Source organism: Streptomyces sp. NPDC016309 (genome assembly GCF_043077235.1).
Lineage (GTDB): Bacteria > Actinomycetota > Actinomycetes > Streptomycetales > Streptomycetaceae > Streptomyces.
The window spans coordinates 1-110,659 of sequence record NZ_JBIBSG010000007.1; the positions used below are offsets into that span (position 1 = coordinate 1).

Consider the following 110,659-nt stretch of genomic DNA (forward strand, 5'->3'; position numbering starts at 1 on the left):
CACGCTGTTGAGTTCTCAAGGAACGGACGCTTCCTTCGTACTCACCCTCTCGGGCTTTCCTCCGGGCGCTTCCCTTCGGTATTTCGTGTTTCCAGCTTAGCAGATCCGTTTTCCGTTTCCGCCACCCGCTGGAGCGGGCTGCCGGGCTGTTCTTCGCTTTCGCGTTTCCCTTTCCGGCGGTTCCGACTCTATCAGATCCTTTCGGGCCTGATTCCCAGTCAGCGGGGCTTGTCTTTCCGGCCGTTGGGCCGTTCCGACGAGTGAGACTTTAGCGGATTCCTGGGCTCCGACGCTAATCGGGGCCGCGCTCGTTCGAACGTGGATTCCTCATTTCGCAAAAGCGCACGAAAAGCAGGGCGACGGATCGTCGCTCGCTTGGAGTGGTTCTTGCGGAATGGCTGTCCGGGGACCGACCGGGGTCGGCGCTCACGTCGGACAACCCGGAGAACAGTACGGATCGAGCAAAGCCGTGTCAACCCCGGGCCTGGGGGCGTAGTCTTCGGGCATGACATCGCGTGCGTTCACGACCCAGTGGTGGGCCGCCTGACGGCGGCCGCGCTGATACGCATGCACTCAACGGCCGCCGCCTCGGCGGCCGTTCGTGTTTCTCCCTCCGGGGGGCCCGGCCGCGGTGGCGGGGGCCTCGACCGTAGGGCGGAGGAGAACGCGATGACGCGGATCTTCAGTGGGGTCAAGCCGACCGGGCACCTGACGCTGGGGAACTACCTGGGGGCCGTACGCAGGTGGGCCGAGGTGGACCAGTACCGGGCGGACGCGCTGTTCAGCGTGGTCGACCTGCACGCACTGACCGTGGAGCACGATCCGGCGCGGGTGCGGCGGCTGAGCCGGCAGGCGGTGACGCTGCTGCTGGCGGCCGGGCTCGATCCGGAGCGGTGCACCCTCTTCGTACAGAGTCATGTGGACGAGCACGCGCGGCTCTCCTATCTGCTGGAGTGCACGGCCACGGACGGGGAGCTGCGGCGGATGATCCGGTACAAGGAGAAGTCGGCGGCGGCGCGGGCGGCCGGGCAGAGCGTACGGGTGTCGCTGCTGACGTACCCGGCGCTGATGGCGGCGGACATCCTGGCGTACGAGACCGACGAGGTGCCGGTGGGGGACGACCAGACGCAGCACGTGGAGCTCACGCGCGATCTGGCGGTGCGGTTCAACCAGCGGTACGGCCACACCTTCACGGTGCCGAGGGCGACGCCGCCGAAGGTGGCGGCGCGGGTGATGGACCTGCAGGACCCGACCGGGAAGATGGGGAAGTCGCACGAGAACGGTGCCGGAATCGTCTATCTGCTCGACGAGCCCGACGTGGTGCGGCGGAAGGTCATGCGCGCGGTGACCGACAGCGGGCGGGAGGTGGAGTACGACCGGGAGGGCCGGCCGGGGGTGGCGAACCTGCTGGACGTACTGGCGGCGTGCCGGGGCGGGGAGCCGGCGGAGCTGACCGGTGCCTACGCGTCGTACGGGACGCTGAAGGAGGACGTGGCCGAGGCGGTGGTGGAGCTCCTGCGGCCGTTGCGGAAGCGGCACGCGGCGCTGGTGGCCGATCCCGGGTACGTGGACTCGGTGCTGCGGGAGGGCGCCGAGCGGGCGCGGGGGGTGGCGCGGCCGGTGGTGGACCGGGCGTACCGGGCGGTGGGGCTGCTGCCGCCGGGGTGAGCGCCGGGTGGTGGCGGGTGCGGGCCGCCGGCTCCGGGGTGGCGGGGCCGGCGGCGGGCGGGGGCGTGGGGGCGTGGGGGCGTCGGCGGGCGGGTCAGCCGTTGCCGCCGGCCAGCTCGCGGCTGCGGTCGCGGGCGGCTTCGAGGGCGGCGATCAGGGCGGCGCGTACGCCGTGGTTCTCCAGCTCACGGATGGCGCTGATGGTGGTGCCGGCCGGGGAGGTCACGGCTTCGCGGAGCTTGACGGGGTGCTCGCCGCTGTCGCGGAGCATCACGGCGGCGCCGATGGCGGCCTGGACGATCAGGTCGTGGGCCTGGGCGCGGGGCAGGCCGAGGAGGATGCCGGCGTCGGTCATCGCCTCGACGAGGAAGTAGAAGTACGCCGGGCCGGAGCCGGAGAGCGCGGTGGCCGCGTCCTGCTGGGACTCGGGGACGCGGAGGGTCTTGCCGACGCCGCCGAAGATCTCCTCGGTGTGGGCGAGGTGGTCGCCGGTGGCGTGGCTGCCGGCCGAGATGACGGACATGCCCTCGTCGACCAGGACGGGGGTGTTGGGCATGACGCGGACGACGGGGGTGTCGGCGGCCAGGCGCTCCTCGATGAACGCCGTGGTGATGCCGGCGGCGGCGCTGATGACGAGGCGGTCGGGGGCCACGTGGGGGGCGAGCTCGTCGAGGAGCTTGCCCATGTCCTGGGGCTTGACGGCCAGGATGAGGGTGTCGGCGCGCTTGGCGGCCTCGGCGTTGGTGACGGTCTCGACGCCGTAGCGGGCGCGGAGCTCCTCGGCACGGTCGGAGCGGCGGGTGGTGACCAGGAGGTGGGCGGCCGGCCACCCGGCCCGGATCATGCCACTGAGCAGGGCTTCACCGATCTTGCCGGTACCGAGGACTGCGACGGTCTGGGTCATGGCTGCTGTTCACCTCGCCGGGTGGGGGTACGTGTCGCCATCCTCGCACCGGGGGCCGGTCCGGGGTGTGGGCGTCCGAGGGGCGGTACAGGAGGGGTCGAGCTCGGCGACGATCTCGTCGTCCTCGACGGTGCCGGTGGGGACGAAGCCGAGCGACTCGTAGAGCGCGCGGGCGGGGGTGTTGTCCGGGTGGTAGGAGAGGCGGACGGCGCGGCAGTCCTCCTTGGCCGTGAGCCAGGCGGTGAGGGTGGGGAGGGCGGCGCGGCCTATCCCTCCGCCCTGGTGGGCGGCGTCGATGAGCATGCCGCCGATCCAGTGGGTGCCGTCGTCCTCGCGCGCCCACATGAGGTGGCCGGTCACCTCGTCGCCGGCGAGGACGGCGAGTGAGTGCCAGACGTCCTCACGCTGGGAGAGGAGCAGGTAGCGGGCGGCGAGGGCGGGGACGTAGGTCCGCTGGTCGTCCCGGGGGGCGACGTCGGCGACGGCCCGCCAGTTGTCGTCGGTCACCTCGTGGAGGGTGACGGGGCGGCCGGTGGCGTCGTGCAGTCCGTAGTCGATCATGCGGCGAGGCTACGGGGTGCGGCGGCGGAGGGTGACGGCTCCGAGGACGAGGACCAGGAGGGCGCAGCCGGCGACGACAAGGCCGTCGCGGACGAAGACGGTGGTCATGTCGGTGTGGTGGAGCACCTCGTTCATCCCGTTGACGGCGTACGACATGGGCAGGACGTCGGAGAGGGCTTCGAGGGCGGGCTGCATGGTGTCGCGCGGGGTGAACAGGCCGCACAGCAGGAGCTGCGGGAAGATCACGGCCGGCATGAACTGGACCGCCTGGAACTCGGAGGCGGCGAAGGCGGAGACGAACAGGCCGAGGGCGGTGCCGAGGAGGGCGTCCAGCAGGGCGACCAGGAGCAGCAGCCAGGGTGAGCCGGTGACGTCCAGGCCGAGGACCCAGAGCGCGGTCGCGGTGGCGAGGGCGGACTGGACGACGGCGAGCAGTCCGAAGGCGAGGGCGTACCCGGCGATGAGGTCGGGCTTGCCGAGGGGCATGGCGAGGAGGCGTTCCAGGGTGCCGGAGGTGCGTTCGCGCAGGGTGGCGATCGAGGTCACCAGGAACATCGTGATCAGCGGGAAGATCCCGAGCAGGGAGGCGCCGATGGAGTCGAAGGTGCCGGGGCTGCCGTCGAACACGTACCGGAGGAGGGCGATCATCCCGACCGGGACGAGGAGCATCAGCGCGATGGTGCGGGGGTCGTGACGTAGCTGGCGCAGTACGCGGGCGGCGGTGGCGAGGGCGCGGGCGGCGTTCACGGGCGGGCCTCCTGGAGGGCGTCGGCGGCGTCGACGAGGCGGAGGAACGCGTCCTCGACGGTGGCGGTGTCGTGGCGGCGGCGGAGTGCTTCGGGGGTGTCGTCGGCGAGGACCTCGCCGTCGCGCATGAGGAGGAGGCGGTCGCAGCGTTCGGCCTCGTCCATGACGTGCGAGGAGACGAGGAGGGTGGCCCCGCGGTCGTGGGCGAGGTGGTGGAAGAGGTCCCACAGGTCGCGGCGGAGGACCGGGTCGAGGCCGACGGTGGGTTCATCGAGGACGAGCAGGTCCGGGGTGCCGAGCAGGGCGACGGCGAGCGAGACGCGGCTGCGCTGGCCGCCGGAGAGGTTTCCGGCGAGCGCGTCGGCGTGGCGGGTGAGGTCGACGTCGGTGAGGGCGCGGGTGACCGCTTCGGCGCGGGTGTCGTGGTGGGCGCGGCCGGGGAGCAGGACGGCGGCGAAGTAGTCGAGGTTCTGCCGGACGGTGAGGTCGTCGTAGACGGACGGGGCCTGGGTGACGTAACCGACGCGGTCGCGGAGGGCGGGGTCGCCGGCGGGGTGGCCGAGGACGTCCAGGGTGCCGGTGACGTTCGCCTGGGTGCCGACGACGGCCCGCATCAGGGTGGACTTGCCGCAGCCGGAGGGGCCGAGGAGGCCGGTGATGGAGCCGCGCGGCACGGAGAAGGTGAGGCCGCGCAGGACGGTGCGGCGGCCGCGGACGACGGTGAGGTCGTGGGCCTCGATGGCCCGACCCGCGTAATTCATCATGTGATGAATATTGCGCGTACGGGGGCGGGCGTCAAGGAGCCGGGGGCCGGGGGATCCCGGGGTGGGGCGCGGGCGTGGGGCGGGGATGTGGGGCGTGGGGCGGCTTGAGGCGCGCTTGCGCCGAGCGTTGCGGGCGCGGTGCGGCCGGGGCTGCTCGGACTGGTGGGCGCCCGCGGGCGGGCGGGCGCTTGGGGGGACGGGCGGGGGACCCGCGTGCCGCGAGTGCGCGGGTGGGTCAGCGCTTGGAACGCTTCTTGCGGGCGGACGGGTTGCCGGTTCGGGGGGAGCGGCGCTTCTCGTACTGGTCGAGAGCCGTCTCGTACTCGGAGCGCAGCAGCTTCTCGCCCGGCGCCTCGACGAGCGAGCGGACGGAGTAGGCCAGGAGGGAGCCGAGGAAGCCGATCGCCTTCAGGCTCCGCAGCGCCTCCTCCCGCGAGGGGTCGGCGGGACGGCGGGTGAAGCCCTGCCACGTCCGGCTGAAGGCGATGGCGGTGCAGACCGCGAACATGACGACGACGAGGGCGTTGACGAAACCGCCCACCTCGGCGACGGTCAGGCCCTCGTAGGCGAAGCGGAGGACCAGCGCCCCGGCCGCCGCGGCGGCGAGGGAGCCCACGGCGACCCCGGCGCGCCGCAGCCCGTACCCGCCGTCGTGGCCGACCCAGGTCGTGCCGAAGAAGCGGAGGGGCTCGGGCCGCGGCCCGGCGGGGGTGCCGCTGGTGCTGGTGTCGCTGGTGTGGTCGCTCACGGGGTCGATTATCCCCGGGCGGCCGGTGCGGCGGTCAGGAGCAGCGCACGGCGACGTATCCGTCGGTACCGGTGTTCACGTACGCGTCGGAGACGTACTGGCCGTTGGCGATGTTGTCCCACAGATTGGTGGTGCCGTAGGGGCCGGTGACCGTGGTGCCCGGCTTCTGGCAGTTGATCGGGACGCGGACGCCCTCGGGCAGCACCTTGATCACGCTGTAGTTGGTGCCCGGGCCGCTGCGGACGTTGACCCGCTGGCCGGGCGCCACCGGGTAGCGCTTCACCGTGTAGGCGGTCCGGACGGCGTCCTGGCCGTCGGTTCCGGTGGTCGTTCCCGTGGTGTCTTCCATGGCCGTACGGCCCTCCCCCGTAGCGGCGCGTGCCCCGTGCAGCGCGCCGCGCGCAGGCTAACAAGCCCCAAGGGCATCGCACGCATCATCGACTAGGCTCCGTGCGTCGCGCTGGACGCGGGGCGCGCGCGGACGAACACACACGGGGGTGGCGATGCCGCCGTTGCGCAGTACCGGGCCGGGTCAGGGCCCGGCTCCGGAAGCGGAGCATCCGCAGTACGCCGGGCGGTACCGGCTGGAGGAGTGCCTGGGATCGGGCGGCATGGGTGTCGTCCACCTGGCCAGGTCCGCTTCGGGGCTGCGGCTCGCGGTGAAGGTGGTGCACGCCGAGCACGCGGCGGACGCCGAGTTCAGGGCGCGTTTCCGGCAGGAGGTCGCGGCCGCACGGCGGGTCAGCGGGGCGTTCACCGCGCCGGTGGTGGACGCGGACCCGGATGCTCCGCGGCCGTGGATGGCCACGCTTTTCATCGACGGGCCGACCCTGTCGGAGCGGGTCAAGCGGAACGGCCCGCTGGGCTCCCTGGAGCTGCGCGGGGTAGGCGCGGGGCTCGCCGAGGCGCTGCGCGACATCCACCGGGCGGGTGTCGTGCACCGCGACCTGAAGCCGAGCAACGTGCTGCTGGCCGCGGACGGGCCGAAGGTCATCGACTTCGGGATCTCCCGCCCCATGGACAGCGATCTGCGCACGGAGACCGGCAAGTTGATCGGGACGCCGCCGTTCATGGCGCCCGAGCAGTTCCAGCGGCCCCGGGACGTGGGCCCCGCCGCCGACGTGTTCGCGATGGGTGCCGTGCTCGTCCACGCGGCGACCGGGCGCGGGCCGTTCGACTCCAACTCGCCGTACATCGTGGCCTACCAGGTCGTCCACAACGAGCCCGATCTGGCCGGCGTACCGGAGGACCTGGTCCCGCTGCTGCGGCGCTGCCTGGAGAAGGACCCGGCGCTGCGGCCCACGGCGGACGAGCTGATGGGCGAGCTGCGCGCACCCGACCCGGCTCCCGGTCCGGTCCCGGGCCCGGCCGCTCCGCGCCCCGCCGCCCGGCCGGCCCCCGGGCCCGCGCCGCGCCCCGCCCCCCGCGCCGTCACGCCCCGCGGACGGCGGCTGCGCTGGGCGGCCGGGCTCGCGGTGCTCGCCGCCCTGGTCGCGGGCGGCGTGGCCGGGGTGACGGCCGGGGCCCGGGGCGGGCCGCACGGCGAGCCGGCCGCCACCGCCGCGCAGGCCGGCCCCGGCCGCGGGTTCCGCCCCTGGGCCACCACGCTCGGCGCGGGCGGCGGCGAGAACCTGACGCCCCTGTGCACCGCCGGCGGCGACGACGCGCTCTACTGCACCGCCCCCGGGGTCAAGGCCGCCCGCCTCGACCCCGCCGGCGGGCGCGCCCTGTGGACGGTGCGGGCGACGGGCGCCGAGGCGGGCGCCGCCCCGGTCCTCTCCGGCGGGCTGGTCCATGTGGTCGCGCCGGGTGGCGCCCGGCTCGAAGCGCTCCTCCCGGACACCGGCGCCACCCGGTGGAGCGCGGACGTCTCCTCGTACACCGGCGTCCTGCACTCGGGGGACACCGTGCTGCTGGTGGCGGCCGACGGCACCGTCCGCGCGCTGGACGGAGCGACGGGCAGCGAGCGGTGGCGGAAGCGGCGGCTCGCCGCACCGGGCGCCCAGTGGGTGACCGGCGGCGGGGCGGTGTACGCGGCGGCCGCCTCGCCCGACGGGACGTCAACCCTGGTGAGCGTGCTGGACCCGGCGGACGGCCGGGTGCGGTGGACCGAGCGGCTGAGCGGCGCCCTCAGTCCCGTACAGGCGTCGGGGGACGCGCTGCTGCTGCTCGCGGCCGACGCGGACCTGTACACCGAGGCGGTCGTACGGCTGGACCTGGCCGCGCGCACCGCCCGGCGGGTGCCGCTGACGGTCCCGGCCGACCAGGCGCAGGCCGTGATGGCGGGCGGGACGGTGTACGTGATCGGGTCGGGCGGTTCGCTCGCCGCCGTGGACACCGGCGCCGGGGGCGGCGCGGGCACCGGGCCGGAGGGCGCCCGGCGGGCGCAGCGCTGGCGCCTGGAGACCGGGGTGACGCACGCGTCCCGCCCGGTGGTGGCGGGCGGGCGGGTGTACCTGACGGCGGCGGACGGGCGGCTGCTGGCCGTGGACGCCGAGCGGGGCGTGCTGCTGGGGGTGACCAAGCCGCGCATGGACGGCGGGCGGTACACGTTCGCCGCGCTGCTGGCGGCGCCCGCCATCGCGGACGGGAAGGTGTTGGCGACGGCGCCGGACGGGTCGGTCTTCGCCGTGGCGGCGGAGGACCCGGCCCGCTGGTGACCGGCCGGGCCCGGAGCCCGGCCGGCCGGTGATCAGCCGATCGGCCGAACGGCGGAACGGCGGAAGGGCCGAAGGGCCGAACAGCTCGATCGGCCGGACGACTCATTCGGCCGGGGACTCGACCGGCCGAGGACCTCGATCGGCCGAGCAGCCCGATCAGCCGAGCTTGGAGACGTCCCGGACGGCGCCCTTGTCGGCGCTCGTGGCCATCGCCGCGTACGCCCGGAGGGCCGCCGACACCTTGCGGTCGCGGTTCCTCGGCGCGTACGTACCGCCCATGGCCTCGCGGCGGGCGGCCAGGACGTCGTCGCCGACCAGGAGCTCGATGGAGCGGCTGGGGATGTCGATGCGGATCCGGTCGCCGTCCTCGACGAGCGCGATGGTGCCGCCGGCGGCGGCCTCGGGCGACGCGTGGCCGATCGACAGGCCCGACGTGCCGCCGGAGAAGCGGCCGTCCGTGATCAGCGCGCAGGTCTTGCCCAGGCCCCGGCCCTTGAGGAAGGACGTCGGGTACAGCATCTCCTGCATGCCCGGGCCGCCCTTGGGGCCCTCGTAGCGGATGACGACGACGTCGCCATCCGTGATCTCCTTGCGGAGGATCTTGTCGACGGCCTCCTCCTGCGACTCGCAGACGACCGCCGGTCCCTCGAAGGTCCAGATCGACTCGTCGACACCGGCCGTCTTCACCACGCAGCCGTCGACCGCCAGGTTGCCCCTCAGCACGGCGAGGCCGCCGTCCTTGGAGTAGGCGTGCTCGGCGGAGCGGATGCAGCCTTCGGCGGCGTCCACGTCCAGGGTCTCCCAGCGCTCCGACTGCGAGAACGCCTCGGCGGAGCGGACGCAGCCGGGGGCGGCGTGCCACAGCTCGACGGCCTCGGCCGACGGCGAGCCGCCGCGCACGTCCCAGGTCTTGAGCCAGTCGGAGAGCGAGGGGCTGTGGACGCTGTGCACGTCCTCGTTGAGCAGCCCGGCGCGGTGCAGCTCGCCGAGCAGGGCGGGGATGCCACCGGCGCGGTGGACGTCCTCCATGTAGTACGTGCGGTTCTTCGCGACGTTCGGCGCGACCTTCGCCAGGCACGGGACGCGGCGCGAGACGGCGTCGATCTCCTCCAGGCCGAAGGGGACGCCCGCCTCCTGGGCGGCGGCCAGCAGGTGCAGGATCGTGTTGGTGGAGCCGCCCATGGCGATGTCGAGGGCCATGGCGTTCTCGAAGGCGGCCGTGGTGGCGATGTTGCGGGGCAGGACCGACTCGTCGCCCTGGGCGTAGTAGCGGTCGGTCAGCTCCACGACCGTGCGGGCGGCGTTCTCGTACAGGGCGCGGCGGGCCGTGTGGGTGGCGAGGGTCGAGCCGTTGCCCGGCAGGGAGAGGCCGATGGCCTCGGTCAGGCAGTTCATCGAGTTGGCGGTGAACATGCCGGAACAGGAACCGCAGGTCGGACAGGCGTTCTCCTCGATGCGGAGGATGTCCGCGTCGGAGATCTTCTCGTTGACGGCGTCCGAGATGGCGTCGACCAGGTCGAGCGTACGGACCGTGCCGTCGACCAGGGTGGCCTTGCCGGCCTCCATGGGACCGCCGGAGACGAAGACCGCCGGGATGTTGAGGCGCAGGGCGGCCATCAGCATGCCGGGGGTGATCTTGTCGCAGTTGGAGATGCAGATCAGCGCGTCGGCGCAGTGCGCCTCGACCATGTACTCGACGCTGTCCGCGATCAGGTCGCGGGAGGGCAGGGAGTACAGCATGCCGCCGTGGCCCATGGCGATGCCGTCGTCGACGGCGATCGTGTTGAACTCGCGGGCGATGCCGCCCGCCTGGGTGATCGCCTCGGAGACGATCCGGCCGACCGGCTGGAGGTGGGTGTGGCCCGGCACGAACTCCGTGAAGGAGTTGGCGACGGCGATGATCGGCTTGCGGCCGATGTCCGCGCCCGGTACACCGGAGGCCCGCATAAGGGCGCGGGCGCCCGCCATGTTGCGGCCGTGGGTGACAGTGCGGGACCTCAGCTCGGGCATCGTCGCTCGCTCCTTCGGACGGATGTGACTCTTCGAGCCTACGCTCCGGCTCCAAGATCTGGACAGACCGTCCGCATACCGGGACGGCCGGCTCAGTCCTCGGTCAGGTACCGCTGGAGGGTGGGCGCGACCATGGCCACGATGTCGTCCGGGTGCGCGGACGCCAGGGGCTCGACCTGGATCACGTAGCGCATGATCGCGATGCCGATCATGTGCGAGGCGGCCAGCTCCGCGCGGAATTTCGGATCCGGTACGTCGAGGTCGTCGGCGATCCGTTCCAGCAGCCGGCGCAGCACGAAGCCGCGCAGCACCTTCGCGGCCGCCTCGTGGGTGAGCGCCGAGCGGAGGATCGCGAGCAGCGGGGCGCGGGTGGCGGGGTTCTCCCACACGGAGATGAAGTAGCGGGCCAGCCGCTCGCCGATGCCCTCGGCGGGCCCGCCGACGATCGCCGGGATGACCAGCGCCGGCTCGAAGGACACCTCGACGGCGGCGGCGAAGACCTCGTCCTTGGTCCCGAAGTAGTGGTGCACCAGCGCCGGGTCGACGCCCGCCGCCTTCGCGATGCCGCGCACCGACGTCTTGTCGTAGCCGCGCTCGGCGAACTCGGCGCGGGCGGCCTGGAGGATGCGCTCCCGCGCGCCCGGGCCCTCGACGGCCTCCGCCCTGGACGGCCGCCCCCGCCCCCGGCGCTCCCCGGTCACCGGAGCCCCGCCGGTGCGGTGCGGGCGGCGGTGCGGGACGCGGTACGGGCGGCGGTGCGGGACGCGGCCGCCGGGCGCGGGGCGGCGGGGCGGCGGCGGGAAGCGGTCATCGGACGCGGGCGGAGGAGGCGAGGTGGAGACGGGTGAAGGCGAGCGCCTCCGCCAGGTCGGCCTCGCGTTCGGCCGCCGACATCGCGCGCCGGGTGTTGACCTCGATCACCACATGGCCGTCGAAGCCGGTGCGCGCGAGGTGCTCCAGCAGCTCGGCGCACGGCTGCGTGCCGCGCCCCGGCACCAGGTGCTCGTCCTTCGCCGAACCCCGGCCGTCGGCCAGGTGGACGTGGCCGAGCCGGTCCCCCATGCGGCCGATCATCTCCATGGCGTCGCTGCGGGCGGTCGCGGTGTGGGAGAGGTCGATCGTGTAGTGGCGGTAGTCGTCCTTGCTGACGTCCCACTCCGGCGCGTACGCGAGCATCTCGCGGTCGCGGTAGCGCCACGGGTACATGTTCTCGACCGCGAACCGTACGTCCGTCTCGTCCGCCATCCGCCAGATGCCGTCGATGAAGTCGCGCGCGTACTGCCGCTGCCAGCGGAACGGCGGGTGGACGACGACCGTCGACGCGCCCAGCTTCTCGGCCGCCGCCCGGGCGCGCTGGAGCTTCACCCACGGGTCGGTCGACCACACCCGCTGGGTGATCAGCAGGCAGGGCGCGTGGACCGCGAGGACCGGCACCCCGTGGTAGTCGGAGAGGCGGCGCAGCGCCTCGACGTCCTGGCTGACGGGGTCGGTCCACACCATGACCTCGACGCCGTCGTAGCCCAGGCGGGCAGCGATCTCGAAGGCGGTCGCCGTCGACTCCGGATAGACCGAGGCCGTCGACAGGGCGACCTTCGCATCGGGGATGCGCAGCACTGATTCCGACGTTTCAGCCACGTGGGACAGAGTACGGGCACCCGCTAGGCGGCCGGGAGGTGGTCCAGCCGACGCAGGATGACTCCCTCGCGCAGTGCCCATGGGCAGATCTCCAGTTCCTCGACCCCGAAGAGGTCCATCGCACCCTCCGCGACCAGGGCTCCCGCCAGGAGCTGCGGCGCCCTGCCCTCGGAGACCCCGGGGAGGGCGCGGCGCTGCTCGGCGGTCATGGCGGAGAGCTTGGGGACCCACTCCTCCAGTGATGTACGACTCAGTTCCCGCTGTACGTACGGACCCTCGCCCGAGCCGGGAGCGCCGGCCAGCCGCGCGAGCTGCTTGAACGTCTTGGACGTGGCGACGACGTGGTCCGGCCGGCCGAACCGGGCGAACTCCCCGACCGTACGCGCTATCGCCGCCCGTACGTGGCGGCGCAGCGCCCGCACGTCGGCGGGGTCCGGCGGGTCGCCGGGCAGCCAGCCGGCGGTCAGCCGCCCGGCGCCCAGCGGCAGGGACACGGCCGCGTCGGGTTCCTCGTCGAACCCGTACGCGATCTCCAGGGACCCGCCCCCGATGTCCAGGAGCAGCAGCTTGCCCGACGACCAGCCGAACCAGCGGCGGGCGGCGAGGAAGGTGAGGCGGGCCTCCTCCTCGCCGGTGAGGACCTGGAGGTCCACGCCCGTCTCGTCCCTGACCCGCTTCAGCACGGCGTCGGCGTTGGCCGCGTCGCGGATGGCGGAGGTCGCGAAGGGCAGGACCTCCTCGCAGCCCTTGTCCTCGGCGGTGCGCACGGCGTCGTGGGTGATGGTGACGAGCCTCTCGACACCACGGGCGCCGATGGAGCCGTCCGCGTCGAGCAGTTCGGCGAGCCGCAGCTCCGCCTTGTGCGAGTGGGCGGGCAGGGGCCGGGCGCCGGGATGGGCGTCCATCACCAGCAGGTGCACCGTATTCGAACCGACGTCGAGGACTCCGAGTCTCATGCCCCGAACGCTACTGTGCCCGGCGCATACGCTTGGAGTGTGCCAAAGACGAAGAAGGCGAAGCCCACGAAGCCCGCCAAGAAGCACGACAAGTCCCTCGGACTTCCCGTACCGGACGTATCCGATGAAAAGGGCCTGGACTTTCCCCGGGCGTGGGTGGAGTTCCCGGACCCGGCCGATGACGAGCAGGTCTTCCGCTGCGACCTGACCTGGCTGACGTCGCGCTGGACCTGTGTCTTCGGCAGCGGCTGCCAGGGCATCCAGGCAGGGCGCGCGGCCGACGGCTGCTGCACGCTGGGCGCGCACTTCTCGGACGAGGACGACGAGGAGCGCGTCGCCACGCACGTGGCGCGCCTGACCCCCGAGCTGTGGCAGTTCCACGACGAGGGCACGTCACCGAACGGGTGGGTGCAGCTCGACGAGGACGGTGAGCGCCAGACGCGCCGCTGGGAGGGCTCCTGCATCTTCCAGAACCGTCCGGGCTTCGCGGGCGGGGCGGGCTGCGCGCTGCACATCTTGGCGCTGCGCGAGGGGCGCGAGCCGCTGGAGACCAAGCCGGACGTCTGCTGGCAGCTACCGGTGCGGCGTACGTACGACTGGATCGACCGCCCGGACGACACCCGGGTGCTCCAGATCTCGATCGGCGAGTACGACCGCCGGGGCTGGGGACCGGGCGGCCACGACCTGCACTGGTGGTGCACCTCGGCGACGTCGGCGCACGGCGCGGGCGAGCCGGTGTACGTGACGTACCGCCCGGAGCTGACGGAGCTGATGGGCAAGGAGGCGTACGAGGTGCTGGCCGGGCTGTGCGAGGCCCGCCTGTCCTCGCTGCTCCCGCTGGTCGCCCCGCACCCGGCGGACCCGGTGGGCTAGGACGCTGCCCGGCCCGGTGGGCTAGCCGGGCGGCGGGGCCGTCGACGGGTCGGCCGTGGGCGGCGGGGTGTCCGTGGGCGTGGGGTCGGGGGACGGCGGCGGGGTCGAGGGCGGCGCGGACGCGGAGGGCGTCGGCGTGGGGTCCGGGGACGGCGGCGGGGTCGTCGCCGGTGTGGACGGGGTGGGGGTGTGCGGGGCGGGGCCCGGGTGGGACGGCGGGCGGGGCGCCCCGCGGCCGTCGATCTCCACCACGGCGCCCGCCGGGTCGACGCCCACGCGGGCGGTCCAGTCGCCCGACGGTTCGCGGGTGTGGTCGACGGTGACGTACACCGTGACCGACCGGCCCGGGGCGAGGGTGCCGGAGGCGCGGCTGGCGTAGAGCCAGGGGGCGTCCGTCCACAGGGACCAGGCGACCGGTGTGCCGCCCGACGCCGTGAGCGTGAGCATCGTCGAGTCACCGCCGGACGGCTGCGCCGTGACCGTGATGCGGCCGGGGCCCGGGCGGCCGGGTGCGGCCGGCGGAGGGGGCGTACCGGTACTGATGACCTCGACGGAGACGTGCGACGAACCGGCGGCGGGACGGCGGGCGCGGTCGGTCCGCGCGCTGCCCGCGTTCTCGTAGTGGTCCGGCCGGCTCTCCGCGCCGTTCCCGCGCGGGTCGCCGACCGCGGCGTCGGCGGCGCTGACCGTCACACCGTCCCGCCCCTCCCCGGTCACCGGCGCCCCCCGGTAGGCGGCCCACAGGGCGAGCACCGGCGCGGCGACCACGGTGGCCACGACCGTGGTGGTCACCGCCCGGGCGCGCATCCGGTCGCGGCGGGCCGCGTGGTCCCTGGGGTCCAGCGGGAAGCCGTCCCGCCCGAACCGCGGTCCGCCCGCCCGGGCGCGCGGGACGTGCAGCATCGCGACGTACGCCGCCGCCCTCGGCGCCTCGACCAGCGGCAGCTCGGCGGGCGTGACGGACGAGCCGGGCCACGGCCCGCCGGCCCCGGCGCGCTCGGCGGCGCGGCGGCAGCGCGGGCAGTCGTCGACGTGCCGGACGAGCTCCCGGCGGAGGGTCGCGGAGAGCAGCAGCTCGTTGTCGCCGGTGAGCCGGGCGACGGCCGGGCAGGTGCCCGTCTCGACCACGGCGAGGGCGGCCCGGGTGCGCTCCACCTCGCAGGCGGCGGCGGAGAGCAGCTCGCGGGTGGCGGACACCTCCATGCCGAGGACGGCGGCCACCTGGGGGGCGTCGAGGCGGTGCCGTACGGCCAGCTCCAGTGCCTCGCGCTGCTCGGGGGTGGTGCCGGCCGCCTCGGGCCAGGCGAGCAGGGCCAGTTCCCGGCGGCGCGCCTCGGCGGTCCCGGGCGGTACGCGCGGGGCGTCGGCGGCGGGCGCGGTGAGGGGCGGGGCGGTGGGGGCGGAGGGGGCGGAGGCCGGGCCGGGCGCGGGAGGGCCCGTGGGCGCCGGGTCGTGGCCCGAGGCGGGGGGCGGGGCGGGGGCGGGGCGCGCGGCGTGCGCCCCCTGGCCCTGCTGTCTGCGCCGTCTGCGCTGCTCGGCCAGCTCCCGGAGGCACGCCCAGCGGGCCAGAGCGTACAGCCAGGCCTTCCGCTCCGGGTCGCCGCCGGGGCACCGCCCGAACTGCCGCTCGGAGACGGCCAGTACGTCGCCCAGCACCGAGGTGGCCGCCTCGTGGTCGCAGAGCACGGACAGGCAGTACGTGAACAGGCCGTCCAGGTACGCCTCGTACCGGGCGGGCGGGCGCTGGGCCAGGGTGCGGGGCCCGGACCGGGGCGCGCGGCGCCGTGCCCGGTGTGCGCCGGTGGTGTGCGTGGGAGTTTCCAGCCTGCTGCTCGTCACCCGGCGACCGTAGGCAGTGGAAGGCACACCCTTCGTACCCCTTCCACACTTTTAATCCTTACGGGTGAACGTATCCCTCAAAAGGGGACAGGAAGCGCAGATTCCGCGCCGGTCACCCTCCCACGCCCCTGATGCCCCCGCCGCCCCGCCAGCCCCGCGCGGGCAGGGTTGTCAGTGGGGACCGCTACGGTCTTCCGCATGGCTGCCCGTACGAAATCCGCCAAGGACAGGCCCTCCTACCGCTGTACCGAGTGCGGCTGGACGACCGCCAAATGGCTCGGCCGCTGCCCCGAGTGCCAGGCCTGGGGGACGGTGGAGGAGTACGGCGCGCCCGCGGTCCGCACCACCGCGGCGGGACGCGTCTCCACCGCCGCGCTCCCGATCGGCCAGGTCGACGGCCGGCAGGCCACGGCCCGGACGACCGGGGTGGACGAGCTGGACCGGGTCCTGGGCGGCGGCCTGGTGCCGGGTGCCGTCGTCCTGCTCGCCGGCGAGCCCGGCGTCGGCAAGTCCACGCTCCTCCTCGACGTGGCGGCGAAGGCGGCGAGCGAGGACCACCGCACGCTCTACGTGACCGGCGAGGAGTCCGCGAGCCAGGTCCGGCTGCGGGCCGACCGGATCGGCGCGCTCGACGACCACCTGTACCTGGCGGCGGAGACGGACCTGTCGGCCGTCCTCGGCCACCTGGACGCCGTCAAGCCCTCGCTCCTCGTCCTGGACTCCGTACAGACGGTGGCCTCCCCCGAGATCGACGGGGCCCCGGGCGGCATGGCGCAGGTCCGCGAGGTCGCCGGCGCGCTCATCCGCGCCTCCAAGGAGCGCGGCATGTCCACCCTGCTCGTCGGGCACGTCACCAAGGACGGTGCCATCGCGGGCCCCCGCCTGCTGGAGCACCTCGTGGACGTCGTCCTGTCCTTCGAGGGCGACCGGCACGCCCGGCTGCGGCTGGTGCGCGGCGTGAAGAACCGGTACGGGGCGACGGACGAGGTGGGCTGCTTCGAACTGCACGACGAGGGGATCACGGGGCTGGCCGACCCCTCGGGCCTCTTCCTCACCCGCCGCGCGGAAGCCGTGCCCGGCACCTGCCTGACGGTCACGCTGGAGGGCCGCCGCCCGCTGGTCGCCGAGGTCCAGGCGCTGACCGTCGACTCCCAGATCCCGTCGCCCCGGCGGACCACGTCCGGCCTGGAGACGTCACGCGTCTCCATGATGCTGGCCGTCCTCGAACAGCGCGGCCGGATCACCGCCCTCGGCAAGCGGGACATCTACTCCGCGACGGTCGGCGGGGTGAAGCTGTCCGAACCGGCGGCCGACCTCGCGGTGGCGCTGGCGCTGGCCTCGGCGGCGAGTGACACCCCGCTGCCGAAGAACCTGGTCGCGATCGGGGAGGTCGGCCTCGCCGGCGAGGTGCGGCGGGTGACGGGCGTCCAGCGGCGCCTGGCCGAGGCGCACCGGCTGGGCTTCACGCACGCGCTGGTCCCGGTCGACCCGGGCAAGGTCCCGGTGGGCATGACGGTCACCGAGGTCGCCGACATGGGCGACGCGCTCCGGGTCCTCCCCCGCTCGCGGCGCCGCGCCCCGGCGCGGGAGGAGGCCCCCCGGAGCTGACGCCGCCACCCGCGGCGCCGCGCGTGGCCGTGCGGCCGGCCTGGCAGCGGCCGGCGGGCCGGGGCGCCGCCCACCGGGCCCGGAAGCGGCCGCACCGGCCGGCTGCGGGGGCCGCGCCCGGGCCGGGCGATTACGGGGCGGACCGGGCGGGAGCCCGACGGGTCGGGACGGGGTCGCTAGACTTTGCCCAGGTCTCGCCCATCCGTACGAGCCGGAGGAGTGCAGTGGCAGCCAAGGACGGGGCAGCAGCTCCCGGAAAGTCCGGCGCGGGCTCCGGCAATGAAGCGCTGATGCGCGCATCCCTGAGCGCGGTCGCGCCGGGTACGTCGCTGCGCGACGGTCTGGAGCGCATCCTCCGCGGGAACACCGGTGGTCTCATCGTCCTCGGCATGGACAAGACCGTCGAGTCGATGTGCACGGGCGGGTTCGTCCTGGACGTGGAGTTCACCGCGACCCGGCTGCGCGAGCTGTGCAAGCTCGACGGCGCGCTCATCATCGACAAGGACATCACCAAGATCCTCCGGGCCGGCGTACAACTGGTCCCGGACGCGTCGATCCCCACCGAGGAGACCGGCACCCGGCACCGCACCGCGGACCGGGTGTCGAAGCAGTGCGGGTTCCCCGTGGTGTCCGTGTCGCAGTCGATGCGCCTGATCGCGCTGTACGTCGACGGTGAGCGCCGCGTGCTGGAGGAGTCGGCCGCGATCCTCTCCCGCGCCAACCAGGCCCTCGCGACGCTGGAGCGGTACAAGCTCCGTCTGGACGAGGTCGCCGGCACGCTCTCCGCGCTGGAGATCGAGGACCTGGTGACCGTCCGGGACGTCACGGCCGTCGCCCAGCGCCTGGAGATGGTGCGCCGGATCGCCACCGAGATCGCCGAGTACGTGGTGGAGCTCGGCACCGACGGCCGGCTGCTGGCCCTCCAGCTGGACGAGCTGATCGCGGGCGTCGAGCCGGAGCGGGAGCTGGTGGTGCGCGACTACGTGCCGGAGCCCACCGCCAAGCGGTCCCGTACGGTCGCCGAGGCGCTCACCGAGCTGGACGCGCTCAGCCACGCCGAGCTGCTGGAACTGCCGATCGTGGCGCGCGCCCTGGGATACACCGGGTCGCCGGAGGCGCTCGACTCGGCGGTCTCGCCGCGCGGCTACCGGCTGCTGGCGAAGGTGCCCCGGCTGCCCGGGGCGATCATCGAGCGGCTCGTGGAGCACTTCGGCGGCCTCCAGAAGCTGCTGGCCGCGAGCGTGGACGACCTCCAGACGGTCGACGGGGTCGGCGAGGCGCGGGCCCGCAGCGTACGGGAGGGGCTGTCGCGGCTCGCCGAGTCGTCGATCCTGGAGCGGTACGTCTAGGGCGTGTCCCAGGTCGTGTCCGCAAAGTCCCGCCTGTCCCGCCCTCCGGGCGGACGCCGGTACTTCACGGACACTCCCTGGCGCGTCAGTCCTTGGTGAGGGTGAACGACGCGGGCATCACCTTGGCGCCCGGCACGGTCGCCTCGACCAGGTAGGTGCCGGGGCCGGCGGGTGCCGCGGGCGGGGTCGCGCACCGCGGGGCGCTGGGCCGGCGGTCCCACTCCAGGGTGTGCGTGACGCTTCCGCCGGCCGGGACGCGCAGCAGCAGCGTGCCGGAACCGCGGGGGCAGTCCTTCGACGACCAGACCTGGTCGGCCTCGTCGTCCTTGATGCTCAGCACGGCGGTCCCGGGGCCGAGGTCGGCCTTGCAGGTGGTGGCCGAGGTGTTGCGGGCGACGAGCTGGAAGCGGGGCTTCTCGCCGGGCGCGTAGCTCACCTTGGCGCTGCGCAGCGTCAACTGGAGCGTGCCGGGGGCGCAGTTGGGGAGCGGGGAGTTCGCCGGGACCTGCTCACCGGAGCTGGTGCCGCCGGCTCCGCCGCCGCCGGTTCCCGCACCGGTGCCGTCGCCCGCTCCGGCGCCGGAGCCGCCGCCCGTGCCGCCGCCCGTGTCCGAACCGGGGTCGCCGTCGCCCGGTGACGTCGTGTCACCGTTCTTGCCGCCGTCGTCGCCCTCGCCGGGGCCCGACTCGTCGCGTCCGCCCGGCTGTTCGCTGATCGCCGCTCCGGGACGGGAGGGTCCCGGGGTGATGGAGGTGGCGGGAGCGGCCCCGTCGGAGCGGTCGCCGCCCTTCTTCCCGTCGCCGTCGCCGGAGCTGACGAACCATACGATCAGCAGCGCGAGCAGCGCGACCAGGCTCGCCGCGACTGCCCTCCGTCGCCAGTAGATGGAGGAGGGAAGCGGCCCGACCGGATTGCGCAGAGATCCCACGGACCGAACTGTACGAGAGATCGCCGCCAACTCCCGCCCCACCCGCCGCCCGTGCACCAAGTTTTGCCGATGATCACACTCGAACGACCGGGCTCCGGTCGGGCGGGCTCCGGGGGCCAGGTACCGTCCGTAACCATGAGTCAGGACCTCTATCGCGACATCACCGACCTCGCCCATGACGCACCGGGCTGGTTGCAGCTCGTCGCCGAGCTGTGGACGGAGGCCGGCCTGCTGCTGTTCGGCGTGCTGTTCCTGGCCGGCTGGTGGCGGGCGCGGCCGGCCACGGGCCGTGCCATGGCGCTCGCCGTCCTCGCGCCGCTGGGCACCGCGTTCGGGTACGTGGTCAGCGAGCTGCTGAAGTCGGTGGTGGACGAGGAGCGCCCGTGCCGGGCGGTCGCCGGGGCCGCGGCCTCGATCGTGGAGTGCCCGCCGTACGGCGACTGGTCCTTCCCGAGCAACCACTCGGCCATCGCGGGTGCCGCCGCGGTCGCCCTCGCGCTGGCCTGGCGCCGGATCGCCTGGCTCACCGTGCCGATGGCGCTGCTGATGGCCTTCTCGCGGGTGTTCGTCGGGGTCCACTACCCGCACGACGTGGCGGCCGGTCTGGTGCTGGGCGCGCTGATGGCGGTCCTGTTCGTGAAGCTGCTGACCGGGCCCGTGCGGGCGCTGACCGACACCATGCGGACGAGCCGGTCCGCCCTGGCCGCGTGGCTCGCCGGGCCGGGGCCGGCCGTTCCCGTGGCGGGCGCGGGCCGGGCCGCGAGCCGCCGGCGCCGGGAGCCGATGCACCGCCGCTCCTGAGATACGTGCCAGGATCGGGGGTGCCATGACTGCGATCCCCTCTTCTCCCGAGACCAGGCCCGGATCCGGGCCCGACGCCGCCGCCCTGCACGCGCCGGTGCTCGCCTGGTTCGAGCAGAACGCCCGCGACCTCCCCTGGCGCCGCCCCGAGGCGGGTGCCTGGGGGGTGATGGTCAGTGAGTTCATGCTCCAGCAGACGCCGGTCGCCCGGGTGCTCCCGGTGTACGAGCAGTGGCTGGCCCGCTGGCCGCGTCCGGCGGACCTGGCCGCCGAGGCCCCCGGCGAGGCGGTGCGCGCCTGGGGCCGGCTCGGTTACCCGCGCCGGGCGCTGCGGCTGCACGGCGCGGCGGTGGCGATAACGGAACGGCACGAGGGTGACGTACCGAGCGACCACGCCCAGTTGCTGGCCCTGCCGGGCATCGGCGAGTACACGGCCGCGGCGGTGGCGTCGTTCGCGTACGGGCAGCGCCACGCGGTGCTGGACACCAATGTGCGGCGGGTGTTCGCCCGGTCGGTGACGGGCGTGCAGTACCCGCCCAACGCCACCACCGCCGCCGAGCGGAAGCTGGCGCGGGCGCTGCTGCCGGACGACGAGGGCACGGCGGCCCGGTGGGCGGCGGCGTCCATGGAGCTGGGCGCGCTGGTGTGCACCGCCCGGAACGAGGACTGCGCCCGCTGCCCGATCGCCGAGCGGTGCGCCTGGCGGCTGGCGGGCAAGCCCGCCCACGACGGCCCGGCGCGGCGCGGCCAGACGTACGCGGGGACGGATCGCCAGGTGCGCGGCCGGCTGCTGGCGGTCCTGCGGGACGCGGTGACCCCGGTGGAGCAGGCGGCGCTGGACGCGGTGTGGCACGAGCCGGTGCAGCGCGCCCGCGCCCTGGACGGCCTGGTCGCGGACGGTCTCGTCGAGCCGCTGGACGGCGGGCGGTACCGGCTCCCGGCGGGCTGAGGGCCCCGGCCGGCGGGGTTCCGCGGGCCGCCCCCCCGCTGTGTAACACCATCGCTGTTACACAACCGATGGCCAGCCGTGCGTCCGCCGACGGTCTGTGCGGACAGGCCCGTGACACGAGCTCCGTAGCGTCTCCGACGTAAAGACCAGCGGGGAAAACGGGGATCGGAGGCGGTTCGGGATGTCGCACGGCGAGGTGCTCGAATTCGAGGAGTACGTACGCACACGGCAGGACGCTCTGCTGCGCAGCGCCCGGCGCCTCGTCCCGGACCCGGTGGACGCGCAGGACCTGCTCCAGACGGCGCTGGCCCGGACGTACGGCCGCTGGGACGGCATAGCGGACAAGAGCCTCGCCGACGCCTATCTGCGCCGCGTGATGATCAATACGCGTACGGAGTGGTGGCGCGCCCGCAAGCTGGAGGAGGTGCCGACCGAGCAGCTCCCCGACGCGTCCGTCGAGGACGCCACCGAGCAGCACGCCGACCGGGCCCTGCTGATGGACATCCTGAAGGTGCTGGCGCCCAAGCAGCGCAGCGTCGTGGTGCTGCGGCACTGGGAGCAGATGAGCACCGAGGAGACCGCCGCCGCGCTCGGCATGTCGACCGGTACGGTGAAGTCCACGCTCCACCGGGCGCTGGCCCGCCTCCGCCAGGAGCTGGAGAGCCGGGCCGTCGACGCCGACGCCCGCGTCCTGGAGCGTGACGGCCGTGCGGAGCGTGCGGCCGGACGCGGCCACGAACGGGGGCGGGAGCGGTGCGCGGCCTGAGCGCCAGACACAGCGGGAGCGGTACGGGCGGTATCCGGGCGGCGGGCACCACGGCGATGGCGGTGGCCGCCGCCATCGGGCTGCTCACGGCCGGGTGCTCCACCGGCGGTACGGGGACGCGCGACGAGGGCGCGGCCCGGGCCGACCAGGGCACGCCGTCGAGTGCGCCGGCTCCCGCGTCATCCGCGTCGTCACCGGTGAAGAAGGTGGACGCGGTCCAGTTGATCATGAACGATCCCAAGGTCAGCGGGCGGGTCAAGGACGACCTCAAGCCGTGCGTGGCGGACGCCTACCCGGTCGACACCTCCTACGGCACCCTGACCGACTCCGGTACGCCGGACGTCGTGGTGAACGTGCTGACGTGCGGTGACGCGGTGGGCGTCGGGACGTACGTGTACCGGCTCGGCGACGCGAAGGACGAAGCCAAGGGCACGGCGTACGAGAATGTGTTCTCGCTGGAGGAGCCGGCCGTCTACTCGACGATCGACCGGGGGGACCTGGTCGTCACCAAGCAGGTGTACGCGGAGGGCGACCCGGTGTCGTACCCCTCCGGCGAGGACGTGATCACCTACCGGTGGGCGGGGAACAAGTTCTCCGAGCACGACCGGGTGCACAACGAGTACAGCAGGACGGCCGGCGACGGCGGCATCGACGGTCCGGCCGAGCCGACCGCGCCCGGCAAGGGCTGAGCGTCCGGCGGGGGCCGGGCGTCCGGTGAGAGTACGAGCAGACGAGAGAGCACGGAGAGAAGCGCCGATGGCGGAGACCCATGTCCTGTTCGTGGAGGACGACGACGTCATCCGTGAGGCCACCCAGCTCGCCCTGGAGCGCGACGGCTTCGCGGTGACCGCGATGCCGGACGGGCTGTCCGGCCTGGAGTCCTTCCGGCAGCGGCAGCCGGACATCGCGCTGCTGGACGTGATGCTGCCGGGCATGGACGGCGTGAGCCTGTGCCGGCGCATCCGCGACGAGTCGACCGTGCCGGTGATCATGTTGTCGGCGCGTGCCGACTCGATCGACGTGGTGCTGGGCCTGGAGGCCGGTGCCGACGACTACGTCACCAAGCCCTTCGACGGCGCCGTGCTGGTCGCGCGGATCCGTGCCGTGCTGCGCCGTTTCGGGCACGCCGGCGGGTCCGCGGGCGGGAGCGCCGGGGACGGGGACCGGGGCGGGCCGGGGCAGGGCGGGGTGCTGTCCTTCGGTGACCTGGAGGTGGACACCGACGGCATGGAGGTCCGCAAGGGGGGCGCCCCGGTGGGCCTGACCCCGACGGAGATGCGGCTGCTGCTGGAGTTCTCCTCGGCGCCGGGCACCGTCCTGTCGCGCGACAAGCTGCTGGAGCGGGTCTGGGACTACGGCTGGGGCGGGGACACGCGGGTCGTGGACGTCCATGTGCAGCGGCTGCGCACCAAGATCGGCCAGGACCGGATCGAGACGGTCCGCGGCTTCGGCTACAAGCTCAAGGGATGAAGCCACCCGCCCTGCGCACCGGTGTCCGGTGGAAGATCTCGATCGCCATCGCCGCGGTGGGCGCCCTGGTCGCGGTCGCGCTGAGCCTCGTCGTGCACAACGCCGCCCGGGTCTCGATGCTCGGCAACGCGCGGGACGTGCAGATGGAGCGGCTGATGTTCGCCCAGCGGATGTACGAGTCGGCGAAGCCGAAGACGGATCCGAAGTTCGGGGCGAAGCTCAACGACCCGGCGCTGCCGCGGGAGCTCGACGAGCTGATGCGGGAGCGGCGGCGCGGGACGTACGTACAGGAGCACGCCGAGGGCCCGCCGGACGTGTGGGCCGCCGTGCCGCTGGGCAACGGGGACGTGCTGTCGCTGCACAGCCCGTTCGCCAGCCGCAGCACGACGATCATGAAGGACCTGGACGAGGCGCTGGTCGTCGGCTCGGTGTCGGTGGTCTTCGGCGGGTGCGCGCTGGGGGTGCTGATCGGCGGGCAGTTGTCGCGCCGGCTGCGCAAGGCCGCCACGGCGGCCGGGAAGGTCGCCCAGGGCAACACGGACGTCCGGGTCCGGGACGCCATCGGCGGTGTCGTACGCGACGAGACGGACGAGCTGGCCCGGGCGGTGGACGCCCTGACGGACGCGCTGCACGAGCGGATCGAGGCGGAGCGGCGGGTCACGGCGGACATCGCGCACGAGTTGCGGACGCCGGTGACGGGGCTGCTCACGGCCGCAGAGCTGCTGCCGCCGGGCCGGCCGACGGAGCTGGTGCGGGACCGGGCGCAGGCGATGCGCACGCTGGTCGAGGACGTGCTGGAGGTGGCCCGGCTGGACAGCGCGTCGGAGCGGGCCGAACTCCAGGAGATCGCGCTCGGGGAGTTCGTGGAGCGCCGGGTGGTGGCGATGGACCCGGACGCCGTGGTGCGGGTGGTGCACGAGTCGTGGGTGAACACCGATCCGCGCCGGCTGGAGCGGATCCTGGGGAACCTGCTGGCCAACGCGGCCAAGCACGGCAAGGGCCCCGGGCCGGTCGAGGTCACGGTCGAGGGCCGGGTGGTGCGGGTCCGCGACCACGGGCCGGGCTTCCCGGAGGCGCTGTTGCGGGAGGGTCCGAGCCGTTTCCGTACGGGGGCGAGCGACCGCGCCGGGCACGGTCACGGCCTGGGCCTGACGATCGCGGCGGGCCAGGCGCGGGTGCTGGGCGCGCGGCTCACCTTCCGCAACGCGGCGCCCACGGGTACCGCCCCGGGGGCGGGGGGCGCGATCGCGGTGCTGTGGCTCCCGGAGCACGCTCCCACGGCGACGGGCAGCTTCCCGATACTCCAGTTCCCGGGCGCGCCCTGAGGAGGCGGCTCCCGTACGCCTGACGGCGGTGGCCCCCGGTGCGCTCGGGCACCGGGGGCCACCGCCGTCGGGCGAGGGGGTCAGACGGCCGTGTCCGCGAGCCGCCCGTCCTTGCGGTCGCCGTCGCCGCGGGCGTTGTCCTCGCGGTCGCCGTCGCCGCGGTCGCCGTCCTGGCGTGCCGCGGGTTCCCCGGCGGCCGTCTCCGGCGCGTCCGGTCCGGCGGCGTCGGCGGGCTCCGGCCGGGGGCCCGCGCCCTTCAGCGGGACCTCCTTGACGAACAGGGCCGCCAGGAAGCCGAGGACCGCGACCGCCGCGCCGACCAGGAAGGCGACGTGCGTCCCGGACGACACCGCGAACTGGTACGCCTCGCGCACCGGGTCCGGCAGCTTGGCCAGGGCGTCGGCGGTGAGCTGGGCCGACTGCTGCGTGGCCGCCCCGCCGCCGCGCGCCGCCATCTCGTCCTGCACCCGGCCGGTGAACAGCGCGCCCATGATGGCCACGCCGAAGGACGAGCCGAGCGTGCGGAAGAGGGTGGTGGCGGACGAGGCGACGCCCATGTCCTTCATCTCGACGCTGTTCTGCGCGACGAGCATGGTGATCTGCATCAGGAAGCCCATGCCCGCGCCGAGGACCGCCATGTAGACGCCCGAGGTCAGGCGGGAGGTGCCGGTGTCCATCTGCGAGAGCAGGAAGAGACCGAGGACCATCAGCGCGCCGCCCGCGATGGGGAAGACCTTGTATTTGCCGGTGCTGGTGGTGACCCGGCCGGCGTACAGGGACACGACCATCATGGCCAGCAGCATCGGCAGGAGCAGCAGGCCCGAGTTGGTCGCGGAGGCGCCCTGCACGGACTGCTGGTACAGCGGCAGGAAGAGCGTGGCGCCGAACATCACGAAACCGGTGAGGAAGCCGATCACCGACATGAGGGTGAAGTTGCGGCTGCGGAAGATGTGCAGCGGGATGATCGGCTCGGCCGCGCGGGTCTCGACGAAGAGGAAACCGGCGAGGGCGGTGACACCGATGGCGATGAGTTCCATGATGACGGCGGAGTCCCAGGCGTACTCCGTGCCGCCCCAGGTGGTGACCAGGACGATCGAGGTGATGCCCACCGTCAGGAGGGCCGCGCCGAGGTAGTCGATGCGGGTCCGGCCGGTGCGCTCCTTCTTGGGGAGGTGCAGGACGGCGGTGACCATGGCGAGCGCGACGGCGCCGAGCGGCAGGTTGATGTAGAACGACCAGCGCCAGCCCCAGTGGTCGGTGATGGTGCCGCCGACGAGCGGCCCGCCGATCATGGCGAGGGCCATGACTCCGGCCATCATCCCCTGGTACTTGCCGCGCTCCCGCGGCGGTATGAGGTCGCCGATGATGGCCATGACGCCGACCATCAGGCCGCCCGCGCCCAGTCCCTGCACGGCCCGGAAGCCGATGAGCTGGCCCATGTCCTGGGCCATGCCGCTGAGCGCCGAGCCGGCCAGGAAGATGACGATCGAGGTGAGGAAGGTGCCCTTGCGCCCGTAGAGGTCGCCCAGCTTGCCCCAGATGGGGGTGGAGGCGGCGGTGGCGAGGGTGTACGCGGTGACCACCCAGGACAGGTGGGCGAGGCCGCCCAGTTCCCCGACGATCGTCGGCATCGCCGTACCGATGATCATGTTGTCCAGCATGGCCAGCAGCATCGCGATCATCAGCGCGAGCAGGACGACGCGCACACTGCGCGGCGCTTTCTCCTCCGCCGCTGGCGCCGCCTTCTCCAAGGGCTCCGACATGTTTCCCACTCCCGTTACTTACTTGCCGCCCGGCTAGTTACTACACTGGGGAAGGTAGACCCGTCACTAGCCGGGCGTCAAGTAAGTTTTCGGGAGCGGACCATGGCCAGAGGCAACACCCGTCAGCGCATCCAGGACGTGGCCCTCGAACTCTTCGCCGAGCACGGCTACGAGAAGACGTCCCTCCGCGAGATCGCCGAGCGCCTGGACGTCACGAAGGCGGCGCTGTACTACCACTTCAAGACCAAGGAAGACATCGTCATCAGCCTCTTCCGCGATCTGACGCGGCCGATCGACGAGCTGATCGACTGGGCCGAGCAGCAGCCGCGCACGCTGGAGACCAAGCAGGAGATGCTGCGCCGCTACCACGCGGCGCTCATGGGCGCGGCGCCGCTCTTCCGCTTCATGCAGGAGAACCAGGCGACCGTGCGCGACCTGAGCATCGGGGAGACGTTCAAGGAGCGCATGATCACCTTGACGCGACTGGTCCAGGAGCCGGACTTCAGCATGGCCGACCGGGTGCGCTGCATCAGCGCGCTGTTCACGATGCACGCCGGGATGTTCTTCATGCAGCACGTCGACGGCGACCCCGAGGAGAAGCGCGAAGCCGTCCTCGAGGTCGCCGTCGATCTGGTGACCAGGGCCCACCAGGGCCCGCGGGGCTGAGCGTCAGATGACGACGCCCTCGGAGCGCAGGAACTTGGCCGGGTTCAGCGCGGAGCCGTAGTTCGGGGTCGTACGGATCTCGAAGTGCAGGTGCGGGCCGGAGGAGTTGCCGGTGTTGCCGGACCGGGCGATGGTCTGGCCCGTCTTCACGGTCTGGCCGAGGTGCACGTTGATCTTCGAGAGGTGCGCGTACTGGGAGTACGTGCCGTTGGCGTGCTTGACCACGATGGCGTTGCCGTACGCCGAGCCGTCACCGCCGCCGCGCGGGCCGGCCTTGACGACGGTGCCGGAGTGGGCGGCGTGGACCGCGGTGCCCACCGGCACGGCGAAGTCCTGGCCGCTGTGCTTGTGGGACCACATGGCGCCGCCCTGGTTGAAGCTGGCGGTCAGGGTGTAGCGGGCGACGGGCTTGACCCAGGACGACGCCTTCTTGGCGGCGGCCTTCTTCGCCAGGGCGGCCTTCTTGGCGGCGTTGGCGGCGGCGGCCTTCTTGGCGGCCGCCTTCTTCGCGGCGGCGGCCTTGACGGCCTTCGCCTGGGCGGCCTGGGCGGCCTTGGCCTGCTCCGCCTGCACCTGGGCCTGGGCGGCCACGGCGGCGGCGGGACCCGCGGCGGGGATCGTCTTGCTGTCGGCGGCGACGGCGGCACCGCCTCCGAACACCATCGACGCTCCGATGCCGGCGGCGGCGAGGGCGACGACGGCGTTACGGGTGGGGTGCTGGACGCGCTTCGACATACGGGGAAGTCCTCCGGACAAGAGCGGACCCGACGCGAAGGGCGCGCCGGGCGGTTGGACTCATCCTTGGTAACCCGCCCACCCATCCCACCTCAAACCACCCATCTACGACATCTGGTCGTAGAGCGTGGGGTGTGACGTGGACTCTTGACGCCCCGCCCGGATCCAGGCAGCAAGCCCGAAATGTCCTGTGAAAGTAAGGTTTACCCCCTTGGCGACCCCGGCCACCTGCCGCATCGCGCCCGGCTCACCGCCCTCCGCGAGGACACCCGCGCTCCCGGCCCCCTCGGGAGCCCCGGGAACGGCGCCTCCTACCCGGCCGAACGCACTATTCCACCTAGTACCGCCCAAAACGCCTGTGCGCCTTGTCACGGCCACGAGCCCGGAACCCGGCCCCGTCCGGCTTCCGGCGGCCCTCGCGGCGTCACCTTCCGGCTGCCCGTCCGGCCGGGAGCGCGGGCCTCCTTCCCACCCCCCGCCCCCTCCGCCATCCTCCTCAGCATGAGCAGACACGTGATGCGCGTGACAGCCCTCGCCCTGGGCCTCGCGGCCCTCGTCCCGCTGGCCGGCGCCGTCCCCGCCGGGGCCGGGCCGTCCGGCACCGGCCTGAAGGACGCCATCGACACGATCCTCACCGACTCCCGGCTCGACGGGGCCGCGGCGGGTGTGGTCGTCGCCGATGCCGGCACCGGCGACACCCTCTACCAGCACGACGGCGGTGACCGCCTCATGCCCGCCTCCAACACCAAGCTCGCCACCTCCGCCGCCGCCATGGCGCTGCTGGGCCCCGACCACCGCTTCCGCACCGAGGTGCTGTCGGCCGGCCGTGTCCGGGGCGGGGTCCTCCACGGCGACCTGTACCTGCGCGGGACGGGCGACCCCACCACCCTCGCCAAGGACTACGACGCGCTGGCCGCCCGGGTCGCCGGCTCCGGGATCCGGCGCGTGACCGGCCGCCTGGTCGCCGACGACACCCGGTTCGACACCGAGCGGCTCGGCCGGTCCTGGGCCGCCGACGACGAGTCGTCGTACTACTCGGCGCAGATCTCCCCCCTCACGGTCGCGCCCGACACCGACTACGACTCCGGCACCGTCATCGTCGAGGCCGCCCCCGCCTCCGGCCCCGGCGCGCGGCCGCTGGTCACCCTCACCCCCGCCACCGGCTACGTACGGATCGACAACCGTGCCACCACCGTCCCCGCCGGCCGCCCCGACACCCTCACGGTCCAGCGGGAGCACGGGGCGAACGTCATCACCGTCACCGGCGAGATCCCGCTCCAGGCCTCCCCCACCCGGGAATGGGTCACCGTCTGGCAGCCGACCGGCTACGCCGCCGCCGTCTTCGCCGACGCGCTCGCCGCCCACGGCGTACGCCTCGACGGGCCGACCCGCCGGGGCCGCCCCACACCCCCCACCGCACGGCTGCTGGCCACGCACGAGTCCATGCCCCTCAAGGACCTGCTGCGGCCGTTCATGAAGCTGTCCAACAACATGCACGCCGAGACGCTCACCAAGGCCATCGGCCACCGGACGTCCGGCCGCGGCACCTGGGGCGCGGGCCTCGCCGCCATCGACGCGTACCTGCGCAAGGAGGGCGTCCGCACGTCGGCGGTCCGCCAGGCCGACGGCTCCGGGCTGTCCCGGATGAACCTCTTCCCCGCCGCCGAGCTCACCCGGCTGCTCCTCGCCGTCCAGGACGCCCCCTGGTACGCCGACTGGTACGCGGCCCTGCCCGTCGCCTGCGCCCCCGACCGTGCCACCGGCGGCACGCTGCGGACCCGGATGTGCGGCACCCCGGCCGCCCTGAACACCCACGCCAAGACGGGCACCCTCACCGGGGCGTCCGCCCTCTCGGGGTACGTCACGGACGCCGGCGGCCGGCGGCTCGTCTACTCGATCGTCCTCAACAACCACCTGGCGTCGTCGGTGAAGGGCGTCGAGGACGCGATCGTCGTCTCCCTGGCCCGGTCCGACACGGCCGGGGGCGTCATCCGCGCCGTCCGCCCGGCCCGCTCCCGGGCGGCCACGGAGGCGGACGCCGGCCTCGAATGCTCCTGGCGCAAGCCGCGGCCCTGCTGAGAACGCGAAAGGGGCTGCCCCGTGGGGCAGCCCCTCTCATTCAGCGGTACGGGCGCTTACGCGTCCTTCGACAGGTTCGGACCGGCGCCGCCGGCGGCCTGCTCGATCGGGGGGACGTCCGGCAGTGCGGACTTCTCCTCGCCGCGGAAGGTGAACTTCTTCTCCTCACCCTCGCCCTCGGTGTCGACGACCACGATGTGACCGGGGCGCAGCTCGCCGAAGAGGATCTTCTCCGACAGGATGTCCTCGATCTCGCGCTGGATCGTCCGGCGCAGCGGCCGGGCGCCCATGACCGGGTCGTAGCCGTGCTTGGCGAGGAGCTCCTTGGCGGAACCGCTGAGCTCGATGCCCATGTCGCGGTCCTTCAGGCGCTCGTCCACCTTGGCGATCATGAGGTCGACGATCTGGATGATGTCTTCCTGGCTGAGCTGGTGGAAGACGACCGTGTCGTCGACGCGGTTGAGGAACTCGGGCCGGAAGTGCTGCTTCAGCTCTTCGTTGACCTTCGCCTTCATCCGGTCGTAGCCGGTCTTGACGTCGCCCTGGGCCGCGAAGCCCAGGTTGAAGCCCTTCGAGATGTCCCGGGTCCCGAGGTTGGTCGTCATGATGATGACCGTGTTCTTGAAGTCCACGACCCGGCCCTGGGAGTCGGTCAGGCGACCGTCCTCCAGGATCTGGAGCAGGGAATTGAAGATATCGGGGTGGGCCTTCTCGACCTCGTCGAAGAGGACGACGGAGAACGGCTTGCGGCGCACCTTCTCGGTGAGCTGGCCGCCCTCTTCGTAACCCACGTATCCGGGCGGGGAACCGAAGAGGCGGGAAACCGTGTGCTTCTCGCTGAACTCCGACATGTCGAGGGAGATCATCGCGTCCTCGTCGCCGAAGAGGAATTCGGCGAGCGTCTTGGACAGCTCGGTCTTACCGACACCGGACGGGCCGGCGAAGATGAACGAGCCACCGGGGCGCTTCGGGTCCTTCAGGCCGGCGCGCGTACGGCGGATCGCCTGCGACAGGGCCTTGATGGCGTCCTTCTGGCCGATGACGCGCTTGTGGAGCTCGTCCTCCATGCGGAGCAGACGCGAGGACTCCTCCTCGGTCAGCTTGAAGACCGGGATGCCGGTGGCGGTCGCGAGGACCTCGGCGATCAGCTCGCCGTCGACCTCGGCGACGACGTCCATGTCGCCGGCCTTCCACTCCTTCTCCCGCTTGGCCTTCGCCGCCAGCAGCTGCTTCTCCTTGTCGCGGAGACTCGCCGCCTTCTCGAAGTCCTGGGAGTCGATCGCGGACTCCTTGTCCCGGCGGACACCCGCGATCTTCTCGTCGAACTCGCGGAGGTCCGGCGGCGCGGTCATCCGGCGGATGCGCATCCGGGAACCGGCCTCGTCGATCAGGTCGATCGCCTTGTCCGGCAGGAAGCGGTCCGAGATGTACCGGTCGGCCAGGGTGGCGGCCTGGACCAGCGCCTCGTCCGTGATGGAGACCCGGTGGTGGGCCTCGTAACGGTCGCGCAGGCCCTTGAGGATCTCGATGGTGTGCGGCAGCGACGGCTCCGCGACCTGGATGGGCTGGAAGCGGCGCTCGAGGGCGGCGTCCTTCTCCAGGTACTTGCGGTACTCGTCCAGCGTCGTGGCACCGATGGTCTGGAGCTCACCACGGGCGAGCATCGGCTTGAGGATGCTCGCGGCGTCGATCGCGCCCTCGGCGGCGCCCGCACCCACCAGGGTGTGGAGCTCGTCGATGAACAGGATGATGTCGCCGCGGGTGCGGATCTCCTTGAGGACCTTCTTCAGGCGCTCCTCGAAGTCACCGCGGTACCGGGAGCCGGCGACGAGCGCGCCGAGGTCCAGGGTGTAGAGGTGCTTGTCCTTGAGGGTCTCGGGCACCTCGCCCTTGACGATGGCCTGCGCCAGGCCCTCGACGACCGCCGTCTTGCCGACGCCGGGCTCGCCGATGAGGACCGGGTTGTTCTTGGTCCGGCGGGACAGCACCTGCATGACCCGCTCGATCTCCTTCTCGCGCCCGATGACCGGGTCGAGCTTGGACTCACGGGCGGCCTGGGTGAGGTTCCGGCCGAACTGGTCGAGGACCAGGGACGTCGAGGGCGTGCCCTCGGCAGGACCACCGGCGGTGGCGGCTTCCTTGCCCTGGTAGCCGGAGAGCAGCTGGATGACCTGCTGCCGCACCCGGTTGAGATCGGCGCCCAGCTTCACGAGGACCTGGGCGGCGACGCCCTCGCCCTCGCGGATCAGGCCGAGCAGGATGTGCTCGGTGCCGATGTAGTTGTGGCCGAGCTGAAGGGCCTCGCGGAGCGACAGCTCCAGGACCTTCTTGGCACGGGGCGTGAAGGGGATGTGCCCGGACGGGGCCTGCTGGCCCTGGCCGATGATCTCCTCCACCTGCTGGCGGACCGCCTCGAGCGAAATCCCGAGGCTCTCCAGGGCCTTAGCGGCGACACCCTCACCCTCGTGGATAAGGCCCAGGAGGATGTGCTCGGTGCCGATGTAGTTGTGGTTGAGCATCCGGGCTTCTTCCTGAGCCAGGACGACAACCCGCCGCGCGCGGTCGGTGAACCTCTCGAACATCGTTAATCGCTCCTCAGAGCGGTCAGGCAGTAAGGGGTCGGTCCCCTCCCTGTCCTTCCGCAGCTTAGTCCCGCAAGCGGGGACCGCTCATTCCAACTGCCGACACCCGTCTCTGGCCTCCTGACCCGAACGCCGACAAATGCTCCAACCCAATGGTCCGAGACGATGTTCCCGCAGGCCAGGCACTTACCCTCACCGGCAGTACGCCGATGGCGAACGTGAGACGCCCGGATCCCGCGTGTCGCCCCTCCTCACTAGGAATGTCTTACCCGTAAGCAGGGACACTCCATGCGGCGGACACCGGTTCCCTCAGCTACGGGCGAACACCCTTGCGTCGCACCCTCCCCCTGAGCCCCCACCCCGAGAAACACGCAGCGTACCGATCCCGACGCGTTCCGTAACTTTCGGTGCGGGTCACGAGTTCCCCGGTCATGGCCTCCACCCTTCCCCTCCCGGCACCCCGTTCACCGTTCGCCCGTGCCGGCGTCGCGCGGTGGTACGAGCACGAGCTCGGCTGGGCCACGGCGGAGGGACGCGCGGGTGATCCGGTGGAGCTGCTCACGGGGCTGCGCTTCGACGTCCTGGAGCTGCCGGCCGCCGCCGGGTTCGCCGTACTGCGGCGACTGGGCGGCCGGGGTCCGGTCGCCGTGGCGGGAGGCAGGATGCGGCTGCTGGTGGCCGCCGGCGCGGCGGACGAGCTGCCGGGGCTGCTGGACTGGCTGGAGTGGGGCGGGATCGCCCTGGACCTGGCCGTCCTCGGCGCCGGCGACCGGACGTCCGCTCCGATTCCCCCAGGATGGAGCGGGTCCGGCTCGCCCGGCGCCGCCTCGTGGCTGCGCCCCCCCGAACCCGGGCGCGAAGTCGAGCCGACCCTTCCGGCGATGCCGGCCGTGGGGGGCGGAACCGGTGCCCCCAGTCTGGTGCGGCTCGTGGACGCGGCGGCATCGGAATGCCACCGGGTCCGACTGCTCGGTGCGGACCGCACTCAGCGGTTGGCGTCCTCGTAGGCCTGCTTGATGTCCGCGGGCACCCGGCCGCGGTCGTTCACGTTGTAGCCGTTCTCCTTGGCCCACGCGCGGATCTTCGCGGTGTCGGGGCTGCCGCTCGTGGCGGCCCTGCCCTTGCCACGCCCGGCGGAGGCGCGGCCACCGGTACGCCGGCCGCTCTTGGTGTACGGCTCGAGCAGACCACGGAGCTTGTCCGCATTGGCGGTGGTGAGGTCGATCTCGTAGGTCTTGCCGTCCAGAGCGAACGTCACCGTCTCGTCCGCCTCGCCACCGTCGAGGTCGTCGACAAGAAGGACCTGAACCTTCTGTGCCACCGGATTTCCTTTCATCGAAAATGCAGTACGCGGAAAGGAAACCGCTTTTCCCTGGAAAACACAAACCCCTGGGAGAGGTTCAGATCCCCGAGAGCACGGGAAACGTGCGCGATTCGGACATAGGGTGCCGCCGGCTCACAGGTGCAGAAGCATCCGACTGTTACCCAAGGTGTTCGGCTTCACTCGTTCGAGACCGAGGAACTCGGCGACGCCCTCGTCATAGGAACGGAGGAGCTCGCTGTAGACATCTCCGTCGACCGGGGTCTCGCCGATCTCGACGAACCCGTGCTTCGCGAAGAAGTCCACTTCGAAGGTCAGGCAGAAAACCCGGCGGACGCCGAGCCAGCGGGCGGTGTGCAGCAACTTGTCGAGCACGTGATGACCGATGCCGGCCCCGGTGAACTCGGGATCGACGGCGAGAGTGCGCACTTCGGCGAGGTCTTCCCACATCACGTGCAGTGCGCCGCAGCCGACGACGGTGCCGTCCGCGTCGCGTTCCGCGACCCAGAACTCCTGGATGTCCTCGTAAAGCGTGACGGGCGCTTTGTCGAGGAGGATGCCTTCGGTGACGTACGGATCGACGAGTCGGCGGATCGCCTGCACATCACCGGTCCGGGCCCGGCGTACGGTCACGGCTTTCACGGGGCCGGGGGACGTGGGCCCGGAGGCCGCGGAGGAGGACGACATGGGTGGACGCTATCGCCCCGCCCCCGCGTCCCCCTCGTCGGCCCGGTGTCCTTCCGGTTCTTCGCCGCCCTGTTCCGGGGTGTCCCGTTGCACGATCCGGACGGCGTCGTTGAGCGCCTCTCGCTGCTCGGACGACATCATGCCGAAGAAGGCCACGAGGGCGGCGGCGGGGTTGTCGCTCTTCGACCAGGCCTCGTTCATCAGTGCGGCCGAGTAGGCGGCCCGCGTGGAGACCGCGGTATATCGATAGGCGCGGCCCGAGACTTCCCGGCGCACCCAGCCCTTCTGATGGAGATTGTCCATTACGGTCATGACGGTGGTGTAGGCGATGGACCGTTCCTGCTGGAGATCCTCCAGGACTTCCCGGACGGTGACGGGCCGGTTCCATTGCCAGACGCGTGTCATGACGGCGTCTTCGAGCTCTCCCAATTGACGGGGCACACTGCCACCATAGTGGGAGATGTCGGAATAACTGGCTATTGACAGAACAAAAAGGGCGTACGACGGGTGGTCGTACGCCCTGGGCGGTGGAGGGGTGGTCAGGCCCGGCCGGGCTCGGCGCCCGCCTCCGCCTGGCGGGCGGCCTCGACGCGCGCGAGGGCCGCGTCCACGGCCGCGTCCTCCTTGGCCTTGTTGGGGCCGCCCTGGCTCTTGACGATCGTCACGACGAGGCCGATAAAGAAGGCGGCCATCACCACGGGCGGCAGGAGCGCGGATACGTATTCCATGCCACCAGGGTAGCTAGCCGGCGGCCCGCTCCTCGGCCGGGGGCGGCGCGGCGGGTCGCCGCCGGGGCGGGAAGACCTCGGACGGTTTGGGCACCGGGCGGTCGGCGGGGGGCGGGGCGGGGCGGGGGTCGGGCGAGGGCCGGGGCTTCGGCTCGTCGGCCCCGTGCACGCGGCCGCCGGGAAGGGCGAGCAGCCGGGTGCGGGGCGCGGGGGTGACGTGGCGGCCGGCGAGGCGGGCCCGCACGGAGTGCTCGGCCAGCGTCCGGCAGCGCGCGAGGAGGGCGGCGCCGACGGGTGTGCCGCGGAGGGTGCGCAGGGCGGCGAGGTCCTCGGGGCGGGGGTCGTAGCCGGCGGCGAGGGCGTCCTGGAGCAGTTCCAGGTACCCGGCGGCCGAGCCGGGCAGCGCGTCGCGGTAGCGGGCGAGGTCGGCGAGGAGGAAGGCCCGCATCCGGCCGGCCTCGCGGACTGCTTCGTCCACGGAGCCGGCGAGTCGCAGGCAGTCCTGCACGTCTTCGTCGTCGAGGGGCGTGGGGTGGAGGGCATGGGCGAGGGCGCGTCGGAGCACACGCAGCTCGTCTGCGCCGAACGCCAGGCCGCCGCGGGATCCGTAGGGCGTGGGCATGGGCCGACGATACGTGCTAATCGGACAAAATTCGCTTATCGACCACCCCGGGCGCGTTGCCGTACGGGGCCTGCCCGGACCCGTCTCTCGCGCCGTCGTGGGCAGGCGTCCCGCAGGGCGGGACGGGTGGGCACGACGGACCGCGGGCGGTGCCCGTTCCGGGTGCCCACCGGGGCGGCGCCCTTCCGGCGCTCGGCCCCCGGCCGGGCGCCGGGGCGGGCCGCCCGGACCCGCCCGGAAAGCTACATACGGGAGATGTTGCGCTCGTAGACCAGGCGCAGGCCGATCAGCGTCAGCCACGGCTCGTGCTCGTCGATCTCCGCCGCCTCGCCGAGCACCATCGGCGCCAGCCCGCCCGTGGCGATGACCGTCACGTCCGACGGGTCGCCGTCACGGCCGGCCAGCTCGCGCTTCATACGGCTGACGATCCCGTCCACCTGGCCCGCGAAGCCGTACACGATGCCCGCCTGCATGGCCTCGACCGTGTTCTTGCCGATCACACTGCGCGGGCGGGCCAGCTCGATCTTGCGGAGCTGGGCGCCCCGGACACCGAGCGCCTCGACGGAGATCTCGATGCCGGGGGCGATCACCCCGCCGATGTACTCGCCGCGCGCGCTGATCGGGTCGAAGGTCGTCGCCGTACCGAAGTCGACGACGATCGCCGGGCCGCCGTACAGCTCGCTCGCCGCGACCGCGTTGACGATGCGGTCGGCGCCGACCTCCTTGGGGTTGTCCGTCAGGATCGGCACGCCGGTCTTGATGCCGGGCTCCACGAGCACGGCCGGGACGTCGCCGTAGTACCGCCGCGTCACCTCGCGCAGCTCGTGCAGTACGGACGGGACCGTCGAGCAGATGGCGATGCCCTCGATGCCGTCGCCCAGCTCTTCGCCGAGCAGCGGGTGCATGCCCATCAGGCCCTGGAGCAGCACGGCGAGCTCGTCGGCGGTGCGGCGCGGGTCGGTGGAGATGCGCCAGTGCTCGACGATCTCCGTACCGTCGAACAGGCCCAGGACCGTGTGGGTGTTGCCCGCGTCGATCGTGAGCAGCATCAGCCCTGGTCCGCCTCTCGGAGGTCGAGGCCGATGTCGAGGATCGGGGAGGAGTGGGTGAGGGCGCCCACGGCGAGGTAGTCGACGCCGGTCGCGGCATACGCGGCGGCGTTGTCGAGGGTGAGGCGCCCGGAGGACTCCAGGACGGCGCGGCCCGCGACGAGCGTCACGGCCTCCTCCGTCTCGGCGGGCGAGAAGTTGTCCAGCAGGATCAGGTCGGCGCCCGCGTCGAGGACCTCGCGGACCTGGTGGAGGGTGTCGACCTCGACCTCGATCGGGACGTCGGGGAAGGCCGTGCGCACCGCCTTGAAGGCCTGGGCGACGCCGCCCGCGGCGATGACGTGGTTGTCCTTGACCAGGGCCGCGTCGGACAGCGACATGCGGTGGTTGACGCCGCCGCCGCAGCGGACCGCGTACTTCTCCAGGGCGCGCAGGCCCGGGGTGGTCTTGCGGGTGTCGCGGACCTTCGCCTTGTAGCCCTCCAGGGCGTCCGCCCACGCGCGCGTGGCGGTGGCGATGCCGGACAGGCGGCACATGATGTTGAGCGCGCTGCGCTCGCCGGTGAGCAGGTCGCGGGTGCGGGTCGTGACCGACAGCAGCTTCTGGCCGGCCTCGACCCGGTCGCCGTCCGCCACGTGCCGCTCGACGGCGAACTCCTCGGTGCACACGACCGAGAGGATCGCCTCGGCCACGTGGATGCCGGCGACGACGCCCGCCTCCCGGGCGGTGAAGTCACCGGTCGCGACGGCGTCGTCCGGGACGGTCGCGGCGGAGGTCACGTCGACGCCGCCGTCCAGGTCCTCCTCGATGGCGCGGTACGCCACGTCCTCGACGAGTACGGGGTCGAGGCCGGCGTTCACCAGGAGCGCGGCGAGCGCCGGGTCCAGCCCGCACTCGTACGCCTCCTCGTCGAAGTCGGCACCGCCGCAGCCGCAGCCGTCACCGCAGCCGCCGGCGGCCTGCTCGGCCGGGGCGCTGATGTTGATCAGGGGTACGTCCACGGGCTGCGGGCGTTCTTCGGGCGTGCTCACGGTTACGGCTCCCTGGGGGCGTCGGCGTCGGTCGGGGGGAAGTCTTGGGTGTCGGTGGGGCGGACGTCCAGGGTCCGGTCCGGGCCGAGGCGTACGACCAGGTGGCGGCGCCAGGCGGCGTCGTCGCGGTCGGGGCGGTCCTCGCGCCAGTGGCAGCCGCGGGTCTCCTCGCGGCGCCGGGCGGCGGCCACCAGCACGCGGGCCACGCACAGCAGGTTGGTGGTCTCCCAGGACTCGACGCCCGGCTCGGCGGCCTTGTGCCCGTCCGGGCCGTCGTTCAGCGCCTCGGCGTGCACGGCGTCCAGGGCCTCGGCGGCCCCCTCCAGGCTGGCGGCGGAGCGCAGCACCCCGGCGCCGGTGGTCATGACGTGCTGGATCCGGGCCCGGGCCGCGGGGTCGAGCAGCGGGAGGACGGTGGGCGCGGGGTGGGGGACGGGGTCGCCCGCCCGGGCCGGGGAGGCGACGATGTCGTCGGCGATGCGCTCGGCGAAGACAAGACCCTCCAGGAGGGAGTTCGACGCCAGCCGGTTGGCGCCGTGGACGCCGGTGCAGGCGACCTCGCCGCACGCGTAGAGGCCGGGCACCGTGGTGCGGCCGTGCAGGTCGGTGCGGACGCCGCCGGAGGCGTAGTGGGCCGCCGGGGCGACCGGGACCGGCTCGGTCACCGGGTCGATGCCGTGGGCGCGGCAGGCGGCGAGGATCGTCGGGAAGCGGGACGCCCACATCGCGGCGCCGAAGTGCCGGGCGTCCAGGTACATGTGGTGGGCGCCCTGCTCGCGCATGCGGCGCATGATGCCCTTGGCGACGATGTCGCGCGGGGCGAGCTCGGCCAGCTCGTGCTGCCCGACCATGAAGCGGACCCCGTCGGCGTCGACGAGGTGGGCGCCCTCGCCGCGTACCGCCTCCGAGACCAGCGGCTGCTGGCCTTCGGCGTCCGGGCCGAGGAAGAGCACGGTCGGGTGGAACTGGACGAACTCCAGGTCGCTCACCTCGGCGCCCGCCCGCAGCGCGAGGGCGACGCCGTCGCCGGTGGAGACGGCCGGGTTGGTGGTGGCGGAGAAGACCTGGCCCATGCCGCCGGTGGCGAGGACGACCGCGGGGGCGTGGACGGCGCCGACGCCGTCGTGCTGGCCTTCGCCCATGACGTGCAGCGTCACGCCCGCGGTGCGGCCGGCGGCGTCCGTGAGCAGGTCCAGGACGAGGGCGTTCTCGATGGTGCGGACACCCCGGTCGCGGACCGCGTCGACGAGCGCGCGGGAGATCTCCGCGCCGGTCGCGTCACCGCCCGCGTGCGCGATACGGCGCCGGTGGTGGCCGCCCTCGCGGGTGAGCTCGATGGTGCCGGCCTCGTCGGTGTCGAACCGGGCACCGGTGGCGATCAGCCGGCGTACGGCCTCGGGGCCCTCGGTGACCAGGGCGCGCACGGCCCCCTCGTCGCACAGCCCCGCCCCCGCGACGAGCGTGTCGTCGAGGTGCTGCTCGGGGGTGTCGCCCTCGCCGAGGGCGGCCGCGATGCCGCCCTGCGCCCAGCGGGTGGAGCCGTCGTCCAGGCGGGCCTTGGTGACGACGACCGTGCGCAGTCCGGCGGCCGCGGTGCGCAGGGCGGCGGTCAGGCCCGCGACCCCGGAGCCGACCACGACGACGTCGGCGTCGATCGACCAGCCGGGGGCGGGGGCCTGGAGGCGTATGCCGGTCATGCGGGGGCTCCGAAGGTGAGGGGGAGGTTGTCGATCAGCCGGGTGGTGCCGACCTTGGCGGCGACGGCCAGGATCGCCTCGCCGGTGTGGTCGTCGGGTACGTCGGTGAAGTCGGCGGGGTCCACCAGCGCCAGGTAGTCCAGGCGCAGCGGCGGGTCGGCCTGCGCCGCCTCGTCGAGTACCGCGCGGGCCGCGGCCCGAACCGCGTGGGCGCCGCCGCCCGGAGCCGCCACGGCGACGGCGTGGGCGTCGGCGGCGGCGCGGGCCTCGCCGAGCCGGGACAGGGCCGCGGCGCGGCTCTCGGAGGCGGGCAGGGTCTCGGCGCGGGCCAGCAGGGCCGTCTGGGCGGCGAGCCGGTCACGGGCGGCGAACAGCGCGCCGGACAGGGCGAGGGCGGTGCGGCGCTCGGCGGACGAGAGGTACCGGTTGCGGCTGGACAGGGCCAGGCCGTCGGCCTCGCGGACGGTCGGGACGCCGACGATCTCGACCGGGAAGTTCAGGTCGCGGGCCATGCGGCGGATCAGGGCGAGCTGCTGGGCGTCCTTCTGCCCGAAGAACGCCACGTCGGGGCGGGTGAGGTGGAGCAGCTTGGCGACCACGGTGAGCATGCCGTCGAAGTGGCCGGGGCGGGAGGCCCCTTCGAGGCGCTCCCCCATGGGTCCGGCGGTGATCCTCACCTGAGGCTCGCCGCCGGGGTAGACCTCGTCGGCGGCCGGGGCGAACACGGCGTCCGCGCCGGCCCGCTCGGCGACCCCGAGGTCGGCCTCCAGGGTGCGGGGGTAGCGGTCGAGGTCCTCGCCCGCGCCGAACTGGAGCGGGTTGACGAACACGGTGACGACGACGAGGCCCTGCGGGCCGACGTGCCGGCGGGCGGCCCGGACGAGCGTGGCGTGGCCCTCGTGGAGGGCGCCCATGGTCATCACGACGGCGGTGCGGCCCCGGGTCGCGGACCGCTCCAGGACGCGCTCCAGCTCGTCCCGGGTGGGCACGAGCACGAAGCCGGACCTCCCGGATGCGGGGCGGCCGGACGCGGGGGCCGCCGCTTCGCGGGCGGGGGCGGGGGCCGCCGGGGCGGGGGCGGGGCTCTTCGGTGCGCGGTCGGGGCTCATCGGCCGCTCTCTCCTTCCGCGAGGACACCCAGCAGGTCCTCCGCGAGCTCGGGCTTGAGGAGGCCGTGGGCCAGGGCGCGGTCCGCGGTCGTACGGGCCATCGCGAGGTACCCGGCGACGGTGCCGGGCGCGTGCTTGCGCAGTTCCGCCACGTGCGCGGCGACCGTGCCCGCGTCACCGCGCGCGACCGGGCCGGTGAGGGCGGCGTCGCCGGAGCGCAGGGCGTTGTCGAGGGCGGCGCCCAGGAGCGGGCCGAGCATCCGGTCGGGGGCGGCGACGCCCGCCTGCCGCAGCAGCTCCATCGACTGGGCCACCAGGGTGACGAGGTGGTTCGCGCCCAGGGCGAGGGCCGCGTGATAGAGCGGGCGGGCCGCCTCCTCGATCCACTCCGGCTCGCCGCCCATCTCGATGACCAGGGCCTCGGCCGCCAGGCGCAGCTCCTCGGGGGCGGTGACGCCGAAGGAGCAGCCGGCCAGCCGCTGGACGTCGACGGCCGTGCCGGTGAACGTCATGGCGGGGTGCAGGGCGAGCGGGAGGGCGCCGGCGCGGCGGGCCGGGTCGAGCACGGCCGTGCCGTACCGGCCGGAGGTGTGGACCAGCAGTTGCCCCGCGCGGACGGCACCGGTTTCGGCCAGGCCCTCGACCAGGCCGGGCAGCGCGTCGTCCGGCACGGTGAGCAGGACGAGGTCGGCGTGCTCCAGGACCTGGGCGGGCGGGACGAGCGGCACGCCGGGCAGCAGCTCGGCGGCGCGCCGCCGGGACGCGTCGGACACGCCGGAGACGGCGACGGGGCGGTGCCCGGCCAGGCTCAGCGCGGCGGCGAGGGCGGGTCCCACCCGGCCCGCGCCGACGACGCCCACGGCGAGCCGGGCGGGTCGGGGTTGAGATGATGCGTTCACGCGTCGACGGCCTTCCGTTCCAGTCCGCGGGGGGTACCGGACGATTTCTCGTCATGCTACGCCAGCGTTACGCGGGGCTACCTCACTGTCCACAGCCTGTGGACCGCGCCCGGGGGCGGGCGCGCCGGAGGTACCGGTCGCGGGCGGCGCGGAGGACGGCCAGGTCGTCCCGGCCCGGGGGCGGCGGGGGCGCCTCACCGCGCCGGGCGGCCCGGTAGGCGTCGATCATGTGCTGGTGCAGGGCGTTCATGTACGCCAGCCTCCGCCCGTCCGCCGCGCCGTGCCCCGTGGATTGACGAGCACCGTCAATCGGCGGGAGGTCCGCGGCCGGACCCCGCACCATGGGGGCGTGAGCGTGATCATCGACATCACGGGCCTGCCGCCCGAGCGCATCGTCTTCGAGCCGTCGCCCCTCGCCGAGCTGGGCGTGGCGCTGCACGCGCTGGCCGAACCGGGCCACCACCCGGGCCTGCACGGCTGGGCCACCGCCACGGCGGCCTCGCTCAAGCCGGACCTGGCCGACCGGCTGCACGAGGCGGACTTCCTCTGGACGACCACTTTCTCGGACGTCCTGATGCCGTACGCCGGCATCCGTGGCGGCGACGGCCGGGCGGGTGCGACGCTCGCCGACGAGCTGGACCTGCTGGACCGGCTGGACGAGGACCGGTTCGTCGCCGCCGCGCTGGAGTTCACCTGTTCCGCGCAGTACGCCACCGGCGGCCCGGTACGCCCCGAACGGGCGCTGGAGCTGGCCGCCAACCGGGGGCCCAAGCAGCTCGACTTCACCCGCCGCATGCTCGCCGACCCCGCCGGGGTGCGCGCCTGGCTGCGGAGGCTCTTCGAGGACTGCGACCGGGCGTTCTTCGCGGACACCTGGCGCCGGGTCGCGCCCGCCCTGGCCGCCGACGCCCGGCACAAGACGGAGCTGCTGCGCCACAAGGGCCTGCCCGAGACGCTGCGGGCGGTGTCGCCCGCGGTGACGCTGGGGGTCTCCGAGGACGGCTCGCAGCAGCGCATCGAGGTGGACAAGCTGGCGAACGGGCGGACCACTGCCGCCGACCCGGCCGTCGGGGCGGGCGTGTCGTTCGTGCCGTCCAGCTTCGGCTGGCCGCACCTGATGGTGCTGCACGCCCCGGGCTGGCGCCCCGTCGTCCACTACCCGGTGGGCGCGCCGGAACTGCCGAGCCCCGCCTCGGTGGAGCTGCTCCAGCTCCGCATGGACGCCCTGGCCCACCCCATGCGGATGCGCATGTGCCGGCAGCTTGCGCGCGCCGCGTACACGACGGGCGAGCTGGCGGACGCGTACGGCATCACCCCGCCGGAGGTCTCCCGCCACCTGGCCGTGCTGAAGAAGGCCGCCCTGGTCACCACCCGCCGCCGGGGCCGCTACGTGCTGCACCAGCTCGACGTGGCGGCGGTCGCCCGGATCGGCAGCGACTTCCTGGAAACCGTGCTGCGCTAGGGAATGTCCGGAACCGGACGGCCGGGGCGTCCGGGACCGGAGGCCGCCCCGCCCGGGGGCGTCCGTGGGTCAGCGGCCGCCGCCACCGGCCCGGACCAGGCCGGTCTCGTACGCCATGACCACCACCTGGACGCGGTCCCGCAGCGCCAGCTTGGTGAGGATGCGGCCCACATGGGTCTTCACCGTGGCCTCGGACAGGACGAGGCGGGCGGCGATCTCGCCGTTCGACAGGCCCTGGGCGACCAGCATCATCACCTCGCGCTCCCGCTCGGTCAGCCGCTCCAGGGTCTTGTCGCGCGGCTCGTTGCCGGTGGCCGGGAGCATCGGCGAGAAGCGGTCCAGCAGCCGCCGGGTCGTGGAGGGCGCCACGACCGCGTCGCCGCTGTGCACGGAGCGGATCGCGCTGAGCAGTTCGCCCGGCGGGACGTCCTTGAGCATGAAGCCGCTCGCGCCCGCCTTCAGCCCCGAGAAGGCGTATTCGTCGAGGTCGAAGGTGGTGAGGATGAGGACCTTGGGCGGCTCGGGCGCCGCGCAGATGCGCCGGGTCGCCTCCACCCCGTCCAGCCTCGGCATCCGTACGTCCATCAGGACCACGTCCACGGCGGTGGCGCGGAGGACCTCGATGGCCTCGGCGCCGTCGCCCGCCTCGGCGACGACCTCCATGTCCGGCTGGGCGGCGAGCACCATGCGGAAGCCGGTGCGCAGCAGCACCTGGTCGTCGACGAGCATCACGCGGATCGGCATGCGGTTCCTCACGTCCTTGTACGAGCGGTCAGTGGGCGGGCTTGAGGGGGAGCAGGGCGCTGATGCGGAAGCCGCCGCCCGGCCGCGGCCCGGCGTCCAGGGTGCCGCCGACCATACCGACCCGTTCGCGCATGCCGATCAGGCCGTGGCCCCGGCCGTCGGCGCCGCCGTCCTCGTACATCTCGTGCGCCGCGCCGCGTCCGTCGTCCTCGACGAGCAGGCCGAGTCCGTCGTCGAAGTAGACCAGCCGCACGCTCGCGCCGGCGTCCGGGCCGCCGTGCTTGCGGGTGTTGGTCAGCGCCTCCTGCACGATGCGGTACGCGGTGAGCTCGACGCCGCTGGGCAGCGGGCGCGGGGTGCCCTCGACCTTGAAGTCCACGGCCAGCCCGGCGGCGCGGACCTGTTCGACCAGGTCCTCGATCTGCTGGACGTCGGGCTGGGGGACGTAGTCCTCGGAGTCCTGCGGCTCGCCGGTGCGGAGGATGCCGAGCAGCCGGCGCATCTCGGCGAGGGCCTGGCGGCCGGTGCCGGAGATCGTCTCCAGGGCCTGCCTGGCCAGGTCGGGGGAGGTGTCGAGGACGTAGGCGGCACCGTCGGCCTGGACGACCATGACGGAGACGTTGTGGGCGACGACGTCGTGCAGCTCGCGGGCGATCCGGGCGCGCTCGGCGGCGACGGCGACCTTGGCCTGGGCCTCGCGTTCCCGTTCCAGCCGGGAGGCACGCTCCTCGAGCTGGGCGAAGTAGGCGCGGCGGGTGCGCATGGAGTCCCCGAGCACCCAGGCGAGGACGAACGGCACGATGAGCACGACGGTGAAGAAGATCTTCCCGGCGGTGGAGACGTTGGCCTCCGGCCAGCGAAGCTGAGCCAGGGGCGCCGCGCACACGCCACCGGCGAGGGCGAGCCGGGACGCCCAGCGCGGTCCGTCGCCCTGGGCCGCGACCGTGTAGATGACGACGAGCATCGCGAAGTCGGCCGGGTTCACCCCGATGTCCAGGACGAGCTGGGCGACACCGAGCGCGGCGGTGAGCACCAGCACCTTCTCCGGCGCGCGGCGGCGCAGCGCCAGCGTCAGGCACAGCAGCAGGACGATCCCGGCGGCGACGCCACGCGGCTGGGCCCCGTCCGGGGCCTGGACCACCCACAGCGAGGAGAACCCCAGGAGCATCACAGCCCAGAAACTGTCGACGCCCGTGGGGTGTCTGCGGATGAAGTCGTAGAGGCGCTGCACGTGACCCAGCGTAGGGAAAGCGGATAGGTGCATGGGTCAACCGGAGGGCCGATCCAGGCGGCGGAGGCGTACTCCGCAAGGTGGAGACTGGTGCCCGTGAATGATGACACCTGTCCCCGCGGTCCCTGGCGCGGCTGGCGGGACGCCACGGAGGCGGCTCTGTACGGGCCCGGCGGCTTCTATCTGCGGCCCGAGGGACCGGCGGGGCACTTCCGTACGTCGGTGCACGCCTCGCCCCTGTTCGCCGGGGCGGTCGCCCGGCTGCTGGCCGGGGTGGCGGAGGGGCTGGGCACGGACGACGTCACGCTGGTCGACCTGGGCGCGGGCCGGGGCGAGCTGGTGGCGGGTGTGCTGGCCGCCGCGCCGCCGGGGCTCCGGGTACGGGCGTACGCCGTCGAGCGCGCGGCCCGGCCGGAGGGCCTGGACCCGCGGGTCGTCTGGACGGCCGAGCCGCCGCCCGGGGTGCGGGGGCTGCTGTTCGCCAACGAGTGGCTGGACAACGTCCCGGTGGACGTGGCGGAGCGGGACGGGTCGGGCACCGACCGGTACGTGGAGGTGGCGCCGGACGGCACCGAGCGGCTGGGCGCCCCGGTGGCGGGCGCGGACGCCGCGTGGCTGTCCCGCTGGTGGCCGCTGCGGGAACCGGGCGACCGCGCCGAGATCGGCCGGCCGCGCGACGAGGCGTGGGCCCGGGCGGTCGGCACCCTGGAGGCGGGCCTGGCGGTGGCGGTGGACTACGCGCACGCGGTGGGCGCCCGGCCCCCGTTCGGCACGCTGACCGGCTTCCGCGCGGGCCGCGAGGTGCCTCCGGTCCCGGACGGCACGTGCGACATCACGGCCCATGTGGCCCTGGACGCCTGCGCCGCGGCCGGCGTCGCGGCCGCCACGTCCGGGGCGGGCGGAAGCGGCGGTACGGCCGGGGGCGGGGGTACGGCCGGGGGCGGGGGTACGGCCGGGAGCGGCGGTACGGCCGGGGGCTCCGGGCCCTTCCCGTACCGCACCGAGCTGGTCGGCCAGGCCGAGGCGCTGCGGCGGCTCGGGGTGGACGGGAGGCGCCCGCCCCTCGACACGGCCCGGACGGACCCGGCCGGATACGTACGGGCGCTGGCACGGGCCGGGGAGGCCGCCGAGCTGACCGCGCGGGGCGGGCTCGGGGACTTCACCTGGCTGCTCCAGCGCGTGCCCGGGGAGGGATACTGTCCGGCATGACGGAGACCACGGTCGGCATCGGCGGTGCCGCGGAAAGCACCGACATGGTGCTGAACATCGGACCCCAGCACCCCTCCACGCACGGCGTGCTGCGCCTCCGCCTCGTCCTGGACGGCGAGGTGATCCGGCACGCCGAGCCGGTCGTCGGCTATATGCACCGCGGCGCGGAGAAGCTCTTCGAGGCGCGGGACTACCGCCAGATCATCATGCTGGCCAACCGCCACGACTGGCTGTCGGCGTTCTCCAACGAGCTCGGTGTGGTCATGGCCGTCGAGCGGATGCTGGGCATGGAGGTCCCCGAGCGGGCCGTATGGACCCGGACCCTGCTCGCCGAGCTGAACCGGGTGCTCAACCATCTGATGTTCCTCGGCTCGTACCCCCTCGAACTGGGCGGTATCACCCCGATCTTCCACGCCTTCCGGGAGCGGGAGGACCTCCAGCACGTGATGGAGGAGGTCTCCGGCGGGCGGATGCACTACATGTTCAACCGGGTCGGCGGCCTCAAGGAGGACCTGCCGGCCGGCTGGCTCGGCCGGGCCCGCGCGGCGGTGGCCGAGGTCCGCTCGCGCATGGACGTGTACGACCGGCTCGTGCTGGGCAACGAGATCTTCCGCGGCCGCACCCGCGGTGTCGGCGTGCTGTCGCCGGAGATCGTCCACGCGTACGGGGTCAGCGGCCCGATCGCGCGCGCCTCCGGCGTGGACTTCGACCTGCGCCGCGACGAGCCCTACCTGGCGTACGGGGAGCTCCAGGACGCCCTGGAGGTCGTCACCCGCACCGAGGGCGACTGCCTGGCCCGCTTCGAGTGCCTGCTGGGCCAGACCCACAACTCGCTGGACCTCGCGGACGCCTGCCTGGACCGGATCGCCGCCCTGCCGCCCGGCCCGATCAACCAGCGGCTGCCCAAGGTCCTCAAGGCGCCCGAGGGCCACACGTACGCCTGGACCGAGAACCCGCTCGGCCTGAACGGCTACTACCTGGTCTCCAAGGGCGACAAGACCCCGTACCGCCTCAAGCTCCGCTCGGCGTCCTACAACAACATCCAGGCGCTGGTCGAGCTGCTGCCCGGCACGCTGGTGGCCGACATGGTGGCGATCCTGGGGTCGTTCTTCTTCGTCGTCGGCGACATCGACAAGTAGCCGGCCGCCGGCCTACGACACCGCGTCGCGCCGCAGTTCCACCACGTCGAGCTGCTCGGTCTCGTCGTGCGCGGTCAGGTCGATGACCTTGCCGACCGCGCGGTCCTCCCGCCGCCGTACGGCGAGGGCCTCCTCGCCCACCACGTCCGCGAGGTCCTCGTGCTGCACGGACTCGATGGCCTGTCCGGACTCGATGGCGGCGGGGGCCTTCGCGCCCGTGCCGAAGAAGTCGAAACCGCCCTGGAGGCGCGACGCCGGGCGGCGCTGTTCGGTGCGCGGCACGACCGCGGCGGCCGGCGGGACCCGGCGCATCGCGGAGGCGTCGTGGACGGCAGGGGCGGCGGCCGACGGGCGGTCGTGCCGCCGCTCGGCGACCGCCGCGTGCTTCCCCTGCGGCTCGTCCGCCTCCCGGGCCCGTTCGGCCAGGTCGCGGCGGCGGGCCTCCTCGGTGGTGCGCCGGGCCTCCTGGGCGGCGGCGTTGCGCGTGAGGTTCTCCAGCGCCCTGGCGGCCTGGAGGTAGCCGGCCGGGGTGGGCGTGGACCCCGCGGCGGGCAGCGCCCGGGTGGGGGCGGCGGCTTCGAGGGCAAGCTGCCGGCGGCCCTCCAGGGCGCTGGCGCGCTCGGTCTCGGCGGTGGCGTACCGGCGCAGCAGTTCGGCGTGCTCGTTCCGCAGCGCGGCCAGTTCGACCCGCTTGGCACGGAGCCTGGCGTCGAGCTTGGCGCGCAGCTCGCGGGACTCCTCCAGGTCCGTCTCCAGTTCGGCGACGCGTTCCTCGGTGCGCCACTGGTCGCCGGCCCGGGCCCGGGTCAGTTCGGCGACACGGCGGCCGGCCGCGCGGTCCCAACTGCGCATCAGCACCGCGCCGGTGACCGCCGCGGCGGCCGCGGCGGCGGTCAGGACGCGCAGGACCAGCGGATCGGTGAGGAGCCAGGCGCCACCGGCGCACAGAACGGCCGCTCCGGCTACGGCGGAAGGGGGCAGAAGCCTGTGCAGGGGTGGGGAATGGCGGTGGCGTCCACGTGGCATGGCCTGAAATTTACCGTGCGTAGGCGCCGTATGGGGTGTCGGCCCGGCAATGTTTCGGCCCTGTGATGCGAATCGGCTTCGCACCGGGTCGGCACCCCGTGGCACCGCTTACTTCTTGATCAGTCCCTCGGCCTCCAGGTAAGCCTTCGCCACGTCCGCCGGCTTTGCCCGCTCGGCGTCGACCTTCCTGTTCAACTCCACCAGATCCGCCGTGGTGAGGGCTTTGGTGATCTTGTTCAGGGCGGCGGCTATCTCCGCCGAACCGGCGTCCTCCGCATTGACGACGGGCAGCACGTTGTCGGCGTTCTGGAGCTTCTTGTCGTCCTCCAGCAGCACCAGCCCGAAGGCGTCCAGCGTCGCGTCGGTCGTCGTGGTCAGGACGAGCTGGTCGGTGCCGTCCTTCACGGCCTGCTTGGCCTGGGGCGTGCCCACGCCCTTGGGGTCGATGCCCGCCACGTCGATGCCGTACGCCTTCTTCAGCCCGGGTGCGCAGAACGGCCGCACCTCGCACTCGTCACCGGCCGCGATCCTGACCTTCAGCCGGGAGGCACCGAGATCGGAAAGGGTCCTGAGCTTGTTCTTCGCGGCGAATTCCCGGGTGACGGCGAAGGCGTTCTGATCGACCGCCGCACCGGCCGGAAGCACCTTCAGGCCACGCGGTCCGGCGAGCTTCTCGAGAGCCGTCACGGTCGCGGTGACATCGCTGGAAGCGACCGGCTTCTCCTCGACCGCCTTCGGGCCGTTCACCTTCGCGTTCAGGAATTCCGCAAGCGTAGCCGCGTATTCCGGTACGACGTCGATGTCGCCCTTCTCCAGGGACGGTTCGTAGAGCTCGCGGTTCTCCACGGTCTTGATGGACGTGGAGTATCCGGCGTCCTTCAACACCTGCGCGTACAGCTCGGCCAGCACATTGGCCTCGGTGAAGCCGGCCGACCCGACGACCAGCGTCCCCTTGTCGCCGCCACCGGACGCGGTGTCCGCGCCACCCCGCTCCTCCAGGCTCTGGCCGCCACCGCACGCGGCCAGCCCGCCGGTGAGCGCCACCACGCCCAGTACCGCTCCCGCCATCGAGATCCTGCTCATCACGCTCTCCGTCCGGTCCAGCCGTCTTGCCGTGTCGCTTCGCTTCGGTTCACCGGGCGCGCCGGGTCGCCCGCATCGGGTCGCACACCCGGCCCGCCAGCACCAGCAGGCCCTCGGCCAGCAGTGCGAGCGCGCCGACCACGAGTGCCCCGGCGACCACCTGCGCGGTGTCGTTGGTGTGGAAACCGGCGGTGATGATCCGGCCCAGCCCGCCACCGCCGGCCATCGCGGCGAGCGTGGCGGTGGCGATCACCTGCACGGTGGCCGTCCGGATACCCGTCATCACCATCGGGTACGCCAGCGGCAGTTCCACCCGCCGGAACACCTGGCCCCCGGACATCCCCATGCCGCGCGCCGCCTCGACCACCGCCCGGTCCACCCCGCGCATCCCCACGTACGCGTTGGTGAGCAGCGGCGGCACGGCGAACAGCACCAGCGCGATGATCGTCGGCAGGTCGCCGTGCCGGCCCAGCGGGGTGAGCGTCAGCAGCACCAGCACCGCCAGCGTGGGCACCGCGCGCCCGGCGTTGGACAGGTTCACCGCCAGGGCGCCGCCCCGGCCGAGGTGCCCGAGCCACAGCGCCACCGGCAGGGCGATCAGGCCGGAGACGACCAGGCAGACACCGCTGAACCACAGGTGTTCCGCCAGCCGGTTCAGCACCCCGCTCTCGCCCTGCCAGTGCGCCCCGGTCGTCAGCCAGGTCCAGGCGTCGGCCACCGCGCCCATCGCTCACCCCGCCTTGCGTACGCGCGCGCCCGCCCCGGGCGTGCGGGTCCAGGGCGTCAGCAGCCGCTGCAGCCCGAGCAGCAGCAGGTCGGCGGTCACCGCCAGGAGCACGCACAGCGCGGAGGCGGTCAGCACCTGCGCCTTGAAGAAGCTCTGCAGCCCCGTGGTGATCAGCGTGCCCAGGCCGCCGTAGTCGACCAGCGCGCCCACCGTCGTCAGGGCGACGGTCGACACCGTCGCCATCCGCACCCCCGCCATCACCGCGGGCAGCGCCAGCGGCAGTTCGACCTCCCAGAGCAGCCGGCCCCGTCCGTACCCCATCCCGCGCGCCGCCTCCCGGGCCTCCTCGGGCACCGCGGCGAGGCCCGCCAGCACGTTCCGCACGAGGATGGTCAGCGAGTAGAGCACGAGGCCGGTGACCACCAGCGCGGCCGACAGGCCGAAGAACGGCAGCAGCAGCGAGAACATCGCCAGCGAGGGGACCGCGTACAGCACGGTGGTCAGCCCGAGCACGGGCCCGGCCCACCGCGGCCGGGCGCGCACCAGCAGCGCCAGCGGGAACGCGACGGCCAGCCCGATCAGCACCGAGACGACCGTGATCCACACGTGCTCGATGGTGGCGTCGGTCAGCTCCTGGGCGCGGGAGCGCACGTACTCACCGCAGATCCAGTCGTTGGCCGCCAGGCATCCGGCAGCGCTCGTCGCGGCACTCACGCCCCACCTCCCGCCCCACGTCCGCCCGACCCGGTGTTCGATCCGACAACGACCCTAACCCCCACCACCGACAATCACCGATCGTCACCACAGCCCGGCAACAAGGACTTCACATGCCGCGCGGCCGCGAGGAACCGGCCACCGGCCACAATGGGGCGCATGATCCGATTCGAACGCGTCACCAAGCGGTACGCGGACGGCACGACCGCCGTCGACGACCTGTCGTTCGAGGTGGCCGAGGGCGAACTGGTCACGCTCGTCGGGCCGTCCGGCTGCGGCAAGACCACGACCATGAAGATGGTCAACCGGCTCGTCGAACCCACCGAGGGCCGGATATTCGTCGACGGCCAGGACATCGCCGGAGTCGATCCCGTCCGGTTGCGCCGCCGGATCGGCTACGTCATCCAGCAGGTCGGCCTCTTCCCCCACAAGACGGTCCTGGAGAACACCGCGACCGTCCCCCATCTGCTCGGCGTCAAACGCGCCACGGCCCGCGCCCGGGCCGCCGAACTCCTCGCCCTCGTCGGCCTCGACCCCTCCGTCCACGGCGAGCGCTACCCCCACCAGCTCTCCGGCGGGCAGCGCCAGCGCGTCGGGGTCGCGCGCGCCCTGGCCGCCGATCCGCCCGTCCTGCTGATGGACGAGCCGTTCGGCGCGGTCGACCCGGTCGTACGGGAGCACCTCCAGAACGAGTTCCTCAAGCTCCAGTCGGAGGTGCGCAAAACGGTCCTGTTCGTCACCCACGACATCGAGGAGGCCGTCCGGCTGGGGGACCGCATCGCCGTCTACGGGCAGGGCAGGATCGAGCAGTTCGACGCCCCCGCGACCGTGCTGGGCGCCCCCGCGACCCCGTACGTGGCCGACTTCGTCGGCGCGGACCGGGGCCTGAAGCGGCTGTCGGTCACGCCCATCGAGACGGGCGACCTCGAACAGCCGCCCGTCGTCCACCTCGACGACGCGCTGCCCCGCGACCTCGGGGCGCGCTGGGCGGTCGTCCTGGACGGCGACGACGCCCTGCACGGCTGGATCTCGGCGGAGAGTGCCGCCGGCAGCGGTTCGGTGCGCGACCACGCCCGGCGCATGGACGCCCGGCTTCCCGTCGGGGCGTCGCTCAAGCAGGCCTTCGCGACGATGCTCCAGCACGACGCGGGCTGGATCGCCGTCACCGACCCCGAGGGGCAGGGACGTTTCCTCGGTGTGCTGACCCCGGCCCGGCTGCACGAGGCGCTGCGCCGCTCGATCGACGCGGACGCCCAGGACGTGGCCCGCACGGAGGTCGACGTCCGGACCGTCGGCTGATCAGGCGGCGCTGAGCCGGCCGCTCAGCCACACCAGCGCGGGCGGGATCTCCCGGTTCCAGGTGTTGAAGTTGTGCCCGCCGCTGTCCAGGGTGATCGACGAGACGCGGGCGGGCGCCTTCACCTTCTTCACGAAGGCGCGGGTGGCCCGGAGGTTGCCCTCGCCCTGGCGCGAGGTGGTCACCAGGAACGACGACCGTCCCTGCGGCAGGTGGTCCAGGCTCCACAGCAGGTCGGCGCGGTCGCGCAGGCGCTGGTCCCCGCGGAAGAGGTCGCCGGTGGTCATGTCCTCGGCGGCCCGGTAGTACGCGGACAGGCCGGCGCCGGCCGCGTACCGCTCGGGGTGGTGCAGGGCGATCTTCAGGGCGCAGTAGCCGCCGGTCGAGTTGCCGATGAACCCCCAGTTGCGGGGCGCGGTCCCCACCCGGTAGGCCCTGGAGACCGCCTGGGGCAGGTCCTCGGCGAAGAAGGTCTCCGTCCGCGGGCCGCCCGGGACGTCGACGCACTCCGTGTCGCGCGGCGGGGCCACGGTGGGCCGCAGCATCACCAGGACCATCGGCTGCATCTTCCCGTCCCTGGCCTGCTCGAAGGCGGTACGCGGGTACTTCAGCCCCTTCAGCAGGTTCTCGGCGGTGCCCGGGTAGCCGGTCAGGACGACGGCGGCGGGGAAGGTCTTGCGTGCGTACGCCGACTGGAAGTACTGCGGCGGCAGGTAGACGTACGCCGGGCTGTCGATCCCCGACCGCCGCCCCGTGACGACGACCTTCTGGATCTGTCCGCCCACCTCCGGGCTCCCTCCCCCGGGCACGCCTTCCGGCTTCTGCTTGCCGACGACCCTGATGTCCTTGGCGCCCGCCGAGTGGTCGACGACCACGCCCATCTCCTGCTGCCGGCCGAAGAGGTCGGCCCAGGAGCCGTAGAAGAGGAAGTAGTTGTTCGCGGCGAGGCCGACGGAGACGAACAGCGCCACCTGGGTCGCCAGCAGCAGGCCGATCCTGCCGAGGACCGCCCGGGGGCCGGCGCCCGCCAGCCGGGGCCACAGCCGGATGGTGAGGGCGAACAGCACCACGGCCAGCAGCACGGCCAGCGCCAGGACTTTGTTGCTGGTGAGACCCATGAGTCGTTCAAGCCTTCTTCGTCGAAGTTTTCCGGGGCGGGAATGAACCAGCCTCCCGTGCGGGCCGTCCTAGAGAGCGCACATCGTCCGGGCCGGACCATTTCCGGCCGATGGGACACAACGAATCTCTGCGGAGCCTTGGGAAGCGATGTCTGTCACGGTAGATGGGGATAAGTCGGAATCGGTTCCGAGCCGGATACGCCGTGTCCTGCGCGGGCCACGGGCCGAGAAGGTGCCCACCCTGGTCGGCACGGCATGCACGTTCATCGGTCTGATCGACATCGCCGCGGGCGTCTTCCCGCGGTTCCGCACCAGCCGGATGCACGCCATCGCCGAGGTGCTGCCCGGCACCCTGGGCCCGCTCTCCGCGGCCCTCTCCATGGGCGTCGGCGTCCTGCTGCTGCTGCTCGCCCACGGGCTCAAGCGCCACAAGCGCCGCGCCTGGCGGGCCGCCGTGGTCCTCCTGCCGGTCGGGGCGGTCGCGCAGTTCGTCTACCGGCACTCCGTGATCGGGGCGCTGTTCTCGCTGCTGCTCCTGGTGCCGCTGGTGCGCCACCACGGGGAGTTCGCGGCGCTGCCCGACCCGCGCAGCCGCTGGAAGGCGCTGGCCAACTTCGTCCTGATGGGCGCCGGATCCATCGCGCTCGGCCTGGTCATCGTCAGCGCCCACCCCGGGAAGGTCATCGGCAGCCCCAGCCTGAGCGACCGCCTGGAGCACGTGCTGTACGGCCTGTTCGGCATGGAGGGCCCCGTCGGCTACCGCGGCGGCGTCGACTGGACCGTCGGCTACTCCCTCGGCGCCCTCGGCCTGCTGACCGCCATCACCACCATCTACCTGGCCTTCCGCCCCGAGCACCCGGTCGCCCGGCTCACCGAGGACGACGAGACCCGGCTGCGCGCCCTGCTCGACCGGCACGGCGGCCGCGACTCGCTCGGCCACTTCGCGCTCCGCCGCGACAAGGGCGTCGTCTTCTCCCCCAGCGGCAAGGCCGCCGTCTGCTACCGCGTCGTCTCCGGCGTCATGCTCGCCAGCGGCGACCCCATCGGCGACGTCGAGGCCTGGCCCGGCGCCATCGAGCGGTTCATGGACGAGGCCAAGGCCCACTCCTGGACCCCCGCCGTCATGGGCTGCTCCGAGACCGGCGGCGAGGTCTGGACCCGGGAGACTGGTCTGGACGCGCTGGAGCTGGGCGACGAGGCGGTGGTGGACGTCGCGGATTTCTCCCTGACCGGGCGCGCCATGCGCAACGTGCGCCAGATGGTCAAGCGCATCGAGCGCAATGGCTACGAGACCCGGGTACGGCGCGCCCGTGACCTGTCGGACGGCGAACTGGAGCGCATCCGGCGGGCCGCGGCCGACTGGCGCGGCACCGACACCGAGCGGGGCTTCTCCATGGCCCTGGGCCGGATCGGTGACCCGGCCGACGGCGACGCCGTGATCGCCACCGCCCACAAGGCCGACGACGGCTCCGGCACCTCCCCCTACGGCGACCTCAAGGCGATCATCCACTTCGTGCCCTGGGGCACGGACGGCATGTCGCTGGAGCTGATGCGCCGCGACCGCTCCGCCGACCCGGGCATGAACGAGCTGCTGATCGTGGCCGCCCTCCAGGCCTCGCCCAAGCTGGGCATCGAGCGGGTCTCGCTGAACTTCGCGATGTTCCGCTCCGCCCTGGCCCGCGGCGAGAAGCTCGGCGCCGGACCGGTGCTGCGGATCTGGCGCGGCCTGCTGGTGTTCCTCTCGCGCTGGTTCCAGATCGAGTCGCTGTACAAGTTCAACGCCAAGTTCCAGCCGCGCTGGGAGCCCCGCTTCGTGGTCTACCGCAACGCCCGCGACCTGCCGCGCATCGGCTTCGCCGCGATGCAGGCGGAGGGCTTCGTCAACCTGGCCCCGCCCCGGCCGTTCCGCCGCCGCTCGGCCGCCACGGCCCGCCCGTGCGCGCACCTCACCACGGCCCGCGCCGAGCACGAGGTCCGCGCCGCCTGACCCGCGAGACTTCGCGGACACGACCTAGGCTGGTCGCATGAGTACCTTGCGCGGACGGGGCACGGCCCGGGGCCTGCCCACGTTCGACCGCTGCGCGGTCATGGGGGTCGTCAATGTGACGCCCGACTCCTTCTCCGACGGCGGCCGCTGGTTCGACACCACGGCCGCCATCAAGCACGGCCTCGACCTGGTCGCCCAGGGCGCGGATCTGGTGGACGTCGGCGGCGAGTCGACCCGCCCGGGCGCCACCCGGGTGGACGAGGACGAGGAGCTGCGCCGGGTCGTCCCCGTCGTACGCGGCCTGTCGGCCGAAGGGGTCGCCGTCTCGGTCGACACCATGCGCGCCTCGGTCGCCCGCCGGGCCGTCGAGGCCGGCGCGATCCTGGTCAACGACGTCAGCGGCGGCCTCGCCGACCCCGCCATGGTCCCCACCGTCGCCGCCGCCGAGGTGCCGTTCGTCGTGATGCACTGGCGCGGCTTCAGCAGGGACATGAACAGCCTGGCCGTGTACGACGACGTCGTCACCGAGGTCGTCACCGAGCTGCGCACCCGCATGGAGGCCGTCGTCGAGGGCGGTGTCGACCCGGAGCGGATCGTCGTCGACCCGGGCCTCGGCTTCGCCAAGGCGGCCCCGCACGACCTGGCCCTGGTGGCGCACCTGGCCGACCTGCGGGCGCTGGGCCGCCCGCTGCTCGTCGCCGCCTCCCGCAAACGGTTCCTGGGCCACGTCCTGGCCGGCGAAGGGGCCGCCCCGCCACCCGCCAGGGAACGGGACGCAGCCACCGCCGCCGTCTCGGCGATCGCCGCGCACGAGGGCGCCTGGGCCGTACGGGTCCACGACGTGCGCGCCACGGCGGACGCGGTACGGGTGGCCCGCGCCGTCGAGGGAGCCCGGTGAGCGACGCGGCACGCACCGACATGGAGGCGGTCGAGCTCGCCAACACCGCCTTCTACGAGGCGCTCGAACGGGGCGACTTCGAAGAGGTCTCCGAGCTCTGGCTGGACGACGCGCACGGTGAGATCTCGTGCGTCCACCCCGGCTGGCCGGTGCTCTCCGGGCGCGGCGAGGTCCTCCGCTCGTACGCCCTGATCATGGCCAACACCGACTACATCCAGTTCTTCCTCACCGACGTGAAGGTCGCCATGGCCGGCGACACGGCCCTGGTGACCTGTACGGAGAACATCCTCAGCGGTGGCCCCGCCGAGGACGGCGCCGACCTCGGCCCGCTGGTCGGGCAGCTCGTCGTCGCCACCAATGTGTTCCGCCGCACACCCGACGGCTGGCGGATCTGGGCGCACCACGGCTCCCCCGTTCTGGCCGAGACCGGCGAGGAGGACGCCGACGACAACCCCTCCTGAGTGGGTAGACGAGCCCCTGAGGAGCCCGTGGTCGGGGCGTGTCCGTGCGCGCGGGTAGATTCGACTGGTGGCACCGCGCCGTCCGCACCCGGCCGCGTGCCCGCCAGACCAACGACAGCAGGAGTGATTCGCGTGGATCGTGTCGCGCTGCGCGGCCTCAAGGCCCGCGGGCACCATGGCGTCTTCCCCCGGGAGCGCGAGGAGGGCCAGACCTTCATCGTGGACCTGGTGCTCGGCCTCGACACCCGCCCGGCGGCGGCCGACGACGACCTGGCGAAGACCGTGCACTACGGCGTGGTGGCGGAGGAGGTCGTGGACGTCGTCCAGGGCGAGCCGGTCGACCTGATCGAGACGCTCGCCGAGCGCATCGCCCAGCAGTGCCTGAAGCACGCCGGCGTCCAGGAGGTGGAGGTGGTGGTCCACAAGCCGGACGCCCCGATCACCGTGCCCTTCGACGACGTGACCATCACCATCACCCGGAGCCGCGCATGAACAAGACGCACAGCGACCCGACGGTACAGCCGGTGCCCGCCGCCGTGACGGAGCAGGTCGACGCCGCCGACATCACCCTGTCCAACCCCAAACGGGCCGTGATCTCCATCGGCGCCAACCTGGGCAACCGCCTGGAGACGCTCCAGGGCGCCATCGACGCCCTGGAGGACACCCCGGGGGTCCGGGTCAAGGCCGTCTCCCCGGTGTACGAGACGGAGCCGTGGGGCGTCGACCCCGGCTCCCAGCCGTCGTACTACAACGCGGTCGTCCTGCTGAAGACGACGCTGCCGCCCGCGTCCCTGCTGGAGCGGGCCCACGCCGTGGAGGAGGCGTTCGCCCGGGTCCGCGACGAGCGCTGGGGACCGCGCACGCTCGACGTCGACATCGTGGCGTACGCGGACGTCGTCTCCGACGACCCCGTCCTCACCCTGCCGCACCCCCGCGCCCACGAGCGGGCCTTCGTCCTGGCCCCGTGGCACGACGTGGAGCCCGAGGCACAGCTACCGGGCGCCGGCGCGGTCGCCGAGCTGCTGAGCGGTGTCGGCCGGGAGGGCGTCCTTGCCCGGACCGACCTGGAACTGCGCCTGCCCGAGTAGCGTTGAGTGATCGGCAAGCACGGCACGGCGACGAGATGAAGGGCGCCCGGTGAACCAACTGCGGCTCAAGGTACTGGCCGGACTGTTCGTCGTCGCCGGCATCCTCTCCTGGGGCGGCGCGCGGCTGTGGGAGTCGTTCGGCACCCTGCCGAGCGTCCCCCTGGCCGCGCCGATCGTCCTCGCGGTCATCGCGGTCGTCCTGACCGCGACGGCGCTCTCGCTGCGCTCCCGGCTGCGCGCCCAGCGCGAGCGCCGCCCCGACGCCAAGGGCGTGGAGCCGATGATGGCCGCCCGCGCGGTCGTCTTCGGCCAGGCGAGCGCCCTGGTCGCGGCCCTGGTGAGCGGGATGTACGGCGGCACGGGCGTCTTCCTGCTCGGCTCGCTCGACATCCCCGCCCGCCGCGACCAGGCGATCTACGCCGGCTTCTCGGTGCTGGCCGGCATCGGGGTGATCGCCGCGGCGATCTTTCTGGAGCGCGTCTGCAAACTCCCCGAGGACGACGACGAGACCCCCACCCGGGCTGCCTGACCGCCCGGGGCCCTAGAGCAGCGTGCCGCCCGCGACCTCGGTGCCGGCCAGGACGGCCGCCAGCCGGTCACGGACGTCCGGAGTCAGCCGTACGTGGGCGGCCGCCAGGTTCTCCCGGATGTGCGCCGGGGTACGGCTGCCCGGGATCGGGACGACGTGCTCGTCCTGGTCCAGCAGCCAGGCCAGGGCGAGCTGCGCCGGGGTGATGCCCAGCTCCTCGGCGATCCCCCGGACGGGGGCGAAGCGGTCCTTGTTGGCCTGGTGGTTCGCGGCGTCGAACCGGGGCATGTGCTGCCGGAAGTCGCCGTCCTCCACCTTGTCGACCTTGCCGGTCAGGAACCCGGCGCCCAGCGGCGACCAGGCGACGATGCCGACGCCCAGCTCGCGTGCCGTCGCCAGCAGCTCCTCGTCCGCGTGCCGCCACATCGACCACTCGGTCTGCACGGCCGCCACCGGGTGCACGGCGTGCGCGGCGCGGAGCTGGGCGGCGGTGACGTTGGAGAGCCCCAGGTGCAGGACGAGGCCCGCCGCGATCAGCTCGGCCACCGCGCCCACGGTGTCCTCCAGCGGCACCTGCGGGTCCGGGAAGTGCGGGTAGTACAGGTCGATGCGGTCGGTGCCCAGCTCACGCAGGCTGGCCTCGGCGTACCCGCGCACATGCTTGGGGTCGGCGTTGACGGCCAGCTCCCCGAAGGCGTACCCGACCGGGAAGGGGTGCGGTTCGACGCCCTCGGGCAGCCGGAAGCCGAACTTGGTGGCGATGGCCACCTCGTCCCGCCGGCCGCGCAGCGCCTGGCCGACCAGCCATTCGTTGTGGCCGTCGGCGCCGTACCCGTCGGAGGTGTCGATGAGCGTGGCCCCGGCGTCCACCGCGGCGAGCAGCGCCCGCTCGGCGCGGTCGTCGTCGATCTCCCCGTAGACCCCGGGCGAGAGCACCATCGCGCCGAAGCCGAGGGCGGACACGTCGAGGCCGCCGAGTCGGCGGGTGGGCAGGGCATTGTCGCTCATGCGCGCGTCTCCATCCGTGAATGTCCCGGAGACGTCAGGACTTCCTGACGTACGCGCACGAGTCTTCCGGCCGTCCGCCCCGCCCGTCCAATGCCTTGGCCGATAACCGTTCGGTCATGGCCGAGGGGTGGCCGGAGGGCGACGGGGGGCCGGCGGAGGGGCCGTCCGGGGGTCAGCGCGCCATGATGAGGCTCATGGCCTCGGCCCGGGTGGCGATGTCCCGGAGCTGCCCGCGCACCGCCGAGGTGATGGTCTTGGCCCCCGGCTTGCGGATGCCGCGCATCGACATGCACATGTGCTCGCACTCGATGACCACGATCACGCCGCGCGGCTCCAGGATCTGCATCAGCGAGTCCGCGACCTGTGTGGTCAGGCGCTCCTGCACCTGGGGCCGGCGGGCGTACACGTCGACGAGCCGGGCCAGCTTCGACAGCCCGGTGATCTTGCCCTCGGTCGAGGGGATGTACCCGACGTGGGCCACGCCCCGGAACGGGACCAGATGGTGCTCGCAGCAGGACGTGACCTCGATGTCCTTCACCAGGACCATCTCGTCGTGGCCCAGGTCGAACGTCGTCGTCAGGACGTCCTCGGGCTGCTGCCAGAGGCCGGCGAATATCTCCTTGTACGCCCGCGCCACCCGCGCCGGCGTCTCGCGCAGCCCCTCGCGGTCCGGGTCCTCACCGACCGCGAGGAGGAGTTCGCGCACGGCGTTCTCCGCTCGCTTCTCGTCGAACTCGCCGATCGTGCCGTCGACGTCCAACGTCACCGGGTCGGTCATCTGTGCCTCGTTCCATGGTGCCTGTGTGCGCGCGGGACCGCACACGCGAAAGCCGCGCCCCCCAGGTTAGAACCTGGGGGGCGCGGCATTCATTCCGGGGCCGGAGCCCGCCGGGCGGTGCCCGGCCGGCCGGATCAGCTCTCGGGACGCTCCTCGGGGACCGCGTCCGCCGGCGGGACCGACGGGCTGGTCTTGGTGACGTCCGTCGGGGTGACGCCGTTGGTGCCCGCGGCACCGTTGGTCAGCGCCAGCTCCTTCGGGGAGAGGACCGGCGGCCGCGTCGAGGGCGTGCGCCGGGCGGAGCCGGTCCACGCCGGGCGGGCCGGGCGCTTGACGATCGTGGCGAAGATCTCGGCGATCTCCTCCTTGTTGAGCGTCTCCTTCTCCAGCAGCCGGAGGACCAGGTTGTCGAGGACGTCACGGTTCTCGACGAGGATCTCCCAGGCCTCGTTGTGCGCGGTCTCGATGAGCTTCTTGACCTCTTCGTCGACGAGCGCGGCGACCTCTTCCGAGTAGTCGCGCTGGTGCGCCATCTCCCGGCCCAGGAAGGGCTCGGTGTTGTCGCCGCCGAACTTGATCGCGCCGAGCCGCTCGGTCATGCCGTACTGCGTGACCATGGCCCGCGCGGTCGCGGTCGCCTTCTCGATGTCGTTGGCCGCGCCCGTGGTCGGGTCGTGGAAGACCAGCTCCTCGGCCGCGCGCCCGCCCAGCATGTAGGCGAGCTGGTCGAGCATCTCGTTGCGGGTGGTGGAGTACTTGTCCTCGTCGGGCAGGACCATGGTGTAGCCCAGGGCCCGGCCGCGGGACAGGATGGTGATCTTGTGGACCGGGTCGGAGTTCGGCGAGGCCGCCGCGACCAGGGCGTGACCGCCCTCGTGGTACGCGGTGATCTTCTTCTCCTTGTCCGACATGATCCGGGTCCGCTTCTGCGGGCCCGCGACCACACGGTCGATCGCCTCGTCCAGCATGTGGTTGTCGATGAGCTTCTTGTCGCTGCGCGCGGTGAGCAGCGCGGCCTCGTTCAGCACATTCGACAGGTCGGCGCCGGTGAAGCCCGGCGTACGACGCGCCACGGCGGACAGGTCGACGTCCGGGGCGACCGGCTTGCCCTTCTGGTGGACCTTGAGGATCTCCAGACGGCCCTGCATGTCCGGGCGGTCGACGGCGATCTGCCGGTCGAAACGGCCCGGGCGCAGCAGCGCCGGGTCGAGGATGTCCGGCCGGTTGGTGGCGGCGATCAGGATGACGCCACCCTTCACGTCGAAGCCGTCCATCTCGACGAGGAGCTGGTTGAGGGTCTGCTCGCGCTCGTCGTGACCGCCGCCGAGGCCCGCGCCGCGGTGCCGGCCGACGGCGTCGATCTCGTCGACGAAGACGATCGCCGGGGCGTTCGCCTTGGCCTGCTCGAAGAGGTCACGGACCCGGGAGGCACCGACACCGACGAACATCTCGACGAAGTCCGAGCCGGAGATCGAGTAGAACGGGACGCCCGCCTCGCCGGCGACGGCGCGCGCGAGCAGGGTCTTGCCCGTTCCGGGCGGGCCGTACAGCAGCACACCCTTGGGGATCTTGGCGCCGACGGCCTGGAACTTCGCCGGCTCCTGGAGGAACTCCTTGATCTCCTGGAGCTCCTCGACGGCCTCGTCGGACCCCGCCACGTCGGCGAAGGTCGTCTTCGGGGTGTCCTTGGTGATCAGCTTGGCCTTGGACTTCCCGAAGTTCATGACCCGGGAGCCGCCGCCCTGCATCTGATTCATCAGGAACAGGAAGACCACGACGATCAGTACGAAGGGGAGCAGCGAGAGCAGCACCGAGACGATGGCGCTCTGCTTGGTCGGCGAGACGGTGTAGCCCTTGTCGATGTCGCCGGCTTCGTACTTCTTCTGGAGCGTGGCGGCGAGATCGGAGCCCTGCGTGCCGATGTAGCTCGCCTGGATCTTGTCGCTGCCCTTGACCTTCTGGCCGTCCTTGAGGTCGACCTTGATCATCTGTTCGTCGCCGGTGGTCAGCTTGACCTGGTCGACCTGGTTCTTGTCGATCGCCTGGACGACCTCGCCGGTGTCCACCGTCTTGTAGCCACCGGACGAGCCGACGACCTGCATCAACACGACCACGGCGAGGACGGCCAGCACGATCCACATGACCGGCCCACGGAAGTATCGCTTCACGTCCATCCATACGGAGCGATGACGCCCCGTCCCTCCTGCCCGTAGGTAAATGCTGCTATGAGAAAAGACTGTTCTTCGGACGGTACCCCAGCATTGTCACCCGCGACCGCCTTCCCATGCTCCAACGGCGGGAGGGCGGTCCAGGTTCCCGGGGACCGGCGGGTCTCCGGGGTCGTTCAGCCGCCGTAGACGTGCGGCGCGAGCGTGCCGACGAACGGGAGGTTGCGGTACTTCTCCGCGTAGTCCAGGCCGTAGCCCACGACGAACTCGTTGGGGATGTCGAAGCCGATCCACTTCACGTCGATCGCGACCTTCGCCGCCTCCGGCTTGCGCAGCAGCGTGCAGACGTCCAGGGAGGCCGGCTCGCGCGAGCCGAGGTTCGACAGCAGCCAGGAGAGCGTGAGGCCGGAGTCGATGATGTCCTCGACGATCAGGACGTGCTTGCCCTTGATGTCGGTGTCCAGGTCCTTGAGGATCCGGACGACGCCGGAGGACTGGGTGCCCGCGCCGTACGACGAGACGGCCATCCAGTCCATCGTGACGGGGGTGGACAGCGCGCGTGCCAGGTCCGCCATCACCATGACGGCACCCTTGAGGACACCCACGAGGAGGAGGTCCTTGCCCGCGTACTCCGCGTCGATCTTCGCGGCGAGCTCCGCCAGCTTCGCGTCGATCTCTTCCTTGGTGATGAGCACCGACTTGAGGTCGGTGCCCATGTCTTTCTCGTTCACCCGGGTCACTTTCGTTGCAGCCTGCGTCAGCCTTGCCGAATGACCAGTCTGCCACCCTGGCGGCGTGCCTCGACGCGGCCGGGCAGATTGATGGCCCCCTGGCCCCGCCAGCCGGTGATCAGCCGGTCCAGTTCCTCGACGTGCCGGGCGAACAGGGAACCGGCCGGGGCCCCCTCGGCGATGGCCGCGCGGCGCAGGACGCGGCGGCGGACGGCGGGCGGCAGCGCGTACAGCTTGGCGCACTCCAGCAGGCCCGCCTCGTCCCGCAGGGACGGGTCGACGTCGGCGGCCCAGGCGTCCAGGGCGTCCGCGTCGTCGCGGCAGAGCCGGGCCGTCCGGGCGAGGGCCTCCACGACGCCCTTGCCGAGGGACTTCTCCAGGGCGGGCAGGCCCTCGTGGCGCAGCCGGGAGCGGGTGTAGGCGGGGTCGGCGTTCATCGGGTCGTCCCAGACGGGCAGGGACTGGACCATGCAGGCCTTGCGCGCGGTCTGCCGGTCGACCTCGAGGAACGGGCGGCGGTAGCGGTCGCGGCTGCCGGAGACGGCGGCCATGCCGGACAGGGAGCGGATGCCGGACCCCCGGGCGAGGCCGAGCAGCACCGTCTCGGCCTGGTCGTCGCGCGTGTGGCCGAGGAGCACGGCGGCGGCGCCGAGGCGCTCGGCGGCTTCGTCCAGCGCGGCGTACCGGGCGTCACGGGCGGCGGCCTCGGGCCCGCCGTCGCGCCCGACGGTCACGGCGACCGCCTCGACCGGGTCGAGGCCCATCGCGGTGAGGCGGGCCGCCACCTCGGCGGCGCGGAGGTCGGAGCCGGGCTGGAGGCCGTGGTCGACGGTGATGCCGCCGGCACGGACGTGGAGTTTGCGGGCCTCGAAGGCCAGGGCGGAGGCCAGCGCCATGGAGTCCGCGCCACCGGAGCAGGCCACCAGGACGAGCGGGGGCCGGTGGGGCCCGCCGGTGCCGTCGGCGGCGGCGGCGGTCGTGCCGGCCGCGGGGTGCGCGGGAGCGGGGTGTTCGGTGAGGACGTCGTGGAGTACGCGGCGGACCGCCAGGCGTATCGCCGCGACCGCAGGATGGGGACCCATGTCCGGTGCCCTTCGTGTGAAGTTGGGGGGGGTGCCTCGGTCGGAGTCTTAACGGCCGGAGCGGGGGGTTCGGTCACTCAGAGTGCGTCGATGGTGACAGAACTCGGCCGTTACCCGAGCATCGCACGCCTACCCACTGCCCACGGTCCCTCGGATGGGTGATTGGAGGGGCGTTGTTCTGCCGTCGGCCGGATCGGGCTCCTCATTCTGCTTTACGGTGCACCCTCGCGACCCAGTCCGCCGGTTTGGCGATCTCCGCCTTGGTGGGGAGCGTGTTCGGGGAGGTCCACACCCGGTTGAAGCCGGCCATGCCGACCTCGTCGACCACCGCCCGGACGAACCGCTCGCCGTCCCGGTACTGGCGCAGCTTGGCGTCCAGGCCGAGGAGCCGGCGCAGCGCCTGGTCCAGGCGGGAGGCGCCCTTGGCGCGGCGCTGCTGGAACTTCTCCCGGATCTCCGCCACCGACGGCACGACCTGCGGCCCGACGCCGTCCATCACGTAGTCCGCGTGTCCTTCGAGCAGCGACATCACGGCGGTGAGGCGCCCGAGGATCTCGCGCTGTTCGGGGGTCTGCACCAGCTCGACGAGAGAGCGGCCGCCCTCGTCCTCCTCGCCCTCGGGGCGGGCACCGGTCAGGGCCTGGGCGGCCTCCCGCAGGCGCTCCAGCACGGTCATCGGGTCCATGTCGGTCGCGGCGAGGAATGACTGGATCTCGCCCTGGAGGTGGTCGCGCAGCCACGGCACGGCCGTGAACTGGGTGCGGTGCGTCTCCTCGTGGAGGGTCACCCACAGGCGGAAGTCGTGCGGGTCCACGTCCAGCTCCCGCTCGACGTGGACGATGTTCGGCGCCACCAGCAGCAGCCTGCCGCCGCCGCCCTCGCCGGCCGGCAGGTCACGGGTGGCGGGGGCGAACGTCTCGTACTGGCCGAGGACCCTGGACGCCAGGAACGACAGCAGCATGCCCAGCTCCACGCCGGTCACCTTGCCGCCGACCGCGCCCAGCACCGCGCCGCCGGGGCTGTTGGAGCGGCGTTCCTGCATCTTCTCCAGCAGCGGCTTGAGCAGTTCCCGGAAACCGGCGACGTTCGCCCTGATCCAGCCGGCCCGGTCGACCACCAGGACGGGGGTGTCCTCCGGTTCGTGCCCCTCGGGGATCATCCGGGTGAAGGCCCGGACGTGTTCCTCGGACGCCTTGGCGTGCCGCCGCAGCTCGGCGACCACCGCGCGGGCCTCGTCGCGGCTCACCTCGGGCCCGGGGCGTACCAGTCGGGTCGCGGTCGCGACCGCGAGGTTCCAGTCGACCATCTCGGCACCACCGATGCTCGTCATGCGTCAACCGTACGTGCTCGGCGGCGGATCGGGTCAGGGTGCGGCGCCGACCGGCTCACGCCACCAGGGCGGCGGCGAGCCTGTCCAGGGCGGGCTGGGCGGTGGCGGCGGAGGGGGTGCGGCCGGCCAGGAACGCGAACGCCAGCAGGCGGCCGTCGGCGTTCACCACCGTGCCGGCCAGGGCGTTGACGCCGGACAGGGTGCCGGTCTTGGCCCGTACCAGCCCCGCGCCGGCGGCCCCCGGGGAGCCGTCGGCGTAACGATCCGCCAGGGTGCCGCTGAAGCCGCCGACGGGCAGGCCGGTGAGGACCGGGCGCAGCTCGGGGCGGGCGGGGTCCGCCGCCCGGGCGAGCAGGGCGGTGAGGAGGGACGCGGAGACGCGGTCGCGGCGGTCCAGGCCGCTGCCGTCGGCGAACCTCGCTCCGGCGAGCGGTACGCGCAGCCCGCGCAGCCGCTGGGCGACGGCACGGCCGGCCCCGTCGAAGCTCGCGGGCAGGCCGGCCGCGATGGCGGTCTGGCGGGCGAGGGCCTCGGCGAGGTCGTTGTCGCTGGTGGTGAGGGCCCGCTCGACGAGGGCGGACAGCGGCTGGGACCAGGTCCTGGCCAGGAGGGTGGCCTTCTTGGGCGCCCGCGCGCGGGCCGCCGCGCCCCGCACGGTGACGCCGTGCTCGGCGAGCCGGCCGGCGAAGGCGCGGGCGGTGTCGCCGGCCGGGTCGGCGGAGCGGGGGGCGGGGCCGACGGCCGGGGCGGCGGAGCGGGGGGCGGGGCCGACGGCCGGGGCGGCGAGCCGGCCCTCGTCGGTCATCAGGGCGGTGACCGGGGCGATGTTGTCGTTGACCCCGATCGGGTGGCGTTCGGGGCCGGTGTACCGGGAGGTGTCGTACGTCAGCGTGATCTCCGCGACGCCACGCGACCGCAGGGCGCGGGCGGTGTCGGCGGCCAGGGCGCGCAGCCGGGTCGCGTCGAGCGTGGGGTCGCCGCCGCCGACGAGCGTGACGCGGCGGGCGTCGGGGCCCGTGACGGCCGTGGTGGCGATGCGGTGGTCGGGGCCGAGCGCGTCGAGGGCGGCCAGCGAGGTGGCGATCTTGATGGTGGAGGCGGGGGTCATCGGGGTGCCGGCCCCGTCGCCGTAAAGCTGCTTCCCGGTCGTGACGTCGATGACGCACGCCGTGCGCAGCGGGCCGAGCCCGGGATCGGCGAGCAGCGGCGCCAGCGCGGCCGCGAGGGGCGCGGGCCGGGGGCCGGCCGGGCGGGGGTCCGCCGGGGCCGCGGCGGCGGTGAGGGCGGTGAGCACGCCGGGGGCGCTGGGGGCCGGGGCGGGGGGCCGGGGGGCGGGGCGTTCGGGGCCCGCCGCGTGGTGATCTGCGCCACCTGTGGGGGCCTGGGCCGCGGCGCGGGCGCGCTCGGCCGTACGCTGACCCGAGTCCCAGGGCCCGGCCAGGGTCACCGCCCCGGCGGCCAGGACGAGGCCGAGCACGGCGGAACCCGCGGTGAGCCGCATCAGCTTCGGCTCCAGCACGGCTGACCAGCCCCTTTCGCGAGCACACAGTTGCGTGAGGGACACTTAACCACTGAGCTGTGCCGTGAGCACGGCGCCCCCGGTGAGCACGGCGGTCCGGTCCTGCTGGGGGAGCAGTTTCACCCGACGTTTTGTGTTGATCTTGGAGGAGCCACCCGTGGAGTTCGACGTCACCATCGAGATCCCGAAGGGGTCGCGGAACAAGTACGAGGTGGACCACGAGACCGGTCGTATCCGACTGGACCGCCACCTCTTCACGTCGACCGTCTACCCGGCCGACTACGGCTTCGTCGAGGGCACCCTGGGCGAGGACGGCGACCCGCTGGACGCGCTGGTCATCCTGGACGAGCCGACCTTCCCCGGCGTGCTGGTCAAGTGCCGCGCCATCGGCATGTTCCGGATGACGGACGAGGCCGGCGGCGACGACAAGCTGCTGTGCGTCCCCGCCTCGGACCCGCGCATGGAGCACCTGCGCGACATCCACCACGTGTCGGAGTTCGACCGCCTGGAGATCCAGCACTTCTTCGAGGTCTACAAGGACCTCGAGCCCGGCAAGTCCGTCGAGGGCGCCGACTGGGTCGGCCGCGCCGAGGCCGAGGCCGAGATCGAGGCCTCCATCAAGCGTCTGGAGGCGCAGGGCGGCGCTCACTGAGCCCCCCTTCCCCCGCGTGACGGGCGGCGCACCCCGCGGGTGCGCCGCCCGTCGTCGTGTGGCAGCCCTTGGCCGTGCCCATACTGGGCAGGCGGGTCGGATGGGTCGGATGGGAGCGAGGACGAGCACAGTGGCGCCGGAGACGGACGGTCCGGAGGACCGTAAGCCCCAGTCCGATGAGGCACACAGCGCTTTCGCGCCACCGCCGGGCGTGGAACCGCCCCCGGGTGCCGAGGAGGACCAGCAGACGACGTCGGAGTTCGCCCTCCCCCAGGGCCTGGTGCCGGAGGGGCCCGCCGAGCCGGAGGGGTCGGCCTTCGCCCCGCCCTCCACGTACTCGGCGAAGGAGTCCCCGCCCGCGTTCACGCCCGCGGAAGGGTTCCCCGCGATACGGCTGTCCAAGGACGCGCCCTGGCAGGACCGGATGCGCACCATGCTGCGCATGCCGGTGAGCGAACGGCCGGTGCCGGAACCGGTGCAGAAGCAGGACGACGCCGGCCCCGCCGTGCCGCGCGTGCTCGACCTGACGCTGCGCATCGGCGAGCTGCTCCTGGCGGGCGGTGAGGGCGCGGAGGACGTCGAGGCGGCGATGTTCGCGATCTGCCGCTCGTACGGGCTCGACCGCTGCGAGCCGACCGTGACGTTCACCCTGCTGTCGATCACCTACCAGCCCTCGCTGGTGGACGACCCGGTGACCGCCAACCGCACCGTGCGCCGGCGCGGCACCGACTACACCCGGCTCTCCGCGGTCTACACGCTGGTCGCCGACATCAACGCCGAGGACTACGAGGTCTCGCTGGAGGAGGCGTACCGGCGCCTCGCGGAGATCCGCCGCAACCGGCACCCCTACCCCGGCTGGGTCCTCACCGTCGCGGCCGGCGGGCTCGCGGGTGCCGCGTCCATGCTGCTGGGCGGTGACGTGGCGGTGTTCCTCATCGCCGCGGCCGGCGCGATGCTGGGCGACCGGCTCGCCTGGTTCTGCGCGGGCCGCGGGCTGCCGGAGTTCTACCAGTTCGCGGTGGCCGCGGTGCCGCCGGCCGCCCTGGGCGTGCTGGTGAGCCTGCTGCACGCCGGGCTCCAGCCGAACGCGGTGATCACCGGTGGGCTGTTCGCGCTGATCCCGGGGCGGGCGCTGGTCGCGGCCGTCCAGGACGGCCTGACCGGCTTCTACATCACCGCCTCCGCGCGATTGCTGGAGGTCGCGTACTTCTTCGTCGCCATCGTGGTCGGTGTGCTGTCGGTGCTGTACGGAGGCGTGCAGCTCGGCGCCAAGCTCAACCCCGAGGGCGTGCTGAGCGCCGTCGAACGGCCGGTGCTCCAGATCCTCGCGGCGGTCCTGCTGTCCGTGACGTTCGCGGTGCTCCTCCAGCAGGACCGTTCCACCGTGCTGTTCGTGGCGCTGAACGGGGCGGCGGCATGGGTGATCTACGCGTCGATAGCGGTGACGGCGGGCGGCTCGACGGTGATGGCGACGGCGGTCGCGGCGGGGCTGGTGGGCCTGTTCGGGCAGCTCATGGCCCGGTACGAGCACACGTCGTCGCTGCCGTACGTGACGGCCGCGATCGGGCCGCTGCTGCCGGGCAGCGCCACGTACCTGGGCGTGCTGAACATCGCCCAGAACAACATGGACGCCGGGTTCACGTCCCTGGCGCGGGCGGCGGCGCTGGCCCTGGCCATCGCGATCGGGGTCAACCTGGGCGGGGAGATGGCCCGCCTGTTCATCCGGGCGCCCGGCAGCGCGGCGGTGCGCCGCGCGGCGAAGCGCACCCGCGGCTTCTGACAGGGGGCGGGGGCGCGTCGCCCCCACCCCCGCCCACCGGCCGGCGCCGCCCGGCAGGGCGGGACCGGCGTCAGCGCTTGGCGTGGCGGCCGCGCTGGGCCGGAGGGGTGCCGTCCTCGGGGGACGCGGCGGGCTGCTTCTTGCTCTGCGAGCGGGCCCGGAGGTACTCGATCACGATCGGGACGACCGAGACCAGCACGATGAGGACGAGGATCGCCTCGATGTTCTTGTGGACGAACTCGATGTTGCCGAGCGACGCGCCGAGCAGCGTCACACCCGCGCCCCACAGCAGGCCGCCGATGAGGTTGAAGGTGATGAAGGAGCGGTAGTTCATCCGGCTCACACCGGCGATGATCGGCGTGAACGTCCGCACGATGGGGACGAACCGGGCGAGGATCAGGGACTTGGGGCCGTGCTTCTCGAAGAACTCATGGGCCTTCTCCACGTTCTCCTGCTTGAAGAGACGGGAGTCCGGCCGCTTGAAGAGGGACGGTCCGACCTTGCGGCCGAAGAGGTAGCCCACCTGGTCGCCGACGACCGCGGCCAGCACCACCAGGGTGCACACCAGCCACAGCGGGGTGTCGAGGACGCCGGTGGTGACCAGGAGTCCCGTGGTGAACAGCAGTGAGTCACCGGGCAGGAAGAAGCCGATCAGCAGTCCGGACTCGGCGAAGACGATGACCAGGACGCCGATGAGGCCGAAGGTCTCGATGAGGTAGTCCGGGTCCAGCCAGCTCGGTCCGAGCGCAAGCGTATTCACGGGTTCCGGGGCTCCTGGGTCGGTGGGCGGGGACGGCTGCCCAAAGCTATCAACGGTTCCGCCCCCGCCCCGGTTCCACGCCCCTCCCCGGCCCCCGGCAGCGCTGTCCGGGGGCCCGGAGGGTCAGGAGTGACGGGCCGCGTTGGCGTGGATGGCGTCGTGGAGGTGCTGGGCCATGCCCGGGCGCATCGCGTCGTAGAAGTCCGTGAAGCGCTCGTCCGCGACGTACATGTCCGCCAGGCACCGGTGCATCTCGTGGGTGCAGTCGTAGTACCAGTCGTGGATCTGCCGGCGGTGCTCCTCCGCCAGGTCCATCGCCCGCTCGCCCGTCGGCGGCTCGCCGTCCGCCATCAGGGCCTGGTAGCGGGCGCTCCAGTCGGCGTTCTCGTCCTTCATCCGCTGCCAGTCGGCCTTGGTGTAGCGGGAGGTGCGGCGCTGGGACTCGCGGTAGGCCGCGGTGTCGCCCCAGCGTTCCTGGACCTCTTCCTCGTACTGTTCGGGGTCGTTGTCCCCGAACACCTCGAACTTCTCCTCCGGCGTGAGGTTGATGCCCATCTTCTTCGCCTCCATGGCGTGTTCGACGGCCTCGGCCATCTTCTGGAGCTCGGCGATCCGCGTGGTGAGCAGCTCGTGCTGGCGCCGCAGGTGTTCCCGCGGGTCCGCGTCGGGGTCGTCGAGCAGGGCCGCGACCTGGTCGAGAGGGAAGCCGAGCTCCCGGTAGAACAGGATCTGCTGGAGCCGGTCGAGGTCGCCGTCGTCGTAACGCCGGTGGCCCGCGTGGCTGCGGCCGCTCGGGGTGAGCAGCCCGATCTCGTCGTAGTGGTGCAGGGTCCGCACCGTGACACGGGCGAAATCGGCGACCTGGCCCACGGAGTAGCTCATGGCCGTCCCCTCTCCCTTCTTCTGGGTACGGACCTCAGCCTGGGGCCTCACGCGGCGTGAGGTGCAAGCCCGGGCGCCGCGGCGGCTACCGGTCGTCGTCCGGGTGGGCGGTTCCCGTGGCGTACGGGTTGTCGCGGCCCTCGGCCAGGACGCCGACGAAGGGCTCGCCCTCGCCGGCGAAGGTGTAGGCGCCGCCCTCGATGCGTTCGATCAGTCCGCGGGTCCAGGCGGCGCCGGCGTCGGCCGAGTGGATCCACAGGTTCATGATCTCGCCGATGTGGCCCAGCGACTCGGGGCCGTCCTCGGGGACGTAGTACTCCGTGACGCCCGCCCGCCACCGCTCCAGGCCCTCGATCCGCCGCCGGAGCAGCGCGACGGCCTCCTCGCGCGGCAGGTCGACGATGAAGCCGACCGCCGCGGACAGGACGTCCGTCCGCTGGTCGTACGCGGTCAGTGACTCACGCAGCAGGGCGAAGTACTCCTCGGTGCCCCGGTCGGTGAGCTCGTACTCGGTGCGCGGCGGGCCGCCGGCGGTACTGGGGGCGGTTTCGTGGGCGCGCAGCAGCCCTTGCTTGGCCATCTGCTTGAGCGCGTGGTAGATCGAGCCGGGCTTGGCGTTGGACCATTCGTGCGCGCCCCAGTACTCCAGGTCGTTGCGCACCTGATAGCCGTGCGCCCGCCCGTGCTGGCGTACCGCGCCGAGGACCAGCAGCCGGATGGCCGACATCTCCCACGCACCCTTCGTAGTCAAGCTTGACCAGACTACGCGGGCGGCGGCGCACGGGCGGGGCGGGGCGGGGCGGGGTGGGGTGGGGTGGGGTCAGGCGTGGGACAGCGCGATCAGGTCGAAGGCGTTCTTCCCGTCGAGCGACTCGCGGATGATGTCGGCGTGCCCGGCGTGCCGGGCGATCTCCTCGACCAGGTGCATGCCCAACCAGCGCATCGAGACGCGGGCGTCCGCCGGGTACCAGGGCGCGTCGGGGAGGGGGAAGGTGTCGTCCAGGCTGGGTACGGACCGGAGGAACTCGCCGGTCTCCTTGGCCACGCCGTCCCAGAACTCCAGGACGCCGGCGACGGTCTCCCCCTGCTCCAGCCGGAAGCCGTCCGCCCAGGTGTCCTGGGTGCGCTGCCGCTCGTTCGGCTGCCGCTGCGCCATCCGCAGCCAGGACAGCTCCGTCTCGGCGACGTGCTTGAGCAGGCCCGACAGCGACAGTTCGCTGGCGCTGGGGCGGGAGGCGGCCTGTTCCTCGGTCAGCCCGAGCACCGACCGGCGGACCGCGCCGCGCTGCGCCTCGATGAAGTTGAGCAGCGCGCCGCGCTCGTCGCCGTGTGCCTCGGAGGGAACGTGAGTGACCATGAGCTGGTCCGCCTTTCCGGTCGGTGCCTTACGTCACCAACCTACGGACCCTTGAGGTCAGGACCTGTCCTCAACTCGCGGGGGCGGTGGATCTCAGAAGGGGAACCGGCTCCGGCCGTGCTGGATGGAGATCCACTTGTAGGTGGTGAAGGCGTCGACCGTGGCCTCGCCGTTCAGCCGGCCCACGCCGGAGTGCTTCTCGCCGCCGAAGGGGACGATCGGCTCGTCGTGGACGGTGCCGTCATTGATGTGGATCATGCCGGTGTGGATGCGCCGGGCGAGCCGTACGCCACGCTCGACGTCACCCGTGTGGACGGCGCCGCTGAGGCCGTACGGGGTGTCGTTGGCGATCCGCACCGCCTCGTCCTCCCCGTCGAAGGGGATGAGCATCACCACGGGCCCGAAGATTTCCTGGCCCAGGACCGGGGAGTCGGCCGGCAGGCCGGTCAGGACGGTCGGTGCGACGACGTTCCCCTCGGCCCGGCCGTGTACGAGCGCGGTGGCACCGGCGCCGACGGTCTGGTCGACGAGCGTGGTGACCGCCTCGGCCTGGGAGGCGTTGATGAGCGGGCCGATGTGGGTGGCGGGGTCGGCCGGGTCGCCGGCCTTGAGGGTGCGGACCTTGGCGACGAACTTCTCGGTGAACTCGCGCTCCAGGGAGCGGTCCACCAGGACCCGGTTGGCGGCCATGCAGACCTGGCCCTGGTGCACGAAGCGGCTGAAGACGGCCGCGTCGACGGCGTAGTCGACGTCCGCGTCGTCCAGCACGATCAGGGCGCTGTTGCCGCCGAGCTCCAGGACGGACCGCTTGAAGTGGGCGGCGCAGACGGTGGCGACGTGCTTGCCGACCCGGTCGGAACCGGTGAACGAGATGACCTTGGGCACGGGGTGCTCGATCAGCGCGTCGCCGATCTCCGCGATGTCGGTGATCACGACGTTGAGCAGGCCGGCCGGGAGCCCGGCGTCCTCGAAGATCTTGGCGACCAGGGCGCCGCCCAGGATCGGGGTGTTCTGGTGGGGCTTGAGGACGACCGCGTTGCCGAGGGCCAGCGCCGGGGCGACGGACTTGAGGGAGAGGAGGAAGGGGAAGTTGAACGGGCTGATGACGCCGACGACGCCGACGGGGACCCGGTAGAGGCGGTTCTCCTTGCCGTCGACCGGCGAGGGGAGGATGCGGCCCTCGGGACGCAGGGCCAGGTTGACCGCCTCGCGCAGGAACTCCTTGGCCAGGTGCAGTTCGAAGCCGGCCTTGGTCCGCGTACCGCCGAGTTCGGCGATGATCGCCTCGGTGATCTCGGCCTCGCGCTCCTCGATCAGCCGCAGCGCCCGCTCGAAGACGGCGCGGCGCGTGTACGGATTGGTGTCCGCCCAGGCGGGCTGGGCCCGCTCGGCGGCCCGGTAGGCCTGGTCTATCTCCTCGACCGTGGCCACGGTTATGGAGGCGAGCTTCTCCTCGTTGTACGGGTTGAAGTCGATGATGTCCCACGAGCCGCCGCCGGCCCGCCACTCACCGTCTATGTACTGCAGGGCCAGGTCTGTGAAGTAGGACATGCCATCCCTTCCCGAGGGCGCGCACTCTGCTCTGCCGAGTCATGTGATGGGACGTCATCCTACTGGCGGGTCAGGTGAGTTGGAGGAGGCCTCGGAGAAGGTCGCGGCTTTCCTCGGGCCCCGGACTGTCCTGGTGCAGCCGCTCCATCACCCGCTCGTACTGGGCCACTTCCTCGCGCTTGTCGAGGTAGAGCGCGCTGGTGAGCTGCTCCAGGTAGACGATGTCGGAGAGGTCGGACTCGGGGAACCGCAGCATGGTGAACGCGCCGCTCTCGCCCGCGTGGCCGCCGAAGCTGAAGGGCATGACCTGGAGCGTGACGTTGGGCCGCTCGGAGACCTCGATCAGGTGCTTGAGCTGGTCGCGCATCACTTCCCGGTCGCCGTACGGGCGGCGCAGCGCCGCCTCGTCGAGGACGGCGTGGAAGCGCGGTGCCCGCTCGGACACGAGGACCTTCTGGCGCTCCAGGCGCAGGGCCACGCGCCGGTCGATCTCGGCCCGTGAGGCGTCGGGCATGCCCCGGCTGACGACGGCGTGGGCGTAGGCCTCGGTCTGCAACAGACCGTGCACGAACTGCACTTCGTAGATACGGATGACGGAGGCGGCGCCTTCGAGCCCGATGTACGTCTGGAACCAGCCCGGCAGGACGTCGCCGTAGCTGTGCCACCAGCCGGTGACGTTGGCCTCGCGGGCGAGGCCGAGGAGGGACTCCCGCTCGGTCTCGTCGGTGACGCCGTACAGGGTGAGCAGGTCCTCGATGTCCCTCGCCTTGAAGCTCACCCGACCCAACTCCATACGGCTGATCTTGGATTCGGACGCCCGGATGGAATAGCCGGCGGCCTCGCGCGTGATGCCGCGCGACTCGCGCAGCCGCCGCAGTTGCGAACCCAGCAGGATGCGCCGCACCACGGAACCGCTCGACTCACTTGCGGTCACGTCTCCAACCCTCCCCATCGCTGATGTGTACGACGGAGCACCCCCGAGCCCCGAGACGCCGGATTCTGCCACCAAAACGCTTCGCGGCGTACTCGCTCGGTTACGGAATGACGAAGCCTTGGCCGAGTGGTGACCATGGGGACGGCCCGCCGCGCGAAGTCGTGCGCGGAAGATTTGGCCAGCAACCACCACGGGGGCGGACAGGTCGGGCGCGTGCACGTGCATCTGCCCTTGCATCAGGTGGTCGCATTCGGAACGATGGGCCTCGCGCACCTGCGTACTCGTTCGTGTTGTCGCACCACAGCCGCGAATCCCGGGAGTGCCTCGCATGGGGACGAATGGATCGACCATGCTCGAGCCTTTAAGGCAGGGGCTTCCGCCGATCGACGCCGCTTCCGTCCCCCGTTCCGCCTCGTGCGCACTGCCCGCCCGCTATGACGCGGTGCGCGGCGCACGGAAGTTCACCAGCACGACGCTGGCCCAGTGGGACCTCAGCGACCGGTTCGACGACGTCGCCCTGGTCGTCTCCGAACTCGTCACCAACGCGCTCCGGCACGCCCTGCCCGCCGACACTCCTCGCGAGGCGCCGCACGACCCGCCGGTCCGGCTGCACCTGATGCGCTGGGCGAGCCGGCTGGTGTGCGCGGTGCGCGATCCGTCGCCGGACAGCCCGGCGACCCGCGAGGCGGAGGAGGACTTCTCGGCCGAGTCGGGCCGGGGGCTGTTCCTGGTGGAGTCGTTCAGCGACGGCTGGGGCTGGCACCCGCTCGCCGGCACGCTGCACGGCAAGGTGGTCTGGGCGCTGTTCCGGCTCTCGGACACTACGCAGAGGCAGACGCCGGCCCCGTAACGGACGCCTGCGGACATCTCCGGGGGCGGCCTGCGGGGCCGCGCCCGGTGGCCGGCGGCCCGGTGGCGGGCGAGTGCTTCGGTCCGGTGGTCGGCCGGCGAGACTTCGGTCCGGTGGTCGGCCGGCGAGACTTCGGTCCGGTGGTCGGCCGGCCGCTCCGGCGGGTGGGGCTCAGCCGGCCACGAGGTGGTCGAACTCGCCGTCCTTCACGCCCAGCAGCAGCGCCTCGATCTCGGCCGGGGTGTAGACCAGCGCCGGGCCGTCGGGGTGCCGTGAATTGCGCACGGCCACCTGCCCTCCGGGCAGCTTGGCAAACTCCACGCACGAGCCCTGCGAATTGCTGTGCCTGCTCTTCTGCCATACGACGCCGTGAAGCTCCGTGGCCGCCATGCCGTTGTACACGTCGCGCACAGGACGCTCCCCGAGATACATGTTGCAGGTGTCAACTATCGGGATCATAGCGGTGACTCCCGTGCATATGCGCGAGCAGATGCACGTGCACGGCGGGTGCTCCCTCGATTACAGGCACTGTGCTACTCCCCCGTACGACCATAGAGACGAACGAACACGCGGTATGGCTCCCTCCTTTCTCCACGACACGGGAAAAGGCCCTCCCGAAGGAGGGCCCCGCGCCACCGGTCACCGCCGTCGTCACACCCCCAGGAAGGCGTCGAAGGCCGACGGCAGCCCCTGCCACGCCTCCGGCCCGGCGGCCAGCTCGGCGTCCGTGAGCAGGCAGGAGTCCAGGACGGCGGCGAGCCGCTCGCGGTCCAGACCCGGCGAGGTGAACACCAGGTGCTGGCAGCGGTCCCCATGCTCGGGATGCCAGTCCAGCGCGGCCGCCGCCCGGCGCACGGGCGGGACCATCTCCCAGGCGGCGTCCGGCAGCGAGGCCAGCCACGGCCCGGCCGACTCGACGCACAGGGCACCGCCCGCCGCGTCCCACGCGAGCAGCGTGTCCGGCCGGTCGGCCAGCCAGAACCGCCCACGGCTGCGCGCCGCCGCGCAGCACAGGTCCTCCAGCGCCTCATAGAGCCGCACCGGGTGGAACGGCCGATTCCGGTGCCATACGTAGGTCCCGACCCCGTGCACGTCCGCCTCCTGCGGCAGCAGCGCGCAGGCCGGGTGCTGGGCGGCCGCCGCCACCTCCACGTCGAACCCCGCGAGCGCCGCGGCGGCCAGGTCGCCCTCCGGCAGGTGCACCCGGCGGGCCGTCGGGTGGAGCTGGGCGAGCAGGGCCCGGTCCTCGTCGTCGGCGTCCGGGCCGTCCAGGACGGCGAGCACCGGGGCGTACTCCAACTGGCGCGCCCAGGTCTCGGCGACCGTGCGCCGGTCGGTCGAGGCAGCGGCGAGACCGGCCTCGGCCAGGTCGTCGCCGTTGCCGAGGTACGGCAGCAGCAGCGCCGGGTCCACCGCGGTGATCACCGAGCCGACGGTCAGCCCGGCGGCCGTGACGACCTCGGCCATCGCCTTGGGCTCGACCGAGTCCCACAGCTCCACCACCGCGAGGCGCGTCGCCCCGTCGGGGACACGGTCCGCGAGCCGTCGCAGCTCGGGCACCAGGTCCTCGCGCAGCGCGCAGCAGGCGCAGTCGTCGACCAGCGGGACCGTGCCGGTCGACAGCGGACCGGTCGCGTCGCGCACGGTGCGGGTCACCGTGCCGCGCGCCGCGGCGGCCGTCAGGTCGTGGTGGAGGGCCACACTGCCGGGCACGGTCGTGAGCAGCCGCCGTACCGCGGCCTCGCGGGCGGCGGAGTGCAGCCCGCCGACGAGGGCGACGGACAGCGACATCAGCGGGCCCCGTGGCGCCGGCCGTACCGCTGCTCGAACCGCTCCACGCGCCCGGCCGTGTCCAGGACGCGCGCCTGGCCCGTGTAGAAGGGGTGGCTCGCGGAGGAGATCTCGACGTCGATGACGGGGTAGGTGGCGCCGTCCTCCCACTCGACCGTCTTGTCGCTGGTCGCGGTGGAGCGGGTCAGGAAGGCGAAGCCGCCCGCCTTGTCACGGAAGACGACCGGTCCGTACGGGGGGTGGATTCCCTGCTTCACGGTGCTCAGCGCTCCTCTCGGAAGTCGACGTGCCGCCCGGCGACCGGGTCGTACTTGCGCAGCGTCATGCGGTCGGGGTCGTTACGGCGGTTCTTGCGGGTCACGTAGGTGTAGCCGGTGCCGGCGGTGGACCGGAGCCTGACGACCGGTCGGAGTTCGTTGCGGGCCATGCGGCTACAGTAGATGCAAATGGTTTCCATTTCCAATAGTGTTCCCGAGAGGTAGGTCACCCTTGTCCGCCCACTGCCAGCTCACCGGCGCCCGGCCGGGTTTCGGCAACCGTGTCTCGCACTCCCACCGGCGTACGTCCCGGCGCTTCGACCCCAACGTCCAGCGCAAGCGCTACTGGCTGCCGAGCGAGGGCCGGTACGTCCGGCTCACCCTGTCCGCCAAGGGCATCCGGACCGTCGACACGATCGGGATCGAGGCCGCCGTGGCCCGCATCCGCGCCGGGGGAGGGAAGGTCTGATGGCGAAGAAGAGCAAGATCGCCCGCAATGAGCGGCGCAAGGAGATCGTCGCGCGGTACGCGGCCCGCCGGGCCGAACTGAAGGAGCTGATCAGGCACCCCGCCACCCCGGAGACCGCGCGGCTCGCCGCCCGGGCCGAACTGCGCCGCCAGCCGCGTGACGCCGGCCCCACCCGGGTCCGCAACCGCGACGGCGTGGACGGCCGGCCCCGGGGCCACCTGCGGAAGTTCGGGCTCTCCCGGGTGAACGTGCGGCAACAGGCGCACGCCGGCTTCCTGCCCGGAGTCACCAAGGCGTCCTGGTAACGGCGGCTACCCGCTGGTAGCTTGTCGCGCGTTTCCGGCACCGACGTTGGGAGACGTGGCGTGGACGCGCGCATGCTCGTACGAACCGGGTTCGCCGTGGTGGCGGGCGCCGCCGCCGCGCTCGCGCTGGCCGGCTGCGACGGGGCGCGGGCCGGCGGGACCCCCGCGGCGACGGCTCCGGGTGCGACGGCTCCCGGTACGACGGCTCCGGGTGCGACGGCGTCTGGTGCGACGGCTTCCGTTTCGGCCGCTCCGGGTACGACTGCTCCCGGTACGACGGGCGCCTCGACGCCCGGCGCCGGTGAGGCCCCGGCACCGGCGCCCTCCCCCGCGAGCCCCTCCCCGGCCGGCGCCGGGGAGGCGGACGGCTCCTGGGTGGGGCTCACGGCCGGCAAGCCCGTCAGCGTCACCATCAAGAAGGGTTACGCGCTGGTGCTCGCCGACGCCCAGGTCTGCCAGGGCACCGCCCGCCCCGCCCCGGCCACCGGCGCCCCGGCCACCCCCGGCACCTCCGGCACGGTGACGCTGACGCTGACCTGCGGCACGGGCTACACCGCCCGTACGGAGGGCTCGGCCAGGACCGACGCCGGGAAGGTGGTCGTCACCTGGGCGGGCGGGGTGAAGGACACCCTCGCCAAGGCGGACCCGCCCGGCACGCCTTAGGTCGTGTCCATCGGGTCGGATCGGCGAGCGGCGTCCGGCGCCCGGCACGACCGGCGAGACACCCCCTAGTGCCCGCCGCCCGGGAGCCGTCCGCGCCCTCCGCGCGGCGCCCCGCCGTGGTCGGTCCGCGCCCGGTCGGCCGCCTCGGTGCCGTGCTGCCAGCCCGCCTCGTCGGTCGCGCCCCGCACGCGGGTCGTCGTCGTCTCGGGGAACATCCGGTCCGCCCGGGCCGTGACCGCCACGTCCCGGGCCGCCAGGACCGGCAGCAGCGTCGGCTCCTCGGCGGTGACCCGCCGCGAGGTGGAAGCGAGCCGGTCGCCCAGCCGGTGGGCGTACGCCAGCAGGAACGACTGGCGGAACGTCTTCGTACGCTTCCGTCCCCCCTTGCGCTGCTCCGCCTCCGCCGCCGTCATCGCGCCCGTCCCCTGGACCAGCAGCGAGGTGTACAACAGCTCGACCACCTCCAGGTCCGGCTCGAAGCCGACGACGGTCGAGAAGCCGAACGCCTCGTTCCACACCGCCCGGCAGCGGTTGGCCGACGCCACCGCGTCCAGCAGGATCGCCTTGGCCGTCTCGTAGGGCGCGTCGACGCCGATCCGTACCGCCAGCGGCTCCTCCGCGCTGTGCGTGCGCGCCGCGAGCGCCGCCTCGTCCAGGCTGTGGCGGGCCATCAGCTCCTGGGCCTTCGCGGTCAGCGCCTCCGCCTCCTCCGGGTACCCGGTCGCCTCCGCCTTCGCGAGCAGCGCCCGGATCCGGGCCAGCATGCGCGGCTCGCCGTGCGCCGGGGCGGTGTGCAGCGGGGAGCCGCCCGGCGCCGGACCGACCGGCTCGATCGCGGGGAGGCGGGCGAGCAGCCGGTACAGCTCCAGCACCGCCGTGGCGTACGAGAAGCGGTCCGCGCGCCAGTCGCCCTCCGGCAGCTCGGCGAGCTGCGCGGCCCAGCGGGGCGGCAGCCACGCGTACGTCCGGACCTCGGCCGTGATCAGCCCGGCCACCAGCCGGACGTGGTGTTCCTCCAGGTCCCGGCGCACCAGCCGGACGACGTCGGCCGGCTGCCAGCCCCGCTGCCACGCCCGGCGTACGAACTCCTCGCCCCGCCGTGACAGTTCCGCGTCCGCGTCCGGGTCGGCGGCCAGCAGCGAGGCGCCGGTGTCGAGGGCCGTGTCGTCCCCCGCGTACAGCGCGGCCGCGAACGCCCGCTCCACACTGGACGCCCCCGTGTGCCCCGCTGCCATGACCGTGTCTCCTCGCCCGTACGCGCCGTTCCCGGCCTCCATGGTCGCAGGGGGTAGGGCCCGCCCCACCTCCAGGACACCCGCTGGTGGTCGTGCTTCGCGGCGCCCGGGGCGGTTCGATCGATCCATGACCACAACCGCCGTACGGCTCACCGCCCTTCGCCGCGTCCACCGCGACGTCACCGCGCTCGACGGGGTCGACCTGACCTTCCCCACCGGGTCCTTCACCGCCGTCATGGGCCCGTCCGGCTCCGGCAAGTCGACACTGCTCCAGTGCGCGGCCGGGCTCGACCGGCCGACGGGCGGGCGCGTGGAGGTCGGCGGGACCGACCTGGGCGGGCTGAGCGAGCGGCGGCTCACGCTGCTGCGGCGCGACCGGATCGGTTTCGTGTTCCAGGCGTTCAACCTGGTCCCGTCGCTCACCGCCGCGCAGAACGTCGCCCTTCCGCTGCGGCTGGCCGGACGGCGGCCGGCGCGGGGCGAGGTGCGGGCGGCGCTGGCCCGCGTCGGCCTCGCCGAGCGGGCGCGGCACCGGCCCGGCGAGCTGTCCGGCGGGCAGCAGCAGCGGGTGGCGATCGCGCGGGCGCTGGTCACCCGGCCCGCGGTGCTCTTCGGGGACGAGCCGACCGGGGCGCTGGACACCACGACGGGCCACGAGGTGCTGCGGATGCTGCGGGAGGTGGTGGACCGCGACGGCCGGACGGTCGTCATGGTCACCCACGACCCGGTGGCCGCCTCGTACGCGGACCGCGTGGTCTTCCTGGTCGACGGGCGGGTGCACGGGGAACTGACGGCGCCCACCGCCGAGGCGGTCGCGGGCCGGACGGCCGGACTCGGGTCGCGCTCGCCCCTGGAGCGTGCCGCGTGCTGAGCCTCGCGATCGGCGGGTTGCGCGCCCGCTGGGCCTCCTTCGTGGGGACCTTCGTCACGCTGACGCTCGGCGCCGGGCTGCTGACCGTCATGGGCCTGGGCCTGGCGTCGACGTTCGACCCGCCGGAGCGGGCGCCCGAGAGGTTCGCCGCCTCCCCGGTGGTGGTGATCGGCACGGACACGCTGACCGTCGGGCGCGTCACGCACGAGCTATTCCTTCCACACCCTGTGGACGCCCGGCTGCTGGCCGAGCTGCGGGCCCTCGGCCCGGTGACCACCGACGGGCGGTACGACGCCGTCGGCGTGACCGCCGACCCCGGAGCCGTCCGCCGGGTCGTGGGCGACCGCGGCAGGGTCCTGACCGGCGACGACCGGCGGCAGGCCGACCCCGGGCCGGAGCGGGACGCCGAGGCTCTGGTCACCGTCAACGCCCTGCTGGGCACGGCCGGCGGGGTCACCGCTTTCGTGTCCGTGTTCGTCGTCGCCTCGACGTTCGCGTTCGCGGTGGCGCTGCGCCGGCGCGAGTTCGGGCTGCTGCGGGCGGCGGGCGCCACCCCCGGCCAGGTGCGCCGGGCGCTGCTCACCGAGGCGGCCCTCGTCGGGGCGGCCGCCTCCGCGACGGGCTGTGCCCTCGGGGCGTGGGGCGCGCCCGTACTGGCCCGTGCCCTGGTCCGGGGCGGCCTCGCCCCCGGCTGGTTCACGATCCGGGACACCGCCTGGCCCCTCCACGCCGCCTTCTGGACGGGCCTGGCCGTCGCCGTCACCGGCGCCTGGGCGGCCGCCCGCCGGGCCGGGCGCACCCGCCCGGCCGAGGCCCTGCGGGAGGCCGACGTCGACAGCGGCGTCCTGCCCCTCGGCCGCCGCCTGCTCGGGATCGCGCTGCTGCTCACCGGCGCCTGGCTGCTCGCCCGGTCCCTGTACGCCGACCCGTCGGACCTGTTGAAGCGGAAGTCGTACACGACCCGGCCCATGCTGCTGATCACGGGCGTCGCGCTGCTCGCCCCCCTGATCGTGCCGCCACTGGCCCGGGCCCTGCCGCTGCCCGGCGCCCTGGGCATGCTCGTACGGGAGAACACGTCCGCCGCCGTCCGCCGCACCGCCGCCGTCGCCGCGCCCGTGCTGGTCATGGTCGCGCTCGCCGGGACCCTGCTCGGCTCCGCCGCGTCGGTGACCGCCGCCGGGGCGGCCGAGCTGCGGCGTCACACGGCGGCGGACCACGTGGTCACGGGCCGGGACCTCCGCCCGGTCCGCGTACCGGGCGCCACCCTCTCCCCCAGCGCGTCGACCGGCGTGTTCGTCCGGGACGGCGGCACGGCCGTCGTCCGGTACGAGGCCCGGGCCGTCACCGACCCGGCCGCCTTCGCCGCCCTGGCCCGGCTGCCGGTCGTCGCGGGCGATCTCGGGGACCTCGACGACGGGTCCGTCGTCATCAACGAGGAGATCGCCCACGGCGAGTCCGGAACGCGGGCGGTCGGCGACCGCATGGACCTGTGGCTGGGCGACGGCCGGCCGGTCACGCTGCGCGTCGCGGCCGTGCTCGCGACCGGGACTGGCGGCAACGGCCCGTACGTCACCGCCGCCAACGCCCCCGGGGCGGCGGTCGACCGCCTCGACGCGCGGCTCCCCGCCGGTACCGACCCCGCCGTGCTGCGCGCCACCGGCGGCACGGTCGCCACCGTCGGGGCCTGGGCCGCCCCGCGCACCGGGCCGCAGACCCGGCTCGGGCTCTTCCTGGTCCTGGGAATCGCCCTGCTCCTCGCCCTGATCGCCCTCGCCAACACGCTGGTGATGGCCACGTCGGTACGGGGCCGGGAGCTGCGCTCGCTGCGGCCGGCCGGCCTGACCCGCCCCCAGGTCCTGGCGGTCGTCGCGGGCGAGACGCTGCTCGCCGTCGGGATCGGCGCGGTGCTCGGCGCGGCGGTGGCGGCGGTCAACCTCGCCGGGCTCGGCGCGGCCCTGGCTTCGCTCTCCGCCCCGGTCACCCTCAGGGTCCCCTGGCCCGCCCTGGCCGCCACCGTGTCCGCCTGCGCCCTGGTGGCCCTCACCGCCGCGCTTCTCACCACCCCCCGCAGAACCCCCTGACCCTGTTCCCGAGCGCAGCCGAGAGCTCGGGGGAGGGTGGGCACAACGGATCCGGGGCGGCGCCCTTCCCGTGCCCCCCGGGGCGGTGCGCGTCACCGGTGCGGCCAGGCGCGGGCGGGACGGCAGCCGGACGCCGACCGCGGCCCGGTGGGGGTCAGACGCGGATGACCAGCTTGCCCGGAGCGTGCCCCGCCTCGCTCATCTCCTGCGCCTTCGCCGCGTCCGCCAGGGCGAACGTCTCCACGACCGGCACCCGCAGCCCGCCCTCGACCGCCGATCGGCCGAAGTCGGCGAGCCACGCCCGGACGGTCTCCGGCGGGGTGCCGCCGCCGCTGAAGGGCACCCCGTGCTCGGCCGCGTCCGTCGCCGCGATGGTGACGATCCGGTCGGTCGTCCCGCCCCGCAGCTCGATCGACACCGGCAGGGTGTCGTGCCCCGCGGCGTCGAACACCGCGTCGACGCCCCCGGGCGCCAGTGTCCGTACGCGGTCGGCGAGGCCCTCCCCGTACGCCACGGGAACCGCCCCGAGGGACCGCAGGAAGTCGTGGTTGGCCGGGGACGCCGTGCCGATCACCCGCACGCCGAGTGGCACCGCCAGTTGCACGGCGGCCTGCCCGACCGCGCCGGCCGCGCCGTGCAGCAGCAGGGTCTCGCCGGCCTCCGGCGCGAGCAGCCGGAGGACGCGCCGCGCGGTCTCCGCGGCCACCGGCAGGGCGGCGGCCTCCTCGAAGGACAGGGCCTCCGGCTTGTGGGCGATGTCCCCGGCGATCGCGTACTCGGCGTACGCTCCGGTCGCCGTCCACCCGAACACCTCGTCGCCCACGGCGAATCCGGTGGCGCCCTCGCCGAGCGCGTCCACGACGCCCGCGAACTCCAGGCCCGGTACGGCCGGGAACGTCGTCGGGTAGAACTGCTCCACCCGGCCGTAACGGCGCTTGTGGTCCAGCGGGTTGACCCCGGCCGCCACCACCCGCACCCGCACCTCGCCGGTGCCGGGCTCGGGCTTCGCGGTCTCGCGCAGCGCCAGGACCTCCGGTCCGCCGAACCGGTCGTAGATGATCGCCCGCATGTCGTACTCCCCCTCGTGGTGGTGTCGTTGACGAGCTCCAGCCTCCGCCGGGATGGAGGCTGGGCCGCCCCGCCCAAGGACCGGTTCCACCTGTCCGAAAGGACGGCGCCCGGTCCCGGACGGGTCCCTAGGCTGGGGCGCATGGAGACCATGACCGCCCTGACGGCGCTCACCGCCGCCTACGACGTCGTCCGGCAGCCGCTCGGCGAGATCCTGCCCCGGCTGTCCGCCGTCCTGGCCGGCACGGTCCCCCACCGCGCCGCCGCCGAACTGTCCACGCACTGCGCGCACTCGCCCTTCAAGTCGTACGGCGACGGGAGCGTCACCGGCCGTCTCACCACCGCCGACCTGGCCCCGCTGCTCGCCTCCGGGGTGGCGGGCCGGCCCTGGCAGGGCACCCTGGCCGTCGCGGGGGCCGAGCACCCGGTGCTCGCGGTCCGCAGCGACGCCACGCCCCGGGGCGCGCTGCTCGTGCTGTTCCGCGACGAGGACGTGGACACCGCGCCGGACGAGGCGGCCGTCGCCCTGGTCCAGGCGCTGTGGGACCTGGTGACCAGCCACTTCGAGCGGCTGGCCGCCGAGGCCGTGCCGGGCGCGCTGGCCCGCTCCCGTACCGCCGCAGGGACCCGCGCCCGGGTCATCGCCGAGCTGGGGGAGGCCCATTCGGCAACGCTGACCGGGCTGCTGGGCGTGCTGCGCAGCCGCCACCTGGACGACGCGGCCGCCCGTGCCGGCGCCACGGATCTGGCGGTGTCCGCGCTGGTGGAGCTGCGGGCGCTGGCGGAACGGGACCAGGAGATCGCGGAGGAGCCGGCCGACCAGGCGTTCGCGCGGCTGGCCGACTCCTTGCGCCCCCTCGTCCGCTACAGCCCGGTCCACCTGGAGCTGGGCGCGCCGGGGTCGACCCGGCCGCTGGCGGCGGACGTGGCGCACACGGCCCGCGCGGTGGTGCGGGCGGTGCTGATGAAGGTGCTGGAGCAGGAGACGGTGACCCGGGTGCACGTCGGCTGGCAGGTCACCGACGACGAGCTGCGGGCGTCCGTGCGGGACGACGGCCCGGGGGCGCTGTCGCAGTGCACCCTGAGCCCGGGCAGGGTCCGCGAACGGCTGGACGTCCTGGACGGGCGCCTGGACGTGGACGCCGTCCCGGGCTGGGGCACGACCGTCACGGCGACGGTCCCGCTGCGTGCCGCCCCGGACCCGGCCCCGCACCCGCTGACCGCGCTGGGCGAGCGGGAGCTGGAGGTGCTGACCCACCTGGCGCTCGGGCACCGCAACCGGGTGATCGCGCAGGAGCTGCACATCAGCGAGTCCACGGTGAAGTTCCACGTGGCGAACATCCTGAACAAGCTGGGCGTCGGTTCGCGGGGCGAGGCGGCCGCGCTCTTCCACGCCGCCGCGTGACCGGCGGTCCCGCCGATTGTCGGTGCCGGGTGCCAGACTCGCATGCGTGAACGAACGCTGGGCGGTGGACGGCACCGAGGACGGCGGGGCGCGGCTCGTCCCCCTCGGTCCGGACGGGCTGCCCGCGGGGCCGGTGCTGACCGAGCCGGACCTGGTCGAGGCGGTGCGGTCGCGGCCGGGAGTGGGCCGGTGGGTGTGGCGGTCCACCGGCGCGGTGTACCCCCGGCTCCTGGCGGCCGGTGTCCGGGTCGAGCGGTGTTACGACATCGAGGACGCCGAGCAGTTGCTGCTGGGGCACGAGGGGCGGCTGGGCGAGCCCCGCTCGGCGGCGGCCGCCTGGGCGCGGCTGCACGACCGTCCCGTACCGGCCGATCCGCCGCCCCGGGCGGCCGAGCCGGGCGCGGGGGCGCAGTCGTCCCTGTTCGATCCGCAGCCCTCGTGGGACCTCTCCCTGGAGGACCTGCTGGAGGTGTATGAGGACCAGCAGCGAAGACACGCGGCCGCCGAGCACCCGGGGCGGATGCGGCTGCTGACGGCGGCCGAGTCGGCCGGGATGCTGGTGGCCGCCGAGATGCACCGGGCGGGGCTGCCGTGGCGGGCGGACGTCCACCGGGAGGTGCTGCGCGAGCTGCTGGGCGAGCGGTACGCGGGCGGGGGCGAGCCGCGCCGGCTGGCGGAGCTGGCGGACCAGGTGTCGGCGGCGTTCGGGCGCCGGGTGCGCCCCGACCTGCCGGCGGACGTGGTGAAGGCGTTCGCCGGGGCGGGGATCACGGTGCGGTCGACGCGCCGCTGGGAGCTGGCGAAGATCGGCCATCCGGCGGTCGAGCCGCTGATCGCGTACAAGAAGCTGTACCGGATCTGGACGGCGCACGGCTGGAGCTGGCTCCAGGACTGGGTGCGCGACGGGCGCTTCCGGCCGGAGTACCTGCCGGGGGGCACGGTCAGCGGGCGCTGGACGACCAATGGCGGCGGCGCCCTCCAGATCCCGAAGGTGATCCGCCGGGCGGTCGTCGCCGACGAGGGCTGGCGGCTGGTCGTCGCGGACGCGGACCAGATGGAGCCGCGGGTGCTGGCGGCGATCTCCCGGGACCCGGGGCTGATGGAGGTGGCGGGCCACCCGGACGACCTGTACACGCGCCTGTCGGACCGGGCGTTCTCCGGTGACCGGGACCACGCGAAGATCGCCCTGCTGGGCGCGATCTACGGGCAGACCAGTGGGGACGGCCTGAAGAACCTGGCGGCGCTGCGCCGGCGGTTCCCCCGGGCGGTGGCGTACGTGGACGACGCGGCGAAGGCGGGCGAGGAGGGCCGGCTGGTGCGCACCTGGCTGGGCCGTACCAGCCCGCGCGCGGCGGGCGCGGCGGAGGCGGACGAGGCCGGCATTCCGCAGGAGGGTGCCGAAGAGCCGCTGTCGGACGGCGAGTTCACCCCGGGGTACGCGTCGGTGAACGCCCGTGCCCGGGGCCGGTTCACGCGGAACTTCGTGGTGCAGGGCAGCGCCGCCGACTGGGCGCTGCTGATGCTGGCGGCGCTGCGGCAGGCGCTGGCGGGGCTGCGGGCGGAGCTGGTCTTCTTCCAGCACGACGAGGTGATCGTGCACTGCCCCGCCGCCGAGGCCCCGGCGGTCGCCGAGGCGATCCGGGCGGCCGGGGACACGGCGGGCCGGATCGCCTTCGGGGAGACCCCGGTGCGGTTCCCCTTCACGACGGCCGTGGTGGAGCGCTACTCCGACGCGAAGTGACGACGTCCCGGGCGGGGCGCACGAGGGCGGGGCGCACGAGGGCGGGCCCCGCATCCGTGGTGCCGGATGCGGGGCCCGCCCAGGTGGTGGCTACGCGGAGCGCGTCAGTCCTGGACCGCGACGGCCGCGTTCTCGGAGATGACGTCCTCGAGGATGTGCGACAGGGCACTGTCGCCCTTGACCGCCGTGGAGTTCTCCGTGCAGGTCTGGTTCTGGGTGTCCTGGAGGATGTCCTGAACACCGACGTTGACCAGGGCCACGATGTTCTGGACATCGGCCTGGACCGGCACACCCACACAGGGCTTGTTCAGCGTGCCCTGGACGAGACCCACCTGGGGGCTCTGGTGGCCACCCGTGACCGTGTTGCCGTAGATCTGTCGCGAGAAGTTGCCGTTCTGCGTGTCGATCCCGCGGTCGCCCACGGCCGAGGCCATCGGCGCCGACGCGCCGAGCACGGCCGCAGCGACGCCGGCGGTAGCCAGAACCTTCTTGATCATGGTTCATCCCATTCGTCGAGAGACCCGGTGCTCGGGTCGTGCCAGCGCCCGGCGTCGGGCGCGTGGGGGGCGGGCGTCAGCCCGTTGTGCGTGGTGCCGGGCACCACGCGGTGCCCGCCCGCACGGCCGTCGCGGCCGTGCGGGACGGTGGCCTCGCGTCAGTCCTGGACGGCGGCCGAGACGTTCTCGGAGAGGACGTCCTCCAGCAGGTGCGACAGGGCGCTGTCGCCCTTGACCGCGGTGGAGTTCTCGGCGCACTGCTGGTTCTGGGTGTCCTGGAGGATGTCCTGAACACCGACGTTGACCAGGGCCACGATGTTCTGGACGTCGGCCTGGACCGGCAGACCGATGCAGGGCTTGTTGAGCGAGCCCTGGATCAGACCGATCTGCGGGCTCATGTAGCCACCGGTGGTCGTGTTGCCGTACGACTGGGTGGCGAAGTTGCCGTTCTGCGTGTCGATTCCGCGGTCGCCCACGGCGGCGGCCATCGGCGCGGAAGCGCCAAGGACGGCCGCGGCGACGCCGGCGGTGGCCAGAACCTTCTTGATCATGGTCCATCCTTCTCGTCGAGAGACCCGGTGCTCGGGGTCGCCCTGATCAACAGCACGGCACCGTTTAAGTTGCGCCAGGTCACCCGAAGAGATCAATCACCTAAAGACGGATGAATCGATGAGCTGATGATGGGCTTGTCCGTGCCCGTGGTGAGGTCTGATCGACGCGCGTCGGGGTACACGCCCCATATGGACTCTCTCATGACGTTCACCACGGAATTCGCCGTTAGGGACCATGTCGTCGGCATTGGTCCGCTGGTGGCCGGCATCCTCCTCGTCGGATTCCTCATCGGCGCCTTCTGGCTCGGGCGGCGCATCCGCAACCGGGAGCCCGAACCCCCCACGCGCGCCGAGCAGCCGCACCGCCCGCTGGACGCCGGGATCCCGGGCGAGGCGGAGGGGCACCGCCGGCCCGCCGAGCTGGACGAGCGCGAGGACCGGGTGATGCCGTACGAGCTGAGGCACCAGAACACCGATCCCGACGCCTCCCCGCGCAGCGAGAAGGACCACAAGTGGGGTGGTGCGCCCAGCGGCGGCTTCGGCAGCGGCGGGCCGACCACGGGCGGCTGACGGGGCCTCGCATGGGGGCCCGGCACCGCTCCCGCCTGCCGTTTCGCCCCCGGGACCCCTGGGCACCCGGGGGCCATGACCAGTACGGACACGGCCACGCACACCCCCGCCCGGGCGTCCGCGCGCGACACCGCCCGGGTGGCCGCGCACGTCCTCGCACCGACCCTCGCGGCCGGCGTCATCGCCCGGCGCCGCGCCGGAATGGCCCTCGCCGAGCGGTACGCCGTCGACCGGCGCGCCACCGGCCTGCTGACCGAGCTGCGCGGCGCTTACGGACCCGGACCGCTCCGGCTGGACGTCGCCGGACGTCACTTCGCCGTCGTCCTCGGGGCCGGTGACGCCGCCCGGATCCTGGACGGCACCCCGGACCCGTACTCCCCCTCGACGCGCGAGAAGCGCGCCTCGCTGGAGCAGTTCCAGCCGCATGGGGTGCTGATCTCCCGGGGGGCGGAGCGGGACACGCGGCGGGCGTTCAACGAGGCCGTACTGGAGTACGGCCACCAGATGCACAGCCTGGCTCCGCGCATGGTGCGGACGGTCCGCGAGGAGGCCGGCAAGCTGCTGGGCGCCACGACCGCCGGCGACGGCGAGATCGACTGGGCGGCCTTCCGCACCGCCTGGGACCGCACCGCCCGTCGCCTCGTGCTCGGGGACCGCGGCCGCGACGACACCGCGCTGACCGCGATGCTCGGCCGGCTGCGTTCCGCCGCCAACTGGTCCGGCGCCGCACCGCGCCGCACCGCCCTGCGGGCCCGCTTCGAACGCCGGCTGCGCGGCCACCTCGACCGCGCCGAGCCGGGCAGTCTCGCCGCCGCCCTCGCCGCCACGCCCTCCCGGCCCGGCACCGACCCGGCCGGCCAGGTACCGCACTGGCTGTTCGCCTTCGACGCGGCGGGCATCGCGGTCTTCCGGGCCCTCGCCCTGCTGTCCACGCACACCGGGCAGGAGACCCAACTACGCAACGAGCTGGCCGTCACCGACCTCACCGAACCGCGCCTGCTGCCGTACACCCGCGCCTGTGTGCTGGAGTCGGTGCGCCTGTGGCCGACCACCCCGTTCATCCTGCGCGAGTCGGTGCGCGAGACCGGCTGGGGTGAGGACGCGCTGCCCGCCGGCACCGAGTTCCTCATCTACACGCCGCTGTTCCACCGGGACGAGTCGCTGCCGTACTCCGACCGCTTCACCCCGGAGATCTGGCTGGACGGGACGGCCCAGGACACCGAGGCACTGCTGCCGTTCAGCGCCGGCCCCGGCGAGTGCCCGGGCGAGGACCTGGTGCTGCTGGCCACCTCCACCATGCTGGCGGCCCTTCTGGAACGCCACACCTACCTCCCCGAACGGCCCGGCCGGCTGCGCCCCGACCGGCCGCTGCCCCGCACCCTCGACCACTTCGGCCTCCGCTTCGCGGCTCTGCCCCACCGTCCGTGAAACCGTGAGGGTGCGGGCACGCGCTGTGACATGATGCGAGAGCCTCGCCAAGGCTGCTGTGAACGGAAAGGTTCGGCATGGCCCCTCGCGCCGGTAAATGGCAGCGTGTGCCCCTCATCCCACAGAGCAGGCAAGCGACGGAGACCGAGACGGTCCCCGTCTATTCGTCGTTGGTGCGCGAATGGAGAACCCTGGGCCGCACGCTCCCCGGGGTACCCGATCACGAATGGGACATGTTGGTGACGCGCCCCGTGTGGCCCAGCCGTTGAGCCATTCGCCTCCGACCGGTGCTCGGCGGTTCGAGTGAATCGGCGCGGAAAGCAGCCGCAGTGGTGTCTTTCCGCTTTCGCATTCGTTGTGATTTTCGCAGTGGAAGCCGGGCCTCTTCGAGGCCCGTTCGTCACGAAATCCGTGGCACGACTTCCTCCTGTGGAAAGGACCCGAAACTATGAAGTGCAAGAAGGCCGCGGTAGCCGTCGCCGGTATCGTCATGGCGCTGGGTGCGGCCGCGCCTGCCGTCGCCGACGCCGACGCCGAGGGTGCCGCTGTCGGCTCCCCGGGCGTCCTGTCCGGCAACGTCGTCCAGGTCCCGGTGCACGTGCCGATCAACGTATGCGGCAACTCCATCAACATCGCCGCGCTGCTGAACCCGGCCTTCGGGAACGTCTGCATCAACAAGTGACGCAGCGTCAGACCTCGGCCGTGTGACAGCCGGTCCCGGAGCGCTCCGGGACCGGCTTTTCCATGCCCGAATACCCCAAGCGGGCGATCGCCTCCCCCAACGGCCTAGTACGGGCCCGGACCGCGATCCCGATCGGCCCATTAACAATATTTTCGCTCCGAGTGGCTGGCGAAATCCTGGCGCCTGGCGAAGGAGCGGACAATGGGTCACCGGAGAGCGAAGACGAAAGGTGTACGGCGGGGGGTGATCACCGCCGGTCTCCTCGGTCTGCTGATGGCCGGTTCCGTCGTGTCCGCCCCGGCCGGCCTCGCCGCCGCGCCGCCCGCGGCACCGCGCGCCGGCGACCGGGGCCCGGGCCCGGACGGCGACCGGGACGCCGGCGCGGGGACGGAGGGGGCGGAGACGGCTTCGGGTACGGGGGCGGCCCCGGCCACCGGCGCCGGCACCGGGCCCGGCAGGGACGCCGGTTCCGGCCCGGCACCCGCGTCGGGGCTGGAGCGCGCGGAGCCGGGACCGGGCACGGGACCGGGCACGGGGACCGCGGCGGCGACCGCGGCGGCGACCGCCGTGGGGGCGTACCTGGACTACGGGCCGCGCGGCATCCACCGGATGGCGGGGCTGAGCAAGTGGCTCGGCGGCACGGAGCTGCGGGTCGGGCACACCTACCTGCCCGGCGACGTGTGGACCAACATCGAGGGGCGCCCCGGATTCCTGGAGCACTGGGCCGAGTGGCGCAAGGCCGGCAAGGACCGGCTGTTCGTCCTCAACGTGCCCATGCTGGAGCGCAACGAGAGCCACCTGCCGGACCCGGTGGTCGGCCAGTTGCTGCGGCTGGGCGCCGACGGGCGGTTCGACCGGCACTTCCGGGCGCTCGGCGAGCGCCTGGTGGGCCTCGGGGTGCCGGACACCGTCCTGGTGCTCGGCTGGGAGATGAACGGCATCACGTACTCGCACCGCTGCGGCCCCGACCCGGAGGCCTGGAAGGCGTACTGGAAGCGGATCGTCACCGCCATGCGCGCGGTACCGGGCCAGCGGTTCCGGTTCGACTTCGCACCCAACCGGGGCCGGGACGCCGTGCCGTGGACCGAGTGCTACCCGGGGGACGACGTCGTCGACATCATCGGGATGGACTCCTACGACCAGCCCCCGGGCGAGACGTTCGACGAGCAGGTGGACCAGCCCTACGGGCTGCGTCACCACGTGGAGTTCGCCGCCGAGCACGGCAAGCCGATCTCGTACCCGGAATGGGGGCTGTTCCGCAACGGCGACAACCCCGAGTACATGCGGCGCATGCTGGAGTGGATGGACCGGCACAGGCCGCTCTACCAGACGATCACGGACTACTGCCCGCACGGCGTCTGGCAGTGCGAGGAGAACCCGAAGGCGTCGGAGGTGTTCCGCGCGAAGCTGTCCGGCAAGGGCGACCCGACGAAACCCACCCCGGAACCGGAACCGAGGCCGGAGCCCGAGCCCGAGCCGCGGCCCGAACCGGAGCCGCGGCCCGAGCAGCCGGGCTGTACGCCGCTGGACCTCGGGGAGTGGGTCGAGAAGTGGCTCGGACGCAAGCTGTGCGTACGGTTCGAATGGCGGCGGCACGTCACCTCCTGAACCGGCATCGTCCGGGCCGTCACTTCCTGAGCCGTCGCACCCAGGTGCGGTCGCGCAGCCGGTCCGCCGCCCAGCGGCGGCCGGCCGCACAGCCGGCCAGCAGCAGCAGCGGCACCGCCGTGCGGCGCCGGGCCAGCAGCAGGCGCTGGTTGACGGCCGGTTCGGGACGCCAGTGGCTCTTGTACGGTTCGCGGCCGCGCAACAGGCTGAGCCTGGCGCGGCCGCTGGCGCTGCTCTCCCGGGCGCCGTTGCGCAGCAGCAGGGTCGCCACGTCCACCTTGCTGTCGCGCAGCAGCGGGTCCGCCCCGTACAGATAGCCGCCGGACAGCAGCGGCGACATCAGGGTGAGGTCGGCGGCGACGACGTCCCCGGCCATGCGGAACTCGGTCACCATCGCGTCGCCCGACTCCACCATCGACCGCACCGCCCGCTGGAGGTGCTCGGCGAACCGGGGCCTGAGATGCTCCGGCGTCACCCCGCGGTCCGCCCACTGGCGCTGGTGGAGGTCCAGCAGCCGCCGGAGGGCGCCGGGGACCTCGGCGGCCGGCACGACGTGCTCCTCGATGCCGAGCCGGTCGAGCTTGCGCAGCTTCGAGCGGGCCCGCTGGGCGCGGGAGGACGGCAGCCGGCCGACGAGCTCGTCGATGGGGGCGGCGGGCAGCTCCATGCAGACCGAGTCGGGCAGGCGGTGGCGCGGGCCGCGCCAGAGCGCGTACACCCGCTGGGCCGCGGCCTCCGCCCGTACCTCCCGGAGGTCGATCACGGCGGTACGGGCCAGCCGGCCGAGCGCCGCGGTCAGGACGGGCACCGCCCCGTCGGCGTGGGCGTCGTCGACGAGCACGTCGGAGTAGTCGGTGATCGCGCCGCCCAGGTGCGTCAGCACCGGCAGCGGTCCGCGCACCCGCCGCAGGGGGGCCGCCGCGACGAGCCGGCCGTCCCGGCGCACCAGGACGACCCGCAGGCATCCGGGGGTGCCGTACGACACCCACCAGGAGTGCAGCCAGGAGTGCGACTGGAAGGGGGTGGCCGTGGCGCACTGCCGGTACAGGGCCGCCCACTCCCCGGCGAGCCGGCCGAACTCCCCGTCGTCCCGGCAGACGGTGACCTCCCAGGTACCGGGCCGGGTCATACCAGCGCCTCCTGCTGGGCGACGGGCCCCGGCACGGACCCCGGGCGGCCCCCGTACCCGTACCGCTCGCCGCGCCGGGCGGGGCGGGGCCGCACCAGCAGGGCGAGCCCGCCGAGCAGCCCGCCGGCGCAGCCGCCCACGAGCAGGGACAGCGGCACCGACGGCGAGACCGGGTCGGCGGGCGTGACGGCCCGGGTGAACTGGAGGACCTTCACACCGGTGCTGCGCTCGGTGTGGGAGCCCTTCTCGACGAGGGCCCTGGCCACGCTGTCGGCCATGCCCGCGGCGGTGGCCGCCTCGGGGGCCCGGGCCGTGATGGCGATCATCGGGGCGTCGGGCGAGGTCGCGGTCTGCACGCCCGCTCGCAGCGTCTCGGCCGGCACCCCGGCGGCGACCTGGGCGTCGCCGACCACCGCGATGTCGGTGGCGACCCGTCCGTACGCCTGCGCCAGGCCCATCGCGCCGGCCGGGTCGGACTTCGCGGACGGGACGACGATGACGTAGCTGGTCGCCGCGTACTCGGGGGTCGTGAGCAGGCCGTACGCGCCACCGGCGAGGACGCCCAGCAGCGCGGCGGCCGGGACGAGCCATCGGCGGCGGGTGCGCCTGAGGCGGGTGAGCCAGCCGATCGCGCGGCGTACGGCAAGGGACTGGGTCGTGGTCATCGACAACTCGCTCCGTCGTAAGGGCCGTGGTGCGGGCCTTCCCGCAGGCCGGGGTGGAGGCCGTGGTGAAGCCCGTCGTGGAATCCGTCGTGCAGGCCGTCGTGCAGGTCCCGGTAGAGGGACGTCAGCAGCCGGGCGCTGCGGGCGATGTCGTAGCGGTGGACGGCCGGGGGCACGGGCAGCCGTTCGCGCGGGACCGTCTCCAGGGCGGCGGTCACCTCGTCGACCGTCCCGCCGATGCGGCGCGCTCCGGGCGCCTCGGAGGGCGGCAGGTCGTCGAGGGCGGGGCAGGCCACGTACCGGACGGGCAGTCCGGCCGCCAGCGCCTCGACGATCGCGAGCCCGAAGGCCTCGTCGGGGGACGTCGACACGAACACGTCCATGGCCGACAGCAGTTCCGGCAGGCCGTGGTCGACCGCGCCCGCCCACACCACCCGGTCCGCCGCCCCGCACGCGCGGGCGGTCCGCTCCAGCGGTTCCCGCTGCTCGCCGTCCCCGACCAGCAGGAGCCGGGTGTCACCGGGCAGCGCGGCCACCGCGCGGACCAGCGTGTCGAACCGCTTGCCCGCCACCAGCCGCCCGACCCCGCCGACGACGTACGCGCCGGGTGCGAGGCCCAGCCGCCGGCGGGCCGTGTCCCGGGCGGCCGGGTCGTACGCGAAGCGCCGCACGTCGACGCCGTTCGGCACGACCCGGATCCGGGCCGGGTGCACCCCCCACGCGACCAGGCGCCGGGCGACCGTGCCGGACACGGCGACCGTCGAGGTGCCGAGCCGTTCCCCGGCCAGGTACAGCGCGCGTGCCCCGGCGCTCAGGCGCCGGCCCTCGATCTGCGCGGCGCCCAGGGAGTGCTCGGTGGCGACGACCGTCCGCACGCCGGCGAGCCGGGCGGCGAGCCGGCCGTACAGACACGCCCGGTACAGGTGGGTGTGGACGACGTCGAAACCGCCGTGCCGGACGAGGCGGGTGAGACGGGGCAAGGCGGACAGGTCGCGGTTGCCGCGCATGCCCAGGTGGGTGACGGGGAAGCCGTCGGCCCGCAGGGCGTCGGCGACGGGACCGGGGTTGGTGAGGGTGACGACGCTGCTGCGGACGCGGTCCATGTGCGGCAGCAGCAGGCGCAGTTGCTGCTCGGCGCCGCCGATGCCGAGTCCGGTGATGATGTGCAGGACGTTCAGGGCGCTCATGACGCGGGTACCGGGGCGACCGCCACCGGGGCGCGCCGCGCCCGGTGCAGCCGGCGCTTGGCGTGCAGCCGCCAGGCGGTGTCGCGCTGCCCGATGTGCACCCGGGGCAGGGCGAACACCCCGCTCAGCGGGCCGGGGTCGATGGCGGCGGCGTAGGTGTAGCCCGCCGCGCGGGCGGCGCGGACCGTGCGCTCGTCGACGTGCCCGTACGGGTAGCAGAAGCCGTCGGGGGCGGTGCCGGTGAGCGTGCGGAGCCGTTCACGGCTGCCGGCCGTCTCCTGGGCCAGGACGTCGTCGGGGGCGCCGGGCAGGGAGATGTGCAGCAGCCCGTGCGAGGCGACCTCCATGCCGGCGGCGGCGCAGCGGCGGACGCCGTCCTCGGTGAGCAGCGGTTTGCGCGGGCCGAGGGCGTCCCAGTCGTTGGTGTCGCCGAGGCGGCCGGGGAGGACGAAGACGGTGGCCGTGCACTCGTGGCGGCGCAGGACGGGGACGGCGTTGTCGAGGAAATCGGCGTACCCGTCGTCGAAGGTGAGGCCGACCAGGCCGCGGGTGTCGCCGTGGCGGGCCGCGTACAGCAGCAGTTGCCGCAGGCCGACGCCGCGCAGGCCGTGGTCGCGCAGCCAGCGGAGCTGCTCGTCGAGGCGGGCGGGGGAGACGGTGACCTGGTAGGGGTCGTCGTCCGTGGTGTCGTCGACGGAGTGGTACATCGCCACCCACAGGGGGATTCTCTGCTGGTTCATGAGCGGGCCTTCGCAAGCCGGTGGAAAGGGTTCGCGGAACGGAGGAGGGCGGGGACCACCGGGGCGCGCAGCGCGCACGCGGTGGCGGTGAACGCGGCGGTGGTGGCGGCCGCCGCCGCGGTGACCGCGAGCAGCGCCGGGCCGGTCGCGCACCACCATCCGGCGGCGGTGCCGACGGCCGCGGCGGCGGTGAGCCGGGCCAGTCCGCCGGTCAGGCGCCGGGCGTCGAGGGGGATGTGCCGGCGGCGCAGGCCGAGCAGCAGCAGGGCGGCGGTGAGCGTGATGCCCAGGGCGTTGGCGGCCGCGATGCCCGGGGCGCCCCAGGGGCCCGCCCACGCCCGGCCGGCGGCGGCGGTCACGGCGATGCCGGCGAGCATGGCGGCGGCCGGGTACCACAGGGGGCGGGCGGCCGAGAAGTAGCAGCGCACCAGGGCGCCGACGAGTGTCTGACCGAGGAGCCCGAGGGCGTAGACGCGCATGACGGTGGCCGTGGCGGCGGTGTCCGCCGCGTCGAACGCGCCGCGCTGGAAGAGCAGGTGCACGAGGGCGGGGGCGGCGGCGACGACGGTCGCGGCACCGACCAGGACGATCACCCCGGCGAGCAGCAGGTCGCGCTCGGCCCGCCGCCCGGCCGCCCGGGCGTCGCCCGCCGCGAGCGCCCGCGCGACCACCGGGAAGCTGACCGTGCACAGCATCAGCGAGAGGACCATCGGCAGTTGGGCGACCTTCTGCGCGTAGTTGAGGTGCGAGATCGCCCCGGCGGGCAGCGGCGCGGCGAGGAACCGCTCGACCAGGACCTGCGACTGACGGCTCACCGCGAACACCACCACCGGCGCCACCGCGGCCAGCACCGGCCGCCCCACGATCCCGCCCGCCGGGCCGTCCGCCGGTGTGCCCGCCGGGCCGTCGGTACGGGCACGACCGGCGGGGCCGTGCCGGGGGCGGGAGAGGACGTGCCAGAGGGAGGGGGCCTGGACGAGGACCATCAGCACGCCGCCCGCCGCGACACCGGCCGCCGCCGCGCGGACACTCCACCCGTCGGGGCCGAGGAGGACGACCGCCGCGATGATGCCCGTGTTGTACGCGGTGTAGATCGCGGCCGGCGGGAGGAACCGCCCGTGCGCGCGCAGCGCCGCGCTGAGGTACCCGGCGAGGGCGAAGGTGAGCAGGCAGGTGGCGGTCAGCCGGGTGCAGTCGATGGCCAGTTGCCGCTCCGGCAGGCCGGGGGCGAGCAGGCCGACGAGCCACGGGGCGGTGAGCGCGAGCAGTCCGGCTGCCGCACCCGTGCCGAGGGCGACCTGCGGGAGGGTGGCCCCGACGAGCGCGTGCACGGGGTCGGGACGGGGGCCGGGGCCGGGCGGGGCGGGGTCCGCGCGGCGGGCGAGCGCGGCGGCGAAGGCGGGCACGAGGACGAGGGCCATGCCGTCCTCGATCAGCAGGGTGGCCGCGAACTCCGGGACGGTCCAGGCGACGAGGAACGCGTCGGTGGCGGTGCCCGCGCCGAACGTGCGGGCGAGCAACTGGTCGCGGAACAGCCCCAGCAGGGCGCCGAGCGCCGTCAGCGCGGCCGTGAGCGCGGCCGCCCGGGCGAGGAAGCGGCCGGACGGCGCCCATCCCGGTGCCTCCGCCTCCGCCCCCGGCCGCGCGGCCACCCCGGTCCCCCGGGCCCCCTCACCCACGCGGCACCCCCGCCGCGCGGATGCCGGCCCCGGACGGAGCGGCAGGGGCGGTGGCCGTCCCGGGGGCGGCGGTCCCCTGGGCGGTGCCCCTTCCGGCGACGGCCCCGGGAGCGGTGGCGGTCGCGGGGACGGTGCCGCCGGACCGGCGGGTGGCCGGCCCGGGCGCGGCGGAGTCCCCGGCGGGGGCCGGGGGCGGGCCGCCCTGCGGGTGGACGGTCCGGGCGGGGGCCGTGGTCGCCGCCGGGGCGAAGGACCACCAGGCGGCCAGGCCCAGCACGAGGGCCGTGAGCACCGTCGCGGGGCCGCCGATGTCGGCGTACGCGAAGTCGACGAGCTGCCAGACCAGCAGGCCCACCGCGACGGGGCCGCACTCCGGACCGTTCCCGCGGGTGTCCCACAGGCGGCGGAGGGCGCACGCCAGCAGGGCGAGCCAGCCGCCCGCGACGGTCAGCAGGCCGAGGAGGCCCTGCTCGCCCAGGACCAGCAGGTACATGTTGTGCGGCGACAGCAGGGGCTGGCGCTGGAAGCCCTGCCCGGCGCCCGCGGTGTCGCTGCCGGACGACAGGGCCAGGGAGGCGTGGCCGTCCCGGTACTGGGGGAAGCCCTTCAGCCCGACGCCGGTGAGCGGTTCGGCGCGCCACATCCCGGCGGCCGCGGCCCACATGGTGTACCGGTCGGTGACCGACCGGTCGGGGGCGGCCGTGACCCGGGAGATGCTGGCGACCCGTTCCTGGACCATCTGCGAGCCGACGCCCAGCCCGGCCACCAGGACCACGCCCAGCGCGCCGGCCGCGAGGCCCACGCGCGCGGCCCGCCGGAGCCCGCTCAGCACCAGCAGCAGCGCGCACGTCGCCACCGTCGCGATCCAGGCGCCCCGGCTGAACGACACGACCAGCGGGACGGTCAGCAGCCCGCCGCAGAGCAGGGCCGCCGCCCTGGCCCGGCGGCCCGGCGCGCCGAGCGCGATCCCGGCGGCCGCGACGATCCCGTACGAGACGACCGTCGCCATGCCCATCACGTCGGTCGGCCCGAAGGTGCCCACGGCCCGGACGTCCTCGCCCATGTACGAGGCGCCCGTGCCGGTCAGGTACTGCACGACGCCCAGCCCGCCCTGGGCGAGGGCGAGGCCGATCACCGCCCAGGTGACGACGGCGAAGTCCCGCCGGTCGCGCACCAGCAGCACCACGGCCGCCGGGACGAGGACGAAGACCTGGAGGTACCGGGCGACGCCCGGGAGGCTCGCCGCCGGGTCGTGGGACGCCACGGCCGCGGCGCAGATGCCCAGCACCGGCAGGCCCAGGACGGCGGCGGCCGTCGGGGTCAGCGGCCGCGCCCGGTCGCGGACCGCCCGTACGGCGCAGAAGGCGACCAGGACGGCGGAGGCCGCGTCCGCCGGGGTGCCCGTGCCGGTGGCGCCGGGCGGCGGCGGGACGGCGAGCAGCACGACGACGGCGAGCAACGGCGCCAGCGGCGCCCACCTGCGGACCGGCATCAGCTTCCCGCCGGCCGGATCAGCGAGGCGGCGGTGCGCAGCAGGATGCAGACGTCCTGCCAGAGCGACCAGTGGTCGATGTAGTGGTTGTCGAAGCGGCACCGGTCCTCGATGGAGGTGTCACCCCGCAGCCCGTGGACCTGCGCGAGCCCGGTCAGCCCGACGGGCATCCGGTGCCGCGCGGCGTAACCGGGGTGGACGCGGCTGAACTTGGCGACGAAGTAGGGGCGTTCCGGGCGCGGCCCGACGAGGCTCATGTCGCCGCGCAGCACGTTCCAGAGCTGCGGCAGCTCGTCGAGCGAGGTGCGGCGCAGGAACGTCCCGACGGCGCTCATCCGCTCGTCGTGGGCGACGCTCCACCGGGTGGCGGCCTCCTCGTCGTCGGCGGGGCGCAGCGTGCGGAACTTCAGCAGCGTGAACAGCCGGCCGTCCTGGCCGACACGTTCCTGCCGGAAGACCACGCCGGGGCCGTCCGACAGCCGGATCGCGGCCGCGCACAGCAGCAGGAGCGGGGAGAGGGCGGTGAGCATGAGCCCGGCGACCGTGACATCGAGGAGCCGTTTGGGCAGCCGGCCGCGGTGGGCGGCCGGCGGGTCCAGGCGCCGGCAGGCGTGGCCCCACAGGTGCTGGCCCATCGGTGTGGGCCCGGTGCCGCCGTCGCCCTCCGCCACCAGGCGGCCGACGCAGCCGTAGTGGCTCAGCAGGGCGACCAGGTCGGGTGGCGCGGTGCCGGTGAACACCGCGTCGCGGACGCTGTTCTGGATGACGGCCCGGTGGATCTCCTCGGGGGTGGTCAGCACCGGCAGCGCCGAGCCGGCGGTGGCGGGCGGCCGGTGGGTGGCGACGACGCCGACCGGCCGGATGCCGTACTCGGGGTGCCTGGTGAGCGTGGCGGCCAGCCGCTGCGCCGCGTCGACGGGGCCGACGACCAGCGCGGAGCCGGGGTGCGCGCGGGCGGTGGCGCGCCGCCGGTGGTGCAGGACGGCGCGGCAGGCGCACACGAAGGCCAGGTGGACGGCGTACGCGGCGCCCAGGGTCGCCGGGCCGAGGGCGCGCTGCGGGGACTGCGCGGCGAGCAGCGCGGCGGCCGCGCACCAGGCGGTCGCCGCCCGTCCGGCGAGGGCGGGCAGTTCGTCGAGTACGGAGGCGACGACGCCGGGCCGGTAGAGGCCGGCGTACGCGTCGAGGGCGGCCAGGCACGCGGTGAGCTGCATCAGCAGGGCGGCGCTGCGCTGGTGGGGGCCGAGGAGCAGCGCGGCGAGCAGGACGGCGGCGCAGTCGGCGGCGACCAGGGAGGCGACGAAGGGCGGCGCGGGGACGGGGCGGCGCGGCGGCAGGGCCACCCGGTCCGCGAGGCCGGCCCGCCCGCGCGGTGGTACGACGGTGGTGCCGGCCGGACTGGTGCTTTCCGTGGTCACTGGGGGATCGGCTCCCTGAGCTCGTGGCGCGGCGCGGCGGTCACCTCGCGGTACACGTCCGCGATGGCAGCGCCCGCGCGCCGCACGTCGAACCGCCGCTGTACGTACCGCTGGGCCTGACGGCCCAGGGCTTCACGGAGGACCGGCCGCCGGAGCAGCGCGCCGAGGGCGGTGCCGAGGGCGGCCGGGTCGCCGGGGCGTACCAGGCAGTGCGTCTCGTGACCGGGCGGCAGGCTCTCGCGGGCGCCGTCCACGTCGGTGAGGAGGACGGGGCGGGCGGCCGCCATGGCCTCCAGGGGCGCGAGGGCCATGCCTTCCCAGCGGGACGGCTGGACCACCAGGTCGGCGGCCCGGTACCAGGGCGCCGGGTCGGTGACGGCGCCCGCGAAGGTGACCGCGCGCTCCAGCCCGCCGTGCCGGGCGGTGGCGCGGAGGGCGTCGGCGTCGGGGCCGTCGCCGACCAGGACGAGCCGGGCGTGCGGGACGCGGTCGAGGACGGCGTACCAGGCCTCCAGGAGGGTGTCCTGGCCCTTCTGGCGGCACAGGCGCCCCACGCACACCACGAGTGGTGCGGTGGCGGGCAGTCCGAGGCCGGTGCGGGCGGCGGCGCGGCCGGGTCCGGCGGTGAAGCGCTGGGCGTCCACACCGTTGTGGACGACGGTCCAGGGGGCCCGTACGCCCGCCTGCTCGCCGCGCCGCCGTTCGGCCTCGCTGACACAGATGACCCGGTCGGTCCAGCGGGCGGCCCAGCGTTCCCAGCGCCTGGCGAGCGCGCCGGTCAGCCCGTCGACCGCCTCGAACGACCAGGCGTGCGGCTGGTAGACGGTGGGCACCCGGCCGCGCACGGCGATCCGGGCGGCCAGGCCGGCCTTCGCGCTGTGCGCGTGCACCAGGTCGGGGCGTACCAGGTCGACGAGCTCGGTGATCCGGCGGCTCTCGGCCACCAGCCGGGGGCCCGGCTCGCGGCCGGCCCGCCAGGGGTGGACCTCGGCGCCCCGCGCGGCCGCCGCCACCGCCAGCGGCGTGCCGGGCGGACAGGCGACGGCGACCCGCATTCCCAGGTCCACCTGCGCACCGACCACGTCGGTGACCACGCGGGCCACCCCGCCGTCACCCGGCTGGACAACATGCAATGCGGTGAGTGGGGAACGCACGCGTGACCCTTTCTCCTTCTACGACTTCTCCGCAGCTTTCTGCGAAGCGGGCGGCGGTGAGGGTGTCGACGGAATCGGATCAGTCGGCTGGTTCGGCGGGATCGACGGATACGGCGATTTCCGGCGCTCGGCGAATGTCAGTGGCGCGCGGTATTCGGGCGCGGCCGCACTGCAAGAACCTCTGAATTCCCCATACTGGTTCTCCGCTTTGACGAGTGGGACCGCGTCCAGCGAGACGTACGTTATAACTCAACAAACACGACCAGAAGCACGCGAAACACCGCCGGAGCAACTTCCCGATTTTCACCCCGCGTTGACGGTGCGGCGTGTCGCGCGCGGGCCGCGGCCGGCCGCTTCACCCATTCGGTCCCGCAACCGCCGAAATCCTGCGGCGTTGTTGGTGTAGCCGGCCACGTCGGCCGCCGTGCCTCACCAACCTAGGAGTTCCTCACCATGTCCCGTATCGCGAAGGCAGCCGTCCTGACCTCCGCCGTCGCCGCGTCCGTCGCCGGCGCCACCGGCGTCGCGCACGCCGACGCCGACGCGGACGCCGCGGCCGTGAAGTCCCCCGGCGTCATCTCCGGCAACGTGGTCCAGGCGCCGATCCACGTCCCGATCAACCTGTGCGGCAACACCATCGACATCATCGGTCTGCTGAACCCGACCTTCGGCAACGTCTGCGTCAACGACTGACACGGCGGACCGCACCGGCAGCCGGGCACTTCGGAAGTGCGTCACCCTCCGGGGGTGGCGCACTTCTCTGCTGTGCGGGGAAAGCCGTGCCACTCCATCGGCGGCGCGCGGCCAGGGGCGGGGGGCGGCACGGCGGGTCCTTTTCGCCCAGGTCAGAGGGTGCCGTTCACCCGTCGGGCCCCTTCTCGGTTGGCACGCATGCGTTTGCGGGCCGCACCGCCCGGACTCACGGTGATGTCACGTTCCCGACGCGTCACTGGAAGGACAAGGCATGCGTCTCCTGACACCCCGCCGTGTGGCGGTCACCGCACTCTGCGCCGCGCTCACGCTCGGTACGGCGGGACCCGCACTCGCCCATTCCACTCCCCGAGCCGCCGCGCAGCAGGCCAGGACGCCGGCGGACATCGGCGACATCCTCGGTTCGATCGGCGGCGTGCTCGACTCCGTCCTCGGCACCGTCACGGGCACCGGCAGCACCCAGGCGATGCCCTCCTCCGAGATGAACCAGCAGATGAAGGACCTCACGACCGCCATCGAGGCGCTGCGCAAGGCCGTGGCCGAGTCGAAGACGAACACGAACACGAGCACAGCGAACACGGTGAACCCGTCGAACCCGGCGAGCCCGGACAGCGGCACGAACACCGGCTCCACCGCCCCCCGGACGCCGGTCGACGACGTCACCCCGGACGCGGCGGGCGACCTGGACGCGCTGGACGGGGCCGACTCCCCGGACGGAGCGGACGCGGACGTGGACAAGGCCATGGACGCCATGGACAAGGCGATCGACAACCTGGTCGCGGCCGCCATGAAGGGTCAGGCGGTCACCTCCGCGTCCCAGGTCCAGACGGCCACCCAGGCCCTGATGGACGCCATCATGCGGGACGTCGCCAAGAGCGCGCCGACGACGGGGACGAACACCCTCCCCGCCACCACGCTGCCCGCCGCCACGCTTCCGGCCGCCACGCTTCCGGCCGCCGCCCGCTAGCCGCACGCGACCGGCTCCAGAGGACGCCCCGCCCCACCTCCCGACGGCCGTGCCGCCCCGGTTCCCCGCCGGGCCGACACGGCCGCCGGCCCGTCTCCGGCACGCCCCCGGCATGTTCATCGGAAGATAGGACTGGTGCGTATCGATCGGGTGCAGTGCCGAGAATTCCCGGCTGACGGAGTTTCCCCCGCGCGGAGGGCTCGTTACAGAGGACAGAGCGCCGCACAGGTGATCCCAACGTGCTTGTGCCGAGCGCGAGTTGCAGCGAACAGACGCCAGTCCCAGGAAGGACTCACCCAATGAAGCCCACCAAGGTTGCTGCGGTCGTCGCCGGTTCCGTGATGGCTCTGGCCGCGGCGACGCCGGCCTTCGCCGCCGAGAGCCTCACCCCGTCCAGCCTCAACGGAGGAGTCGAAGCCCTGGGCAAGCGCGGACTGACCGAGGCCGTCCCGAGCGACGCGGTGGGCAAGGTGACCGACGGCAAGGCCGTGGACAAGGTGCAGGACACCGCCGGCGGTCTGGCGCCCGCCAAGGACGCCGCCAAGCCGCTCCTCGGCGGCCTGCCCCTGGGCAAGTAACCCACCCGGCACCACCCCTGGTGGTGCCCCCGGCCGTGCGCCGGGAAAGCGGTACCGCGTGTACGACGCTGCCGGGGCCGACGGGAAACGACGTTTCCGTCGGCCTTTCGGCTTTTCGGCGTTCGGCGTTCGGCGTTGGCGTTCGGCGTTCGGCGTTCGGCGTTCGGCGTTCGGCGTTCCGGACGTCAACACCGGTACGGCCGCACTGCTGCAACCAGGCGAATTCTGACGCGTTTTTCGGCGCGTGCTCGTTCTTTTGGGCAGCACCACCGTACTCACAAGCCCGGGAAGGCGTACGCAGCAATGAACCTGAAATCTCAGGCCGGCATGGGGATTGTCGTCACGTGCCTCGCATCGGCGGCCATGGCGTCGCCCGCGGCGGCGGCCGCCACCGTACCGGTCGCGCCGGTGGACGTGCCCCTGCACGGCCTGGGCACCGTCCTCCCGACGGACACGCCCACCCTGCGTACCGGCGTCCCGATCCCCCTGCCGGGGGCGCCCATGGGGCTGACCGAGCGCGGCGAGGGCCGGGTCCAGCCGCTGACGCTGCCGCAGCTCCCGTTCACGGCGGGCGTGCCGGAGACGCTGGTCAGCGCCCCGCTGCCGGAGGCCGTGGAGGGTGAGCCGACGGGTCAGGCGCTGGTCGCCGCGCCCGCCTCGACGCTCCGGGCGACCACGCCGGGCGCGATCCTCGGCTCCCCGCTCACGCTGCCGCGCGCCGAGTCCCTCGGCATGCCGGGCGCCGAGCTGCCCCCGGTGGGCTTCCTGCCGCCGGCCGTCTCGGGCGCGTTCGACTCGACGCTGGGTCTGGCACAGCCGCAGGTCTGACCCCCGGCCCCCGGCCCCGCCCGTCCTTCCTCCCCCGCTCCCGCCCCCGCGGTTCCTCCTCCGCACGTCCCTCTTCCGTCCCCTGCACGCGTCCGAAAGGGCGAACCCGGTGCCACGACCGGCTGTTGGAGTGGCGCGGCCGTTACCCGGCCTGACGAGCGCCGTTGTAGGGGAGTGACGACCGCAGGTCCGCGGTCCGATTTCCACGTACAAGGAGATTTTGATGTCTCGCATCGCGAAGGCTGCCGCCGTCATCGTCGGCACGGGCGCTGTCGCCCTGAGCGGAACCGGCCTGGCCGTCGCCGACGCACGGTCCGACGCCGCTGCCGTCGAGTCCCCCGGTGTCATCTCCGGCAACGCGGTCCAGGTTCCGATCCACATCCCGGTCAACCTGTGCGGCAACACCATCGACATCATCGGCCTGCTGAACCCGGCGTTCGGCAACCAGTGCGCGAACGTCGACGACCACAAGGGTCACGGCGGCTACGGCCACTGATCGCGCCCGCCCGCACCGGTGCCCACCGGTGTGTGACGACAGGCGCCGACGCGTACGGCCCCCCGGCTCACCGGCCGGGGGGCCGTTCCGTTCCCCGCGCGCCGTCCGTCAGGCGAAGCGGTAGAGGTGGCGGTGGTCGGCGACGTCGGCGGGGGTGACCTTGAACGGGGGCATCGGCTCGTGCCGGGCGACGACCCGCCGGTACTGGGCCGAGCCGGGCGGGGGCGGAGTGGCGGGCAGGTAGCCGGCCCGCGGGTTCCTGCTCTGCCAGCGCGACCAGAGCAGGTCGATGAAGGAGTGGTGGAGCCAGAACACCGGGTCGTTGACCGACGCGCCGCCGAGCATCAGCCCGCCGACCCAGCGGTGGACGCGGTTGTGGTTGCGCCAGCGCCCGTTGCCGCTCTCCCGGGTCCAGCCCTCCAGCGCGTTGCGGAAGCCGGTGCGGCTGGTGGAGTCCCACGGGGCCGAGTCGTAGACGGTCTCCTCGGCCGCCCGGGCGAGCTCCCGCGCGGTCGGCAGGCCGATGGGAGCGGCCGGGTTGCCGAAGTTGCGGGTCAGGAACGGGCTTTCGGTCACACCGGCCGTGATCGGCCAGTTCCCCCGGGCGTAGGCGAAGGGGCCCGTCATCACCTGGCGGTCGCCCTTGCGTCCGTCGCCACCCATGAAGTCCTCGCCCCACAGGGAGGCCGCCGGGGTGTTGTCGCGGGTCCAGTCCCAGTAGGGGACCGTCACCGTCGGGTCGACCTCGCGCAGGGCCCGCTCGAACTCCAGCAGGTACTGGCGGTGCCAGGGCAGGAAGGAGGGGGCCATGTGCGCGACCCGCAGGCCGTCGTCGCCGTCGGCGGTGTAGTACGCGATGTGCGTCCGTACGAAGTCGTCGTACCGTCCGGCGCGCTTCAGCTCCAGTACGGCAGCGACGAACTTCCGCCGCTCGGCGGGGCTCAGGTCGCGCTGATTCTTACGCACGTACGCCATGGTGTCCTCCCAGGGCCAGTCGGGCGGAGCCCAGTTCGTCCACGGCGGCGCGGGCGGCCTCGAGGGCCGTGGGGTACGCCTGGTAGTGGTCGACGGGCGTCACGTAGCCGCCGCCGGCGCAGCGCATCAGGTGCAGGGGCCGCCCGTCGATCCGTACGTCGAACCGGGCGCCGCGGGCGTCCGGTGGGGCGGGGCGGCCCTGGAGGCGCCGGCCCCGGTACATCTCGTCGAACCCGCCCGTGGGGCGCCGGTCCGGGTCCGTGCCGGTCCTGGGCGTGGTGGCGACGTGGGCGAGCGCCCCGCCGGTGAAGGCGGTGACGGTGAGGGCGAACAGCGCGCGCAGGACGGCGCGCCGGTGTGGAAGGAGACGGGACAGCGGCTGTGCGACGCTCATCGATCGGGCTCCCTGCTCGTCGTGGCTCCCCCCGGGACAAACGACGCCGCTCGCGAACCGTTCCGGAGGGCGTCACCGCATCCATTACCCGGGCAGGTGAATCACCGCCCCGGCATTTCGGCTGAACAGGTGGGAATGCACCCAAAGGCCCTACAAGGCACCACTACCATCCGGCTGCATGACCTCTTCCACGACCGCCGCAACGCCGGGGCAGCAGGAATCCCCCCTGGGCACCCTCATCGTCATCCCCTGGGCCAATGAGCCCGAGCCCGAGTCCGACGCCCCCGTCACGCCCTTCCTGATGGTGTACTCCCTGGGGGACGGCCGCGACGGTCCCGAGGCCGGGGCGGAGGCGCTGCGCGGCGAGCTGGAGAGGATCGGCCTGTCGATCGGCGACAAGGTGACGGACCTCGCCCGCGAGACGCGGATCCCGATCACGCTGCTGGTGGAGGCCGAACAGGCCGTGCTGAACCTGCCGTTCATGCGGGTGCAGTGCCCGGTGCCCCCGGAGTGGGAGAAGGCCGCCCACGAGAGCGGCACGGCGTACCTGATCTGCTCGCTGCGCCCGTGGCCGGAGGCGGTACAGGGAAAGCCGGTCAGCGAGGAGCGGTTGAGGGCGTTCCTCGCGGACGAGGAGATGATCGCGCAGGCCGCCCACTGCCTGCTGCCCGTGCGCCGGGTCCGCACCTGACGGTCGGCGCGGGCCGGTGAATGGGCCCCGGTGGCCGGTCCGTTGACCTCCGCCGGGGCCCTTCCCTCTTTCCGGGGAAGAAAACGGGGAAAACCGCGACGAAAGGATTCGGCGTGTAACGTCGCCGCCATGACGATGACGCGAGTGAAGGACGAGGCGTCCCCCGTCCGGAGCGGGGAAGCCGCGCAGGTGACGACGTCCGTGGGGGCGGGGCGGGCGTTCGCGTGGATGCTGGTGGTCACGGGGGCGGCGGGACTGCTGGCGGCGTGGGTGATCACGCTGGACAAGTTCAAGCTGCTTCAGGACCCGGACTTCACCCCGGGGTGCAGCCTGAACCCGGTCGTGTCGTGCGGCAGCATCATGAAGAGCGAGCAGGCCTCGGTCTTCGGCTTCCCCAACCCGATGCTGGGCCTGGTCGCCTACGGCATGGTCGTCGCCATCGGCGCCGGGCTGCTGGCCGGCGCCCGCCACCGGCGCTGGTACTGGCTGGGCCTGAACGCCGGGACGCTGTTCGGCACCGGCTTCTGCATGTGGCTGATGTACCAGTCGCTGTACGAGATCAACGCGCTGTGCCTGTGGTGCTCGCTGGCCTGGGCCGCCACCCTCACCATGTTCTGGTACGTCACCTCGCACAACGTCCGCGCGGGCCTGCTGCCCGCCCCCCGCCCGGTGCGCACGTTCCTCGACGAGTTCACCTGGGTCCTGCCCGTCCTGCACATCGGGATCATCGGCATGCTGGTCCTCACCCGCTGGTGGGACTTCTGGACCGGCTGAGCACACACCGCGTCCGCGGCCGGTCCCGGTCGGGGCAGGCAACCGAAAAGGCCAGGTCACTTGTCAGTGACCTGGCCTTCTGCGGAGCCGCCTTCGGGATTCGAACCCGAGACCTACGCATTACGAGTGCGTTGCTCTGGCCAACTGAGCTAAGGCGGCATGCCGTGCGTTCCCCCTGGAGGGTGCAGCAGCGGGGACAAGTCTACACAGGTCCGGGGGGTGCCTCGCACACGCCTCAGCGGCAGCGCTTGCCGGCCGGCGGGACCGTGCCGTCGAGGAGGTAGGTGTTGATCGCGGTGTCGACGCAGTCGCTGCCCCGGCCGTAGGCGGTGTGGCCGTCGCCCTCGTAGGTGAGCAGGGTGCCGGAGGAGAGCTGGGCGGCGAGGGACCGGGCCCACTTGTAGGGGGTGGCCGGGTCGCGGGTGGTGCCGACGACCAGGATCGGCGGGGCACCGTCCGCCTGGATGCGGTGGGCGGCGCCGGTGGCCTTGGTGGGCCAGTAGGCGCAGTTCAGCGACGCCCAGGCCAGGCCCTTGCCGAAGACCGGGGACGCCTTCTCGAAGGACGGGACGGCCGCGGCGGCCTCGGCGGGGCCGGTGAAGGCCGGCGGCTGGTCGAGGCAGTTCACGGCGGCGTTGGCGTACATCAGGTTCGAGTACGTGCCGTCGTCCTCGCGCTCGTAGTAGCTGTCGGCCAGGGCCAGCAGCGCGGAGCCCTCGCCGCCCATCGCGCGGGTGAGCGCCTCGCGAAGCTGCGGCCAGGCGGACTCGTCGTACATGGCGGCGATCACGCCCGTGGTGGCCAGGGCCTCGCCGAGTTCGCGGCTCTCGCCGGTCGGGACGGGGTGCTGGTCGAGGGTGGCGAAGAACGCCTTGAGGCGGGTGGCCGCGGCGGTGGGCGACCCGTTGCCCAGGGGGCAGTCGGGCTGCTCGACGCAGTCGGCGGCGAAGGACCGGAAGGCCGTCTCGAAGCCGGCCGTCTGGTCGCGGTTCAGCTCGGCGGTCGGCAGGGACGGGTCCATCGCCCCGTCCAGGACGAGCCGGCCGGTGCGGGAGGGGAACAGCTCGGCGTAAGTGGCTCCGAGGAACGTGCCGTAGGACGCGCCGACGTACGTCAGCCGCGCGTCGCCCAGCACCGCGCGGAGGATGTCCATGTCGCGGGCCGACTCGACGGTGGAGACGTGCGGCAGGATCCGGCCGGAGCGCTTCTGGCAGCCGGCCGCGAAGTCCTTGAAGGAGTCGGCGAGGAGGGTTTTCTCACGGTCGTCGTCGGGGGTCTGGTCCACCTGGGTGTACGCGTCCATCCGCGGCCCGTCGAGGCACCGGACGGGTTCGCTGCGGGCCACGCCGCGGGGGTCGACGGCGACCATGTCGTAGCGGGCCCGGACCGGGGCGGGGTACCCGACGCCCGCGTACCCCTGGAGGTAGCCGACCGCCGAGCCGCCGGGGCCGCCCGGGTTGACCAGCAGGGAGCCGAGGCGCTTGCCGGGCCCGGTGGCTTTGATCCGGGAGACGGCGAGCTTGATCTGCTCGCCGTCCGGCTCGGCGTAGTCCAGCGGGACCTTGAGCGTGGCGCACTCGAAGCCGGGCACGCCGCACGCGCGCCAGGACAGCCGCTGGCCGTAGAACGCCTTGAGCTGCTCGGTCGTGGCGACGGAGGCCGAGGCCTGGGCGGAGGCGGCCGGTACCGAACCGCCTTCCGTGCAGCCGGCCAGGAGCAGCCCGGCGAGCGAGACGGTGACGGCGGTCGTACGGAGGAGGCGGCTGGAGTCCATGTCCGGAGGGTATCCGTCCGTTCACGCTTCGTGCCCACGACTACCCGTGTGGGTTACCCCGCGCGCAGGGCCATGGTCATGGCCTCCACCGCCAGCAGCGGCGCCACGTTGCGGTCCATGGCGTCGCGGCAGGCCAGCACCGCCTCGATCCGGCGCAGGGT

The 110,659-nt window shown here is 73.5% G+C and carries 111 protein-coding genes and 1 tRNA gene (1 of these 112 cut by a window edge); 45 read left to right on the forward strand and 67 right to left on the reverse strand.

Translation table 11 applies throughout. From position 1 onward, the window contains the following. Positions 1–669 precede the first annotated feature (669 nt). Positions 670–1,668: a tryptophan--tRNA ligase gene (gene trpS, locus ACF068_RS18555; protein ID WP_392275328.1), complete on the forward strand. Its 999-nt coding sequence runs from the start codon at positions 670–672 to the stop codon at positions 1,666–1,668. Between the two features lie 94 nt (positions 1,669–1,762). Here the strand turns inward: trpS and proC are convergent, their stop codons facing one another. The 6 genes from proC to ACF068_RS18585 all read right to left on the reverse strand — a co-directional run bounded on the left by proC (position 1,763) and on the right by ACF068_RS18585 (position 5,741). Next, positions 1,763–2,572 (reverse strand): pyrroline-5-carboxylate reductase, encoded by an 810-nt coding sequence (gene proC, locus ACF068_RS18560; protein ID WP_392275329.1) that lies wholly within the window; start codon positions 2,570–2,572, stop codon positions 1,763–1,765. Positions 2,573–2,581: 9 nt separating this feature from the next. Further along, entirely contained in the window at positions 2,582–3,133 is a 552-nt protein-coding gene (locus ACF068_RS18565) for a GNAT family N-acetyltransferase (RefSeq protein WP_392275330.1), read from the reverse strand. A 9-nt stretch (positions 3,134–3,142) separates the two neighbouring features. Further along, positions 3,143–3,880 (reverse strand): ABC transporter permease, encoded by a 738-nt coding sequence (locus ACF068_RS18570; RefSeq protein WP_392275331.1) that lies wholly within the window; start codon positions 3,878–3,880, stop codon positions 3,143–3,145. Further along, positions 3,877–4,644 carry an ABC transporter ATP-binding protein gene (locus ACF068_RS18575; protein ID WP_392275332.1) on the reverse strand — a complete coding sequence of 256 codons (768 nt, stop codon included), beginning with the start codon at positions 4,642–4,644 and terminating at the stop codon, positions 3,877–3,879. The genes ACF068_RS18570 and ACF068_RS18575 overlap by 4 nt, the downstream gene beginning before the upstream one ends. 235 nt (positions 4,645–4,879) lie before the next feature. Next, positions 4,880–5,401: a hypothetical protein gene (locus tag ACF068_RS18580; protein ID WP_392275685.1), complete on the reverse strand. Its 522-nt coding sequence runs from the start codon at positions 5,399–5,401 to the stop codon at positions 4,880–4,882. Between the two features lie 25 nt (positions 5,402–5,426). After that, positions 5,427–5,741, reverse strand: coding sequence for a peptidase (locus tag ACF068_RS18585; RefSeq protein ID WP_392275333.1), 315 nt, complete (start codon positions 5,739–5,741; stop codon positions 5,427–5,429). Between the two features lie 154 nt (positions 5,742–5,895). Here ACF068_RS18585 and ACF068_RS18590 point away from each other — a divergent pair, with 154 nt between their 5' ends. Continuing rightward, positions 5,896–8,052: a PQQ-binding-like beta-propeller repeat protein gene (locus tag ACF068_RS18590; RefSeq protein ID WP_392275686.1), complete on the forward strand. Its 2,157-nt coding sequence runs from the start codon at positions 5,896–5,898 to the stop codon at positions 8,050–8,052. 156 nt (positions 8,053–8,208) lie between these two features. Here ACF068_RS18590 and ilvD read toward each other — a convergent pair whose 3' ends face one another. The 4 genes from ilvD to ACF068_RS18610 all read right to left on the reverse strand — a co-directional run bounded on the left by ilvD (position 8,209) and on the right by ACF068_RS18610 (position 12,653). After that, positions 8,209–10,062: a dihydroxy-acid dehydratase gene (gene ilvD, locus ACF068_RS18595; RefSeq protein ID WP_392275334.1), complete on the reverse strand. Its 1,854-nt coding sequence runs from the start codon at positions 10,060–10,062 to the stop codon at positions 8,209–8,211. Between the two features lie 92 nt (positions 10,063–10,154). Beyond that, positions 10,155–10,763, reverse strand: coding sequence for a TetR family transcriptional regulator (locus tag ACF068_RS18600; protein ID WP_392275335.1), 609 nt, complete (start codon positions 10,761–10,763; stop codon positions 10,155–10,157). Positions 10,764–10,869: 106 nt separating this feature from the next. After that, positions 10,870–11,676 carry a sugar phosphate isomerase/epimerase family protein gene (locus ACF068_RS18605; RefSeq protein WP_392275687.1) on the reverse strand — a complete coding sequence of 269 codons (807 nt, stop codon included), beginning with the start codon at positions 11,674–11,676 and terminating at the stop codon, positions 10,870–10,872. A gap of 44 nt (positions 11,677–11,720) precedes the next feature. Then, positions 11,721–12,653: a Ppx/GppA family phosphatase gene (locus tag ACF068_RS18610; protein WP_392275336.1), complete on the reverse strand. Its 933-nt coding sequence runs from the start codon at positions 12,651–12,653 to the stop codon at positions 11,721–11,723. A 39-nt stretch (positions 12,654–12,692) separates the two neighbouring features. On the opposite strand from ACF068_RS18610, the gene ACF068_RS18615 reads away from it, so the two are divergent. Continuing rightward, the gene (locus tag ACF068_RS18615; RefSeq protein ID WP_392275337.1) at positions 12,693–13,526 is read left to right on the forward strand and encodes a hypothetical protein; all 834 of its coding nucleotides are present in this window, start codon (positions 12,693–12,695) and stop codon (positions 13,524–13,526) included. 21 nt (positions 13,527–13,547) lie between these two features. On the opposite strand, the gene ACF068_RS18620 is transcribed toward ACF068_RS18615, so the two are convergent. Next, positions 13,548–15,365 (reverse strand): hypothetical protein, encoded by a 1,818-nt coding sequence (locus tag ACF068_RS18620; protein WP_392275338.1) that lies wholly within the window; start codon positions 15,363–15,365, stop codon positions 13,548–13,550. Positions 15,366–15,563: 198 nt separating this feature from the next. Here ACF068_RS18620 and radA point away from each other — a divergent pair, with 198 nt between their 5' ends. Together radA and disA are read left to right on the forward strand one after the other, a co-directional pair. Next, positions 15,564–16,973, forward strand: a complete 1,410-nt coding sequence (gene radA, locus ACF068_RS18625; protein ID WP_392275339.1) for a DNA repair protein RadA — start codon at positions 15,564–15,566, stop codon at positions 16,971–16,973. A 224-nt stretch (positions 16,974–17,197) separates the two neighbouring features. Then, entirely contained in the window at positions 17,198–18,322 is a 1,125-nt protein-coding gene (gene disA, locus ACF068_RS18630) for a DNA integrity scanning diadenylate cyclase DisA (protein WP_031077317.1), read from the forward strand. 85 nt (positions 18,323–18,407) lie between these two features. On the opposite strand, the gene ACF068_RS18635 is transcribed toward disA, so the two are convergent. Next, positions 18,408–19,250 (reverse strand): hypothetical protein, encoded by an 843-nt coding sequence (locus tag ACF068_RS18635; RefSeq protein ID WP_392275340.1) that lies wholly within the window; start codon positions 19,248–19,250, stop codon positions 18,408–18,410. Positions 19,251–19,385: 135 nt separating this feature from the next. Here ACF068_RS18635 and ACF068_RS18640 point away from each other — a divergent pair, with 135 nt between their 5' ends. The 6 genes from ACF068_RS18640 (at position 19,386) to cseC (ending at position 24,561) form a co-directional block, all read left to right on the forward strand. Continuing rightward, positions 19,386–20,051 (forward strand): phosphatase PAP2 family protein, encoded by a 666-nt coding sequence (locus ACF068_RS18640; RefSeq protein WP_392275341.1) that lies wholly within the window; start codon positions 19,386–19,388, stop codon positions 20,049–20,051. Between the two features lie 25 nt (positions 20,052–20,076). Then, positions 20,077–21,000, forward strand: a complete 924-nt coding sequence (locus ACF068_RS18645; RefSeq protein ID WP_392275342.1) for an A/G-specific adenine glycosylase — start codon at positions 20,077–20,079, stop codon at positions 20,998–21,000. 181 nt (positions 21,001–21,181) lie between these two features. Next, entirely contained in the window at positions 21,182–21,766 is a 585-nt protein-coding gene (locus tag ACF068_RS18650) for a SigE family RNA polymerase sigma factor (protein ID WP_392275343.1), read from the forward strand. 56 nt (positions 21,767–21,822) lie between these two features. Further along, positions 21,823–22,455, forward strand: a complete 633-nt coding sequence (locus ACF068_RS18655) for a hypothetical protein (RefSeq protein ID WP_392275688.1) — start codon at positions 21,823–21,825, stop codon at positions 22,453–22,455. A 67-nt stretch (positions 22,456–22,522) separates the two neighbouring features. After that, on the forward strand, positions 22,523–23,236 hold the full coding sequence (cseB, locus tag ACF068_RS18660) for a two-component system response regulator CseB (protein ID WP_392275344.1): 714 nt from the start codon (positions 22,523–22,525) through the stop codon (positions 23,234–23,236). After that, positions 23,233–24,561: a two-component system sensor histidine kinase CseC gene (cseC, locus tag ACF068_RS18665; protein ID WP_392275345.1), complete on the forward strand. Its 1,329-nt coding sequence runs from the start codon at positions 23,233–23,235 to the stop codon at positions 24,559–24,561. Before cseB ends, cseC begins: the two co-directional genes overlap by 4 nt. An 80-nt stretch (positions 24,562–24,641) precedes the next feature. Here the strand turns inward: cseC and ACF068_RS18670 are convergent, their stop codons facing one another. Then, positions 24,642–26,324, reverse strand: a complete 1,683-nt coding sequence (locus ACF068_RS18670) for an MDR family MFS transporter (protein WP_392275346.1) — start codon at positions 26,322–26,324, stop codon at positions 24,642–24,644. 102 nt (positions 26,325–26,426) lie between these two features. Here ACF068_RS18670 and ACF068_RS18675 point away from each other — a divergent pair, with 102 nt between their 5' ends. After that, a complete protein-coding gene (locus tag ACF068_RS18675) occupies positions 26,427–26,990 on the forward strand; it encodes a TetR/AcrR family transcriptional regulator (RefSeq protein ID WP_392275347.1) in 564 nt (187 codons plus the stop codon). A 3-nt stretch (positions 26,991–26,993) separates the two neighbouring features. Here the strand turns inward: ACF068_RS18675 and ACF068_RS18680 are convergent, their stop codons facing one another. Further along, positions 26,994–27,725 carry a M23 family metallopeptidase gene (locus ACF068_RS18680; RefSeq protein WP_392275348.1) on the reverse strand — a complete coding sequence of 244 codons (732 nt, stop codon included), beginning with the start codon at positions 27,723–27,725 and terminating at the stop codon, positions 26,994–26,996. 501 nt (positions 27,726–28,226) lie between these two features. Between ACF068_RS18680 and dacB (ACF068_RS18685) the strand changes: the two genes are divergently transcribed. Continuing rightward, positions 28,227–29,804, forward strand: a complete 1,578-nt coding sequence (gene dacB / locus ACF068_RS18685; protein ID WP_392275349.1) for a D-alanyl-D-alanine carboxypeptidase/D-alanyl-D-alanine-endopeptidase — start codon at positions 28,227–28,229, stop codon at positions 29,802–29,804. A 56-nt stretch (positions 29,805–29,860) separates the two neighbouring features. On the opposite strand, the gene ACF068_RS18690 is transcribed toward dacB (ACF068_RS18685), so the two are convergent. After that, positions 29,861–32,386 (reverse strand): ATP-dependent Clp protease ATP-binding subunit, encoded by a 2,526-nt coding sequence (locus ACF068_RS18690; protein ID WP_392275350.1) that lies wholly within the window; start codon positions 32,384–32,386, stop codon positions 29,861–29,863. Between the two features lie 431 nt (positions 32,387–32,817). Between ACF068_RS18690 and ACF068_RS18695 the strand changes: the two genes are divergently transcribed. Beyond that, the gene (locus ACF068_RS18695) at positions 32,818–33,393 is read left to right on the forward strand and encodes an SCO3374 family protein (protein ID WP_392275351.1); all 576 of its coding nucleotides are present in this window, start codon (positions 32,818–32,820) and stop codon (positions 33,391–33,393) included. Here the strand turns inward: ACF068_RS18695 and ACF068_RS18700 are convergent. From ACF068_RS18700 to ACF068_RS18750, 11 genes are all read right to left on the reverse strand, one after another. Further along, the gene (locus ACF068_RS18700) at positions 33,372–33,707 is read right to left on the reverse strand and encodes an Lsr2 family protein (RefSeq protein WP_392275352.1); all 336 of its coding nucleotides are present in this window, start codon (positions 33,705–33,707) and stop codon (positions 33,372–33,374) included. The genes ACF068_RS18695 and ACF068_RS18700 overlap by 22 nt on opposite strands. A gap of 135 nt (positions 33,708–33,842) precedes the next feature. Next, a complete protein-coding gene (locus ACF068_RS18705) occupies positions 33,843–34,394 on the reverse strand; it encodes an amino-acid N-acetyltransferase (RefSeq protein ID WP_392275353.1) in 552 nt (183 codons plus the stop codon). Positions 34,395–34,403: 9 nt separating this feature from the next. After that, a complete protein-coding gene (locus ACF068_RS18710) occupies positions 34,404–34,835 on the reverse strand; it encodes a BlaI/MecI/CopY family transcriptional regulator (protein ID WP_392275354.1) in 432 nt (143 codons plus the stop codon). Positions 34,836–34,933: 98 nt separating this feature from the next. Then, on the reverse strand, positions 34,934–35,122 hold the full coding sequence (locus ACF068_RS18715; RefSeq protein WP_392275355.1) for a hypothetical protein: 189 nt from the start codon (positions 35,120–35,122) through the stop codon (positions 34,934–34,936). A gap of 13 nt (positions 35,123–35,135) precedes the next feature. Then, entirely contained in the window at positions 35,136–35,714 is a 579-nt protein-coding gene (locus tag ACF068_RS18720; RefSeq protein WP_392275689.1) for a hypothetical protein, read from the reverse strand. A gap of 272 nt (positions 35,715–35,986) precedes the next feature. After that, complete coding sequence (locus tag ACF068_RS18725) at positions 35,987–36,793, reverse strand: type III pantothenate kinase (RefSeq protein ID WP_392275356.1); 807 nt, start codon at positions 36,791–36,793, stop codon at positions 35,987–35,989. Beyond that, complete coding sequence (gene nadC / locus ACF068_RS18730; protein ID WP_392275357.1) at positions 36,793–37,824, reverse strand: carboxylating nicotinate-nucleotide diphosphorylase; 1,032 nt, start codon at positions 37,822–37,824, stop codon at positions 36,793–36,795. The genes ACF068_RS18725 and nadC overlap by 1 nt, the downstream gene beginning before the upstream one ends. A gap of 2 nt (positions 37,825–37,826) precedes the next feature. Then, on the reverse strand, positions 37,827–39,521 hold the full coding sequence (locus tag ACF068_RS18735; RefSeq protein ID WP_392275358.1) for an L-aspartate oxidase: 1,695 nt from the start codon (positions 39,519–39,521) through the stop codon (positions 37,827–37,829). Next, complete coding sequence (gene panC / locus ACF068_RS18740) at positions 39,518–40,630, reverse strand: pantoate--beta-alanine ligase (protein WP_392275359.1); 1,113 nt, start codon at positions 40,628–40,630, stop codon at positions 39,518–39,520. The genes ACF068_RS18735 and panC overlap by 4 nt, the downstream gene beginning before the upstream one ends. Continuing rightward, the gene (locus tag ACF068_RS18745) at positions 40,627–41,529 is read right to left on the reverse strand and encodes a Rossmann-like and DUF2520 domain-containing protein (RefSeq protein WP_392275360.1); all 903 of its coding nucleotides are present in this window, start codon (positions 41,527–41,529) and stop codon (positions 40,627–40,629) included. The genes panC and ACF068_RS18745 overlap by 4 nt, the downstream gene beginning before the upstream one ends. 82 nt (positions 41,530–41,611) lie before the next feature. After that, positions 41,612–41,779, reverse strand: coding sequence for a hypothetical protein (locus ACF068_RS18750; RefSeq protein ID WP_392275361.1), 168 nt, complete (start codon positions 41,777–41,779; stop codon positions 41,612–41,614). A gap of 105 nt (positions 41,780–41,884) precedes the next feature. On the opposite strand from ACF068_RS18750, the gene ACF068_RS18755 reads away from it, so the two are divergent. Next, positions 41,885–42,991 (forward strand): DUF5937 family protein, encoded by a 1,107-nt coding sequence (locus ACF068_RS18755; protein WP_392275690.1) that lies wholly within the window; start codon positions 41,885–41,887, stop codon positions 42,989–42,991. A 69-nt stretch (positions 42,992–43,060) separates the two neighbouring features. Here the strand turns inward: ACF068_RS18755 and ACF068_RS18760 are convergent, their stop codons facing one another. Beyond that, positions 43,061–43,735 (reverse strand): response regulator, encoded by a 675-nt coding sequence (locus ACF068_RS18760; protein WP_392275362.1) that lies wholly within the window; start codon positions 43,733–43,735, stop codon positions 43,061–43,063. Positions 43,736–43,763: 28 nt separating this feature from the next. After that, positions 43,764–44,966, reverse strand: coding sequence for a sensor histidine kinase (locus tag ACF068_RS18765; protein ID WP_392275363.1), 1,203 nt, complete (start codon positions 44,964–44,966; stop codon positions 43,764–43,766). 87 nt (positions 44,967–45,053) lie between these two features. On the opposite strand from ACF068_RS18765, the gene ACF068_RS18770 reads away from it, so the two are divergent. Next, the gene (locus tag ACF068_RS18770; RefSeq protein WP_392275691.1) at positions 45,054–46,175 is read left to right on the forward strand and encodes an SAM-dependent methyltransferase; all 1,122 of its coding nucleotides are present in this window, start codon (positions 45,054–45,056) and stop codon (positions 46,173–46,175) included. Then, complete coding sequence (locus tag ACF068_RS18775) at positions 46,172–47,314, forward strand: NADH-quinone oxidoreductase subunit D (protein ID WP_392275364.1); 1,143 nt, start codon at positions 46,172–46,174, stop codon at positions 47,312–47,314. The genes ACF068_RS18770 and ACF068_RS18775 overlap by 4 nt, the downstream gene beginning before the upstream one ends. Before the next feature lie 12 nt (positions 47,315–47,326). Here the strand turns inward: ACF068_RS18775 and ACF068_RS18780 are convergent, their stop codons facing one another. The 4 genes from ACF068_RS18780 to ACF068_RS18795 all read right to left on the reverse strand — a co-directional run bounded on the left by ACF068_RS18780 (position 47,327) and on the right by ACF068_RS18795 (position 50,864). Further along, positions 47,327–48,340 (reverse strand): hypothetical protein, encoded by a 1,014-nt coding sequence (locus ACF068_RS18780; RefSeq protein WP_392275365.1) that lies wholly within the window; start codon positions 48,338–48,340, stop codon positions 47,327–47,329. Positions 48,341–48,448: 108 nt separating this feature from the next. Further along, positions 48,449–49,423 (reverse strand): ABC transporter substrate-binding protein, encoded by a 975-nt coding sequence (locus tag ACF068_RS18785; protein WP_392275366.1) that lies wholly within the window; start codon positions 49,421–49,423, stop codon positions 48,449–48,451. A 49-nt stretch (positions 49,424–49,472) separates the two neighbouring features. Beyond that, positions 49,473–50,150, reverse strand: coding sequence for an ABC transporter permease (locus tag ACF068_RS18790; protein ID WP_392275367.1), 678 nt, complete (start codon positions 50,148–50,150; stop codon positions 49,473–49,475). Between the two features lie 3 nt (positions 50,151–50,153). Continuing rightward, positions 50,154–50,864, reverse strand: coding sequence for an ABC transporter permease (locus tag ACF068_RS18795; protein ID WP_392275368.1), 711 nt, complete (start codon positions 50,862–50,864; stop codon positions 50,154–50,156). A gap of 159 nt (positions 50,865–51,023) precedes the next feature. Between ACF068_RS18795 and ACF068_RS18800 the strand changes: the two genes are divergently transcribed. Next, positions 51,024–52,163, forward strand: a complete 1,140-nt coding sequence (locus tag ACF068_RS18800) for an ABC transporter ATP-binding protein (protein ID WP_392275369.1) — start codon at positions 51,024–51,026, stop codon at positions 52,161–52,163. Here ACF068_RS18800 and ACF068_RS18805 read toward each other — a convergent pair whose 3' ends face one another. After that, positions 52,164–53,279: an alpha/beta hydrolase gene (locus tag ACF068_RS18805; RefSeq protein WP_392275370.1), complete on the reverse strand. Its 1,116-nt coding sequence runs from the start codon at positions 53,277–53,279 to the stop codon at positions 52,164–52,166. Between the two features lie 148 nt (positions 53,280–53,427). Here ACF068_RS18805 and ACF068_RS18810 point away from each other — a divergent pair, with 148 nt between their 5' ends. From ACF068_RS18810 to ACF068_RS18835, 6 genes are all read left to right on the forward strand, one after another. Next, the gene (locus ACF068_RS18810) at positions 53,428–55,266 is read left to right on the forward strand and encodes a phosphatidylglycerol lysyltransferase domain-containing protein (RefSeq protein WP_392275371.1); all 1,839 of its coding nucleotides are present in this window, start codon (positions 53,428–53,430) and stop codon (positions 55,264–55,266) included. 37 nt (positions 55,267–55,303) lie between these two features. Further along, positions 55,304–56,164: a dihydropteroate synthase gene (gene folP, locus ACF068_RS18815; protein WP_392275372.1), complete on the forward strand. Its 861-nt coding sequence runs from the start codon at positions 55,304–55,306 to the stop codon at positions 56,162–56,164. A 20-nt stretch (positions 56,165–56,184) separates the two neighbouring features. Continuing rightward, positions 56,185–56,625: a nuclear transport factor 2 family protein gene (locus ACF068_RS18820; protein WP_392275692.1), complete on the forward strand. Its 441-nt coding sequence runs from the start codon at positions 56,185–56,187 to the stop codon at positions 56,623–56,625. A gap of 132 nt (positions 56,626–56,757) precedes the next feature. Beyond that, the gene (gene folB, locus ACF068_RS18825; RefSeq protein WP_156693033.1) at positions 56,758–57,117 is read left to right on the forward strand and encodes a dihydroneopterin aldolase; all 360 of its coding nucleotides are present in this window, start codon (positions 56,758–56,760) and stop codon (positions 57,115–57,117) included. Continuing rightward, positions 57,114–57,713: a 2-amino-4-hydroxy-6-hydroxymethyldihydropteridine diphosphokinase gene (folK, locus tag ACF068_RS18830; RefSeq protein WP_392275373.1), complete on the forward strand. Its 600-nt coding sequence runs from the start codon at positions 57,114–57,116 to the stop codon at positions 57,711–57,713. Before folB ends, folK begins: the two co-directional genes overlap by 4 nt. Positions 57,714–57,762: 49 nt before the next feature. After that, on the forward strand, positions 57,763–58,242 hold the full coding sequence (locus tag ACF068_RS18835) for a DUF3180 domain-containing protein (protein ID WP_392275374.1): 480 nt from the start codon (positions 57,763–57,765) through the stop codon (positions 58,240–58,242). 12 nt (positions 58,243–58,254) lie between these two features. Here ACF068_RS18835 and ACF068_RS18840 read toward each other — a convergent pair whose 3' ends face one another. From ACF068_RS18840 to dacB (ACF068_RS18870), 7 genes are all read right to left on the reverse strand, one after another. Then, positions 58,255–59,250, reverse strand: coding sequence for an aldo/keto reductase (locus tag ACF068_RS18840; protein WP_392275375.1), 996 nt, complete (start codon positions 59,248–59,250; stop codon positions 58,255–58,257). Between the two features lie 172 nt (positions 59,251–59,422). Further along, on the reverse strand, positions 59,423–60,028 hold the full coding sequence (folE, locus tag ACF068_RS18845; RefSeq protein WP_392275376.1) for a GTP cyclohydrolase I FolE: 606 nt from the start codon (positions 60,026–60,028) through the stop codon (positions 59,423–59,425). 134 nt (positions 60,029–60,162) lie between these two features. Further along, positions 60,163–62,202 (reverse strand): ATP-dependent zinc metalloprotease FtsH, encoded by a 2,040-nt coding sequence (gene ftsH / locus ACF068_RS18850; protein WP_392275377.1) that lies wholly within the window; start codon positions 62,200–62,202, stop codon positions 60,163–60,165. 170 nt (positions 62,203–62,372) lie between these two features. Continuing rightward, positions 62,373–62,912, reverse strand: a complete 540-nt coding sequence (gene hpt / locus ACF068_RS18855; RefSeq protein ID WP_392275693.1) for a hypoxanthine phosphoribosyltransferase — start codon at positions 62,910–62,912, stop codon at positions 62,373–62,375. 41 nt (positions 62,913–62,953) lie between these two features. Then, complete coding sequence (tilS, locus tag ACF068_RS18860; protein WP_392275378.1) at positions 62,954–64,009, reverse strand: tRNA lysidine(34) synthetase TilS; 1,056 nt, start codon at positions 64,007–64,009, stop codon at positions 62,954–62,956. Between the two features lie 202 nt (positions 64,010–64,211). After that, entirely contained in the window at positions 64,212–65,339 is a 1,128-nt protein-coding gene (locus tag ACF068_RS18865) for a zinc-dependent metalloprotease (RefSeq protein WP_392275379.1), read from the reverse strand. A gap of 55 nt (positions 65,340–65,394) precedes the next feature. Beyond that, a complete protein-coding gene (gene dacB, locus ACF068_RS18870; protein WP_392275694.1) occupies positions 65,395–66,840 on the reverse strand; it encodes a D-alanyl-D-alanine carboxypeptidase/D-alanyl-D-alanine-endopeptidase in 1,446 nt (481 codons plus the stop codon). A gap of 175 nt (positions 66,841–67,015) precedes the next feature. On the opposite strand from dacB (ACF068_RS18870), the gene ACF068_RS18875 reads away from it, so the two are divergent. Next, positions 67,016–67,510, forward strand: a complete 495-nt coding sequence (locus ACF068_RS18875) for an inorganic diphosphatase (protein WP_073756976.1) — start codon at positions 67,016–67,018, stop codon at positions 67,508–67,510. Between the two features lie 109 nt (positions 67,511–67,619). Beyond that, complete coding sequence (locus tag ACF068_RS18880) at positions 67,620–69,290, forward strand: threonine/serine exporter ThrE family protein (protein ID WP_392275380.1); 1,671 nt, start codon at positions 67,620–67,622, stop codon at positions 69,288–69,290. Positions 69,291–69,360: 70 nt separating this feature from the next. Here the strand turns inward: ACF068_RS18880 and ACF068_RS18885 are convergent, their stop codons facing one another. The 6 genes from ACF068_RS18885 to ACF068_RS18910 form a co-directional block, all read right to left on the reverse strand. Further along, entirely contained in the window at positions 69,361–70,050 is a 690-nt protein-coding gene (locus ACF068_RS18885; RefSeq protein ID WP_392275381.1) for a DedA family protein, read from the reverse strand. A 123-nt stretch (positions 70,051–70,173) separates the two neighbouring features. After that, positions 70,174–70,932 (reverse strand): MerR family transcriptional regulator, encoded by a 759-nt coding sequence (locus ACF068_RS18890; RefSeq protein WP_392275382.1) that lies wholly within the window; start codon positions 70,930–70,932, stop codon positions 70,174–70,176. An 85-nt stretch (positions 70,933–71,017) separates the two neighbouring features. Beyond that, entirely contained in the window at positions 71,018–71,659 is a 642-nt protein-coding gene (locus ACF068_RS18895) for a PadR family transcriptional regulator (protein ID WP_392275695.1), read from the reverse strand. A 93-nt stretch (positions 71,660–71,752) separates the two neighbouring features. Continuing rightward, positions 71,753–72,289, reverse strand: a complete 537-nt coding sequence (locus ACF068_RS18900) for a DinB family protein (RefSeq protein WP_392275383.1) — start codon at positions 72,287–72,289, stop codon at positions 71,753–71,755. Positions 72,290–72,382: 93 nt separating this feature from the next. Beyond that, positions 72,383–73,840, reverse strand: a complete 1,458-nt coding sequence (locus ACF068_RS18905) for an aldehyde dehydrogenase family protein (RefSeq protein ID WP_392275384.1) — start codon at positions 73,838–73,840, stop codon at positions 72,383–72,385. 70 nt (positions 73,841–73,910) lie between these two features. After that, on the reverse strand, positions 73,911–74,774 hold the full coding sequence (locus ACF068_RS18910; RefSeq protein ID WP_392275385.1) for a helix-turn-helix domain-containing protein: 864 nt from the start codon (positions 74,772–74,774) through the stop codon (positions 73,911–73,913). Positions 74,775–75,102: 328 nt separating this feature from the next. Between ACF068_RS18910 and ACF068_RS18915 the strand changes: the two genes are divergently transcribed. Then, positions 75,103–75,624, forward strand: a complete 522-nt coding sequence (locus tag ACF068_RS18915) for an ATP-binding protein (protein WP_392275386.1) — start codon at positions 75,103–75,105, stop codon at positions 75,622–75,624. 171 nt (positions 75,625–75,795) lie between these two features. Here ACF068_RS18915 and ACF068_RS18920 read toward each other — a convergent pair whose 3' ends face one another. From ACF068_RS18920 to rpmG, 4 genes are all read right to left on the reverse strand, one after another. After that, positions 75,796–76,035, reverse strand: a complete 240-nt coding sequence (locus ACF068_RS18920) for a DUF397 domain-containing protein (RefSeq protein WP_392275387.1) — start codon at positions 76,033–76,035, stop codon at positions 75,796–75,798. Positions 76,036–76,275: 240 nt separating this feature from the next. Continuing rightward, positions 76,276–77,415, reverse strand: coding sequence for a CobW family GTP-binding protein (locus tag ACF068_RS18925; RefSeq protein WP_392275388.1), 1,140 nt, complete (start codon positions 77,413–77,415; stop codon positions 76,276–76,278). Beyond that, entirely contained in the window at positions 77,415–77,672 is a 258-nt protein-coding gene (locus tag ACF068_RS18930) for a type B 50S ribosomal protein L31 (protein WP_356742513.1), read from the reverse strand. Before ACF068_RS18930 ends, ACF068_RS18925 begins: the two co-directional genes overlap by 1 nt. A 5-nt stretch (positions 77,673–77,677) precedes the next feature. Continuing rightward, positions 77,678–77,842, reverse strand: a complete 165-nt coding sequence (rpmG, locus tag ACF068_RS18935; protein ID WP_043502886.1) for a 50S ribosomal protein L33 — start codon at positions 77,840–77,842, stop codon at positions 77,678–77,680. A gap of 62 nt (positions 77,843–77,904) precedes the next feature. Between rpmG and rpmB the strand changes: the two genes are divergently transcribed. The 3 genes from rpmB to ACF068_RS18950 all read left to right on the forward strand — a co-directional run bounded on the left by rpmB (position 77,905) and on the right by ACF068_RS18950 (position 79,109). After that, positions 77,905–78,141, forward strand: coding sequence for a 50S ribosomal protein L28 (gene rpmB / locus ACF068_RS18940; RefSeq protein ID WP_392275389.1), 237 nt, complete (start codon positions 77,905–77,907; stop codon positions 78,139–78,141). Then, positions 78,141–78,446 carry a 30S ribosomal protein S14 gene (gene rpsN / locus ACF068_RS18945; protein WP_392275390.1) on the forward strand — a complete coding sequence of 102 codons (306 nt, stop codon included), beginning with the start codon at positions 78,141–78,143 and terminating at the stop codon, positions 78,444–78,446. Before rpmB ends, rpsN begins: the two co-directional genes overlap by 1 nt. A 72-nt stretch (positions 78,447–78,518) precedes the next feature. Then, the gene (locus ACF068_RS18950; RefSeq protein ID WP_392275391.1) at positions 78,519–79,109 is read left to right on the forward strand and encodes a hypothetical protein; all 591 of its coding nucleotides are present in this window, start codon (positions 78,519–78,521) and stop codon (positions 79,107–79,109) included. A 65-nt stretch (positions 79,110–79,174) separates the two neighbouring features. On the opposite strand, the gene ACF068_RS18955 is transcribed toward ACF068_RS18950, so the two are convergent. Then, the gene (locus tag ACF068_RS18955; RefSeq protein WP_392275392.1) at positions 79,175–80,344 is read right to left on the reverse strand and encodes a DUF2786 domain-containing protein; all 1,170 of its coding nucleotides are present in this window, start codon (positions 80,342–80,344) and stop codon (positions 79,175–79,177) included. A gap of 127 nt (positions 80,345–80,471) precedes the next feature. On the opposite strand from ACF068_RS18955, the gene ACF068_RS18960 reads away from it, so the two are divergent. Together ACF068_RS18960 and ACF068_RS18965 are read left to right on the forward strand one after the other, a co-directional pair. Then, positions 80,472–81,215 carry an ABC transporter ATP-binding protein gene (locus ACF068_RS18960; RefSeq protein ID WP_392275393.1) on the forward strand — a complete coding sequence of 248 codons (744 nt, stop codon included), beginning with the start codon at positions 80,472–80,474 and terminating at the stop codon, positions 81,213–81,215. After that, positions 81,209–83,296 (forward strand): FtsX-like permease family protein, encoded by a 2,088-nt coding sequence (locus ACF068_RS18965; RefSeq protein WP_392275394.1) that lies wholly within the window; start codon positions 81,209–81,211, stop codon positions 83,294–83,296. The genes ACF068_RS18960 and ACF068_RS18965 overlap by 7 nt, the downstream gene beginning before the upstream one ends. Before the next feature lie 154 nt (positions 83,297–83,450). On the opposite strand, the gene ACF068_RS18970 is transcribed toward ACF068_RS18965, so the two are convergent. Continuing rightward, a complete protein-coding gene (locus ACF068_RS18970) occupies positions 83,451–84,365 on the reverse strand; it encodes an NADP-dependent oxidoreductase (protein WP_392275395.1) in 915 nt (304 codons plus the stop codon). A gap of 141 nt (positions 84,366–84,506) precedes the next feature. On the opposite strand from ACF068_RS18970, the gene ACF068_RS18975 reads away from it, so the two are divergent. Together ACF068_RS18975 and ACF068_RS18980 are read left to right on the forward strand one after the other, a co-directional pair. Continuing rightward, a complete protein-coding gene (locus ACF068_RS18975) occupies positions 84,507–85,769 on the forward strand; it encodes a LuxR C-terminal-related transcriptional regulator (RefSeq protein WP_392275396.1) in 1,263 nt (420 codons plus the stop codon). A 46-nt stretch (positions 85,770–85,815) separates the two neighbouring features. Beyond that, entirely contained in the window at positions 85,816–87,510 is a 1,695-nt protein-coding gene (locus ACF068_RS18980; protein WP_392275397.1) for a bifunctional 3'-5' exonuclease/DNA polymerase, read from the forward strand. Positions 87,511–87,614: 104 nt separating this feature from the next. Here the strand turns inward: ACF068_RS18980 and ACF068_RS18985 are convergent, their stop codons facing one another. Together ACF068_RS18985 and ACF068_RS18990 are read right to left on the reverse strand one after the other, a co-directional pair. Next, entirely contained in the window at positions 87,615–88,007 is a 393-nt protein-coding gene (locus ACF068_RS18985; RefSeq protein WP_392275398.1) for a rodlin, read from the reverse strand. 158 nt (positions 88,008–88,165) lie between these two features. Then, a complete protein-coding gene (locus tag ACF068_RS18990; RefSeq protein ID WP_392275399.1) occupies positions 88,166–88,558 on the reverse strand; it encodes a rodlin in 393 nt (130 codons plus the stop codon). Between the two features lie 201 nt (positions 88,559–88,759). On the opposite strand from ACF068_RS18990, the gene ACF068_RS18995 reads away from it, so the two are divergent. From ACF068_RS18995 to ACF068_RS19010, 4 genes are all read left to right on the forward strand, one after another. Further along, entirely contained in the window at positions 88,760–89,128 is a 369-nt protein-coding gene (locus tag ACF068_RS18995) for a DUF6479 family protein (protein WP_392275400.1), read from the forward strand. Positions 89,129–89,203: 75 nt separating this feature from the next. Next, positions 89,204–90,556 carry a cytochrome P450 gene (locus tag ACF068_RS19000; RefSeq protein WP_392275401.1) on the forward strand — a complete coding sequence of 451 codons (1,353 nt, stop codon included), beginning with the start codon at positions 89,204–89,206 and terminating at the stop codon, positions 90,554–90,556. Between the two features lie 448 nt (positions 90,557–91,004). Next, positions 91,005–91,238, forward strand: coding sequence for a chaplin (locus tag ACF068_RS19005; RefSeq protein ID WP_392275402.1), 234 nt, complete (start codon positions 91,005–91,007; stop codon positions 91,236–91,238). Between the two features lie 243 nt (positions 91,239–91,481). Next, positions 91,482–92,846, forward strand: a complete 1,365-nt coding sequence (locus ACF068_RS19010) for a glycoside hydrolase family 26 protein (RefSeq protein WP_392275403.1) — start codon at positions 91,482–91,484, stop codon at positions 92,844–92,846. Positions 92,847–92,865: 19 nt separating this feature from the next. Here the strand turns inward: ACF068_RS19010 and ACF068_RS19015 are convergent, their stop codons facing one another. Genes ACF068_RS19015 through ACF068_RS19050 form a run of 8 tightly spaced genes read right to left on the reverse strand, consistent with a single transcriptional unit; the run spans position 92,866 to position 102,310 of the window. Continuing rightward, complete coding sequence (locus ACF068_RS19015) at positions 92,866–93,975, reverse strand: GNAT family N-acetyltransferase (RefSeq protein ID WP_392275404.1); 1,110 nt, start codon at positions 93,973–93,975, stop codon at positions 92,866–92,868. Beyond that, positions 93,972–94,640, reverse strand: coding sequence for a lipopolysaccharide biosynthesis protein (locus tag ACF068_RS19020; RefSeq protein WP_392275405.1), 669 nt, complete (start codon positions 94,638–94,640; stop codon positions 93,972–93,974). The genes ACF068_RS19015 and ACF068_RS19020 overlap by 4 nt, the downstream gene beginning before the upstream one ends. Beyond that, positions 94,637–95,818 (reverse strand): glycosyltransferase, encoded by a 1,182-nt coding sequence (locus ACF068_RS19025; RefSeq protein WP_392275696.1) that lies wholly within the window; start codon positions 95,816–95,818, stop codon positions 94,637–94,639. The genes ACF068_RS19020 and ACF068_RS19025 overlap by 4 nt, the downstream gene beginning before the upstream one ends. Positions 95,819–95,823: 5 nt before the next feature. After that, entirely contained in the window at positions 95,824–96,567 is a 744-nt protein-coding gene (locus tag ACF068_RS19030) for a polysaccharide deacetylase family protein (RefSeq protein WP_392275406.1), read from the reverse strand. Beyond that, entirely contained in the window at positions 96,564–98,246 is a 1,683-nt protein-coding gene (locus ACF068_RS19035) for a lipid II flippase MurJ (RefSeq protein WP_392275407.1), read from the reverse strand. The genes ACF068_RS19030 and ACF068_RS19035 overlap by 4 nt, the downstream gene beginning before the upstream one ends. Continuing rightward, positions 98,239–99,738: an O-antigen ligase family protein gene (locus tag ACF068_RS19040; protein ID WP_392275408.1), complete on the reverse strand. Its 1,500-nt coding sequence runs from the start codon at positions 99,736–99,738 to the stop codon at positions 98,239–98,241. Before ACF068_RS19040 ends, ACF068_RS19035 begins: the two co-directional genes overlap by 8 nt. After that, positions 99,738–101,156 (reverse strand): sugar transferase, encoded by a 1,419-nt coding sequence (locus ACF068_RS19045; protein WP_392275409.1) that lies wholly within the window; start codon positions 101,154–101,156, stop codon positions 99,738–99,740. Before ACF068_RS19045 ends, ACF068_RS19040 begins: the two co-directional genes overlap by 1 nt. Continuing rightward, positions 101,153–102,310 carry a glycosyltransferase gene (locus ACF068_RS19050; RefSeq protein WP_392275410.1) on the reverse strand — a complete coding sequence of 386 codons (1,158 nt, stop codon included), beginning with the start codon at positions 102,308–102,310 and terminating at the stop codon, positions 101,153–101,155. The genes ACF068_RS19045 and ACF068_RS19050 overlap by 4 nt, the downstream gene beginning before the upstream one ends. 453 nt (positions 102,311–102,763) lie before the next feature. Between ACF068_RS19050 and ACF068_RS19055 the strand changes: the two genes are divergently transcribed. The 5 genes from ACF068_RS19055 (at position 102,764) to ACF068_RS19075 (ending at position 105,890) form a co-directional block, all read left to right on the forward strand. Continuing rightward, entirely contained in the window at positions 102,764–103,003 is a 240-nt protein-coding gene (locus ACF068_RS19055) for a chaplin (protein ID WP_392275411.1), read from the forward strand. 271 nt (positions 103,004–103,274) lie between these two features. Beyond that, positions 103,275–103,988, forward strand: a complete 714-nt coding sequence (locus tag ACF068_RS19060; RefSeq protein ID WP_392275412.1) for a hypothetical protein — start codon at positions 103,275–103,277, stop codon at positions 103,986–103,988. 299 nt (positions 103,989–104,287) lie between these two features. Further along, positions 104,288–104,566, forward strand: coding sequence for a hypothetical protein (locus tag ACF068_RS19065; protein WP_392275413.1), 279 nt, complete (start codon positions 104,288–104,290; stop codon positions 104,564–104,566). 363 nt (positions 104,567–104,929) lie between these two features. Further along, positions 104,930–105,394, forward strand: coding sequence for a hypothetical protein (locus tag ACF068_RS19070; protein ID WP_392275414.1), 465 nt, complete (start codon positions 104,930–104,932; stop codon positions 105,392–105,394). Positions 105,395–105,617: 223 nt separating this feature from the next. After that, positions 105,618–105,890 carry a chaplin gene (locus ACF068_RS19075; protein WP_392275415.1) on the forward strand — a complete coding sequence of 91 codons (273 nt, stop codon included), beginning with the start codon at positions 105,618–105,620 and terminating at the stop codon, positions 105,888–105,890. 108 nt (positions 105,891–105,998) lie between these two features. Here ACF068_RS19075 and ACF068_RS19080 read toward each other — a convergent pair whose 3' ends face one another. Beyond that, the gene (locus tag ACF068_RS19080; RefSeq protein ID WP_392275416.1) at positions 105,999–106,865 is read right to left on the reverse strand and encodes a tyrosinase family protein; all 867 of its coding nucleotides are present in this window, start codon (positions 106,863–106,865) and stop codon (positions 105,999–106,001) included. Beyond that, positions 106,849–107,259, reverse strand: a complete 411-nt coding sequence (locus ACF068_RS19085; protein ID WP_392275417.1) for a tyrosinase family oxidase copper chaperone — start codon at positions 107,257–107,259, stop codon at positions 106,849–106,851. Before ACF068_RS19085 ends, ACF068_RS19080 begins: the two co-directional genes overlap by 17 nt. Before the next feature lie 178 nt (positions 107,260–107,437). On the opposite strand from ACF068_RS19085, the gene ACF068_RS19090 reads away from it, so the two are divergent. Both ACF068_RS19090 and ACF068_RS19095 read left to right on the forward strand, forming a co-directional pair. Further along, entirely contained in the window at positions 107,438–107,950 is a 513-nt protein-coding gene (locus tag ACF068_RS19090) for a DUF5949 family protein (protein ID WP_392275418.1), read from the forward strand. 129 nt (positions 107,951–108,079) lie between these two features. After that, on the forward strand, positions 108,080–108,724 hold the full coding sequence (locus tag ACF068_RS19095; RefSeq protein ID WP_392275419.1) for a vitamin K epoxide reductase family protein: 645 nt from the start codon (positions 108,080–108,082) through the stop codon (positions 108,722–108,724). An 85-nt stretch (positions 108,725–108,809) separates the two neighbouring features. On the opposite strand, the gene ACF068_RS19100 is transcribed toward ACF068_RS19095, so the two are convergent. The 3 genes from ACF068_RS19100 to ACF068_RS19110 form a co-directional block, all read right to left on the reverse strand. Beyond that, positions 108,810–108,883, reverse strand: a tRNA-Thr gene (locus ACF068_RS19100). Between the two features lie 76 nt (positions 108,884–108,959). After that, positions 108,960–110,498 (reverse strand): alpha/beta hydrolase, encoded by a 1,539-nt coding sequence (locus ACF068_RS19105; RefSeq protein ID WP_392275420.1) that lies wholly within the window; start codon positions 110,496–110,498, stop codon positions 108,960–108,962. 53 nt (positions 110,499–110,551) lie between these two features. Then, positions 110,552–110,659: the 3' end of a DNA polymerase III subunit delta' gene (locus tag ACF068_RS19110; RefSeq protein WP_392275421.1), read on the reverse strand. It continues 1,098 nt past the right edge of the window; 108 of the gene's 1,206 nt are visible here — the last part of the coding sequence; the start codon falls outside the window, past its right edge — the gene reads right to left on this strand; it ends in the stop codon at positions 110,552–110,554.

Coding starts and splice junctions, on each gene's coding strand:
- trpS (WP_392275328.1), top strand. CDS start 670: ATGACGCGGATCTTCAGTGGGGTCAAGCCGACCGGGCACCTGACGCTG.
- proC (WP_392275329.1), bottom strand. CDS start 2,572: ATGACCCAGACCGTCGCAGTCCTCGGTACCGGCAAGATCGGTGAAGCC.
- ACF068_RS18565 (WP_392275330.1), bottom strand. CDS start 3,133: ATGATCGACTACGGACTGCACGACGCCACCGGCCGCCCCGTCACCCTC.
- ACF068_RS18575 (WP_392275332.1), bottom strand. CDS start 4,644: ATGATGAATTACGCGGGTCGGGCCATCGAGGCCCACGACCTCACCGTC.
- ACF068_RS18585 (WP_392275333.1), bottom strand. CDS start 5,741: ATGGAAGACACCACGGGAACGACCACCGGAACCGACGGCCAGGACGCC.
- ACF068_RS18590 (WP_392275686.1), top strand. CDS start 5,896: ATGCCGCCGTTGCGCAGTACCGGGCCGGGTCAGGGCCCGGCTCCGGAA.
- ilvD (WP_392275334.1), bottom strand. CDS start 10,062: ATGCCCGAGCTGAGGTCCCGCACTGTCACCCACGGCCGCAACATGGCG.
- ACF068_RS18610 (WP_392275336.1), bottom strand. CDS start 12,653: ATGAGACTCGGAGTCCTCGACGTCGGTTCGAATACGGTGCACCTGCTG.
- radA (WP_392275339.1), top strand. CDS start 15,564: ATGGCTGCCCGTACGAAATCCGCCAAGGACAGGCCCTCCTACCGCTGT.
- ACF068_RS18640 (WP_392275341.1), top strand. CDS start 19,386: ATGAGTCAGGACCTCTATCGCGACATCACCGACCTCGCCCATGACGCA.
- ACF068_RS18645 (WP_392275342.1), top strand. CDS start 20,077: ATGACTGCGATCCCCTCTTCTCCCGAGACCAGGCCCGGATCCGGGCCC.
- ACF068_RS18650 (WP_392275343.1), top strand. CDS start 21,182: ATGTCGCACGGCGAGGTGCTCGAATTCGAGGAGTACGTACGCACACGG.
- ACF068_RS18655 (WP_392275688.1), top strand. CDS start 21,823: ATGGCGGTGGCCGCCGCCATCGGGCTGCTCACGGCCGGGTGCTCCACC.
- cseB (WP_392275344.1), top strand. CDS start 22,523: ATGGCGGAGACCCATGTCCTGTTCGTGGAGGACGACGACGTCATCCGT.
- cseC (WP_392275345.1), top strand. CDS start 23,233: ATGAAGCCACCCGCCCTGCGCACCGGTGTCCGGTGGAAGATCTCGATC.
- ACF068_RS18670 (WP_392275346.1), bottom strand. CDS start 26,324: ATGTCGGAGCCCTTGGAGAAGGCGGCGCCAGCGGCGGAGGAGAAAGCG.
- ACF068_RS18675 (WP_392275347.1), top strand. CDS start 26,427: ATGGCCAGAGGCAACACCCGTCAGCGCATCCAGGACGTGGCCCTCGAA.
- ACF068_RS18680 (WP_392275348.1), bottom strand. CDS start 27,725: ATGTCGAAGCGCGTCCAGCACCCCACCCGTAACGCCGTCGTCGCCCTC.
- dacB (WP_392275349.1), top strand. CDS start 28,227: ATGAGCAGACACGTGATGCGCGTGACAGCCCTCGCCCTGGGCCTCGCG.
- ACF068_RS18690 (WP_392275350.1), bottom strand. CDS start 32,386: ATGTTCGAGAGGTTCACCGACCGCGCGCGGCGGGTTGTCGTCCTGGCT.
- ACF068_RS18695 (WP_392275351.1), top strand. CDS start 32,818: ATGGCCTCCACCCTTCCCCTCCCGGCACCCCGTTCACCGTTCGCCCGT.
- ACF068_RS18705 (WP_392275353.1), bottom strand. CDS start 34,394: ATGTCGTCCTCCTCCGCGGCCTCCGGGCCCACGTCCCCCGGCCCCGTG.
- ACF068_RS18715 (WP_392275355.1), bottom strand. CDS start 35,122: ATGGAATACGTATCCGCGCTCCTGCCGCCCGTGGTGATGGCCGCCTTC.
- ACF068_RS18725 (WP_392275356.1), bottom strand. CDS start 36,793: ATGCTGCTCACGATCGACGCGGGCAACACCCACACGGTCCTGGGCCTG.
- ACF068_RS18735 (WP_392275358.1), bottom strand. CDS start 39,521: ATGACCGGCATACGCCTCCAGGCCCCCGCCCCCGGCTGGTCGATCGAC.
- panC (WP_392275359.1), bottom strand. CDS start 40,630: ATGAGCCCCGACCGCGCACCGAAGAGCCCCGCCCCCGCCCCGGCGGCC.
- ACF068_RS18750 (WP_392275361.1), bottom strand. CDS start 41,779: ATGAACGCCCTGCACCAGCACATGATCGACGCCTACCGGGCCGCCCGG.
- ACF068_RS18760 (WP_392275362.1), bottom strand. CDS start 43,735: ATGCCGATCCGCGTGATGCTCGTCGACGACCAGGTGCTGCTGCGCACC.
- ACF068_RS18775 (WP_392275364.1), top strand. CDS start 46,172: ATGACGGAGACCACGGTCGGCATCGGCGGTGCCGCGGAAAGCACCGAC.
- ACF068_RS18780 (WP_392275365.1), bottom strand. CDS start 48,340: ATGCCACGTGGACGCCACCGCCATTCCCCACCCCTGCACAGGCTTCTG.
- ACF068_RS18785 (WP_392275366.1), bottom strand. CDS start 49,423: ATGAGCAGGATCTCGATGGCGGGAGCGGTACTGGGCGTGGTGGCGCTC.
- ACF068_RS18790 (WP_392275367.1), bottom strand. CDS start 50,150: ATGGGCGCGGTGGCCGACGCCTGGACCTGGCTGACGACCGGGGCGCAC.
- ACF068_RS18800 (WP_392275369.1), top strand. CDS start 51,024: ATGATCCGATTCGAACGCGTCACCAAGCGGTACGCGGACGGCACGACC.
- ACF068_RS18805 (WP_392275370.1), bottom strand. CDS start 53,279: ATGGGTCTCACCAGCAACAAAGTCCTGGCGCTGGCCGTGCTGCTGGCC.
- ACF068_RS18810 (WP_392275371.1), top strand. CDS start 53,428: ATGTCTGTCACGGTAGATGGGGATAAGTCGGAATCGGTTCCGAGCCGG.
- folP (WP_392275372.1), top strand. CDS start 55,304: ATGAGTACCTTGCGCGGACGGGGCACGGCCCGGGGCCTGCCCACGTTC.
- ACF068_RS18820 (WP_392275692.1), top strand. CDS start 56,185: ATGGAGGCGGTCGAGCTCGCCAACACCGCCTTCTACGAGGCGCTCGAA.
- folK (WP_392275373.1), top strand. CDS start 57,114: ATGAACAAGACGCACAGCGACCCGACGGTACAGCCGGTGCCCGCCGCC.
- ACF068_RS18840 (WP_392275375.1), bottom strand. CDS start 59,250: ATGAGCGACAATGCCCTGCCCACCCGCCGACTCGGCGGCCTCGACGTG.
- folE (WP_392275376.1), bottom strand. CDS start 60,028: ATGACCGACCCGGTGACGTTGGACGTCGACGGCACGATCGGCGAGTTC.
- ftsH (WP_392275377.1), bottom strand. CDS start 62,202: ATGGACGTGAAGCGATACTTCCGTGGGCCGGTCATGTGGATCGTGCTG.
- hpt (WP_392275693.1), bottom strand. CDS start 62,912: ATGGGCACCGACCTCAAGTCGGTGCTCATCACCAAGGAAGAGATCGAC.
- tilS (WP_392275378.1), bottom strand. CDS start 64,009: ATGGGTCCCCATCCTGCGGTCGCGGCGATACGCCTGGCGGTCCGCCGC.
- ACF068_RS18865 (WP_392275379.1), bottom strand. CDS start 65,339: ATGACGAGCATCGGTGGTGCCGAGATGGTCGACTGGAACCTCGCGGTC.
- dacB (WP_392275694.1), bottom strand. CDS start 66,840: ATGCGGCTCACCGCGGGTTCCGCCGTGCTCGGCCTCGTCCTGGCCGCC.
- ACF068_RS18880 (WP_392275380.1), top strand. CDS start 67,620: ATGGGAGCGAGGACGAGCACAGTGGCGCCGGAGACGGACGGTCCGGAG.
- ACF068_RS18890 (WP_392275382.1), bottom strand. CDS start 70,932: ATGAGCTACTCCGTGGGCCAGGTCGCCGATTTCGCCCGTGTCACGGTG.
- ACF068_RS18895 (WP_392275695.1), bottom strand. CDS start 71,659: ATGTCGGCCATCCGGCTGCTGGTCCTCGGCGCGGTACGCCAGCACGGG.
- ACF068_RS18900 (WP_392275383.1), bottom strand. CDS start 72,289: ATGGTCACTCACGTTCCCTCCGAGGCACACGGCGACGAGCGCGGCGCG.
- ACF068_RS18905 (WP_392275384.1), bottom strand. CDS start 73,840: ATGTCCTACTTCACAGACCTGGCCCTGCAGTACATAGACGGTGAGTGG.
- ACF068_RS18915 (WP_392275386.1), top strand. CDS start 75,103: ATGGGGACGAATGGATCGACCATGCTCGAGCCTTTAAGGCAGGGGCTT.
- ACF068_RS18925 (WP_392275388.1), bottom strand. CDS start 77,415: ATGTCGCTGTCCGTCGCCCTCGTCGGCGGGCTGCACTCCGCCGCCCGC.
- rpmG (WP_043502886.1), bottom strand. CDS start 77,842: ATGGCCCGCAACGAACTCCGACCGGTCGTCAGGCTCCGGTCCACCGCC.
- rpsN (WP_392275390.1), top strand. CDS start 78,141: ATGGCGAAGAAGAGCAAGATCGCCCGCAATGAGCGGCGCAAGGAGATC.
- ACF068_RS18950 (WP_392275391.1), top strand. CDS start 78,519: ATGCTCGTACGAACCGGGTTCGCCGTGGTGGCGGGCGCCGCCGCCGCG.
- ACF068_RS18955 (WP_392275392.1), bottom strand. CDS start 80,344: ATGGCAGCGGGGCACACGGGGGCGTCCAGTGTGGAGCGGGCGTTCGCG.
- ACF068_RS18960 (WP_392275393.1), top strand. CDS start 80,472: ATGACCACAACCGCCGTACGGCTCACCGCCCTTCGCCGCGTCCACCGC.
- ACF068_RS18970 (WP_392275395.1), bottom strand. CDS start 84,365: ATGCGGGCGATCATCTACGACCGGTTCGGCGGACCGGAGGTCCTGGCG.
- ACF068_RS18975 (WP_392275396.1), top strand. CDS start 84,507: ATGGAGACCATGACCGCCCTGACGGCGCTCACCGCCGCCTACGACGTC.
- ACF068_RS18985 (WP_392275398.1), bottom strand. CDS start 88,007: ATGATCAAGAAGGTTCTGGCTACCGCCGGCGTCGCTGCGGCCGTGCTC.
- ACF068_RS18990 (WP_392275399.1), bottom strand. CDS start 88,558: ATGATCAAGAAGGTTCTGGCCACCGCCGGCGTCGCCGCGGCCGTCCTT.
- ACF068_RS18995 (WP_392275400.1), top strand. CDS start 88,760: ATGACGTTCACCACGGAATTCGCCGTTAGGGACCATGTCGTCGGCATT.
- ACF068_RS19000 (WP_392275401.1), top strand. CDS start 89,204: ATGACCAGTACGGACACGGCCACGCACACCCCCGCCCGGGCGTCCGCG.
- ACF068_RS19005 (WP_392275402.1), top strand. CDS start 91,005: ATGAAGTGCAAGAAGGCCGCGGTAGCCGTCGCCGGTATCGTCATGGCG.
- ACF068_RS19015 (WP_392275404.1), bottom strand. CDS start 93,975: ATGACCCGGCCCGGTACCTGGGAGGTCACCGTCTGCCGGGACGACGGG.
- ACF068_RS19020 (WP_392275405.1), bottom strand. CDS start 94,640: ATGACCACGACCCAGTCCCTTGCCGTACGCCGCGCGATCGGCTGGCTC.
- ACF068_RS19030 (WP_392275406.1), bottom strand. CDS start 96,567: ATGAACCAGCAGAGAATCCCCCTGTGGGTGGCGATGTACCACTCCGTC.
- ACF068_RS19040 (WP_392275408.1), bottom strand. CDS start 99,738: ATGCCGGTCCGCAGGTGGGCGCCGCTGGCGCCGTTGCTCGCCGTCGTC.
- ACF068_RS19055 (WP_392275411.1), top strand. CDS start 102,764: ATGTCCCGTATCGCGAAGGCAGCCGTCCTGACCTCCGCCGTCGCCGCG.
- ACF068_RS19060 (WP_392275412.1), top strand. CDS start 103,275: ATGCGTCTCCTGACACCCCGCCGTGTGGCGGTCACCGCACTCTGCGCC.
- ACF068_RS19065 (WP_392275413.1), top strand. CDS start 104,288: ATGAAGCCCACCAAGGTTGCTGCGGTCGTCGCCGGTTCCGTGATGGCT.
- ACF068_RS19070 (WP_392275414.1), top strand. CDS start 104,930: ATGGCGTCGCCCGCGGCGGCGGCCGCCACCGTACCGGTCGCGCCGGTG.
- ACF068_RS19075 (WP_392275415.1), top strand. CDS start 105,618: ATGTCTCGCATCGCGAAGGCTGCCGCCGTCATCGTCGGCACGGGCGCT.
- ACF068_RS19080 (WP_392275416.1), bottom strand. CDS start 106,865: ATGGCGTACGTGCGTAAGAATCAGCGCGACCTGAGCCCCGCCGAGCGG.
- ACF068_RS19085 (WP_392275417.1), bottom strand. CDS start 107,259: ATGAGCGTCGCACAGCCGCTGTCCCGTCTCCTTCCACACCGGCGCGCC.
- ACF068_RS19090 (WP_392275418.1), top strand. CDS start 107,438: ATGACCTCTTCCACGACCGCCGCAACGCCGGGGCAGCAGGAATCCCCC.
- ACF068_RS19095 (WP_392275419.1), top strand. CDS start 108,080: ATGACGATGACGCGAGTGAAGGACGAGGCGTCCCCCGTCCGGAGCGGG.
- ACF068_RS19105 (WP_392275420.1), bottom strand. CDS start 110,498: ATGGACTCCAGCCGCCTCCTCCGTACGACCGCCGTCACCGTCTCGCTC.